Source organism: Nesterenkonia aethiopica, from assembly GCF_039534665.1.
GTDB classification, from domain to species: Bacteria; Actinomycetota; Actinomycetes; order Actinomycetales; family Micrococcaceae; genus Nesterenkonia; species Nesterenkonia aethiopica.
In genome coordinates this window covers 1-112094 of record NZ_BAAAVT010000006.1, presented here as the reverse complement: position 1 = coordinate 112094, position 112094 = coordinate 1, and the positions used below count along the sequence as shown (strand labels likewise).

Annotated in this window: 103 protein-coding genes, 3 tRNA genes and 1 pseudogene (1 of these 107 running past the window's edge); 36 read left to right on the top strand and 71 right to left on the bottom strand. The window is 69.7% G+C overall.

What is annotated here, in order from left to right:
* From ABD658_RS05825 to ABD658_RS05815, 3 genes are all read left to right on the top strand, one after another.
* Nucleotides 1-50, top strand: the final stretch of a protein-coding gene (locus tag ABD658_RS05825; protein ID WP_344682070.1) for a TetR/AcrR family transcriptional regulator. 559 nt of this gene lie to the left of the window's left edge; 50 of the gene's 609 nt are visible here — the last part of the coding sequence; the start codon falls outside the window, past its left edge; the stop codon is at nt 48-50.
* Between the two features lie 122 nt (nt 51-172).
* Nucleotides 173-712, top strand: a complete 540-nt coding sequence (locus ABD658_RS05820) for an ester cyclase (RefSeq protein WP_344682072.1) — start codon at nt 173-175, stop codon at nt 710-712.
* A 100-nt stretch (nt 713-812) separates the two neighbouring features.
* The gene (locus tag ABD658_RS05815) at nt 813-1919 is read left to right on the top strand and encodes a VIT1/CCC1 transporter family protein (protein ID WP_344682074.1); all 1107 of its coding nucleotides are present in this window, start codon (nt 813-815) and stop codon (nt 1917-1919) included.
* A gap of 50 nt (nt 1920-1969) precedes the next feature.
* Here ABD658_RS05815 and ABD658_RS05810 read toward each other — a convergent pair whose 3' ends face one another.
* Both ABD658_RS05810 and ABD658_RS05805 read right to left on the bottom strand, forming a co-directional pair.
* Nucleotides 1970-2209, bottom strand: coding sequence for a pyridoxamine 5'-phosphate oxidase family protein (locus ABD658_RS05810; protein ID WP_344744066.1), 240 nt, complete (start codon nt 2207-2209; stop codon nt 1970-1972).
* On the bottom strand, nt 2106-2423 hold the full coding sequence (locus ABD658_RS05805; RefSeq protein ID WP_344744098.1) for a pyridoxamine 5'-phosphate oxidase family protein: 318 nt from the start codon (nt 2421-2423) through the stop codon (nt 2106-2108). Before ABD658_RS05805 ends, ABD658_RS05810 begins: the two co-directional genes overlap by 104 nt.
* 442 nt (nt 2424-2865) lie before the next feature.
* Between ABD658_RS05805 and ABD658_RS05800 the strand changes: the two genes are divergently transcribed.
* Complete coding sequence (locus ABD658_RS05800; protein WP_083277258.1) at nt 2866-3591, top strand: MBL fold metallo-hydrolase; 726 nt, start codon at nt 2866-2868, stop codon at nt 3589-3591.
* 238 nt (nt 3592-3829) lie between these two features.
* On the opposite strand, the gene sucD is transcribed toward ABD658_RS05800, so the two are convergent.
* From sucD to ABD658_RS05785, 3 genes are all read right to left on the bottom strand, one after another.
* Complete coding sequence (gene sucD / locus ABD658_RS05795) at nt 3830-4765, bottom strand: succinate--CoA ligase subunit alpha (RefSeq protein WP_070158701.1); 936 nt, start codon at nt 4763-4765, stop codon at nt 3830-3832.
* A 16-nt stretch (nt 4766-4781) separates the two neighbouring features.
* A complete protein-coding gene (sucC, locus tag ABD658_RS05790) occupies nt 4782-5945 on the bottom strand; it encodes an ADP-forming succinate--CoA ligase subunit beta (RefSeq protein ID WP_070158700.1) in 1164 nt (387 codons plus the stop codon).
* Between the two features lie 122 nt (nt 5946-6067).
* Entirely contained in the window at nt 6068-8641 is a 2574-nt protein-coding gene (locus ABD658_RS05785; RefSeq protein WP_344682081.1) for a UvrD-helicase domain-containing protein, read from the bottom strand.
* Between the two features lie 135 nt (nt 8642-8776).
* Between ABD658_RS05785 and ABD658_RS05780 the strand changes: the two genes are divergently transcribed.
* Nucleotides 8777-9460, top strand: coding sequence for a hypothetical protein (locus ABD658_RS05780; protein WP_344682083.1), 684 nt, complete (start codon nt 8777-8779; stop codon nt 9458-9460).
* 15 nt (nt 9461-9475) lie between these two features.
* A tRNA-Arg gene (locus tag ABD658_RS05775) sits at nt 9476-9551 on the top strand.
* A 12-nt stretch (nt 9552-9563) separates the two neighbouring features.
* Here the strand turns inward: ABD658_RS05775 and ABD658_RS05770 are convergent.
* On the bottom strand, nt 9564-9710 hold the full coding sequence (locus tag ABD658_RS05770) for a hypothetical protein (protein WP_344682085.1): 147 nt from the start codon (nt 9708-9710) through the stop codon (nt 9564-9566).
* Between the two features lie 43 nt (nt 9711-9753).
* The gene (locus ABD658_RS05765; RefSeq protein ID WP_344682087.1) at nt 9754-10689 is read right to left on the bottom strand and encodes a CPBP family intramembrane glutamic endopeptidase; all 936 of its coding nucleotides are present in this window, start codon (nt 10687-10689) and stop codon (nt 9754-9756) included.
* Between the two features lie 202 nt (nt 10690-10891).
* On the opposite strand from ABD658_RS05765, the gene ABD658_RS05760 reads away from it, so the two are divergent.
* On the top strand, nt 10892-11755 hold the full coding sequence (locus ABD658_RS05760; protein WP_344682089.1) for an EamA family transporter: 864 nt from the start codon (nt 10892-10894) through the stop codon (nt 11753-11755).
* A gap of 51 nt (nt 11756-11806) precedes the next feature.
* Here ABD658_RS05760 and ABD658_RS05755 read toward each other — a convergent pair whose 3' ends face one another.
* Together ABD658_RS05755 and ABD658_RS15350 are read right to left on the bottom strand one after the other, a co-directional pair.
* The gene (locus ABD658_RS05755) at nt 11807-12298 is read right to left on the bottom strand and encodes an Lrp/AsnC family transcriptional regulator (RefSeq protein ID WP_425544543.1); all 492 of its coding nucleotides are present in this window, start codon (nt 12296-12298) and stop codon (nt 11807-11809) included.
* Nucleotides 12184-12834 carry an Lrp/AsnC family transcriptional regulator gene (locus ABD658_RS15350; protein ID WP_425574487.1) on the bottom strand — a complete coding sequence of 217 codons (651 nt, stop codon included), beginning with the start codon at nt 12832-12834 and terminating at the stop codon, nt 12184-12186. Before ABD658_RS15350 ends, ABD658_RS05755 begins: the two co-directional genes overlap by 115 nt.
* A 101-nt stretch (nt 12835-12935) precedes the next feature.
* Between ABD658_RS15350 and ABD658_RS05750 the strand changes: the two genes are divergently transcribed.
* The 3 genes from ABD658_RS05750 to ABD658_RS05740 all read left to right on the top strand — a co-directional run bounded on the left by ABD658_RS05750 (nt 12936) and on the right by ABD658_RS05740 (nt 16803).
* The gene (locus tag ABD658_RS05750; protein ID WP_344682093.1) at nt 12936-14129 is read left to right on the top strand and encodes an amidohydrolase; all 1194 of its coding nucleotides are present in this window, start codon (nt 12936-12938) and stop codon (nt 14127-14129) included.
* Entirely contained in the window at nt 14126-15481 is a 1356-nt protein-coding gene (locus ABD658_RS05745) for a DUF3100 domain-containing protein (RefSeq protein WP_344682095.1), read from the top strand. Before ABD658_RS05750 ends, ABD658_RS05745 begins: the two co-directional genes overlap by 4 nt.
* A 110-nt stretch (nt 15482-15591) precedes the next feature.
* On the top strand, nt 15592-16803 hold the full coding sequence (locus ABD658_RS05740) for an MFS transporter (RefSeq protein ID WP_344682097.1): 1212 nt from the start codon (nt 15592-15594) through the stop codon (nt 16801-16803).
* Nucleotides 16804-16830: 27 nt separating this feature from the next.
* Here the strand turns inward: ABD658_RS05740 and ABD658_RS05735 are convergent, their stop codons facing one another.
* From ABD658_RS05735 to idi, 9 genes are all read right to left on the bottom strand, one after another.
* Entirely contained in the window at nt 16831-17673 is an 843-nt protein-coding gene (locus ABD658_RS05735; RefSeq protein WP_344682099.1) for a hypothetical protein, read from the bottom strand.
* Between the two features lie 68 nt (nt 17674-17741).
* Entirely contained in the window at nt 17742-18206 is a 465-nt protein-coding gene (locus ABD658_RS05730; RefSeq protein ID WP_344682101.1) for a pyrimidine dimer DNA glycosylase/endonuclease V, read from the bottom strand.
* 2 nt (nt 18207-18208) lie between these two features.
* Entirely contained in the window at nt 18209-19438 is a 1230-nt protein-coding gene (locus ABD658_RS05725) for a ferrochelatase (protein WP_344682103.1), read from the bottom strand.
* A gap of 70 nt (nt 19439-19508) precedes the next feature.
* The gene (locus ABD658_RS05720) at nt 19509-20357 is read right to left on the bottom strand and encodes a prenyltransferase (protein WP_344682105.1); all 849 of its coding nucleotides are present in this window, start codon (nt 20355-20357) and stop codon (nt 19509-19511) included.
* Entirely contained in the window at nt 20354-20707 is a 354-nt protein-coding gene (locus ABD658_RS05715; protein WP_311024639.1) for a lycopene cyclase domain-containing protein, read from the bottom strand. Before ABD658_RS05715 ends, ABD658_RS05720 begins: the two co-directional genes overlap by 4 nt.
* The gene (locus ABD658_RS05710) at nt 20704-21042 is read right to left on the bottom strand and encodes a lycopene cyclase domain-containing protein (RefSeq protein WP_344682108.1); all 339 of its coding nucleotides are present in this window, start codon (nt 21040-21042) and stop codon (nt 20704-20706) included. Before ABD658_RS05710 ends, ABD658_RS05715 begins: the two co-directional genes overlap by 4 nt.
* Nucleotides 21035-22615, bottom strand: a complete 1581-nt coding sequence (gene crtI / locus ABD658_RS05705; RefSeq protein ID WP_344682110.1) for a phytoene desaturase family protein — start codon at nt 22613-22615, stop codon at nt 21035-21037. Before crtI ends, ABD658_RS05710 begins: the two co-directional genes overlap by 8 nt.
* The gene (locus ABD658_RS05700) at nt 22612-23505 is read right to left on the bottom strand and encodes a phytoene/squalene synthase family protein (RefSeq protein ID WP_344682112.1); all 894 of its coding nucleotides are present in this window, start codon (nt 23503-23505) and stop codon (nt 22612-22614) included. Before ABD658_RS05700 ends, crtI begins: the two co-directional genes overlap by 4 nt.
* Nucleotides 23502-24071, bottom strand: coding sequence for an isopentenyl-diphosphate Delta-isomerase (idi, locus tag ABD658_RS05695; RefSeq protein ID WP_344682114.1), 570 nt, complete (start codon nt 24069-24071; stop codon nt 23502-23504). The genes ABD658_RS05700 and idi overlap by 4 nt, the downstream gene beginning before the upstream one ends.
* 64 nt (nt 24072-24135) lie before the next feature.
* On the opposite strand from idi, the gene ABD658_RS05690 reads away from it, so the two are divergent.
* Nucleotides 24136-24693 (top strand): MarR family winged helix-turn-helix transcriptional regulator, encoded by a 558-nt coding sequence (locus ABD658_RS05690; protein WP_344682116.1) that lies wholly within the window; start codon nt 24136-24138, stop codon nt 24691-24693.
* Here the strand turns inward: ABD658_RS05690 and ABD658_RS05685 are convergent.
* Nucleotides 24644-26125 carry an SDR family oxidoreductase gene (locus ABD658_RS05685; RefSeq protein ID WP_344682118.1) on the bottom strand — a complete coding sequence of 494 codons (1482 nt, stop codon included), beginning with the start codon at nt 26123-26125 and terminating at the stop codon, nt 24644-24646. The genes ABD658_RS05690 and ABD658_RS05685 overlap by 50 nt on opposite strands.
* Nucleotides 26126-26238: 113 nt before the next feature.
* On the opposite strand from ABD658_RS05685, the gene ABD658_RS05680 reads away from it, so the two are divergent.
* Nucleotides 26239-27165 carry a GNAT family N-acetyltransferase gene (locus ABD658_RS05680; RefSeq protein WP_344682120.1) on the top strand — a complete coding sequence of 309 codons (927 nt, stop codon included), beginning with the start codon at nt 26239-26241 and terminating at the stop codon, nt 27163-27165.
* Here the strand turns inward: ABD658_RS05680 and ABD658_RS05675 are convergent.
* A complete protein-coding gene (locus ABD658_RS05675) occupies nt 27158-28057 on the bottom strand; it encodes an alpha/beta fold hydrolase (RefSeq protein ID WP_344682122.1) in 900 nt (299 codons plus the stop codon). The two genes, ABD658_RS05680 and ABD658_RS05675, sit on opposite strands and share 8 nt — an antisense overlap.
* 46 nt (nt 28058-28103) lie before the next feature.
* On the opposite strand from ABD658_RS05675, the gene ABD658_RS05670 reads away from it, so the two are divergent.
* Entirely contained in the window at nt 28104-28700 is a 597-nt protein-coding gene (locus ABD658_RS05670) for a CGNR zinc finger domain-containing protein (RefSeq protein ID WP_344682124.1), read from the top strand.
* A 40-nt stretch (nt 28701-28740) separates the two neighbouring features.
* On the opposite strand, the gene ABD658_RS05665 is transcribed toward ABD658_RS05670, so the two are convergent.
* The 17 genes from ABD658_RS05665 to ABD658_RS05585 form a co-directional block, all read right to left on the bottom strand.
* Nucleotides 28741-30009 carry an endo-1,4-beta-xylanase gene (locus tag ABD658_RS05665; RefSeq protein WP_344682126.1) on the bottom strand — a complete coding sequence of 423 codons (1269 nt, stop codon included), beginning with the start codon at nt 30007-30009 and terminating at the stop codon, nt 28741-28743.
* A gap of 61 nt (nt 30010-30070) precedes the next feature.
* Nucleotides 30071-30880, bottom strand: coding sequence for a MerR family transcriptional regulator (locus ABD658_RS05660; RefSeq protein WP_344682128.1), 810 nt, complete (start codon nt 30878-30880; stop codon nt 30071-30073).
* 47 nt (nt 30881-30927) lie between these two features.
* A complete protein-coding gene (locus ABD658_RS05655; protein ID WP_344682130.1) occupies nt 30928-31389 on the bottom strand; it encodes a GyrI-like domain-containing protein in 462 nt (153 codons plus the stop codon).
* Nucleotides 31390-31539: 150 nt separating this feature from the next.
* Entirely contained in the window at nt 31540-32631 is a 1092-nt protein-coding gene (locus ABD658_RS05650) for an alkene reductase (protein WP_344682132.1), read from the bottom strand.
* Between the two features lie 105 nt (nt 32632-32736).
* Entirely contained in the window at nt 32737-34842 is a 2106-nt protein-coding gene (locus ABD658_RS05645) for a glycoside hydrolase family 127 protein (RefSeq protein ID WP_344682134.1), read from the bottom strand.
* A 25-nt stretch (nt 34843-34867) separates the two neighbouring features.
* Entirely contained in the window at nt 34868-35827 is a 960-nt protein-coding gene (locus ABD658_RS05640; RefSeq protein ID WP_344744058.1) for an arabinan endo-1,5-alpha-L-arabinosidase, read from the bottom strand.
* 14 nt (nt 35828-35841) lie between these two features.
* On the bottom strand, nt 35842-37335 hold the full coding sequence (gene arfA, locus ABD658_RS05635) for an arabinosylfuranosidase ArfA (RefSeq protein WP_344682138.1): 1494 nt from the start codon (nt 37333-37335) through the stop codon (nt 35842-35844).
* 178 nt (nt 37336-37513) lie between these two features.
* Nucleotides 37514-38263 carry a YesL family protein gene (locus ABD658_RS05630; RefSeq protein WP_344682140.1) on the bottom strand — a complete coding sequence of 250 codons (750 nt, stop codon included), beginning with the start codon at nt 38261-38263 and terminating at the stop codon, nt 37514-37516.
* Nucleotides 38260-39231, bottom strand: coding sequence for a carbohydrate ABC transporter permease (locus ABD658_RS05625; RefSeq protein ID WP_344682142.1), 972 nt, complete (start codon nt 39229-39231; stop codon nt 38260-38262). The genes ABD658_RS05630 and ABD658_RS05625 overlap by 4 nt, the downstream gene beginning before the upstream one ends.
* A gap of 10 nt (nt 39232-39241) precedes the next feature.
* Nucleotides 39242-40213, bottom strand: coding sequence for a carbohydrate ABC transporter permease (locus ABD658_RS05620; RefSeq protein WP_344682144.1), 972 nt, complete (start codon nt 40211-40213; stop codon nt 39242-39244).
* The gene (locus ABD658_RS05615; RefSeq protein ID WP_070160816.1) at nt 40210-41547 is read right to left on the bottom strand and encodes an ABC transporter substrate-binding protein; all 1338 of its coding nucleotides are present in this window, start codon (nt 41545-41547) and stop codon (nt 40210-40212) included. The genes ABD658_RS05620 and ABD658_RS05615 overlap by 4 nt, the downstream gene beginning before the upstream one ends.
* A 157-nt stretch (nt 41548-41704) precedes the next feature.
* Nucleotides 41705-42724 carry a LacI family DNA-binding transcriptional regulator gene (locus tag ABD658_RS05610; RefSeq protein ID WP_344682147.1) on the bottom strand — a complete coding sequence of 340 codons (1020 nt, stop codon included), beginning with the start codon at nt 42722-42724 and terminating at the stop codon, nt 41705-41707.
* Between the two features lie 89 nt (nt 42725-42813).
* Nucleotides 42814-44433 (bottom strand): molybdopterin-dependent oxidoreductase, encoded by a 1620-nt coding sequence (locus tag ABD658_RS05605; protein ID WP_344682149.1) that lies wholly within the window; start codon nt 44431-44433, stop codon nt 42814-42816.
* Between the two features lie 71 nt (nt 44434-44504).
* Nucleotides 44505-45278: an anti-sigma factor gene (locus ABD658_RS05600; RefSeq protein ID WP_070160820.1), complete on the bottom strand. Its 774-nt coding sequence runs from the start codon at nt 45276-45278 to the stop codon at nt 44505-44507.
* Nucleotides 45268-45882, bottom strand: coding sequence for a sigma-70 family RNA polymerase sigma factor (locus tag ABD658_RS05595; protein ID WP_344682152.1), 615 nt, complete (start codon nt 45880-45882; stop codon nt 45268-45270). The genes ABD658_RS05600 and ABD658_RS05595 overlap by 11 nt, the downstream gene beginning before the upstream one ends.
* A gap of 193 nt (nt 45883-46075) precedes the next feature.
* Nucleotides 46076-46801: a fasciclin domain-containing protein gene (locus ABD658_RS05590; RefSeq protein WP_070160823.1), complete on the bottom strand. Its 726-nt coding sequence runs from the start codon at nt 46799-46801 to the stop codon at nt 46076-46078.
* 175 nt (nt 46802-46976) lie between these two features.
* Complete coding sequence (locus ABD658_RS05585) at nt 46977-47756, bottom strand: MerR family transcriptional regulator (protein ID WP_344682155.1); 780 nt, start codon at nt 47754-47756, stop codon at nt 46977-46979.
* A gap of 226 nt (nt 47757-47982) precedes the next feature.
* Here ABD658_RS05585 and ABD658_RS05580 point away from each other — a divergent pair, with 226 nt between their 5' ends.
* On the top strand, nt 47983-49539 hold the full coding sequence (locus ABD658_RS05580; protein ID WP_070160825.1) for an MFS transporter: 1557 nt from the start codon (nt 47983-47985) through the stop codon (nt 49537-49539).
* Nucleotides 49540-49674: 135 nt separating this feature from the next.
* Here ABD658_RS05580 and ABD658_RS05575 read toward each other — a convergent pair whose 3' ends face one another.
* The 11 genes from ABD658_RS05575 to ABD658_RS05525 all read right to left on the bottom strand — a co-directional run bounded on the left by ABD658_RS05575 (nt 49675) and on the right by ABD658_RS05525 (nt 60526).
* Entirely contained in the window at nt 49675-50130 is a 456-nt protein-coding gene (locus ABD658_RS05575) for a class F sortase (protein ID WP_070160846.1), read from the bottom strand.
* 254 nt (nt 50131-50384) lie between these two features.
* Nucleotides 50385-51158: a hypothetical protein gene (locus ABD658_RS05570; protein WP_070160827.1), complete on the bottom strand. Its 774-nt coding sequence runs from the start codon at nt 51156-51158 to the stop codon at nt 50385-50387.
* A gap of 275 nt (nt 51159-51433) precedes the next feature.
* Nucleotides 51434-51637 (bottom strand): cold-shock protein, encoded by a 204-nt coding sequence (locus tag ABD658_RS05565; RefSeq protein WP_070160828.1) that lies wholly within the window; start codon nt 51635-51637, stop codon nt 51434-51436.
* Nucleotides 51638-51818: 181 nt separating this feature from the next.
* Nucleotides 51819-54239, bottom strand: a complete 2421-nt coding sequence (locus ABD658_RS05560; protein WP_344682160.1) for an FdhF/YdeP family oxidoreductase — start codon at nt 54237-54239, stop codon at nt 51819-51821.
* 74 nt (nt 54240-54313) lie between these two features.
* Nucleotides 54314-55162, bottom strand: coding sequence for a formate dehydrogenase accessory sulfurtransferase FdhD (fdhD, locus tag ABD658_RS05555; protein WP_344682162.1), 849 nt, complete (start codon nt 55160-55162; stop codon nt 54314-54316).
* On the bottom strand, nt 55150-56448 hold the full coding sequence (locus tag ABD658_RS05550) for a molybdopterin molybdotransferase MoeA (protein ID WP_344682165.1): 1299 nt from the start codon (nt 56446-56448) through the stop codon (nt 55150-55152). Before ABD658_RS05550 ends, fdhD begins: the two co-directional genes overlap by 13 nt.
* On the bottom strand, nt 56448-56744 hold the full coding sequence (locus ABD658_RS05545) for a DUF6457 domain-containing protein (RefSeq protein WP_070160833.1): 297 nt from the start codon (nt 56742-56744) through the stop codon (nt 56448-56450). The genes ABD658_RS05550 and ABD658_RS05545 overlap by 1 nt, the downstream gene beginning before the upstream one ends.
* A gap of 12 nt (nt 56745-56756) precedes the next feature.
* Complete coding sequence (locus ABD658_RS05540) at nt 56757-57506, bottom strand: NTP transferase domain-containing protein (RefSeq protein ID WP_344682168.1); 750 nt, start codon at nt 57504-57506, stop codon at nt 56757-56759.
* Nucleotides 57496-57990, bottom strand: a complete 495-nt coding sequence (locus ABD658_RS05535; protein WP_344682170.1) for an HNH endonuclease — start codon at nt 57988-57990, stop codon at nt 57496-57498. Before ABD658_RS05535 ends, ABD658_RS05540 begins: the two co-directional genes overlap by 11 nt.
* 253 nt (nt 57991-58243) lie before the next feature.
* Entirely contained in the window at nt 58244-59362 is a 1119-nt protein-coding gene (locus tag ABD658_RS05530) for a C40 family peptidase (RefSeq protein WP_344682172.1), read from the bottom strand.
* A 444-nt stretch (nt 59363-59806) separates the two neighbouring features.
* Nucleotides 59807-60526, bottom strand: coding sequence for an iron-dependent transcriptional repressor DtxR (locus ABD658_RS05525; protein ID WP_070160838.1), 720 nt, complete (start codon nt 60524-60526; stop codon nt 59807-59809).
* 191 nt (nt 60527-60717) lie between these two features.
* On the opposite strand from ABD658_RS05525, the gene serC reads away from it, so the two are divergent.
* A complete protein-coding gene (gene serC / locus ABD658_RS05520) occupies nt 60718-61845 on the top strand; it encodes a phosphoserine transaminase (RefSeq protein WP_344682174.1) in 1128 nt (375 codons plus the stop codon).
* Between the two features lie 154 nt (nt 61846-61999).
* Here serC and ABD658_RS05515 read toward each other — a convergent pair whose 3' ends face one another.
* Both ABD658_RS05515 and ABD658_RS05510 read right to left on the bottom strand, forming a co-directional pair.
* Nucleotides 62000-62356 (bottom strand): DUF3027 domain-containing protein, encoded by a 357-nt coding sequence (locus ABD658_RS05515; RefSeq protein ID WP_070160840.1) that lies wholly within the window; start codon nt 62354-62356, stop codon nt 62000-62002.
* A 31-nt stretch (nt 62357-62387) separates the two neighbouring features.
* Nucleotides 62388-62771 carry a cold-shock protein gene (locus ABD658_RS05510; protein WP_070160842.1) on the bottom strand — a complete coding sequence of 128 codons (384 nt, stop codon included), beginning with the start codon at nt 62769-62771 and terminating at the stop codon, nt 62388-62390.
* A gap of 192 nt (nt 62772-62963) precedes the next feature.
* On the opposite strand from ABD658_RS05510, the gene ABD658_RS05505 reads away from it, so the two are divergent.
* The 6 genes from ABD658_RS05505 (at nt 62964) to ABD658_RS05480 (ending at nt 69984) form a co-directional block, all read left to right on the top strand.
* A complete protein-coding gene (locus ABD658_RS05505) occupies nt 62964-63200 on the top strand; it encodes a hypothetical protein (protein WP_344682178.1) in 237 nt (78 codons plus the stop codon).
* Between the two features lie 2 nt (nt 63201-63202).
* The gene (locus ABD658_RS05500; RefSeq protein ID WP_344744047.1) at nt 63203-65518 is read left to right on the top strand and encodes a helicase-associated domain-containing protein; all 2316 of its coding nucleotides are present in this window, start codon (nt 63203-63205) and stop codon (nt 65516-65518) included.
* Complete coding sequence (locus ABD658_RS05495; protein WP_344684214.1) at nt 65515-67161, top strand: DNA repair helicase XPB; 1647 nt, start codon at nt 65515-65517, stop codon at nt 67159-67161. Before ABD658_RS05500 ends, ABD658_RS05495 begins: the two co-directional genes overlap by 4 nt.
* Before the next feature lie 107 nt (nt 67162-67268).
* A complete protein-coding gene (locus ABD658_RS05490) occupies nt 67269-68003 on the top strand; it encodes a response regulator transcription factor (protein ID WP_070162346.1) in 735 nt (244 codons plus the stop codon).
* A 10-nt stretch (nt 68004-68013) separates the two neighbouring features.
* On the top strand, nt 68014-69618 hold the full coding sequence (locus ABD658_RS05485) for a sensor histidine kinase (RefSeq protein WP_083277777.1): 1605 nt from the start codon (nt 68014-68016) through the stop codon (nt 69616-69618).
* A gap of 75 nt (nt 69619-69693) precedes the next feature.
* Complete coding sequence (locus tag ABD658_RS05480) at nt 69694-69984, top strand: WXG100 family type VII secretion target (RefSeq protein WP_070162348.1); 291 nt, start codon at nt 69694-69696, stop codon at nt 69982-69984.
* Nucleotides 69985-70091: 107 nt separating this feature from the next.
* Here the strand turns inward: ABD658_RS05480 and groL are convergent, their stop codons facing one another.
* From groL to ABD658_RS05465, 3 genes are all read right to left on the bottom strand, one after another.
* Nucleotides 70092-71729: a chaperonin GroEL gene (gene groL, locus ABD658_RS05475; protein WP_070162350.1), complete on the bottom strand. Its 1638-nt coding sequence runs from the start codon at nt 71727-71729 to the stop codon at nt 70092-70094.
* Nucleotides 71730-72022: 293 nt separating this feature from the next.
* Entirely contained in the window at nt 72023-72604 is a 582-nt protein-coding gene (locus tag ABD658_RS05470) for a LytR C-terminal domain-containing protein (protein WP_344684211.1), read from the bottom strand.
* 130 nt (nt 72605-72734) lie between these two features.
* On the bottom strand, nt 72735-73037 hold the full coding sequence (locus tag ABD658_RS05465; protein ID WP_344684209.1) for a DUF3263 domain-containing protein: 303 nt from the start codon (nt 73035-73037) through the stop codon (nt 72735-72737).
* Between the two features lie 323 nt (nt 73038-73360).
* Between ABD658_RS05465 and ABD658_RS05460 the strand changes: the two genes are divergently transcribed.
* A complete protein-coding gene (locus tag ABD658_RS05460; RefSeq protein ID WP_344684207.1) occupies nt 73361-74059 on the top strand; it encodes a uracil-DNA glycosylase in 699 nt (232 codons plus the stop codon).
* An 18-nt stretch (nt 74060-74077) separates the two neighbouring features.
* Here ABD658_RS05460 and ABD658_RS05455 read toward each other — a convergent pair whose 3' ends face one another.
* The 3 genes from ABD658_RS05455 to ABD658_RS05445 all read right to left on the bottom strand — a co-directional run bounded on the left by ABD658_RS05455 (nt 74078) and on the right by ABD658_RS05445 (nt 77402).
* Nucleotides 74078-76324: a threonine/serine exporter family protein gene (locus ABD658_RS05455; protein ID WP_344684205.1), complete on the bottom strand. Its 2247-nt coding sequence runs from the start codon at nt 76322-76324 to the stop codon at nt 74078-74080.
* A gap of 203 nt (nt 76325-76527) precedes the next feature.
* Nucleotides 76528-76604 (bottom strand) — tRNA-Val (locus ABD658_RS05450).
* A 111-nt stretch (nt 76605-76715) separates the two neighbouring features.
* Nucleotides 76716-77402: an SDR family oxidoreductase gene (locus ABD658_RS05445; RefSeq protein ID WP_344684203.1), complete on the bottom strand. Its 687-nt coding sequence runs from the start codon at nt 77400-77402 to the stop codon at nt 76716-76718.
* Nucleotides 77403-77577: 175 nt separating this feature from the next.
* Here ABD658_RS05445 and ABD658_RS05440 point away from each other — a divergent pair, with 175 nt between their 5' ends.
* From ABD658_RS05440 to ABD658_RS05430, 3 genes are read left to right on the top strand one after another with little or no spacing between them, the layout of a single operon-like run.
* On the top strand, nt 77578-78168 hold the full coding sequence (locus tag ABD658_RS05440; RefSeq protein WP_344684201.1) for a helix-turn-helix domain-containing protein: 591 nt from the start codon (nt 77578-77580) through the stop codon (nt 78166-78168).
* Nucleotides 78165-78872, top strand: a complete 708-nt coding sequence (locus tag ABD658_RS05435; RefSeq protein ID WP_344684199.1) for an AzlC family ABC transporter permease — start codon at nt 78165-78167, stop codon at nt 78870-78872. Before ABD658_RS05440 ends, ABD658_RS05435 begins: the two co-directional genes overlap by 4 nt.
* Complete coding sequence (locus ABD658_RS05430; RefSeq protein ID WP_070162367.1) at nt 78869-79180, top strand: AzlD domain-containing protein; 312 nt, start codon at nt 78869-78871, stop codon at nt 79178-79180. The genes ABD658_RS05435 and ABD658_RS05430 overlap by 4 nt, the downstream gene beginning before the upstream one ends.
* Nucleotides 79181-79196: 16 nt before the next feature.
* On the opposite strand, the gene ABD658_RS05425 is transcribed toward ABD658_RS05430, so the two are convergent.
* From ABD658_RS05425 to ABD658_RS05410, 4 genes are all read right to left on the bottom strand, one after another.
* The gene (locus ABD658_RS05425) at nt 79197-80006 is read right to left on the bottom strand and encodes a polysaccharide deacetylase family protein (RefSeq protein ID WP_344744041.1); all 810 of its coding nucleotides are present in this window, start codon (nt 80004-80006) and stop codon (nt 79197-79199) included.
* A gap of 457 nt (nt 80007-80463) precedes the next feature.
* Entirely contained in the window at nt 80464-81963 is a 1500-nt protein-coding gene (locus ABD658_RS05420) for a DHA2 family efflux MFS transporter permease subunit (RefSeq protein ID WP_344681155.1), read from the bottom strand.
* A gap of 378 nt (nt 81964-82341) precedes the next feature.
* Nucleotides 82342-82417: transfer RNA gene (locus tag ABD658_RS05415), tRNA-Thr, on the bottom strand.
* A gap of 112 nt (nt 82418-82529) precedes the next feature.
* Nucleotides 82530-83447 (bottom strand): DsbA family protein, encoded by a 918-nt coding sequence (locus ABD658_RS05410; protein WP_344681153.1) that lies wholly within the window; start codon nt 83445-83447, stop codon nt 82530-82532.
* Nucleotides 83448-83760: 313 nt separating this feature from the next.
* Between ABD658_RS05410 and ABD658_RS05405 the strand changes: the two genes are divergently transcribed.
* From ABD658_RS05405 to ABD658_RS05395, 3 genes are read left to right on the top strand one after another with little or no spacing between them, the layout of a single operon-like run.
* Nucleotides 83761-85263 (top strand): alpha,alpha-trehalose-phosphate synthase (UDP-forming), encoded by a 1503-nt coding sequence (locus tag ABD658_RS05405; protein ID WP_311024683.1) that lies wholly within the window; start codon nt 83761-83763, stop codon nt 85261-85263.
* Nucleotides 85264-85281: 18 nt separating this feature from the next.
* Nucleotides 85282-86139, top strand: coding sequence for a trehalose-phosphatase (gene otsB / locus ABD658_RS05400; RefSeq protein WP_344681150.1), 858 nt, complete (start codon nt 85282-85284; stop codon nt 86137-86139).
* Nucleotides 86136-87467: a DUF4032 domain-containing protein gene (locus tag ABD658_RS05395; RefSeq protein ID WP_344681148.1), complete on the top strand. Its 1332-nt coding sequence runs from the start codon at nt 86136-86138 to the stop codon at nt 87465-87467. The genes otsB and ABD658_RS05395 overlap by 4 nt, the downstream gene beginning before the upstream one ends.
* A gap of 29 nt (nt 87468-87496) precedes the next feature.
* On the opposite strand, the gene ABD658_RS05390 is transcribed toward ABD658_RS05395, so the two are convergent.
* The 3 genes from ABD658_RS05390 to ABD658_RS05380 form a co-directional block, all read right to left on the bottom strand.
* A complete protein-coding gene (locus ABD658_RS05390) occupies nt 87497-87898 on the bottom strand; it encodes a hypothetical protein (protein ID WP_344681146.1) in 402 nt (133 codons plus the stop codon).
* Between the two features lie 4 nt (nt 87899-87902).
* The gene (locus ABD658_RS05385) at nt 87903-88370 is read right to left on the bottom strand and encodes a hypothetical protein (protein ID WP_344681143.1); all 468 of its coding nucleotides are present in this window, start codon (nt 88368-88370) and stop codon (nt 87903-87905) included.
* Nucleotides 88371-88449: 79 nt separating this feature from the next.
* Entirely contained in the window at nt 88450-89109 is a 660-nt protein-coding gene (locus ABD658_RS05380) for a hypothetical protein (RefSeq protein WP_344681141.1), read from the bottom strand.
* A gap of 226 nt (nt 89110-89335) precedes the next feature.
* Here ABD658_RS05380 and ABD658_RS05375 point away from each other — a divergent pair, with 226 nt between their 5' ends.
* The 5 genes from ABD658_RS05375 to bcp all read left to right on the top strand — a co-directional run bounded on the left by ABD658_RS05375 (nt 89336) and on the right by bcp (nt 97529).
* Nucleotides 89336-91309: a type I restriction-modification system subunit M gene (locus ABD658_RS05375; protein WP_344681139.1), complete on the top strand. Its 1974-nt coding sequence runs from the start codon at nt 89336-89338 to the stop codon at nt 91307-91309.
* Nucleotides 91306-92589, top strand: coding sequence for a restriction endonuclease subunit S (locus tag ABD658_RS05370; protein WP_344681137.1), 1284 nt, complete (start codon nt 91306-91308; stop codon nt 92587-92589). Before ABD658_RS05375 ends, ABD658_RS05370 begins: the two co-directional genes overlap by 4 nt.
* A gap of 103 nt (nt 92590-92692) precedes the next feature.
* Nucleotides 92693-93841 carry an ATP-binding protein gene (locus tag ABD658_RS05365; protein WP_344681135.1) on the top strand — a complete coding sequence of 383 codons (1149 nt, stop codon included), beginning with the start codon at nt 92693-92695 and terminating at the stop codon, nt 93839-93841.
* Nucleotides 93838-96990, top strand: a complete 3153-nt coding sequence (locus ABD658_RS05360; protein ID WP_344681133.1) for a type I restriction endonuclease subunit R — start codon at nt 93838-93840, stop codon at nt 96988-96990. The genes ABD658_RS05365 and ABD658_RS05360 overlap by 4 nt, the downstream gene beginning before the upstream one ends.
* A 74-nt stretch (nt 96991-97064) precedes the next feature.
* Nucleotides 97065-97529 (top strand): thioredoxin-dependent thiol peroxidase, encoded by a 465-nt coding sequence (gene bcp, locus ABD658_RS05355; RefSeq protein WP_344681131.1) that lies wholly within the window; start codon nt 97065-97067, stop codon nt 97527-97529.
* Between the two features lie 109 nt (nt 97530-97638).
* Here the strand turns inward: bcp and allB are convergent, their stop codons facing one another.
* The 5 genes and pseudogenes from allB to ABD658_RS05330 all read right to left on the bottom strand — a co-directional run bounded on the left by allB (nt 97639) and on the right by ABD658_RS05330 (nt 104004).
* Nucleotides 97639-98994, bottom strand: a complete 1356-nt coding sequence (gene allB, locus ABD658_RS05350; RefSeq protein WP_344681129.1) for an allantoinase AllB — start codon at nt 98992-98994, stop codon at nt 97639-97641.
* Nucleotides 98995-98999: 5 nt separating this feature from the next.
* A complete protein-coding gene (locus tag ABD658_RS05345) occupies nt 99000-100241 on the bottom strand; it encodes a glycerate kinase (RefSeq protein ID WP_344681127.1) in 1242 nt (413 codons plus the stop codon).
* A gap of 5 nt (nt 100242-100246) precedes the next feature.
* Entirely contained in the window at nt 100247-102028 is a 1782-nt protein-coding gene (gcl, locus tag ABD658_RS05340) for a glyoxylate carboligase (RefSeq protein ID WP_344681125.1), read from the bottom strand.
* A gap of 172 nt (nt 102029-102200) precedes the next feature.
* Nucleotides 102201-103103: pseudogene (locus ABD658_RS05335) on the bottom strand (2-hydroxy-3-oxopropionate reductase); the annotation flags it as partial.
* A 64-nt stretch (nt 103104-103167) separates the two neighbouring features.
* Complete coding sequence (locus ABD658_RS05330; RefSeq protein ID WP_344681123.1) at nt 103168-104004, bottom strand: hydroxypyruvate isomerase family protein; 837 nt, start codon at nt 104002-104004, stop codon at nt 103168-103170.
* A gap of 434 nt (nt 104005-104438) precedes the next feature.
* On the opposite strand from ABD658_RS05330, the gene ABD658_RS05325 reads away from it, so the two are divergent.
* A complete protein-coding gene (locus ABD658_RS05325; RefSeq protein WP_344681121.1) occupies nt 104439-106130 on the top strand; it encodes a nucleobase:cation symporter-2 family protein in 1692 nt (563 codons plus the stop codon).
* Between the two features lie 250 nt (nt 106131-106380).
* Here ABD658_RS05325 and ABD658_RS05320 read toward each other — a convergent pair whose 3' ends face one another.
* The 3 genes from ABD658_RS05320 to ABD658_RS05310 form a co-directional block, all read right to left on the bottom strand.
* Nucleotides 106381-107202, bottom strand: coding sequence for a bifunctional allantoicase/(S)-ureidoglycine aminohydrolase (locus ABD658_RS05320; protein WP_344744034.1), 822 nt, complete (start codon nt 107200-107202; stop codon nt 106381-106383).
* Between the two features lie 135 nt (nt 107203-107337).
* Entirely contained in the window at nt 107338-108633 is a 1296-nt protein-coding gene (locus ABD658_RS05315) for a DUF6986 family protein (RefSeq protein ID WP_344681117.1), read from the bottom strand.
* Complete coding sequence (locus ABD658_RS05310) at nt 108630-110105, bottom strand: NAD-dependent malic enzyme (protein ID WP_344681115.1); 1476 nt, start codon at nt 110103-110105, stop codon at nt 108630-108632. Before ABD658_RS05310 ends, ABD658_RS05315 begins: the two co-directional genes overlap by 4 nt.
* Before the next feature lie 204 nt (nt 110106-110309).
* Here ABD658_RS05310 and ABD658_RS05305 point away from each other — a divergent pair, with 204 nt between their 5' ends.
* A complete protein-coding gene (locus tag ABD658_RS05305) occupies nt 110310-111116 on the top strand; it encodes an IclR family transcriptional regulator (protein WP_344681113.1) in 807 nt (268 codons plus the stop codon).
* A 278-nt stretch (nt 111117-111394) separates the two neighbouring features.
* Nucleotides 111395-111604, top strand: coding sequence for a hypothetical protein (locus ABD658_RS05300; protein ID WP_344681111.1), 210 nt, complete (start codon nt 111395-111397; stop codon nt 111602-111604).
* Nucleotides 111605-112094 lie beyond the last annotated feature (490 nt).

The following is a 112094-nucleotide window of genomic DNA, read 5'->3' as shown; positions in this document are numbered from 1 at the left end:
ACGATGCCGAGAGCATCCTCCGCCTCCATATCGCGGCCGTCCTGGCCTGAGGCAGCTGTCTGGCCGCTGTCGCCACTCGTCGACACCCCTGTTTTACATTGCATCTGCATTGCATCTAGAATTCAATGCAGATGCAATGTACAAGATGTTGCCTCGGAGAGGGGAGCACCCCATGACCACATCACGACCCACCACCATCGAGCCCGTCCCGCTGCTGCGCGCCGCCTTCGACGCGCTGGAACGACAGGACTTCGACGCCGTCGTGGACATGATGGTCGACGACTTCCGCATCAACATCGCCGGCATGCCCACGCAGAAGCGAGGCATTCCCGCATGGAGGAGGAACATCCAGATGATGTTCTCCGCCTTTCCAGACCTGAGAGTCCACATCCAGGACATCTTCGCCGAGGGTGACCTCGTCGCGATGCGCGTGAGATTCACAGGGACCCATCGCGGGGAGTTCCTCGGGATCCAGCCCACCGGCAAGCGCATCGACTACCTCAGCCATGAGATCTACCGCGTGGAGAACGGCAGGATCGCTGAGGAGTGGATCTGCTCGGACCTGATGACCCTGCTCACACAGATCGGCGGCATCTCCTCCACCCGGCTGATCTCCATGTGGCTGGCCGGGCACCGAACATGGTTCGCCCTGGCCGGAGGACTGCTGGGCGGGGCGGCGGCCGGAATGGCTCTCAGCCGACTCCTGCGGTGAGAGCAGGCCGGCGCGAACCGGGGAGATTTAGGGATCCCGAAGAATCGTCACAGTGTCCGACCCACTGTCGGCGCGTGCTCAAGCTGGGAACAATGGTGGTGTGACCACCGACGACGGCGCCCCGCCCGCGCCCACCAGCCGACAGACCCGCCGATGGCGGCGCTACCTGGCCGACGAGATCGCCGAGGGGAAGCTCTACGCGGACCTCGCCGAACGCAAGCAGGGCGAGGAACGCCTGATCCTGCTGGGGCTCGCCGAGGCGGAGCAACGGCATGCCGACCACTGGCGGCAGCTGCTGGGCCCCCAGGCTGAGAAGCTGCCCTCCCCCTCGGCCCACCGGGTGCTGCTGGGCTGGATGGCGCGGATCTTCGGCTCCGTGTTCATCCTTGCCCTGGCCCAGCGAGCCGAATCTGACTCCCCCTACGCGAAGGACTCGGATGCGACCGCCGGCATGGCGGCCGACGAGGCCATCCACGAGGAGGTCGTCCGAGGGCTGGCCACTCGGGGCCGGGAGAAGCTCTCCGGTGGGTTCCGCGCGGCCGTGTTCGGCGCCAATGACGGCCTGGTCTCCAACCTGGCTCTCATCATGGGCATGGGCGGCACCGGCGTGGGGGCCTCGATTATCCTGGCCACCGGCATCGCCGGACTCCTCGCCGGGGCACTGTCCATGGCCGCCGGGGAGTACGTATCGGTACGCAGCCAGCGGGAGCTGCTGGCCGCCACCCGCCCCACTCAGGTCACCCTGAAGGCCGCCCCGGATCTGGACTTCGATCAGAACGAGCTGGTGCTGGTGTACCGGGCTCGAGGACTCAGCCGGGAGGACGCCGAACACCGCGCTATGGAACGCCTGGGAGTCTTCGACTGCGACTGCAACCCGTCGAAGTCCTGGCAGCCCGTGGAGGAGGGCGACCAGGACGACCATGACGTGGTCGGCAGCGCCTGGACGGCCGCATTCTCCAGCTTCGGCTGCTTCGCCGCCGGGGCACTGATCCCGGTGCTGCCCTATCTGTTCGGCATGGCCGGGCTCTCCGCCGTCGTGCTCTCCCTCTCCCTGGTGGGGGTGGCGCTGCTGTGCACCGGTGCGATCGTGGGCCTACTCTCCGGCGCCTCCCCGCTGCTGCGGGGGCTGCGCCAGCTGGGCATCGGCATGGGAGCTGCGGCCATCACCTACGCGCTGGGGTCAGCGTTCGGCGTCGTGCTCGACTGATGGCCTGAGCGCTCCTGCCGCAGCCGGGCGAACCTTCTGCTTCAACCGGTTCAGGCAGCCCCTGTGCCGTCGCCGAGCTGCTGTTCGGGCTGCTCCCCGAGCCGAAAGTGCCGACCGCTGATCTCCGTGGGAGCGATCCGCACGAAGTGTTCCTTCGGCGTGGGGGTCCACGGGTGCAGGTCCAGCTCACGCGCTGCGGTCAGCTCTGCATCGGTGCGCAGCTCCCGGGCGGAACCGCGCACCACCACAGACCATGCCTCCTCGTCGTGGATGCCATCGGCTTCGAACACGACGTCGTCGTTGATGGTGGCCTCTGCCAGCTTGGACCCCTCCCCCCGTGCGGAACACCAGGGTGCGGTCGTCGGCGACGACGTTGACCGGGAAGATGTCGACCCGGCCCGCCACCACGGTGACGAGCCGACCGTGCCGCACCCCCTCGAGGAGCTGCCAGCTCTCGTCAGAGGAGAGGGTGAGGATCGGAGTGTCTTCGGGATGATCGAACATCATGGGATGGTCCTCTCTCCCGCCGCGCAGGAGGTGCGCGGGGCTCGCAGTCTACTCCGCCTCCCACCGTTCTTCTACATCTCGTAGAACACACGTCGAACGCGCCTCCATGCTGCGCCGTCAGGCTGACTGCTCACCCGAGTGGCCGACCCCTCGGGGGACGGCACCACCACCTGCGTCCTCACCGTCGGCCCGCGACTCTTGACGCCCCGATGCCGCGCAGGATCAGCATGAGGCCATGCCCACCGATCACGCTGCCGATGACCCTGCCGATCGCGCTTCCGGCCCGCCGACCGGCCAACCCGCCGAAGCCGATTCCCCTCCCTCCGGAGCTCCCACCGCACCGCGTCGACGGGTGCTGCAGTGCCGTACCTGCGGGGTGGAGCGCCCACCTCACGATCGCCCCGACCGCTGCCCGATCTGCGCCGACGAGCGACAGCACGTGCCGCCCCAGGGCCAGGCATGGACCTCCCCGCAGGAGGCCGCGCAGGCCGGGGCGCACCTGGAGCTGATCACTCGGGAGCCCGGGGTGCACGGTCTGGTCCTGCACGACGGCCCGGGCATCGGGCAGGTGACCAGCCTGGTGCGCACGAGCATCGGGAACGTGATGATCGAGCCCCCGGCCTACATCGACGACGACGCCGTCGCCGTCGTCGCATCGGTGGGCGGGGTGGCGGCGATCCTGGCCTCGCATCCTCATATGTACGGGGTGCAGTCGCTGTGGGCTGAGGCGTTCAGCGACGCGGGCGTGTACGTCTCCGCCGCGGATGAGCACTGGCTGGCTCTGCGCCCTGCCCGCACCGTGGTCTGGGACGATCGGGTGCAGATCGCCGAAGACCTGGTGGCCACCCAGATCGGCGGACACTTCCCCGGCTCCATGGTGGCCCGCTGGAGGGCTCCAGATGGGCGCGGCGTGCTGTTCAGCGGTGACGCCATCTTCCCCGTGGCGGACCAGGGGTGGGTCACGTTCATGCGCTCCTACCCGAACATGATCCCGCTCTCCCCTGCTGTGGTGCGTCGCCTCGCCGATCATGCCGCGCAGCATGACTACGACAGGCTCTACGGCAATTTCGCCCGGCACATCTCCGCCGACGCCGCTGCGGCCGTCGAACGGTCCGCCCGGCGCTACATCGACTGGGTCAGCGGAGCGCGCGACGACGAGACCTGACACCGCCCGTGGGCCCCGCTCATCCAGGAGTCAGAATCCCAGACATTCCGCAGGACGAGAAGCGCTTCAGCAGCGCGAGATCCACGGGGAAATGACTCCTCAACGGCAGAGGCCGTCAAGGCGGGGAAATAGGCCCGCACGCCCGCAGACAGCACGCCCCACAGACAGCTGAGGCCCGCACCCTGGAGCGAACTCGGCGAGCTCCATGGGTGCGAGCCTCAGCTGCGTGCGGGAAGCGTCAGAGCGCGGAGGGCTCCACCGCGACCGGGTAGACCTCACGCAGCAGGTGCGCGGTCTCGGACGGGGTCTTGCCGACCTTCACGCCCGCGGCCTCGAGGGCCTCCTTCTTGGCCTCCGCAGTGCCGGAGGAACCGGAGACGATGGCGCCGGCGTGGCCCATGGTCTTGCCCTCCGGGGCGGTGAAGCCAGCCACGTAGCCGACCACCGGCTTGGTGACGTTGGCCTTGATGTACTCGGCCGCACGCTCCTCGGCGTCGCCGCCGATCTCACCGATCATCACGATCGCCTTGGTCTCCGGGTCGTTCTCGAAGGCCTCCAGCGCGTCGATGTGCGTGGTGCCGATCACCGGGTCACCACCGATGCCGATGGAGGTGGAGAAGCCGAGATCACGCAGCTCGTACATCATCTGGTAGGTCAGGGTCCCGGACTTGGAGACCAGCCCGACGCCGCCCTTGCCGGTGATGTTGGCCGGGGTGATGCCGGCCAGCGATTCGCCCGGGGTGATGATGCCGGGGCAGTTCGGGCCCAGGATCCGGGTGACGGGCTTGCCGTCGGCGCCGGTCTTGGTCAGCGAGTAGTTGTAGAACTCGGCGGAGTCCTGCACCGGGATACCCTCGGTGATGACCACCAGCAGGCCGATGCCGGCGTCGATGGCCTCGACGGCGGCGTCCTTGGCGAACTTCGGCGGCACGAAGACCACCGAGACGTCGGCGCCGGTCTTCTCCATCGCCTCGGAGACGGAGCCGAACACGGGCAGCTCGACCTCGTCACCGTGCTGATCGGTGTGCGTGACGGTGGTGCCGGCCTTGCGGGCGTTGACGCCGCCGACGATGTTCGTCCCGGCCAGCAGCATGCGGGCCGTGTGCTTGGAGCCCTCGCCGCCGGTGATGCCCTGGACGATGACCTTGGAGTCCTTGTTCAGAAAGATAGCCATGCTCGATCCTCAGTCCTTACTTGTTCGCCAGTTCGGCGGCCTTGTCGGCGCCTTCGTCCATGGAGGTGGCCAGGGTGACCAGCGGGTGGTCGGCCTCCCGCAGGATGCGGCGGCCCTCCTCCACGCTGTTGCCATCCAGGCGGACCACCAGCGGCTTGGTGGCGGCCTCGCCCAGGATCTCCAGGGCCTTGACGATGCCGTTGGCCACGGCGTCGCAGGCGGTGATGCCGCCGAAGACGTTGACGAACACGGACTTGACCTGGTCGTCACCGAGGATGACGTCGAGGCCGTTGGCCATCACCTCGGCCGAGGCGCCGCCTCCGATGTCCAGGAAGTTGGCGGGCTTCACACCGTTGTGGGCCTCGCCCGCGTAGGCGACGACGTCGAGGGTGGACATGACCAGACCGGCCCCGTTGCCGATGATCCCCACCTCGCCGTCGAGCTTGACGTAGTTGAGGTCGTTGGCCTTGGCCTTGGCCTCCAGCGGGTCCTCGGCCTGCTCGTCGACGAGCTCAGCGTGGCCCGGCTGACGGAAGTCGGCGTTCTCGTCCACGGTGACCTTGCCGTCGAGGGCGATGATCGTGCCCTCACCGGTCTTGACCAGCGGGTTGACCTCCACGAGGGTGGCGTCCTCCTGGGAGAACGCGGTCCACAGCTGCTGGAACACCTCGGCCAGGGCGGGGACCTCGTCGGCGGAGAAGCCGGCCTGCTCGGCGATCTCGGCGGCCTTGCCGGCGTCGATGCCGGTGTTGGGGTCGAAGTTCACCCGCGCCAGCGCCTCGGGGCGCTCCTCGGCGAGCTGCTCGATCTCGACGCCGCCCTCCTTGGAGCACATGGCCAGGTAGTCGCGGTTGGCGCGGTCCAGAAGGATCGAGAAGTAGTACTCCTCCGCGATGTCCGCGCCCTGCGCGATCATCACCCGGTGCACGGTGTGCCCCTTGATGTCCATGCCCAGGATCGCCTTGGCGTGCTCATAGGCCTCGTCGGCGGTCTTGGCCAGCTTCACGCCGCCGGCCTTGCCTCGCCCTCCGACCTTGACCTGAGCCTTGACGACGACGACGCCGCCGATCTGCTCAGCAGCTGCCTTCGCTTCTTCCGGGGTCTGCGCCACGATTCCGGCCAGCACGGGAACTCCGTGTGCCTCGAACAGATCGCGCGCCTGGTACTCATACAGGTCCACGGGTGGTGTCCTTCTGCGTCGAAGTCGTTTCTGACAACCTCAGCCCGACGTCGACGGCGGGACCCGCCGGCACGGGCTGAGCGGCCACGCTGCACGCTGGGCGCAACGCTGAGCCTGAAGGCTCAGTCGGCCTTCTCCAGGGGAGCATATCGCAGGAGCAGACGCTTCTCGGTCCCTGCGAAGCTGACCTTCGCCACAGTCTTGTCCCCCGTGCCTTCCACAGCCAGGACCTCGCCACGACCGAACTTCTGGTGAGAGACCTTGTCACCGGGGGCCAGGGAGGGGATCGTCCGGCTGGGGTCCACCTGACGGGGCGCGACGCCGCCGGTCGCCCCGGGCAGCGCAGATGACGTCTTCTCGCTGTTCGCCGCCCCATAGACGGTGGGCTCGGAGCGCCCTGCCCGGCCGGTTCCCCCGGAGCGGCCCCCGCCGGAGCCGCCGCTGAAGGACCAGCCGGAGCCGCCCGCGGATCCGCGTGAGGACGGGCCACCACCGAAGCTGGGGGTCCCGTAGTGATGGCCGCCCAGCCCCCCGGAGAACCCTGCGCCGAGGCCTGATGACGATGCCGCATCGACATGGAGCAGGTCCTCGGGAATCTCGCCGAGGAACTGGCTGGGCGGGTTGTACTGGTGCTGGCCCCACAGGTGGCGGGACTCCGCGCGGCTCAGGTACAGCCGATGCCGGGCCCGGGTGAGCCCCACATAGGCCAGGCGACGCTCCTCGGCCAGCTGTTCGCCGTCGGACATGGAGCGGGCATGCGGGAAGATGCCGTGCTCCATGCCCGTGAGGAAGACCACAGGAAATTCGAGCCCCTTGGCGGTGTGCAGCGTCATGAGCGTGACCTGACCCTGCTCCTGGGCGAGCTTCTCGGACTCTGCGTCTCCGGCGGACGGGACGGCGTCGGCGTCGGCGATGAGGGAGACCTGCTCCAGGAAGTCCGCGAGCGTGCCGCCTTCGGTGGAGGCCTCATATTCCTTGACCACGGCCACCAGCTCGCCGAGGTTGTCCGCCCGGGACTCGTCCTGCAGATCCTTGGACTGCCGCAGCGCTTCGAGCATCCCGGTCTGCTCGAGCACCGCCTCCAGCACCACCGAGGGCTTCTCGGCCTCCAGCAGGGAGGCGAGGTCGTCCATCATCCGGACGAAGGAGTCCACGGCCTTCAGCGAGCGGGTCGCCATGGCCGGGGCCTCCTCGGCCCGGCGCAGCGCCTCGAAGAACGTGGTCCGGTCCCGCTGGGCCAGCGCGGCGACCGCACCTTCGGCCCGGTCTCCGATGCCGCGCTTGGGCTCGTTGAGGATGCGGCGGAGGTTGACGTCGTCGTCGGGATTGTTCAGGGCGTGCAGGTACGCCAGGGCGTCCTTGATCTCCTTGCGGTCATAGAACCGCGTGCCGCCGACCACCCGGTACGGGATGCCGCGGCTGACCAGGCGCTCCTCCAGGGAGCGGGACTGCGCGTTGGTCCGGTAGAACACGGCGACGTCGGCCGGCCGGATGCCCTCCCGGTCCCCGAGGTCATCGATGGTGCGGGCGATCCATTCGGCCTCGTCAGACTCGGAGGGCGCCACATGCAACGTGATGGGCTCGCCGGAACCTTCGTCGGTCCACAGCTTCTTCTCGGTGCGTCCCGGGTTCTGGGAGATCACGGCGTTGGCTGCGTCGAGGATCGTCTGGGTGGAGCGGTAGTTCTGCTCCAACTTGATGGTGGTGGCGTCCGGGTAGTCCCGCTCGAAGCCGGTGATGTTGCGGATATCCGCACCGCGGAAGGCATAGATGGACTGGTCCGAGTCGCCGACGACGGTCAGCTCGGCCCCCGGGGTCTGCACGCCGTCGCCGGGGCCTCCGGTCAGCTGGCGGACCAGGCGATACTGGGCGTGGTTGGTGTCCTGGTACTCGTCCACCAGCACATGGCGGAAGCGCCGCCGGTAGCCGTCCAGGATGCCGGGGAAGGCGTCGAACATGTAGACGGTCTCGGCGAGCAGGTCGTCGAAGTCATAGGCGTTGGCCTGACGCAGCCGCTGGGTGTACTCCCGATACACGGTGGCCACGGCCTCGGAGAAGGGCTCGTTCGGCGCAGTGGCCGTGAACTCCTCGGCATCGACCAGCTCATTCTTCAGCGTGGAGATCCGGTTCTTGATGGCCCGCGGAGCGAACCGCTTGGGGTCCAGGTCATGGAGCTTGGCGATGGTGGTGATCAGCCGCAGGGAGTCGGCGGCGTCGTAGATGGTGAAGGCGGACTTCCGGCCCAGGTTCGCCGCCTCGGCGCGCAGGATCCGCACGCAGGAGGAATGGAAGGTGGAGATCCACATGCGCTCCGCCGCGGGGCCGACCAGGCTCACCACGCGTTCCTTCATCTCCCGGGCGGCCTTGTTGGTGAAGGTGATCGCCAGGATCTCGTGCGGGCGGGCCGCTCCGGTCTGGAGCATATGGGCGATGCGCCGGGTGAGCACGCTCGTCTTGCCGGAGCCCGCGCCGGCGACGATCAGCAGCGGGGACCCGGTGTGCAGCACCGCCTCCTTCTGCTGAGGGTTCAGGCCACGGGTGGGGTCGGCCGGGGTGACCGCACCGGTCGCGGATCCCGGGGACCCGCCGGAGGCGGCGGGATCCTGCAGGACGGCCGGGGCGCCGTCGTCGGCGGCCTTGGCGGCGCGGGCGGTCTCGGAGGGACGCTCTGAGGGCGGGGTGAAGAGGAACTCCATGGTCCCTCAAGTCTAAGGGCGGGCTGTGACGGACGCCCGCGGGCCGCATCCCGCGCTCTGCAACAATGGAGCCCGGACCCGCCACCTCTCACGGCAGGGCCGCAGCGCCTGCGCTGATCATCAGGAAGGAACAGGATGTCCAGACGACGGAAGGCCACCCGCGGCAACCCAGCCGCGGACTCCGGGGCGACGTCGGGCCGCGGACCCTCCTCTGGGAGGCGGCCCTCCGCGGGGCGCAGGTTCCTCGCCGGCGCCGACCAGCGGGCCGCCGACGAGGCCCAATCCAATCCGCGGATGCTGGTCTACGCGCTGCTGGGCACCACCGTCTTCCTGTTCATCTATCTGCACCTGATCGCGCTGCCGCAGATGACGCAGTTCACCGGGGGCTTCTCCATGCCGGATGGGCTGCTGACCGGCTATGACGCCTCCGACATCGAGCGGCTGCGCAACGTGATGGACGACGACGCGATCGGCCAGCTGAACTTCGTGCACAAGACCGCCGGGATCCTGTTCCCCGTCTCCTTCTTCCTCACCGCCTGGGCGGTGGTGGGGCTGATGATGCGCGAATCCGTGGTGCGCTGGCTGCTGCTGGCCGCCGCGGGCCTGTTCAGCGCCATGGACATCGCCGAGAACTTCCTGATCGACGAGATCCTCACCGCTGAGAGCGTGGACTCCTCCCTGGTGCACACCGCCTCCGCCCTCACCGTGAGCAGCTGGCTGCTCTTCGCGGTGGTGGGCTCGCTGCTGATCATCGCGGTGATCATGGCGATGGTGCGACGCTCCGTGGAACGGACCGCGCGCCCGCTGGGCAACCGGTAGGATGGTCGGGTCCCAGCCTCCGTAGCTCAGGGGATAGAGCACCGCTCTCCTAAAGCGGGTGTCGCAGGTTCGAATCCTGCCGGGGGCACCAGAACGCCGTCGCTCAGGCAGACGGCGCCGTCTCCCGGCGCACCCGGAAGCGCAGGGGCAGGACCCGCTCCCCCTGGATGACCTCCTCCGGGTACTCCAGCAGGGGCTGGGCCTCGACCGTCTCGAGAGATCGCTTCCCCGCCCCGCGAACCCCAGGCACGAGGTCCCTTCGCACGATGACCCCAAGACAAGGGCCCCGCCCCTCACCTGCCTCCAACCCCGTCATCTGCGTCCGGACCGGACGCCGCCCGTGAGCTGTGCGCCTCCCTGCGGCGCACCAGGATTCGCCCCGTCGCCTCCGGTGTGCTCCAGTTCACGGGGCCGCGCCAGAGCAATGCCGCCACCGTCGTCGCCGCACAGAACGCCAGGACCGCCGTGGCGAGCGTGAAGATCGCCTCATCATCGACCTCGATGGCCGCATAGTGCGAGGAGAGGACCAGCTGCATCGTCACCTGGAATGCCAGGTGGAAACCGATCGGGCCCCAGATCGAACCGGACATCACCCGCAGCAGCCCCACCACGACGGCCATCGCGAAGAACATGACGGACCGCTCGAGGAGCACGCCCCACCCGGCGGTGATCACCCACAGGACGGTGCCGAAGGCGGAGAACAGCAGCGCCTGCACGACGACGGCCACCCAGGGCGGCATCACATCCGCCAGATTCCTGTAGATGTACCCGCGGAAGATGAGCTCCTCAGGGAACGCCTCGAAGACGAACACCAGCAGGATCAGCAGCAGCACAGCACCCAGCAGCTCCCCCGGCGTCGCGTCGACACGGATCTCCACCCAGCCGAACAGGACCACCGCGGCAAGTCCGATCCCGGCCGGCAACACCCAAGTGAGCATCCCGCGCACCAGGTCCGCCAGAGCCGTGCTCCACCCCGGAAGGCCCAGGGCGGCCAGCGGCCGCCGGTCGAGCCACCGACGCAGGGCCACGACCATCGGCACCGCCAGGAGCAGCACGCCCACCGCGTTGGCCACATGCCGGCCCAGCGTCATCTCCTCTCCCCACCACAGGGCCGTCAGGTGGGTGACGGAGACCCAGATGACCAGACAGCCGAGCACGGCCACACTCAGCCTCGCAGGACGAGACAGTCGAGGGGACGGCATCGTCGAGGCCCGCGGTGCATCTTTCATGAGTCCCACGCTAGGTGGGCGGCACGGCACCTGCAGGTGCCGAAAGTCACGAGCGTGGTCCGGTGTGCGGCGCGACACCCCCTCCCCCGGGCGGCGCCTGAGCGCTGCGTCCGGATCGCTCCGGACCCTCGGGTAGCCTCTCGACTGTGACGACCGATTCCAGGCGCACCTCGCCTCACGACCCGTGGCCTGCAGGACCGCCGTGAGCACCGGGGCCCTGACGCTCATCCTCACCGCGGCCGTGTTCCACGCGGTGTGGAACCTCGCGGCCAAGACCGCCCGCGGGGACACCACGGTGTTCGTGTGGTGCTATTTCACGCTCGGCGGGCTGCTCTGCCTGCCGGTGGGCCTGGTCCAGATGCTGCGCACCGGTGCCGCCTACGGCTGGGAGCTGGTCGCCGCCGCCCTGGTCAGCGCGGTGATCCACATCGGCTACGCCACACTGCTGCAGACCGGGTACCGCCGAGCCGATCTGGGCGTGGTCTATCCGGTGGCCCGCGGAGTGGGACCGGTGCTGACGATGGTGGTCGCCGTCGGTCTGCTCGGCGAACGCCCGGGCATCGCCGCACTGACCGGCGGCGCGGTCGTCGTGGGCGGGATCCTGATCGTCACCGGCCGGCGTCTGCTCCGCCGCGGCGACCGCCTGCGGACCGGCCTGCTCTACGGCAGTGCCACCGGTGCCGCCATCGCCGCCTACACCCTGTGGGACAGCTTCGCCGTGACCGCCCTGGGGCTGGAGCCCATCCTGTACTTCGCACTGAGCAGCGTGCTGCAGTCCGCCGTGATGCTCCCCTGGGTGCTGCGCCGGCGCAGCCTGATCCGTCCCACCTGGCGCACAGACCGCCGTCCAGTGATCATCGTGGCCGCACTCTCCCCGCTGGCCTACATCCTGGTGCTCTATGCGATGACGACGACGCCGGTCGCGCTGGTCGCCCCGGTGCGGGAGTCCTCCATCGTGATCGGAGCGCTGCTGGCCTGGTGGCTGTTCAAGGAGCCGGACCCCGTCAGGCGAACCCTGGGAGCCGCCGTCGTCTGCGCCGGGATCGGGCTGATCATCTCCGGGTGACAGGACCGTCGCGGCGGCCGGACACGGCGTCGGGGCGGGGCCGCACGGCGCTCACCACCCGTGTCGGCCGCCGTCGCCCCGCAGCGGCACGGTCCCGACGGCGAGGCCTCGGGCGTCCAGCAGCCGGCCCACCAGCTTGACCGGGCGCAGCACCACGCTGCGGTCGATGACCTCCATCCAGGGCAGCAGCTGGGTCAGGCGCCTCTCGAGGCGCTGACCGTCGGCCACGGTGCGCAGCCAGGCGGCGACGATGACGTTGGCGGGCCCGGTGGTGGACAGCACGGCGCGCAGCTCCGGGATCCCGGAGAGCACCTGACCGGCCTCGTCGATGTGGGCGGGCGGCACCCGTAGGAAGAACCACTCGAGGACATGCCACTCGGTGAGCCCCCGGGCGACCTCGCAGCGCAAGCGCAGCGCCCCGGCGTCGGTCAGGCTGCGCAGGCGGCGTCGCACGGTGCTCTCGGAGACGTCGAGGTCCTCGGCCAGGCGCTGGACGGAGCGTCGGCCGTCCACGGAGAGCTTCTCCACGAGCTTGCGCTCCAGAGCGTCCATGGTCGGAGCGGAGGTCGAACCGGGGGGGGAGGCAGGGCGCTGGAGATCCGGCTCTCCTCCCGCGACGTGAGGCTGCGCAGCCTCCACCGGCTGGCATCCAGGTACACCCGGGTGACCACATGGCTGCGCACGGATTCGACCTCGGGGATCTGCGCCACCCGTTCGAGCAGGTAGCGGCCGAGCGCCAGCTGGTCCGGGCAGGTGACGGTGATGAGCAGGTCCCGGCCGCCGGCGGTGACGTCGATCGTCATGGCCGCCGCATCCTCGGCCAAGGTGCGGGCCGCCTGCAGGATGTCGCCGGCGCGGCAGACGACCTCCAGCACGGCGATGGCGGAGTCCCGCCCATGCAGCGGCTGACAGGAGACCCAGGCGGCACCGGAGGACTCCAGCCGCTCCCAGCGCCGGGCCGCTGTGGTCGGGGCCGCGCCGAGGGCACGGCCGAGCTCGCTCCATCCGGCCCGCGGACTGATCTGCAGCGCCTGAATCAGACGAAGATCATTCTCCTGCAACCTGATCGGATCCTGCACATCCGGGACATCATTGACGGAATCCTGCACCTGAAACCTCCTGATGCCGCACGATCCTACCGTGGCTGTGACCAGGATCACCACTATCGAGAGGTCCTCCGATGCCCTCACCCCACCACCGCGCCACCCAGTCCGTGCTGCAGATCCGCGAGCGCCTGACCCGTCTCAGCCATGACATCCACGGCCTGGCCGAGACCTCCTTCGAGGAGCACCGCAGCGCCGCCCGGCTGCGCGACGAGCTCGCCGACGCCGGATTCGCCATCACCGCACCGGTGGCGGACCTGCCCACCGCCTTCACCGCCCGGTACGGCACCGGCGACTTCGTCGTCGGGATCTGCGCCGAGTATGACGCGCTGCCCGAGATCGGCCACGCCTGCGGGCACAACATCATCGCCACCGCCGCCGTCGGCGCCGCCATCGGACTGGCCGCCGTCGCGGACGACCTCGGTCTCACCGTGGAGGTCGTCGGCACCCCCGCGGAGGAGCACGGCGGCGGCAAGGTCCTCATGCTGGAGCGGGGCTGCTTCGACCACCACACCGTGGCCCTGATGGTCCATCCCGGCACCGTCGACGCCGATCCGGTGGAGACCGCCTCCCAGGGGGTCGCGCGCTTCGCCGTCACCTTCACCGGGCGTGCCGCCCACGCGGCGGCGGCCCCCACCGACGGCGTCAACGCCGCCGACGCTGCCGTCGTCGCCCAGGTGGCAGTGGGGCTGCTGCGCCAGCAGGTCCCCGCCTCCTCCCGGATCGGCCTGTTCGTCCGCGACGGCGGCCAGGCCACCAACATCATCCCGGAGCGCACCGTGGTGGACGTCGAGGTCCGCGACTTCGACCTCGAGGCGCTGCACAGCCTGCGTCGGCGTGTGGAGGACTGCTTCTCGGCCGGCGCTCTGGCCACCGGCTGCCAGATGCAGGTGGAGGAGACCGAGCCCCTCTATGCCCCGCTGCGCCAGGACCCCCGGCTGGCTGGACCCTACCGTGACGCGGTGCGGGCACTGGGGCGCCGCCTCGCGGACACCGGCGGACTGACCGGTGGCTCCACGGATATGGGCAACGTCTCCCAGCATGTGCCCGCCATCCACCCGATGATCGATGTCGACGGCAGCGGCGCACCGCCCCACACTCGTGGCTTCGCCGACGACGCCGTCTCCCCCGGAGGCGACGCCGCGGCCGTCGACGGCGCCATCGCCATGGCCCAGACCATCATCGAGGCGGCCTCCGACGCGGACCTGCGGGCCGAGCTGATCGCCGAGCAGACGACCCGGGCCCCGTTCACCGAGGGGGTGCCGGCATGAGGTCGCGCGCTCCCCGCTCCGTGACGCCCCCGGAGAAGCACGCGGAGAAGGCCCCTGAGAAGACCTCGGTGCGCTCCCGTGCGCGCCTGTGGATCCCGCTGCTGCTGGTCGGTGCGCTGCTGACCGTGCTGGCGGAGCTGATCGGCGCCCAGGAGGTCGGCGTGGGCATCGGCACGCTCACCCTGCTGCCACTGATCTGGGGGCTGCTGCTGGGTGCCACGGTCAGCCTGCAGAAGGTGCGGCCCTTTCCGGAGGGCGCTCAGAGGATCGCCTCGGTGGCCATGCAGATCGGCGTGCTGCTGCTGACCACCCGCCTGGCCTTCATGGTCGGAGAGAACCTCGATGTGCTCGTCCAGGTGGGGCCCGCGCTGGTCCTGCAGGAGATCGGCAACCTGGCCACGATCCTCATCGCCATGCCCCTGGCAGTCCTCCTGGGCATGCGCCGCGCCTCGGTGGGTGCCACGTTCTCCATCGGCCGTGAAGGCTCCTTCGCCATGGTGGGCGAGCGCTACGGGACCGAGTCCCGCGAGATCCGCGGCGTGCTGGCCATCTATATCTTCGGCACCGTCTTCGGCGCCCTCTGGATCGGCCTGCTGGCCTCCATGCTGGCCGGCACCGGGTGGTTCAATCCGCTCGCCCTGGCTATGGGCTCCGGCGTGGGATCAGGGTCCATGATGGCCGCCGCCTCCAACGCCGTGGTCGCCCAGTTCCCCGGCATGGAGGGCGAGATCCTCGCGCTCGCAGCGATGAGCAACCTGCTCAGCTCCGCGTTGGGCCTCTACATCGGCGTCTATGTGGCCCTTCCCCTGGCCGACCGGCTCTACCGGCTCCTGACCCGCCGCCGTCGTGCTGACGAGGGCGAGCAGGCCGAGGAGTTTCTCAGCGGCGTCGAGGTGTCTGCGCAGAAGGTGGAGGCGCCGGTTCAGCGGGTCCACCCTGCCGCCCTGCTGGCCCTGTCCACCGTGCTGACGATCGCCGCCCTCTGGGCCCACGACGGCGCGGTCACCCTCTCGGCGCTGCCGGGGATAGGCCTGATCGTGGTCTTCGTGGTGCTGGGCCTGCTGGCCCGCCGCTTCCTGCGCATCTCCGCGATCGTGACGGCGATGACCCTCGCCATGGCTGCCTCCACGCCGTGGTCCCCCGTGGCGGACACGGTGCTGGCGCTGGTGGAGCCGGTGGCCTTCCTCCCGATGACCACCTCGGTGCTGGTGCTGGCCGGGCTGGGCCTGGGGCGCGACGCACGGATCCTGCGCTCCGTGGGCTGGAAGATCGTGCCTGTGGGGCTGGCGGTGTTCACCGCGACCTTCCTGGCCTCGGTGCTCATCGCTCAGGGGGTGCTGGGGGTCGGCTGAGTCGGACGGCCCGACCGGCGGGAGCGGAGCGGGCGACAGGTGGTGGCCAGATGGTGAGATGACGTGCGCGGGCGCGTCGCCGACGCCGCCGATGGGCCATGATGGGTCCCGTGCGTCCCTCCTCCCGTCTGTGGCTTCCGCTGCTGGTCCTGACCTCGATGCTGGGCCAGTTCTCGGTCAACATGATCCGCCCGGCCACCACGTACAAGGTGGACGCCCTCGGCGGTGACGCCGCCGTCGTCGGACTGGTGGCGGCCTCCTACGCCATCGTCCCCTTGGTGATCGCGATGCCTGTGGGGCGGCTCATCCAGCGCATGGGCACCGTGGCCGGCCTGATCGGCGGGGGCCTGTGCGTGATGGCCGCCGGAGCCGCGGCGATCGCCTTCTCCTCGGCGGTGTGGGGTGTGGTCCTCGGAAGCGCCGCGCTGGGCCTGGGGCAGCTGGTCTTCGCCATCGGCGGGCAGAGCGGGGTGACCCGCGCGGCCGATCCGGCGAAGCGCGATGCGGCCTTCGGCTGGTTCACCGCCGCCGTCTCCGCCGGTCAGATGCTGGGGCCGCCCGTGGCCGGATGGATCATCAGTGCGCCCGAAGACGTGGGGACCGGCATCGACCTGTCGATCCTCGCCGGAGGTGCGGCGGCCCTGCCAGGAGCCCTGCTGCTGTTCCTCGCGCTGTGGCGGATGCGCCGCCACGCACACGGCGCCCCGGCGACGGGCGTGGCCGCCTCAGCCCGCGACGGCGAGCCGAAGGCCTCCACGCGGGCGATCCTGCGCACCCCGAGGGTGGGCTCGCATATCGCCGCTTCCGCCGGACTGCTCGCGCTGACCGACGTGCTGGTGGCGTTCCTTCCCCTGCTGGGCCAGCAGGCCGGGCTGAGCCCGTCGGAGGTGGGGCTGCTCCTGGCCCTGCGCGGGCTGGGCTCCCTGGCCTCGCGGGTCCTGCTGGGCGGACTGGTGCGCCGGATCTCTCGGGAGGTGCTGCTGGTACTGTCCCTGCTGCTCTCCGCCATCAGCTTCGCCGCCATGCCCTTCACCACCGGGACCGTCGCCATGGCCGGCGCCCTGATGGCGGTGGGCGGATTCTTCCTGGGGCTCGGTCAGCCGCTGACGATGACGATGGTCACCGCCGCCGTTCCCGAAGGTTGGAGCGACCCGGCCCTCGCCCTGCGACTGATCGGCAACCGGCTGGGCCAGGTCGCCATGCCGGCCGCCGCCGGAGCTCTGGCCGGGCCGGTGGGCCCGGCGGCCGCCGTCTGGCTCGGGGCCGCTGTGCTGCTGGTCTCCGGAGCTGATCAGCTGCGGCATCTGCGACGGCACAGCTGAACGGCTGGACCTCTGGGCGAGGCCGGTTCAGCGCCCGAGATCGTAGGGGTCGTGATACCCCTCGGGCGTCTGTGGCGGGTCCTGGTGGCCCTGCCAACCGTGCTGCTGACCGTGCTGCTGACCGTGCTGCTGCGTCTGCTGCTGGTCCTGTCCCTGGCCTGACCTGTACCAGCCCTGCCGCTGCGCCTGGGACCAGCCGGACTGGTCCGGCTGGTCTGACCCACTGGGGTAGCCGTACCGAGCGTGCTGGCCGGGATGCCCCGACTGGCCGGAGTTCCATCCGACGTCGGGCCCCCAGCCCTGGGGTGCGCCGTGGCCGCTGCGCTCCACCGGCACACCCAGGAACTCGGCGACCCGCCCGGCCTCCTCCACGAGCGCCTGCTCACGCTGGAAGAAGCTGCCGCGCCGATTGACGCCGATCAGGATCTCCCCGCCGTCCTGCAGGCCCAGGCTCATGAAGGTGACCAGGTCGCGCCGACTGCCGTTGTTGCTGCGACTGATGCGGACCTCGGTGTGGAGCCGGACCACTCGCACCTGGTGGGCGGTGAACGTGTCGTCGCGCCGCTGGATCCCATACCAGCGGCGGAAATGTGCCTCAGACTCCCCATAGGGGCGCAGCGTGGCCGAGACCTTCTTGCTCGCACCGAAGATGCCGAATCCCACGGTCAGGAAGATCATCGGGTGGAGCAGGAACAGCCAGGCGAGATGGCCGATCTCCGCCAACGCCCCACCGGCCAGCGCCATTCCGATGACGGCGGTGCCGATGCTCGCCCCGAACACTCCGATGGCCAGGCCCAGCCAGGCGCCGAATCCCTTGGTGCTGCTGCGCAAGGTGAGTGTGCCGTGCTCCGGCCCGTGATCGATCCGCATGACACCACAATACTGGCGCTTCTGACGCCCTTCCGTCCGCACCCCGTCGAGTGGGGCCGACCACGCCGTCAGGGGCGCTCCCAATCCTCCACGCCGCCCGGCACCTCGGTGAACAGTGGATGCACCGGCCACGGTGACCCGTCTCCGTCTGGGCACGTCGCCGCCCAGTCGGCCAGCAGCTCCGGGGAGCGGCGAGCCAGTTTGGCCCGGAGGTGGTCGGCTTCGAAGGCGAGCTGCCCGGAGGTCACGGGGATCGGCGTCGTCACGCGCTCGGCGGAGCCCGCCGCTGGGCGGTCGATGCGGTCGGCGTCGAACCGGTATCCGCGCACCCCGGCCTCCTGGTGGAGACCGGTGAGGTAGGCGGCGATGGCCGCCTGCGGGTCCTCCTGAGAGCGGAAGCGTTCCAGCTGAGGATGGCGGGTGTAGCCGCGGGTCCGCCCGAGCAGCACGGCCTGGGCCAGCAGGGCCTCGCGCCAGCAGGCGATGAGACCCTGCCGGTCCAGCAGGCGGGGATGCAATGACCAGAGCCGCATGACTACGGCGCCACCCCGGCCGCGGCGGGGCTGAACCCCCGGCGGACGTTCTCGCAGCATTCTGGGCGGCAGACGTCGTACCAGGGCCCGAGATCGGTGACATGCGGTCGGTCCGCGGCCGGGACGGCGTGGATGCGTTCCTCGAGCAGGTCCACCAGGCTGGCCACGAAGGCTCCATGCACCCCCGGGGTGGGAGTGCGCACGGCACGAAGACCGGCCTGCTCGGCGGCCTCCATGGCTTCCTCGTCCAGGTCCCATAGGACCTCCATGTGGTCGCTGAGGAAGCCCAGCGGGACCACGATGACGGCCTGCACGCCCTCCCCCGGAAGCTCGGCGATCCGGTCGCAGACATCCGGCTCCAGCCACGGCTGCGAGGGCGGGCCGGAGCGCGACTGGTACACCAGCTCCCAGGCGGTGGTCTCCTCCGCGGCTCCCTCCTCGCGCAGCTGCTCCATGATCTGCCGGCCCACGGCACGGTGCTGGGCGGCGTAGGCCCCGCCGTCGCCCAGCCCCAGCTCGCGGGGTCCGGAGCGCTCCGCGTCGGCGGTGGGGATGGAGTGGGTGGCGAACAGCACCCGGACCTGCCCGCCGGTGAGACCTTCGGCGGCGAAGCCACGGACGGCCTCGGCCACGCCCTCGGCGAAGGGCTGGACGAAGCCGGGCACGTCGAAGAACTGCCGCACCTTGTCGATGCGCACGACGCCGGCCAAGCCCGTCTCCAGCACGGCACGGGCGAAGTCCTCCCGGTACTGGCGGCAGGAGGAGTAGGAGCTGTAGGCACTGGTGGCCACCGCCAACAGACGGGTGTGGCCGGCCTCGGCGGCCTGGGTCACCGTGTCCTCCAGGTACGGCGCCCAGTTGCGGTTTCCCCAGTAGACGGGCAGCTGCAGGCCGCGGGCACGCATCTCCTCCTCGATGGCCTGGCGCAGCTGGCGGTTGTGCTCGTTGATGGGGCTCACCCCGCCGAAATGCCGGTAGTGCGTGGCCACCTCCTCCAGCCGCTCATCGGGGATGCCCCGTCCGCGGGTCACGTTGCGCAGGAACGGGATGACGTCCTCCTGGCCTTCTGGGCCGCCGAATCCGGCGAGCAGGACGGCGTCGTAGTCCTGGGCGGCGGTCACATGCGGTGCCCCGTCCGCCGAGGCGTCGGTGGCGAAGGGGACCTCCCCGGGACGGATCGCGGCAGACGAGGTCTCCACCGGCTGCGGGGACTTCGCGGGCGTGTCAGACATGATGATGCTCCTTCTCTCGGATGTCTCAGACGTCTCAGGACGTGTCATGCTGATGGAGTAGATGTGGCGGTCATGTGGCCTGGATGAGCAGGATGGTCAGTGCGGCTCCGACGGCATAGTTCAGCCGGAGGAAATGCCGCCACCCCCGATGCGCCTGGGCAGCCTCGGCGTCGGCGATCGACCGGTAGGGCAGGGCCAGGGCGATGTAGGGCAGCACCAGCAGCCCGGCGAGCGCCCCGGGCCATCCCGTCCCGATGACGATCACTCCGGCGGCGGCCCAGAGCGCCAGGGCGAACCTGACCGTCCGACGGGCGCCGAAGACCGTACCGATCGAACTGATGCCCGCGGCCCGGTCCGGCCCGATGTCCTGGACCGCACCGAAGGCGTGGCTGGCCATCCCCCAGAGCAGGAAGGCCCCCAGAGCGCACACCACCACGGCGTCGATGTCCGCACCGGCCAGCGCAAGCCCGTAGGCGGCTGGCGTGACGAAGTGCAGGCTGGAGGTCAGCGAGTCGAGCACCGGGACCTCTTTGGTGCGCAGCGGCGGAGCCGAGTACGCCACCAGCGCCACCAGACTCACGCCCAGCACCATCCAGGAGCTGGGGCCGCCCAGGATCACCAGCACGACGACGAACGGCAGCACCAGTGCCGCACTGATCACCAGCAGGGGCCGATGGCGGCGGACGTCCAGCAGGGCCCCCTCCGCTCCGCCCTTGCGCGGATTGGCCAGATCTGAGGCGTGGTCGTAGACGTCGTTGATGCCGTAGAGCGCGAGGTTGTACGGGACCAGGAAGAACACCGTGCCGATGATCAGCGCGGGATCGAGGCCTCCGCCGGCGAGCAGCCACGCCGCGGCGAAGGGGTATGCCGTGTTGATCCAGCTCAGCGGGCGGGAGGCGCGCAGCAGGTCGGCTGTCATGCGGCCTCCCTCTGGGTACGGCGCGGCCCCAGCAGGGTCCAGAGCGCAGGCAGCAGGATCACGGCGGCCACCGGATAGGCGAAGTCTTCGATCGGCGCCAGCCCGAGGCGCAGTCCAGAGATGCTCTCCTCCGCATAGCTGAACAGCCCGACAGCGATCATGAGGTTGTCGAAGACCGCCGTCAGCAGCACCAGCACGAACCCGGCGAGCGCGGCCGCCGGCATGAGCCGACCCGTGCCGTCGGCCGCAGGGCGCCCCTGCCGGGACCGCACTCCGGCGGCCGCTGACGCAACCGCGACGGCGACCCCCAGGAACACCAGGCACAGCAGAAGATACGTCCACTCGGTCATGCGGGTTCCCTCCTGGTCAGCAGCTTCTGGAACCCGAGTGTGGCCACCATGGCCAGGTGACACAGGAACAGCAGGAAGACCAGCTCCTCCAGCGGCAGCTCGGGGGCCAGCATGACGCCGGTCATGAAGGGGGCGGGTCCGTGGAGGAATACGCCCAGAGCGATCCCGGCCAGATCCCAGGCCAGGAAGAACACCGTTCCGAGAGCCAGCACGGCTCCGGCCCGCAGGGGGCTCCGGACGAGGAAGAGCCTGAAGCGGGCATCCACCAGGATGATGCAGCCCCAGGAGACCAGCAGAGCGATCAGGTAGGCCATGCTCATCAGCACTTCAGGCATGGACACCCCCGGTCAGCGCCTCCGGGCGAGCCGGGCGCCCACCCCGCAGGGAGCTGCGCACGAGCTCAGCGCTGATCAGGCACATCGGCACGCCGATGCCGGGCATGGTCGTGGCGCCTCCATAGCAGAGCCCCTTCAGCCTCCGAGAGCGGACGGGCCCCCGGAGGAACGCGCTCTGCCGCAGCGTGTGCGCGGGCCCCAGCGCTCCGCCGCGCCAAGCTCCGAAGTCGCGGGCGAAGTCCGCCGGTCCGATGGAACGTCGCACCACGATGCGGGAGGCGAGGTCCTCAATTCCGGCCCAGTCCGCGATCTGCCTGATGGAGTCATCGACCATCTGCTCCACGGGAAGGTCTCCGGCGCCGTCGACGCCGCCGGCGCCCAGGTGTGTGTCTGCCCGCGTGGGCACCAGGACGAACAGGTTCTCGTGGCCGGGCGGAGCGACGTCGTCGGTGGCGCTGGGGCGGCACACGTAGAGCGAACGCGGCGGCCCTCCCGCCGGTCGTGCACCGGAGATCTCGTCGAACCCCTTCTGCCAGTCCCGGGTGAAGAACAACGAGTGATGGGCCAGCTCGGGCAGGGCGCCCCGCACACCGAGCAGGGCCAGCACCGCTCCCGGCCCCGGATCCCGGTGTCGCCAGGACCTGGCCGACCGGGTGCGGTGCTCCGGAGGCAGCAGGGCGGTCTCGGTGTGGTGCATGTCGGCCGTGGAGACCACGACGTCCGCGGGGAGGAATTCATGCCGCCCGTCGGATCGGCCGATGTGGACTCCCGTGACACGCCCCCGGGAGGCCGTGATGCGCCGCGCCCGGCAACCGGTCCGCAGCCGGGCCCCCTCGCCCTCGGCGAGACTCGCCACCGCTCGCACCACCGCGCTGAACCCGCCACGGGGGTGCAGCACCTGCTGGTTGATGTCGAGATGGCTCATCAGGTGGTAGAGGCTCGGTGCGGAGCGCGGCGAGGTTCCGAGGAACACAGCCGGGTAGCCCAGGATCTGTCGCACCCGGGGGTCATCGGTATGACGGGCGATGAACGACTCGAGCGGCTCGGTGAGCATCCGCAGCAGAGTCGGCAGCCGGCCGAGCAGCGCCGGGTCCAGGAAGTCTGAGGGACGCTGGTAGCTGGAGTAGAGCAGGCGCTCCGTGGCCAGGCGACTGGTCCGTGCGGCCGAGCTCAGGTACTCGGGCAGACGTCCAGGAGTCGTTTCCAAGGCCTGCAGCGCCTGCAGCGAGTCATCGGCCGGCAGGTCGAAGGGATTCGGGTCGTCCTCGAAGAAGACCCTGTACGCGGGGTCCAACGGGAGCAGTTCGAGTTGCTCCGCGGTGGAGGTCCCCAGCTGCGCGAAGAATCGGTCGAAGATCTCGGGCATCAGGAACCACGAGGGGCCGGTCTCGAAGCGGAAGCCCTCGTGATGCCATTGCCCGGCTCGTCCTCCGAGCTCGGCATGCGCCTCGACCAGCGTCACGTCCAGACCGTCGCGCGCCACCAGGGCTGCGGTGGCCAGACCGGCGAATCCTCCGCCGATGACGACGGCGGTGCGCGTCCGCGAACCCCGCTGGCCGCGGGCCGGGCTCACCGGAGTCCTCCCCGCACCGCGGGGAGCAGGGCCTGCAGAAGCAGCTGCATCCTGACCCGTCGGGGCACGGAGACCCGGCGCCGCTTCAGCTCAGCGACGGACGTGTGCCGCAGCCGGGCGGAGACCTCTTCGAAGAGCCGCGTGGCAAGATCGGTGGCACGACGCGCCCCTGGGGGCAGCAGGGGGATCGCGCGACGGGCCGCCCCGAGGTCGGCCTCGATGTCTGCCAGGATCTCGATCTTGCGGGCCTCGCTGAGCTCACCCGGCACGGCGCCGGGGAAGTAGGCCCTGCCGAGCTGTTCGGCGTCCTCGTGCAGATCTCGGAGGAAGTTGATCTTCTGGAAGGCGGCACCCAGCCGGGCCGCACCTGTCTCAAGCTGGGCCATCTGATCCGTGGTCGGGGCGGTGTCCTGCAGGAAGACCCGCAGGCACATCAGGCCGACCGCTTCCGCCGAGCCGTGGACATAGCGCCGGTACTGCTCCTCGCTGAGCGAGTGGACCGGCTCCAGGTCGCGGCGCATGGACCGGAAGAAGGCCTGCACCAGGGCCTTCTCGACGTCGGCGGCACGGGCCACGGAGGCGAAGGCATGCACGATGAGGTTGCTGCTGAAGCCGGTAGCCATGGCGGAGATCGTCTCGGTTTCCAGGGTGTCGAGCACCTCGCGTCTGCTGTCGGCGTCGAGCCCGGCCTCTTCGGCGGTGCCGTCGACGATCTCATCAGCCACGCGGACCAGCGAGTAGATGCTGCGGATGGCGGCACGGGTGCCGGGCGGCAACAGGCGTGTCGCAGTGCCGAAGGACGTGGAGTACTCGTCGATGACACGCGAGGCCGCGCTCTGCGCCGCCTGCGTGTACAGGGCCAGTCCGCTCAGCCCGGAGTCTGCGCTCATGGAGAGCCCTCTGGGGTGTGCGGGGACTCGCCGGCTCCCCCATAGAGCGCCATCGCAGGCACCTGCAGGACCAACCACGGGCTGAAGGCCCACGGCGCGGCGTCGACGGCGGCGCGCAGCCGATCGGTAGAGGTCCATCTCCAGTCGAGGACCTCGTCCGGATTCGGCACCGGGTCTCCGTCCAGGGCGGCTGTGACGACGGGGCAGATCTCGTGCTCCACCACACCGGAGGCGTCCACGGCACGATAGGAGAAGTCGGGCAGCACCGGCGTCACGTCCGTCACCTCGATGGTCAGCTCGTGACGGGCGTGGCGCACCACGGCCTCCTCCAGGCTCTCCCCCGGGGCGGGGTGGCCGCAGAAGGAGTTGGTCCACACTCCGGGCCAGGTACGTTTGGTCAGCGACCGTCGTGTGACCAGCACCTGACCGAGAGGATTCGTGAGATGGCAGGAGAAGCCCCTGTGCAGCGGCGTGTGCGCCGTATGCACTGCACTCTTCAGGGCCGTCCCCAGGGGTCGCCCGTCCGGAGCGACGAGCACCACGTGCTCTGCTCGATGGTCATCCATACGTCACCCCAGTCATCTAGCCTGGTTAGTATCTAACTTAGCTAATAATAACCGAGGTATCTCCATGATGCACACCGCCGACCCCGCCGACCACCCCAAGGACCCCTCCATGATCGACCCCCGCGTGATGGACCCCGCGGGGGAGATCGTGCCCCACGCGCACGTCGACGAGGAGGAGATGGATCAGATCGTCGCGGTGCTGGACGCGATGCGCCGCTGGCGCACCGTGGAACGCAGGATGAGCGAAGCCTCGCGGAAGTACATGAAGCTCGGGGAGACCGACATGCGGGCCCTGCGCTACCTCATCGCCGCCCAACGGCACGACCGGCTCGCCACGCCGAGCGACCTCGCCCGCCACCTGGGCGTCTCCACGGCGTCGGTGACGAAGATGCTGGACCGCCTGGCCGCCCACGATCACATCCGCCGCCTGCCCCACCCGGAGGATCGGCGCAGCACCGCCATCGAGGTCACCGAGCAGACGCAGCGCGTCGCCCGCGAATCTGTCGGACGCAGCCATGCCGGGCGGTTCCACGCTGCGGCGGCGCTCTCCCCTGACGAGCGAGAGGTCGTGATCAGGTTTCTCGACGCTCTGTGCGCGACCGAGCCTCCGCCTCAGCAGTGAGCCGCGCCGCCATGGTCCGGAAGATCACCGCATGGAAGGGTGTCAGCGCCAGCCAGTAGAGGCGTCCGGCCAGTCCGGAGGGGAAGAAGATCGCGCGCTGCGTGTATCGGGATCCGCCGTCGCCGTCTGCGTCGACGGCGAACTCCAGCCACGCCTGGCCGGGGACCTTCATCTCCGCACGCAGGCGCAGCAGACTCCCCGGATCCAGCCGCTCCACCCGCCACCAGTCGACCACGTCGCCGAGCTGCAGAGTCTCCCTGCTGCGACGCCCTCGACCCAGTCCCACGCCCCCGATGAGCTTGTCGGCAATGCCGCGCAGGCGCCACGCCTTCGACAACGAGAAGTACCCCTTCTCGCCGCCTATCCCCTGCACCACGGCGAAGACCTTCTGTGGTGAGGCTGTGGTGCGGACCGCCCGTTCATCACGCAGCACGGTGCGACCTGACCACTCCGGGTCCGACGGCAGCGGCTCGGACGGCGCCTCCAACGGATGTGCGGCCGCCCACGTGGTCTCCACCCGGTCGGCGGTCATCTTCTCCAGCGCGAGGTCCACGGCGACCCGATACCGGGTGAGCCCGGCCTCCGGGGGTGGGATGAGCTCGTCGATCCCCCGCTCCTGGACCACGCAGTCGTGCTGGAGCGACTGCACCAATGGGATCGCCAGGGACCGTGGGATGGGTGTAACGAGGTTGACCCACTGCGCCGCCAACCAGGGGGTCAGCACCGGCAGCGGCAGCACGGTGGGCTCACGCAGCCCGGCGGCGCGAGCGTAGGTCTTCATCAGCTCGGCGTAGGTGTGCACATCGGGACCACCGATGTCACACCGTCGGCTGGCCGTCAGCTCGACGTCTGCGGCACAGGTCAGATAGTGCAGCGCGTCACGCACCGCGATGGGCTGGATCCGGTTCATCACCCAGCGAGGCGAAGGCATCACGGGCAGCACGTCGGTCAGGTGCCGGATCATCTCGAAGCTGGCCGAGCCGGAACCGATGACGAGCCCCGCCTGCAGCGTGAGGGTCGGGACTCCGCTGGCTTCCAGGATCTCGCCGACCTCGACCCGAGACCGCAGGTGGGGACTGAGCTCACCGTCCGGGTGCAGGCCCGAGAGGTAGACCACCAGCCGGACGCGCGCCAGCGCTGCGGCCTCCCCCACGGATTCGGCGCACCGCTTGTCCGTGGCGGCGAAGTCCTTTCCGCCGGTCATGGAGTGGACCAAGAAGTAGACCACCTCAGCATCGGCACACAGCCTCCGGGCCGCCTCCGCCTCGGAGAGATCGCCCTGGACGACCTCCACCTCGTCACGCCAGGGCACGTCCCTCAAGGATTCCGCTCGACGGGTGAGCACCCGCACCGTATGACCGGCCGCGAGCAGCTGGGGCACAAGTCGACCACCGATGTATCCGGTCGCTCCTGTGACAGCGATCAGTGCCATGAACATCCTCCTCCGGTCTCTGAGCAGGTGATGGCTCACGGTAGCACTTGCCTCAGCCGCAGCTCGCCGGCCCAGCCGTTGCCGGCTCGACGTCGACGGCCTATCGTCATCACGTGACGACTCCTGCACCCAGCCTCGCACCGCGCTTCCGTGACGCCACGCGGGAGGACCTGCCCCGCATCGTCGAGCTGATCCGGGACGACGCCGTCGCCGCCGAGCGCACGGGCACGTACTCTCCGGCGCATGAGCGGGGCTTCGACGCCGTCGTCGCCAGTGAGAACGATGAGCTGATCGTCGCGGAGCTCGACGGCGAGGTCATCGGCGTCATGCAGCTGACGTTCATCCCGGGCATCGCCCGCCAGGGTGTGACCCGGCTGCATGTCGAGGCGGTCCGAGTGGATCGGCGCCTCCGCGGCCAGGGCATCGGGGAGAAGATGATGCGCCACGCTGAGGATCGCGGCCTCGCCCGGGGCTGCGGACTGGCCCAGCTGACCTCCGACGTCGTGCGGCAGGACGCGCACCGCTTCTATGAGCGCCTGGGATACGCCCCCTCCCACGTGGGGTTCAAGAAGCACCTCTCCCCGGTCGAGCTCCATGAGGTCACGGTGGACGACCCGCTGGCTCGGCAGGCCCAGCAGGCCTATGTGACTGAGCTGCACGAGCGGTTCGGCTTCGCCCCCGGCCCTCTGGACGTCCCGGAGCCGGGTTCGCGATATCTGGTGGCGGTGTGCGAGGACCGGCCGGTGGCCTACGGCGGCATCCGTCCCGCCGTCGGCCGTGCCGGGGCGATCATCGACGGCGCCGCGGAGATCAAGCGCCTCTGGGTCGATCCACAGCGGCGCGGCGCCGGCCTCGCCTCCCGGCTGGTCCGGCGGCTCGAGGAGCTGGCCCGAGCCGCCGGGCACCGCAGGGTGCTGCTGGACACTCACAGCGCGCTCAGCGAGGCGATCGCCTTCTACGAGCACGCCGGATACCGGCGGGTCGACCCCTACAACGACAGCGCCTCCGCCGAGCTGTACTTCGCCAAGGACCTCAGCTGAGCCCCGCCGGCGTCTCCCGCCGAGAGTGTCTGCCCCAGAACCCCGTGAGCTCGGCGGCCAGCTGTTCCGGCTGCTCCTCCGGGATGAAGTGCCCACAGTCCTCCATCCGCCGAGACTCGAGCAGCCCTTCACCCTGGGGGCCTGTGCCGATGTAGGGGCGCCACAGCTCATCGACAGCCACCTGGGAGGCCAGCCCCTGGGCACCCCACAGCGCCAGGGTCGGCACGGTGACGCGGCGGCCTGCTCGAAGATCCTCCTCGTCGAGAGCGATGTCCTCCCAGGTCGCCCGATAGTCGTCGAACCCGGCACGCATGGCACCGGGCCGACGGAACGCCTGCACGTACTCAGGGATCCGGGGCTCGACCCGATCCCGCCGGAGCGTCCACCGCTGGAAGAAGTACCGCAGGTACTCCTCCTCCCGGCCGGAGGTCAGCAGCTCGGGAAGGTCGTCCTGCATGTGGAACAGCCAGTGGAAGTAGCCGGCGGCTGTGCGCGTGGTCCCGCTGAACATGGCATGAGTGGGCGCGACGTCCAGGACGGTCAGAGTGTGCAGCCTCTCGGGATGGTCCACCGCGAACCGATGGCCCACCCGCGCGCCACGGTCGTGCCCCACCAGATGCACCCGCTCCAGGCCGAGGTGGTCGAGCAGTTCGACGACGTCGGCGGCCATGCGCCGTTTGGTGTATCCCTCGGTGGGCTTGTCGGTGAGGCCATAGCCACGTAGGTCCGGTGCGATGAGGCGCCTGCCGTCGGCCACCAGTGGGGCCAACTCGTCCCAGCAGGCAGAGGTCTGCGGCCAGCCGTGGAGGAGGAGCACTGCCGGCTCGTCGGACTGCTGACCATGCTCCTGCCAGTGCATGCGCAGTGACGGGAGGTCCGTGAGATGCGTCATGACCTCACACTAACCCGTTCAGACGGTTAGTCAATAGGATGGCTCCATGACTCCTGGCGCCGAGGTTCGAGACTGGCTGTTCTACGGCGGCTCATCCGCCCTGGACTTCGTCAACACCCTGCGCGATCGGGCCACGACCCCTCGCGAGACCCTTCCTGACGCGGAGAGCCTCGCCCGGTGGTTCAGCGCTGCGGGGATCGAGGGGTGGACGGACACGACCTCGCAGCCGCCGACGCCGGCCGAGCACCAGGCGGCCCTGGCCCTGCGGGATGCGATCGACGCTGTGCTCGCCCCGGGCCGCACGCCCACCGGTGAGCATGTGATGCTGGTCAACGAGCACGCGCGCCGCGCGCCGCTGCGCGAACTGCGTCTCGATGACCCGACCACCGTGGTGGTGGCGGGATCAGGGACCGCGGCGGGATCAGGGACGGGGGCGGCCCTGGGCGCACTGGCTCAGGCCGCCATCGAGGTCATCGCCGCAGGCGAGCTCCCCTGGGTCAAGATCTGCGCGCACACTCGCTGCGGCCTGCGCTATCTCGACCGCTCACGCGGGCGACGGCGCCAGTGGTGCTCCATGGAACGCTGCGGCAACCGTGCGAAGGCCGCTCGCCACGCCCGCCGAGGTCTGGACACGGGTGCCTGAGCGCACAGCCGCCGGCCCCCTGCCTCACCTCACCACGGCGTCAGCCCACCACGACGTCGGCGGTCACCTCACCCGGCACGTCGACGTCGAGGACCGCGCTCACGCCCCCGACGGTGAGCTCATGCTCACCCAGGAACGCGTCGAGGCACAGGCGGCCGTCGTCGTCGGTGCGGACCGTGGTCTCCGGGGCGCGCCATTCCTCGGTGACGAGCTGGCGGAGCCGGTGATAGGCGGGTTTGGGCGAGCCGTCGGGGCGCAGCAGCCCGCCGGGGGCGCCGAGCCACATGCCCCGGTCGGGCAAGCCCCAGTAGGTGATGGATTCCACGGAGGGATGGGAGTACAGAGTCCGGTAGTGCCGCTCGAGATCCTCGGCCTGGCGGTGCTCCCCCTCCTCCGTGGTGGGCCAGTGATCCACCTGCCAGTCGTTGAGGTCCCGGATGTGTCCGGGCATGAGATCGCCGGAGAGGATCGTGGTCTCGGTGAAGTGCAGCGGGATCCCGTAGCGGGAGAACCGGTCGAGCACCTCCAGGGTCTTCTCTTCGCCCCAGGCCTCCTGATGCATGTGGGACTGCAGGCCCAGCGCGTCGATGCGGATCCCGGCCTCCAGCGCGCCTTCGATGAGGCACTCATAGGCCGTGGACATGTCGAAGTCGTTGAGCAGCAGGGTGGCGCCGGGGTCTGCGGCGCGCGCCTCCTCGAAGGCCAGCCGCATCATCTCGATGCGGCCCCGCTGGCGGGCCAGCCGGGTGACGCCGTTGTCCTCGGCGGTGAACACCGGCATGATCACCACCTCGTTGATGGCGTCCCAGGTGTCGATGAGCCCAGAGAAGGCCTCCACCTCACGGCGGATCCGTCCCCGCAGGGCCCGCTCGATCTCCTCGACCTCCAGGTCCAGCAGCCAGGGGGCGCAGACGGTGTGCCACACCAGCGGGTGGCCCTTGACCTTCACCCCCTGCTCGGCGAACCAACGGGCCGCGGCGAGCAGGCGGTCGGTGCGCGGGCGGCCCCGCTCCGGTTCGAACATGCCCAGGTAGAACGGGAGGGTGGCCCGGTTGAACACGGCCAGCCACTGATCGGCCAGCGCCGCGTCGTATCCGCGGTCCTGGGACTCTCCGATGATGTGGTCCACCAGCTCGAAGCCGATGCAGCCGAAGCCGAAGGCCTGGCTGCGCTGACGGACCGTGACGTCCCGGTCTGCCAGCGGGGCGCCGTCGCCGTCGGTGAGCGTGGCGGTGACGAGGGCGCGACGATGCGCGAGGCTGGGATCCGGCGTGCGGCCAGGGGCGGGCGGAGCGAACAACGAGGTCATACCGCCAGTCTTGCAGAATCCTGTGACGCGCCCCACAGTGTGTCATCGGGGCTGCTGAGCATCAGCCAGCAGGCGTGACAGGCTGCTGCAGCTCGACGACGAACTCGTCGCTCCGCCCCGACTCGTCGGCCCGCAGGTAGAGCTCCCGACAGGGACCCGCCGGCTCGGCGCCGCGGGCGACGACCTCGGTGTGCAGCGCCTGCCAGCTGGACGCGATCCCGGAGATCTCCCCCAGATGCGTGCTGCAGAACGCCTTCTCCACCGCCGGCAGCGAGACGATCTCCACACCGTCCCGCGGCTCGCCGTCATAGGCGTAGCCGACGATGACGTGCAGCCCGCGCTCGTCCAGGCTGTAGCTGGCCACAGGGGTCTCCAGGGCGCCCGGGATATGACCGATGACCGCGGCCACGGCGTCGAAGGCAGGGCCCACGACGCCGGCCACCTCCGGTTGGTCCCGCACGACGGCGGTGCGGGCGGCCAGCCGCAGGGCGGGCAGGGACTTGGTGACGATCTCGACGGTGGGCATGGCGTGCTCCTCTTCGATCAGGTGGAGCCGTCGCTCGACGTCGGCGAGACGTTCCGACGCGATCCGGTGCTCCCGCTCCAGCTCGTGACGACGACGGCCGAGCATCCGCGCCAGCTGGACGACGTCGACGCCGTCCTCCAGCAGAGCGGAGATCTCGTCGATGCCGAAGCCGAGCTGGCGCAGCGCCACGATGCGGTGGAGCCGGTCCAGCTGCTCCGGATCGTAGGACCGGTAGCCGGTGGTCGGCTCCACGTGGGCGGGCACCAGCAGTCCGGCCTGGTCCCAATGCCGCAGCATGCGGTGGGTGACCTGACCGACCTGGGCGAAGGCTCCGATGGACAGCATGGGTCCATCACATCGTCTGGCACAGTGTCAGAGTCAACATCCGGGGCTCAGTCGGCCGGGATGACGGGCTGCTGCAGCTCGGTCACCCAGTCGTGCTGGTCCTCGGACTCGGCGCGCAGGTAGAGCTCACGACTGGGGCCGCCCGGGCGCAGCCCCCGGGCCTCCAGCTCGGCATGCAGGGCCTGCCAGCTCTCCGCGATGCCGCTGACCGGGCCATAGTGGGCGGTGCACAGCGCGTGGCTCTCCTCGGGCAGCTCCGCGATCTCCACACCGCCGCGCGCCTCCCCCTCGTAGACGTAGCCGACCACGATGCGCAGCCCGTCCGCCGTCCAGGAGTAGCTGGCCACGGGCGCATGCAGGGTCCCTGGCGTGTCGCCGATGATGCCCGCAATGTGGTCGAATGCGGCGCCGACCGCCTCCCCCACCTCCGACCAGTCGCGGACGGTGACGGTCCGGGCTGCCAGGCGCAGCGCCGGGAGCGGCTTCTGGAGGAACTCGGTGATCGGCATGACTCCATCACACCGCTGAGCAGGGTGTCCCCGTCAACAGCTGGCCGCCTCGGCGCGCGGGGACGAGCTGGTGGTTGCTGGCCGGAATACGGCCGACACGGCCCGGTCTCCGGCATCGGCCCCGGCTCAGCGGGCCCGACGCGAGGCGGGTCAGCCCTGCCAGGCGGGGTAGTCGGTGTAGCCGCGGGCACCGCCGACGTAGAAGCTCTCGGGGCGGGTCTCGTTCTCCCCGAGGTCCTCCTCCCAGCGGCGGAACAGGTCGGGGTTCGCGATGGCCGCGCGACCGACGGCGACGGCGTCGACGGTCCCCTCCGCGGCCAGCCGCAGCGCCTCCTCACGGGTGGTGACCACCCCGAATCCGCTGTTGCCGACCAGCGGGGCACCTGCGACGCGTCGGAGGGTCTGCACGAGGGCGCCGGCGAGGTCGGCGCTGAGGACGTCGACGAAGGCCAGGCCCAGGGGCGCCAGTCCCTCGGCGAGCGCGGTGTAGGTGGTCAGCGCGTCGGCGTCGTCGGTCTCCAGCGTCCCCTGGATGTCATGCTGCGGGGACAGACGGATGCTGGTGCGGTCGGCGCCGATCGCCTCCGCCACGGCGCGGGTGACCTCCACGGAGAGCCGGGCCCGGTTCTGCGGGCTGCCGCCGTAGTCGTCCTCCCGCTGGTTGGAGGTCGGGGAGGTGAACTGGTGGAGGAGGTAGCCGTTGGCCCCGTGGATCTGGACCCCGTCGAAGCCGGCCGCCCTCGCGTGCTGAGCGCCCTGGACGAAGGCCTCCACGATGCCGGGGATCTCCTGGTTCTCCAGCGCATGCGGCACCGGGTGCTCCGCCTTACCCTCCGGGGTGCGGATCTCCCCGGGCGCGGCGATCGCACTGGGAGCGACGATCCGTCCGGTGCCGCTGAGCAGCGGGTGGGAGATGCGCCCGCCGTGCATGATCTGCAGCACGATGGTCCCACCCGCCTCATGGACGGCGTCGGTGACCTTCCGCCAGCCGTCGATGTGCGCCTGGTTCTCGATGCCGGGCTGCCCCACCCAGGTGCGCCCCTCCCGCACGGGCCAGGTGCCCTCGGTGATGATCATGCCCAGGGAGGCGCGCTGTGCGTAGTGCTCCACCTGCAGGTCGGTGGGGACGCCGTCCTCATCGGCCCGCAGGCGGGTGAGCGGAGCCATCACGAGGCGGTGGCGCAGCTCCAGGGCGCCGAGCGTGAGGGGCGAGAAGAGCTTCTCCTGGACGGCGGTGGTCATCTGCACGGTCCTTTCACCGGGGCGGGTCGTTCCACCGGCGGACAACCACGACGGCGGCGGGCTGATTCCTCGCCGTGCCGGAGTTCACAGCGGATGCTCCGCGGCTCAGCGGCACTCTGACGCGGGGATCCAGACCCGCATGGCGCCGTCGCCGCGGTTGCCCCACAGGCCGAAGGGCACCAACGGAGCGGTGAACCGCTCCCCCGGCGGACCGGCGTCGCCGTGAGGGGGATAGAGCGCGTCCTGTGCGTCATCGTCCCCCGCGTCATCGTCCCCCGCGTCGCGGCGGACCCGCAGCGGGACGACGACGGCGGGCGCACCCAAGACCTCGCCGCGCACCTCTGGTCCGCTCGCGCCATCACGCTCCACACCTTCCAGCTCGACGTCCTCCAGCTCGACGTCCTCCAGCTCGACGTCCTCCAGCTCAGCTCCCAGGGCGAGTATGCGCTCCGGCAGATCGACGGACTCCAGCGCGTAGACCACCGGTCCGCGCGTGATCACCCGCTGTCCGCGCAGCGCGTCGGCCCGGTGGTGCGCACGCCGGACCACCACCAGCAGCTCGAACTCCACCTCCAGCGCCGTCAGACCCACCGGGAGGTGCAGCAAGCCGTCCCGCACCGCCGCGCCGTGGGGAAGCGCAGCAGGACCAGTCGGCCCCGCTCCATCACCCAGCTGGGCCCCGTCGGGGATCCGGACCCGCACCGGCACCGGGCATCCGGCGCCCGCACTCCCCTCCGCGCCCGAGTCCGCGTCAGCGCCCGAGCCCGCACGGGTCTCCGCAGTGAAGCGCAGTCGCAGCGTCCCGGTCCAGGGCAGCCCGGACTCCACGGTCAGCACCCCGGAGGAGCCATCGGCCGCCACGGGGATCTCACCGGAGACCGGCATGAGCAGCGCGAGGGCGCCGTCGTCGGTATGGGCCGCGGCGGCATGACGCAGTGAGGCCAGCAGCCGAGCGAGGTTGGGCGGGCAGCACGCGCAGTCGTACCAGGCGGCACGCCCGCTGGGGGCCTGCTCGTGCACCCCGGTCCGATGGGTGCGCATCTGCAGCGGACAGGAGTAGAAGAACCGCGTGCCGTCCTCGTCCACGGCCGCGCGGATCGCGTTGTACAGGGCGCGGTCCATCGCCCGACCGTACCGGGCCTCGCCGGTGGCCAGCAGCAGGCGCCAGCTGAGCATCCAGTCGGCGATCGCCGCGCAGGTCTCCGCATAGCCACGGTCGGGCGGGACCTCATAGGGATCGCCGAAGGACTCGTCCCGGTGGCGGGACCCCATTCCGCCGGTCACATGCGCCTTGGTCCGGTGGGCGGACTCCCAGAGCCGCACCACCGCGGCCAGCAGCTGGTCGTCCTGGGTCTCGACGGCGACGTCGGCCGCGCCTGCCAGCAGGTAGAGCTGACGCACGGCATGCCCCGCGGCCTCCGGTGCCTGACGGACCGGAACATGGTCCTGGAAGTAGGCGGCACCGAACCCGTCGGGGCCGAGCGTGTCATGGCCGCGAGCCTCCACCATGGCCGCGGCGAGCTCCAAATACTCGGGGGCCCCGAGGACGCGGTACAGATCCACCAGGGCTGACTCCGCCTCGGCGTGTCCACAGACGATGGGCTCTCCCGCGCGCCAGCGCCGCACCACCAGCTCCACGAACCGCTCGGTCAGCGCGATCAGCTCGGTGCGGGCGGCGAGCAGCTCCGCATCGGCGGCGATCTCTGGGGCCGCCGGTTCCACGTGTGCCCAGGCCACCGCCGCCTGCGCCAGATGGCCGAGACAGTAGAGCTCGTGGTGCCAGCGCATGTTCTCCCACGGGACGCGCCCGTCGGTCTGGCAGAAGGAGTTCAGATAGCCGTCCTCCCGCTGCGCCCGGGACAGCAGGGCGACGGCCTCGACGGTGAAGGTCCGCAGCTCCGCGTCCAGCGGCCGACCTCGCTCGGCCGCCCGCTGCGTCTCCCAGCCGACCGCCTCCAGCACCTTGTACACGTCAGAGTCGGAGAACAGGAACCCGACCCGGGGACCCTGGTGCTCACCGGTGACCCGGCGCAGGTTGTTCAGGGCGCCGTGGACCTCCAGCTGCTCGATGCAGTGCGGCAGGGTCGCCGTCCGGTTGGTGTGTTCCCACCGGCCCAGCCAGCTCTCCGGGGCCAGGTGCACACCGTGCACGGAGCGTCCCCAGGCGGCGGTCATGTCGGTCATCTGTGCTGTCCTCGTCTCGCTGCTCATCTGTCTCCTGCGCACGGATGCGATCTCATTGCTCGTCCTTCCAGGCGGTCTCCGGCCATCCGGTGGACCAGTCCAGCGGCAGGATCTCCAGGCGGAACCGGCCGTCGTCGTCGCCGCGGTAGTGGTGCAGGGCCAACCAGTCCCCGGAGACCGCCTGTCCGCCGGGGCCGATGCGCACCCCGTCGGTGGCCAGCAGCGGCGTGCCGCCGCCGTCCATCATGGGCACTCTGTCGCGGTCCACATAAGGTCCCGTGACCTGCTCCGCCCGGCCGACGATGATGCTGTAGGTGGAGTCCACCCCGCGGCAGCAGAAGTCCTGCGAGGCGAAGAGCCAGAAGGCGCCGTCTCGGGCGACGATGTACGGCGCCTCGATCGCGTTGGGGCTTCGGCGCCGGTCCGCCAGATGCCGCGGGGCGCCGTCGTCGTCAGGGTCCCGCAGGCCGTCGGGCCAGTGCAGCCGGACCATGCGGATCCCGGACCAGAAGGAGCCGAAGCTCATCCAGGGGGTCCCGGCGTCGTCCAGCACCACGCCGGGGTCGATGGCGTTGAAGTCGTCCTCCGGGCCGGAGGCGATCACCGGTCCTCGGTCCACCCACGCATAGGCGGGGTCCTGGGGGTCCAGGGTGGCATTGGTGGCCAGGGCGATCACCGACCGGTTCTCCCCGAACGTGGAGGCCGCATAGTAGAGGTACCACGTCCCCGCATGACGGATCAGCTCCGGAGCCCACAGATTCCGCACCCCCGGCACTGCCTCTCGGAGCCACTCGGGCTTGCGTTCCCAGACGGTGCCGGCGGCCTCCCAGCGGACGCCGTCGAGGCTGCGCCGCACCTGCAGGCAGCCGTCGGCGATCTCAGGGGCTCCCGTGCAGATGACCGTCCATGTGCCGTCCCCGGCGCCGCCGCCGGGCACGGCGTCACCGGCGACCAGGGCGGGGTCATGCACGACGAGGTTCCCGGCGAGCAGCGTGCTCGCCGGGGACCTCATGCCGGACGCTCGGGTCATGCGAGGCCGACTGCCGTCCAGGAGATCGGCTCCAGGCGGATGGTCAGTGCACCGTCGGCCAGCGAGGCCTGGGCGTCGCGCAGACCCACCCGGTCCGGCTGCTCCATCGTGTTCTTGGCATAGACGTCCTCGTCCCAGAGGGTGACGGCCTCCGCGATGGTGCCGCGCTCCAGGGCGGAGACGTCCACGGTGACCTCCACGGCCTCCCGGCTGCGGTTGAGCAGGAAGATCGCTGAGCCGTCCTCGCCGTCGGTGGCCACGCAGTCCACCGCCGAGTTGGCCCCGTAGACCGTGGACTCCACCGACTGGGCGTGGACCTCGGGGCGCAGCACCTGGCCCTGCGCCAGGCGGGAGGTCACGGAGAAGGGGAAGAACGTGGTCTGCTTCCAGGCGGGGCCGCCCGGCTCGGTCATGATGGGGGCGATCACGTTGACCAGCTGCGCCAGCGAGGCGGAGCGGACCCGGTCATGGCGCTCCAACAGGGTCATCAGCAGGGAGCCGAAGACGACGGCGTCGGCCACCGAGTACACATCCTCCAGCTGGCGCGGGGCGATCCGCCACTCGTCGTTGACCTCGTCGGAGGCCTGGTGCTCGTCCAGGTACCAGATGTTCCACTCGTCGAAGGAGATCATGATGGTCTTGTCCGACTTGCGGCGGTGCTTCACATGGTCGGCGGTGGCCACCACGGTATCGATGAAGTACCGCATGTCGGCCGCCGAGGCCAGGTAGGAGTCCAGGTCCCCGCCACGCTCCTGGTAGTAGGCGTGGGCGGAGATGAAGTCCACATGGTCGTAGGCGTGCTCCAGCACGGTGCGCTCCCACTCGCCGAAGGTCGGCATGGAGGAGCCGGAGGAGCCGCAGGCCACCAGCTGCAGGTCGCGCTGGGCGGCCTTCATGGCCTGCCCCGTCCGTGCGGCGAGCTTGCCGTAGTCGTCAGCGGTCATGAACCCGGTCTGCCAGGGGCCGTCCATCTCATTGCCCAGGCACCACATGGTCACGTTCCACGGGTCCGGGTAGCCGTGCTCGGCGCGCAGGTCGCTCAGCGCGGTGCCCGAGGGGTGGTTGGTGTATTCCAGCAGGTCCAGGGCCTCCTGGATGCCGCGGGTGCCGAGGTTGACCGCGAGCATGAGCTCGCTGTCCAGCTGCTGCAGCCACGTGGCGAACTCGTTGAGGCCCACCTGGTTGGTCTCCAGCGCGTGCCAGGCCAGGTCACGGCGGACCGGGCGCTGCTCACGGGGCCCGACGCCGTCCTCCCAGCGGTAGCCGGAGACGAAGTTGCCGCCGGGGTACCGGATGGTGCTGACCCCCAGCTCCTTGACCAGGGCGGTGACGTCCTTGCGGAAGCCGAGCTCGTCCGCCTCAGCGTGGCCGGGCTCGTAGATGCCGTCGTAGACGTGGCGCCCCAGGTGCTCCACGAATCCGCCGAAGATGCGGCGGTCCAGGGGGGCGACGACGGCGTCGGGGTCGATGCGGATGCTGGCGTGTGCCATGGGGTCCTCTCTGCAGGGGTCTCAGATGGACGGGTGGATCGCCCGTCATGGATTACATCGATGAAATGGTGACTGATGCCACCTTCTGACGTTTGCTGAATCGTGTCAAGGCCTGCGACGGTGAAAAGTCGGCGCTGGTGCGGCCGGGTGCTGGGAACGGGCGCTTCGGACAGGCCCCTCACACAGGGGCCGGAGCCCTCAGGGAGACCCGGCGTGAGCTGCTGCGGAGGGGGATCTGCTCGTCATCCTGCGCCGACGCCGAGTCCGTCCCCGGAGGCAGACCCGACGCCGGATCCAGCACAGGTTCCAGCACCGGCTCCAGCACCGGCTCCAGCACCGGCTCCAGCACCGCCGTCGAGACCATCAGCGTCGCGCTGAGGCCGAGCAGCAGCGCCACCGGCGGTGCGGTGACGGCGAGCAGGACCGCCGCAGTCCAGATCACCCCCAGCAGCAGCGCCCTCCCAGGACTGATCCAGGGCATCAGCACCGCCAGCCGCAGCGGAGCGACCGCCCCGGCGTCGGGGATCCGGGCCGTCACGACGACGGCGCACACCGTAGAGAGCAGCCCGGCCGCCCCGAACACCGTGGTGGCCACCAGCAGCACCGGCCCCGCCGGACCGGTGACCAGCGGAACCACCAGCAGCAGGTTCAGCACGGCGGCGAGCGCCAGCAGCAGCGGCGGACCGGCCGCCAGATGGGCTCTGCGCAGCTCGGCCCACCAGGTGCCCCAGAAGCCGCGCCACAGCCTCCGCTGAGCGTCCGGGAGCACACGCGCCGCCGCCACGGAGGCCGGCAGCGCCCCCAGCACCAGCGCCCCGGCGGCCGCCCCCAGCACCCAGAGGGCCTGGACGGCGAGCAGTCGGGTGAGCACACCCAGGACCTCCATCACCCGGGGCGCCCAGCCGAGCTGCTCCTGCCCCGGGCTCATCCCTTGCTCCCGGTCAGGGCGATGGACTCGATGATCTGCCGCTGGAAGATGACGAACACCGTCAGCACCGGCACCAGCGCGATGCAGGAGGCCGCCATGATCAGCGGGTAGTCCGTCTGGCTCGCATAGGTGGCGTTGAACCGCGCGATCACCAGCTGCAGGGTCTGCACCTCCGGCGAGTTCAGGTAGATGATGGGGGCCAGATAGTCGTTCCAGACGGCCATGAACCACAGGATGAACTGGGCGGCGATCGCCGGGCGGATGATCGGGAAGATCAGCCGCCAGAAGATCTGGAAGTGCCCGGCGCCGTCGATCTTCGCCGCCTCGATGATGGCGTCCGGCACGGAGTCCAGGTACTGGCGCAGGAAGAACACCATGATGATGTTGCCGAAGATCGCCGGCAGGATCAGCGGCCACAGCGTGTCCACGAGTCCGGCGAAGGCGAACATCTGGAACTGCGGGATCATCAGCGTGGGGAACGGGATCATGATGGCGGCCAGCAGGCTGAGGAAGATGACCCCCTTGAAGGGCAGGCGCATCTTCGCGAAGGCGTAGGCCGCCACCGCGGAGGCCGCTCCCCCGACGACGGTCACGCTGACGGCGACGACCACGCTGTTCATGATGCCGGACAGCAGGGGGCCGGCGTCCCAGACGCGCAGGTAGTTCTCCCATTGGGCCGGGGAGGGGATCCACTCCGGGGGCAGGGCGAACACCGCCTCACGGGTCTTCAGCGAGGTGGAGAACATCCAGACCAGCGGGGCGATCATGGTGATCCCGCCCAGCGAGAGGATGGCCCCGACGATCCAGTTCCCGATCTTCTGGCGTCGGGTCAGCGGCGGGCCGGCCGGGGCACGCCGGCCGGTGCTGACCCGGGTCGCCGGCATGGGCTTCGGCCCGGCCGCGGTGGCGGGGGCGGCGGCCGCAGCGACGGCGGCGCGTGGAGGGCTCTGAGGTGCAGGTGTGCTCATCGTGGTCGCCTCAATCAATGGAGAAGTGGTTCCGACGGTTCATGGCGAACTGGAGCGCCGTCACGACGAACACCAGAAGCCCGAGCATGAGCGAGATCGCGGTGGCGTAGCCCATGTTGAGGTACTCGAAGGCTTGGCGCCAGATGTACCAGACGATCGTGGCGGTGGAGAACTCCGGGCCGCCGTCGGGGGTCATGATGTTGATCTCCACGAAGATCTGCGCCCCGCCGATGATGTTGGTGACCACCAGGAAGAAGGTCACCGGGCGCAGCATCGGCACGGTGATGGCCCAGAACTGCTGGAGCGTGGAGGCGCCGTCGATCGCGGCGGCCTCATAGAGCTGCCGCGGCACGGACTGCAGGGCCGCGAGGTAGAGCAGCATGGAGAAGCCCAGGCCCTTCCAGACGGCCATGATCATGATCGCCAGCTTGGAGGTCGCGGGATTCTGCAGCCAGTTGGGGCCGTCGATGCCCACCATGCCCAGGGCCTGGTTGATCAGACCGAAGTCACCGTTGTAGGCCCACTGCCACAGGATGGCGATGGCGGCGATGGAGGAGATCACCGGGATGTAGTAGATGGTGCGGAAGAACGTGGTGCCACGCATCCGTCGATTCATGGCCAGGGCCAGCACCAGGGAGAGCAGCAGCCCCACCGGGATGGCCATCATCATGTAGACGGTGTTGCCCAGGGACTTCCAGAAGTATTGGTCGCCGATCATCCGCACGTAATTGTCGAGCCCGGTGAACACCGGCGAAGTGATGCCGTTCCAGGCCGTGAAAGAGGTGACGACGGCGAAGCCGATCGGGTAGAGCACGAACAGTGCGAAGCCCAGCACGGGCAGGGCGATGAACAGCGCGGCCGTGCGATGCTCGCTGCGGTGCAGCCTGTTGCTGCGGGCTCTGGCGGAGCGGTCGCGGCGGGAGGGCCGCGGCGGGGCGGGCGGCGGCCCAGGGGGCTGCGGCGGTGCGATGGTGGCGGTCATTCGGTCCCCCTGCTCATCTCGGCCTGCTCGTTGGCCATGTCGAGGAAGTCCTGCATCCTCGGTTCGGCCTGGGCCAGGTATTCCTCGGCGGTCATGCGCCCTTCGAGGACGGGCTGGATGTTGGTGTAGAGCTCGTCGTACCACTGCGGGTTGTAGGTGAAGGTCGGCGGCAGGGCCCGGCCGTAGTCCTCCACCACTCGGAGGAACTCCTCCTTATTCTGCGGCGGCGTGGAGTCGTCCTCGGCATACTCATAGGCCATGTCCACCAGGTTGGGGATCTGGATGCCGGCCTCCACCAGGTGCCGCTGGGTGTCCGGGTCGCCGGAGAGGTAAGCGACCAGCTCGGCGGCGGCCTCGGGGTTCTCGGTGGCTGCGGAGACCCCAATGCCCAGGGTGCCGATCCAGCTGGCGGACTCCCCGGTGCGCCCGACCGGGTACGGCATCAGGTCCCACTCGAAGTCGAGGTCCTGATAGATGGGCACGTCCCAGGGAGCGATCGGAAAGAAGGCGATCTGCCCCTGCATCCACCGCTGGTAGGTGTCCAGCGTCTGAGCCTCCGCGATGGAGGGGGTGACGCCGTGGACGGTGTCGAGGTCGGCGAAGAACTGCAGCGCCTCGGCGAACTCCGGGGTGTCGACGGTGACCTCGGCGGCGTCCTCGTCGAGCCAGTCTCCGCCGTTGGACCACACGAAGGCCTGCAGGTTCCAGACGACGTTCAGCCCCGTCCCCCACTGATCCGGGCCCCCGTCTCCGTCGAGGTCCTGGGTGACCTCCTCGAGGACCTCGAGCCATTCGTCCCAGGTGTAGGGATCATCCGGGTCGGGCCGTTCGATCCCGGCCTCGTCCAGCATGGTGGCGTTGTACCCGAAGGAGAACGGCCCCACGTCCTTGGGCAGGGCGTAGAGCGGCCCCTGGCCGAGCTGCTCACCGTCGAAGCGGTAGGAGTCGACGCCGTAGGCCCACATCTCATCGAGGTCGACGACGTCGGAGTCCTCGATGTAGCCGGAGATGTCCTGGATGACCCCGGAGTTGACATAGGACTCCACGCTGCCGGGGTCGAAGTAGAAGACGTCGGGGATCTGACCGCCGACGATCGCGGCACGGAGCTTGGTCGCATATTCGTCGGCCGTGGTCATGATGATGTCCACGGTGACCCCGGTGTCCTCCTCGAACTGCTCGATCGCTGCCGTGTAGGCCTCCTCCTCGGCGGGGCTGCCGCGGAACATGAAGGTCAGCGTGTCCGGGTCACCTCCCCGTCCGCAGCCGGCCAAGCCCCCGGCGGCCGCGGCCAGACAGGCGATCACCCCCGCCGTCCTGATGACTCTGTGCCTCATCTGCGCCCCTCTCCCTCGAAGCTCACGCGAGATTCCAACGTTGTAACATTATTCCAACGCTGTAATTGTGGCGTGCGTCACGCAGGGTGTCAACAGGCGATCCGTAGCCCCAGGTCACCGGCCGGGTCAGGGACCGGCCTCAGTCCCGCTCCAGCGCTCAGCCGGCGGTGGACTCTCGCGGGACCACCCGATAGCTGGTGGTGTACTGACGCCTCGGCGCCGGCGTCTCCCCGGCCAGCCGCTCCTCGATCCGCTCCACCAGCACCCGCACCGCCGTCCGGGCGATCTCCATGCGCCCCGGGTCCACGGAGGACAGCGTGGGCGAGGTGTATCGGGTCTCCTCGAGGTCGTCGAAGCCGATGACCTTCACGCCCTCAGGCACCGCGAGGCCCGCATCCTGCAGGGCGCGCAGAGCTCCCAGCGCGAGCGTGTCGTTCATGCCGAAGACGCCGTCCACCTCGACCCCGGAGGCGAGCAGCCTGCGCATGGCGTCGGCGCCGTCCTGGCGATGCCACAGGCCCACATAGCCCACCAGGCGGTCGTCGCGCGGCATCCCGGCGGCGTCGAGCGCCTCCTGGTGTCCCCGAAGCCGCAGGGCGGCCGACCCCTGATCCTCTCCCTCATGGGCGCCGATGACGGCGATCCTCCGGCACCCGGCCTCGAGGAGATGCTCGGTGGCGGCGCGGGCTGCGGCGACATTGTCCATCACCACGTGGTCGCACGGGCCGTCGAAGATCCGCTCCCCCAGCGTGACCAACGGATAGTCCACCTCCAGCAGACCCACGTCGGACTGAGAGAGTGCCAGCGGCGAGAAGATCAGGCCGTCGGTCAGCTGCAGGCGCGGACTGCGCAGCAGCTCCCGCTCCGCCGCCGGCTCGGCTCCCGTCTGCTCGATCAGCACGGTGTGGCCGCGCTGCTTGGCCTCGGTGATCACGGAGTCCGCCAGCTCCGCGAAATAGGGCAGCCGCACCTCCGGCAGCGCCAGGCCGATGACCCCGGACCGACCGCTGCGCAGGCTCCGCGCCGACAGGTTCGGCCGGTATCCGAGCTCGTCGATGGCCGCCTGGACGATATCCCGGGTGGAGTCCTTCACATACTGGCGTTTGTGCACCACATTGGAGACCGTCTTGATCGAGACTCCGGCGCGCTGGGCGACGTCGCGCAGTGTGACCGCCATGGGCTCCCTCCTCAGGCCGCTGTGAGACCACCGTACATCGCGGCGAGGACGCGCCGTGCCGTGCGGTCAGGGCGCTGCGGCACCAGGGCTCATTCGACCTGAAACTCGATGCGGTGATGCCCCGTGGCCGCGTTCGGAATCGGGTCTCGTCGCGCCCCCGTCTGGACCGTCCCGGATGCCGTGACCGCCCTGACGGTCACGGCATGCCGACCAGGTTCCAGCCCGTCGAGGGACAGCCGCCACTGCCTCCAGGTGTCCGCGGTGACTTCGGCGGCCAGCTGGGCCTCCTGCCAGTCCCCGTCATCGACCATGACCTCGACGGCGGCGATCCCGTCATGCTGGGCCCAGGCCGTGCCGGCGACGACGGCCCCGTCCCGGGGCACCGTCGCCAGGGGGCGCGGCACGTCGATGCGCGAGGCGACCAGGACCGGTCCCCTCTCGTCCCACCCACGGTCGGTCCAGTAGGCCGTGTCCTGGTCGAAGCGTGTCACGTGAAGCTCCACGACCCACTTGGTCGCCGAGACGTACCCATAGAGGCCCGGGACGACCAGCCGGGCCGGATACCCATGCTGCCGGGGCAGAGGCTCACCGTTCATGCCAACGGCCAGCAGCGAGGCGCGCGCGTCCGTGAGCACCTCCAGCGGAGTCGAGGCGGTGAAGCCGTCCACAGACCGGGAGAGCACCATGTCCGCATGAGGCAGGGGCCGCGCCCGAGCCAACAGCTCCCGCACCGGATATCCCAGCCACGTGGCAGTACCGAGCAGATCTCCGCCGACAGGATTGGAGACACAGGTCAAGGTCACATGATGCTCCTCGAGCGGGAGTCCCAGCAGCTCGCTCATGTCGATGCTGACCTCTTCCTCCACCATGCCGGTGATCCGCAGAGTCCATTCACCCGGCTCCAGCTCCGGAACCACCAAGGCGGTGTCGATGCGGTAGAAGTCATCGTTCGGTGTGATGAACGGAGGGACCCCCGCCACGTCGACCGAGGCCGCCGCAGGCACCGGTGACGCGCCACGAGCCGGTCGCGGCAGCACCAGTTCGACAAGCCGCTCCCCCGCCTGCCGGCCGAAGGCTCCGATCGAACGCCCGACAGCGAAGCAGGCGACCGCCAGAGCAGCGGTCCCGGAGGCCGCTGCCAGGAAGGCGCGTCGCGAAGCAGGGCGCCGGACGGGATCGCGCTCCGCCGCCCCCTCCCACTGTGCGTCGCTCTCAGCCCTCCGGCGCGCCGGCCCCTGCCCAGATCCTGCAGCGACCCCCACCCCCGCGAGCCGCCAGAGCCCGAACAGGACCGCCAGACCCGCGACGATCGCCAGGGCGGAGGGGATGAGATCCGCCGCGGCGGTCTCGGGCCGACGTACCACCGCGGCAGACAGGAGCGCCGCCACCGCGAGGAAGATCGTGGAGGCGACTCTCGGGAGGCGCCGCCCGAGAGCACCGATGCCTGCGGCCATCACCACGCCGCCCAGCCCCATGACCAGGAACAGCACAGGCTTGTTCCACGGCCCCAGCACCGCGATCGCCGTCTCCTGGAGCGCTGGGGGTGCGAACTCGATGACAGTGGATCCGAGGGCGACGAGGGGCGAGGCGGCCGGGCGAAAGGCTCGGGCGATCACGTCGGCGACGCCGAGGAGGACGGCGGCGGCGAGCACGCCTGCGGCCGCATGCCGCCTGTACGCGGCGATCCTTCTCCACTGGTGCGATGTCATGACCTGCATTCGGAGCCGATCGCGGACCGGATGGGACGCGCCGTCCTTCGATGACTCAGTCGGTCAGGCTGTCAGAGCTCCGCGACGACCAGCGGCTCTGATGTCGGCTCCTCCGATCCTCCTTCGGGCTCGACGGTGATCCCGACGGCAGCGTCGGCGGAGAAGGACGGCCCCGTCACGACGGCAGGCCCTTCGGCGGTCATCAGTCCGGCGTCGTGTGCTCCGTCCTGGTCGATGATCCACATCTGCAGATCCTGGCCTTCTTCAGGGCCCTCCATGTCATGCGGAGTGACCAGTATCAGCTGCTCGGTGACGGAGTAGGACACGGTCACGCTGGAGCCGTCGCCCACCTCGACGTGCTGGGCCGCCAGGTCCGGAGCTCCCAGGAGTCGCTGGACCTCCTGCTGCTCCGCATCGAGGCCCGCGACGGTCTCGCGCAGCTGCTCGTTCTCCGCCTGGGCGCGCAGCGCCACCCCTCCCAGGACCGCACAGAGAAGCAGGAGGAACGAGGCCGCCAGGGCGAAATACAGCGCCGGACGGTTTCGCCGGACTTGGCGGCCGGGGCCTGTCACGGGCCCCCTCTCCGGCGCAGAGCCGCGGACGGGCTCGCCGGAGGCGGCGAGGATGTTCTGCCGGGGGATGGACAGGATGGCCTGGGCCGCCTCCTCGGAGGGCGCCATCGGCTCGTCATCGGCGGCGACCAACGCCATAGTCTCCTCGAAATCCGCCACCTCACGGGCGAACTCCGCGTCCTCGTGGAGGAGCCGCTCAGCCTCAGCCGCCTCGTCGGCACTCAGGCCGCCGATCACATATCCTGCGGCGAGATACTCTCGATCAGTGTGCATCGGTCACCCCCAGTGAAGTCCTCAGCCGTCGCATGCCGTCTCTGATCCTCGTCTTCACCGTTCCCAGAGGGACATCGAGATGATCGGCGATCTCGACATGCGTCATGCCGTGATAGTAGGCGAGGGCGATCGCACGCGCCTGGTCCTCCGGCAGTCCCTGCACAGCCCGGGCCGCACGGGCCGACTCGATGTTCTCCAGCGCCTCGTACTGCACGTCCGGGGACTCCTGCCGCAGCTGCCGCTCCCCATGCGCGGTGTCACGCTCCCGCTGTGCGCTGACCGAGCGCACTCTGTCGATGGCCCGGCGGCGGCTGACGGTGATGAGCCAGGCGCGGCCGCTGCCCCGGCCGGGGTCGAAGCGGGAGCAGTCCTCCCACACTTCGGCGAAGACATCCTGGAGGATCTCCTCGGCCAGAGCTCGGCTGCGCACGATCCGCAGGATGACGGCCAGGAGCACGGAGCCTTGGCCCCGGAAGAGCTCTTCGAACGCCTGAGCGTCTCCGCTCGCCGTGCGGACCAGCAGTTCCCCGCACGGGTCAGGACCGCCCAGGGAAGCAGGCGGGTTCACGCCTTCTCCCCCGCGGGTCCGTTCAGGATTGGTCATGCCACCATCATGCCAGGTCACAGAAGGGACAGGAACTGCCGCACCGAACCCGGAGCGAGCGCCACCAGGATCCGGCCACCACGAGCCCCTGACGACGACGGCGCTCGGGCAGGCACCCCGCGGAGCCACCTGCCCGAGCGCCGCAACGACGTCGGAGCTGAGAAACCTCAGAGGATCTCTCGGTGATTCGCCCTCACTGCTCCGCCATCTCAGGCATGAGCACCCCGTCGATCATGTAGACCGTGGCGTTGGCAGTCTGCACTCCGCCGCAGACCAACCCGGCCTCGTCGAACATCAGCTCGTCGCCCTCTCCGGTGATCTCCACCGTGTCGCCGTTGACGGTCTCGTGCTCACCGGCGATCTCATCGGGGCTCAGCTGACCGGGGATCACGTGGTACGTGAGCACCGAGGTCAGCGCGTCGGCATCCTCAGCCAGCGCGTTCAGGTCGTCTTCCGGCACGTCGGCGAAGGCATCGTCGACAGGGGCCAGGACCGTGAACTCGTCACCGTTGAGGGTGTCGACCAGGTCGACGTCAGGGTTCAGCTCGCCGGAGACCGCCGCGGTCAGCGTGGTGAGCATCGGGTTGTTGGAGGCCGCGGTGGCCACCGGGTCCTGGGCCATGCCTTCGACCGAACCGTCCCCATCGGGCACCTGTTCGGCGTAGTCCCCACAGGCGGCACCGACCAGATCGGCCGCCGGGTCCATACCTTCCTCCATGTCCGCGTCATCCTGGGCCGCGGCGTCGTCGTCCATGTCCTCGTCTGTCTCCGTGGCGCCGTCGTCCTGAGTCATCTCCTCCTGCCCTTCCGCCGGGGCTTCGTCCTCAGCCGTGTCATCGGCGCAGGCGGTGAGCCCGAGCAGGGAGATCACCCCGATCCCCAGGATGGCGGAGGCGGTGGACTTCGTCTGAGTCTTCATGACTGATCTCCTCGTCGTCGTGCGTCTCGCCGAGGGACATCCCCGACGCCGCGACCCGACCGTTCGGCACGGGCCGTCACGAAGGGGTTCGGCGCCATGCGGACTCTGGATTGGATCAGTGTGCCCTCTCTTGCGAAGAACCCGCTGCCCGTGAGGACCGCCTGCCGCACTCCGATCAGAGCTGCGGCCGCTCCTCCAGGTGGGCGAGCAACGTATCCCGGACGAACCTGGCTCCGCGCTGGCCTCCGTAGGTGGCGGCGAAGCGCTCGTCGTCCACGTACATGTGGGCCAGGCATTCCACGTAGCGACGCCGGCCTGCCTGCTCCTCGGACTCCATGGGGGTGCCGGGCATCTGGCGCAGCCAGAGGATCTGCTCGGCGGCCAGCGCCTGACCGAGCTCGCCGCGGGGGTCGCCGTCCTCGGCGGCAGCCTGCTGCCAGCGGGCGATGAGGTCTTCGGCTTCGCGCCTGAGCTTCAGCTGCTCCTGGTAAGTCTTGGAGGTCCACCAGGCGATGCTGCGCTGGTAGGACTCCTCACCCCAGCGCTCGATGACCTCCTCCTTGTGCTGTGCGTCGAAACCGTCCATCATCACCTCCATCGTCGGGGAGCGCCCGTCCCTGCGGGCCTGAAGCGTGTGTCGCACGGCGTGGATCTGCGCGCCGAGCCTGTGCTGTTCAGCTTGGAGCCGCTCGACGAGCCGCTCGAGCCTGTGGACCTCCGTTCCGGGCTGCGCCAGGACCTCCCGGATCTCCAGGAGCGGCATCCCCAGGTCCCGGAGGACGAGGATCTGCTGGAGGCGCGCGACGGCGTCGGCGTCATAGTGCCGTCGGCCGTCGAGTCCGGTGCGGGTGGGCTCCAGGAGCCCGACGGCGTCGTAGTGCCGCAGCGTACGGCTGCTCACTCCGGCCCGTCGGCAGAGCTCCTGGATGTCCCATTCATGGGTTCTGCTGTCCATGGGTCCCACGCTAGAGGTTGACGTCGCGTCAACGTCAACAGTGAGGCGACGAAGCAAACATTACATCTGTAATGTTTCGTGCTACGATGGTCGACGTCGGGTCACCACGACCCGGAAGGACGGCCACGTTCTGATGCCGCCGATCTGCCCCAGGCGGCCCGTCTTCCAGAAGAAGATCCCGCTGCGCCCCGCCGTCCCGCGCAGCGATCGAAAGGTATGTGGGACGATGTCCTCGCCTCAGACCGCGAGCATCCAGACTCCGCACTATGCATCCCCCTCGACACCGCGTGCCGGCGCCCGCCAGTGGCTGGGCTTGGCCACCCTGGTGCTCCCCGTGGTGCTCATCGCCGTCGACATGACCGTGCTCGGCTTCGCCGTCCCGCATCTCAGCGAGGACCTGGCGCCCACCAGCGGCCAGCTGCTGTGGATCGTCGACATCTACGCGTTCATGCTGGCGGGACTGCTCATCACCATGGGATCCGTGGGTGACCGGATCGGCCGACGCCGGCTCCTGATGATCGGGACGGCTGGCTTCGGTGTGGCTTCTGCCATCGCCGCGTTCAGCGTCAGCGCCGAGATGCTGATCGCCGCCCGGGCGCTGCTGGGGCTGGCGGGAGCCACCCTGATGCCCTCGACGCTGTCCCTGATCCGGAACCTGTTCCCGAATCCCCGCCAGCGGACCCTGGCGATCGCCATCTGGGCCTCCGCGTTTTCCGCCGGGGCCGCCCTCGGCCCCATCATCGGCGGTGCCCTGCTGGAGCACTTCTTCTGGGGATCGGTGTTCCTGATCAACCTGCCGGTGGTCGTGGTGATCCTGATCGCCATGCCGTTCCTGGTCACCGAGTCCCGAGACCCCCATCCGGGCCGGCTCGACCTGTTCAGCGTGCTGCTCTCCCTGACAGGCATGATCACCGCCGTCTACGGCATCAAGAAGCTCGTCGAGGGCTACCTCGAGGTGCTGCCCGTGGCTGCGCTGCTCGTCGGCGTCGCCCTGCTGGCGCTCTTCGTCCGCCGTCAGCGAAGCCTGGAGCACCCGCTGCTGGACCTGCGTCTGTTCGCGATGCCGCGCTTCCGGGCCGGGGTGAGTGCGAACTTCATGCTGGTGTTCGCCATGGTCGGCTCGATGTTCTTCCTCCCCCAGCTGCTGCAGCTCGGCTACGGGATGTCCCCGCTCCATGCCTCGCTGATGTTGGTCCCCGGACTGGTCATCTCTGTGGCGGCCAGCTTCCTGGTGATCCCGATCGCCCGCGCCACCTCGCTGCGGGCGGTGATCGTCGGCGGAATCCTGATCGCCGCCGCCGGCTACGCGGTGCTGATCCTGGCACCGGTGGAGGCCGGCTGGGCGTTCGTGATGGCCGCATTCTTCCTGATCGGCCTGGGTGTGGGCATGGCGGAGACCATGACCAATGACGCCGTGCTCACCTCCGCGCCCGCGGACCGGGCCGGCGCCGCCTCAGCGGTCTCGGAGACCGCCTACGAACTGGGCGGCGCGCTCGGCGTCGCCGTGCTGGGCAGCATCCTGGCCGCCGGTTACCGCAGCGGCATCGACGCCGTCGAGGGTGTGCCCGCCTCCGCGATGGAGCAGGCCTCCCAGACGCTGGGAGCCGCCCACGCGGCCTCGGAACGGCTCAGCGGTTCCGCCGGGACTGCGCTGATGGACGCCGCCCGGGAGGCCTTCGTCTCGGGCGTGCACCTGACCAGCGCGATCGCGGTGGCCATCGTCGTCTTCGCCGCCGTCACGGTGTTCGTGATGCTGCGCGGCGATGCCGCACGCAGCCGCTGACCGGGCTGCACCGGGACATCATGTCTGCCGCACCAGATCTGGTGAGGCAGACATGATGTCCAGGTGCACATCGACGGCACAGGTGAGAGCGCGTCGTGAGGGGCCGCGCATGCTCCTGCATCGCTGGGCGCAGGCTCAGTCCTTGAGCTCTGCGTAGACGATGAAGTTGTCCTCCAGGACTCCTGTGTCCCGGTTGAGCCCGTCACACGTGATGAGGCGCAGTTCAGGCCCGACGGTGTTTCCGTAGACGTCGAGCGTGGGGAACTCCTCCTGGGGGAAACGGTCGGTCCGATACACGACGAACTCCGCGAGAGTCCCATCGTCCCGGGTCACCGCGATGGTGTCGCCGACCTCCATGGTCGGAAGCTCAGCGAATATCCCGGGGCCTCCTTCCGACGCGTTGCGATGACCGAGGATCACGGCGGGGCCGATCTCACCTGGCGTGGGTCCGTGCCGGTACCAGCCGGCCGGAGAGCCACCACCGTACGGAGGGACCTCGATGGCGCCGTCGTCCTGCAGCCCCAGGTGCACAAGCTCAGAGACGACGCCGATAGCAGGCACCTCTACCGAGGTCGGCTCAGCCGGTGCCATCTCCTCAGCGACACTCACCGGCGGTCCGCTCTCAGTACGCACTGGGTCCAGCCCCGAGTCAGGTCGGTCGGAGGACGGTGCCTCGTCAGCAGGAGCCTCAGACGACGGGCGCTCAGCGCTGACCGGCGAGGCGTAGTCCGGCTCCGGAGCGCCCGCACAGCCACAGAGGAACAGGACAGCCCCCGTCGCGACGGCGAATGCGCCAGCACGACGGGGGCGGCATGCCGTCCACATGATCTCGTCAGCCCTGCTGGTCAGGCGCGGGCAGTGTGGCGTCGCACGGCCCACGCGCCACCGAGCGCTGCCAATGCGAGCGCTCCGCCGCCGAGTGCGAGGTTCATGCCGTTGTCCGCCTGCACCGGAGCACCTGTGTCGGCACCACCGTCAGGCATCTCCTCCATCTGCGAAGCGCTCAGCGTCCCGCAGGCGGCCGGAAGCGTCGCCGCCAGCGGAAGCTCGGGGTCAAGCTCGCTCTGCTTCTGGGCCGCCTCCTCCGGCATCAGGTCCGGGTCCACCCCATGGACCACGACGACGGCGGTGCCCTCCTCGACGGCGGTGAGAGTGTCGTCAGAGAGTTCGAAGGTCCGCTCATAGGAGTACTCCGAGCCTCCGGGGAACCGGTCGATCGCCAGCCCCGAATCCGGGCTGGTGTCTCCCTCCGTGGTCAGGGATGTCCCGATGTCTCCATAGAAGTGATGCCCTTCGGGAGTGCTCACCACCCCATCGCCGTCGGTGTCAGCATCCGGGCCGGGGCAGAGGCCCTGGGCTCCGATGTGGATGTGCTGGGCATGCGGGAAGGGCCCGTCCATGAACTCCTCGGCTGCTCCGGTGACGTTCATCGTGACCGTCGCCTCCTGGCCATGGATGTCGATCATCACCTCGCCGGTGGTGCCGCTGGAGTTCAGCTCCTCCAATGATGTCTGGACGGACCACGAGTCGTCGTGACTGTCTGCCATGGCCGGTGACGCAGTCAGCGCCAGTCCGCCGAGGGCCAGTGCAGGAACAGCGAAGAAGGTGGAAGTGCGCATGGTCGTCTCCTCATTCAGGCGTCGAACGCTCGGCAAGCCTCGAGGCTCGGCTCATCACGTCAGGATTTTGGCTTGCACGTGACGTTCGTCGCACTCCACGATTCGGATTGGAACTCTCTCGGAAAATCTCGCGGGTCCAGCCCGCCGACAGGTCCCGCCACCACGACACCGGCCCCTCAGTATCGCCAGGGGCGACGCTGAGGGGCCGGTGCTGTTCAGGTTCTGCTCACCGCCGACACGCGAAGCGCATCACGGGCGGGAGAGAGAGCTGGGGATCAGAGCGGGCGGATGTTCTCAGCCTGCAGGCCCTTGGGGCCGCGAGCCGTCTCGAACTCCACCTTCTGGTTCTCCTCGAGGGTGCGGAACCCGGAGCTCTGGATCGCGCTGAAGTGCGCGAAGACGTCGTCCGAGCCGTCGTCGGGTGCGATGAACCCGTAGCCCTTCTCAGCGTTGAACCATTTCACGGTGCCAGTGGCCATTGTGTTTCCCTTTACTTTCCTACGATGCACCGATGTCACGATGCTTTTCCCGCCCCCGCCCAGGCCGGGCAGGCGCGGAGTTCAATGAAGGCCACGGACTGTCTCAAGTCTTGCTGCACATCATCAGCGGGCGCCGGAGAGTCCGGATCCGGAGGCTCATGGCACCCGCATGGTCCTCAGCCTACGCCATCACCACGTCTGAGTCGACGGCGGCGGCCATTTTCTCCTGATCCGCCTTCTCCTCGTGGGGCTCGAAACGCACCATCATCGCCTTGAACCCGGGGGTGTTGGACTCGCGGGCGACCAGTTCGCGGTGCACCAGCTCGTTGGCCTCCGGATAGTAGGCCGCCGCGCAGCCGCGCGCCGTGGGATAGGAGACCAGCCGGTACCGTGCACTCCGCAGCTCCCGGCCGCGGAACACCGAGACCACGTCCACCAGCGCGCGGTCGGCGAAGCCCAGCGTGGCGAGGTCGTCGGGATGGATCAGGATCACCCGGCGCCCTTCGGAGATGCCGCGGTAACGGTCGTCGAGGCCGTAGATGGTGGTGTTGTACTGGTCGTGGGAGCGCATCGTCTGCAGCACCAGGTGCCCCTCGGGCGCCTGCAGGTACTCCAGCTCGGAGACGGTGAACGCCGCCCGGCCGTCCGGCGTCGCGAAGGTCCTGCTGTCGCGGGGGGCGTTGGGGAGCACGAAGCCGTACTTGTCCCGGATGCGCCGGTTGAAGTCCTCTGTGCCGGTCACCACGCGTGAGGCGTGGTCGCGGATGACGTCGTAGTCCTCGGCCATGGCCTTCCAGTCGACGACGTGGTCGTCGCCGAGCATCGCCCGCGCCATCCGAGAGATGATGACCGGCTCTGCGAGCAGCTGGTCGGAGACGGGCTCCAGACGTCCCTGGGTGGAGCTGATGATCGACATCGAGTTCTCCACGGAGAGGAACTGGGCGCCACCCGGGTGCTTGTCGTCGCGGTCGGAGCGGCCCAGCGTCGGCAGGATCAGCGCCGTCTCGCCGTGCACCACGTGGGAGCGGTTCGGCTTGGTCGAGATCTGCACCGTCAGGCCCGTCCGGCGCATGCCGGCCTCCATCATCCGGGTGTCGGAGTTCGCGCGGGCCAGATTGCCGCCCAGCGAGACGAAGACGTCGATGTCGCCGTCGGCCATCGCCTGCATCGCATCGGTGGAGTCGTACCCGTGCTTCCGCGGCGAGGAGATGCCGAACTCGTCGTCGAGCCTCTGCAGGAAGTCCTCGGGCATCTTCTCCCAGATGCCGAAGGTCCGGTCCCCCTGCACATTGGAGTGCCCGCGGACCGGGCAGGCGCCGGCCCCCGGCTTGCCGAAGTTCCCCTGGAGGAGCAGCACGTTGATGATCTCGCGGATGGTGTCCACCGAATGCGGCTGCTGGGTCAGTCCCAGGGCCCAGCAGACCACCGTGGCCTTCGAGGCGATGAGCATCTCGGCGACCTTCTCGATCTCCGCACGGAGCAGACCGGTGGCCGTCTCGATCTCGTCCCAGTCCAGGGTGCCGCGGGCGGCCCGGTACTCCGCGAAGCCGCGGGTGCGGGAGTCCAGGAACTCCTGGTCCAGCACGGTGCCGGGGTTCTCCTCCTCGGCGGCGAGCAGCAGGTGGCCCAGCGCCTGGAACAGCGCCTGGTCACCGCCGACCTTGATCTGCAGGTACTCGTCGGAGACCCGGTCTCCGTGGCCCACCAGGCCCCGCGGCGTCTGCGGGTCCTTGAAGTTCAACAGGCCGGCCTCGGGCAGCGGATTGACCGCCACGACCTTCGCGCCGTTCTTGCGCGCCTCGGTCAGCGCGCCGAGCATGCGGGGGTGGTTGGACCCCGGGTTCTGCCCGACCACCAGGACCAGCTCGGAATGTTCGACGTCCTCGAGGGTGACGGTGCCCTTGCCGACGCCGATGGTCGGGGTCAGCGCCGTGCCGGAGGACTCGTGACACATGTTGGAGCAGTCCGGCAGGTTGTTGGTGCCCAGGGATCGGGCCATGAGCTGGTACATGAAGGCGGTCTCGTTGGCCGTGCGCCCGGAGGTGTAGAACGCGCACCGGTCCGGCGTGGTCGCCCGCACGTGCTCACCGATGGTCTCGAAGGCCTCGTCCCAGCTGATCGGGGTGTAGTGGGTGTCCCCCGGTCGGATGATCATCGGGTGGGTGATGCGGCCGGCCTGGCCGAGCCAGTAGTCCGAGCGCTGCTCCAGTTCCGCGATCGGGTGGTCCTCCCACCACTGCGGGGTGACCACGCGCTGGGTGTTCTCCTCCGCCAGCGCCTTCGCTCCGTTCTCACAGAACTCGAGCTTCTTCCGGTGCCCGGTGGTCGATTCCGGCCAGGCACAGCCCGGGCAGTCGACGCCGCCGGGCTGGTTGACGCGGAGATAGGAGCGCAGGGTCCGGCTCACGCCGCCCTGCCCGAAGCCGCGTTCGAAGGAGACGCCGACCGCCTTCAGTCCGGCCGCGGTCTTCTTCGGTGTGCCGACGGTGAGGTCGTCCTCGTCGATGTCCTCGATCTCCACGGTGCGACCGTGGACCTTGGCCTCGGCGTCCTCGCCGGTGCGCTGCTCGGAGCCGCTGCGGCGTCCGTTGATAAGTCCCATGGCTCCATTCTGACAGACCTGAGCCGGCCTGTGACACCCCTCACAGGGGTGTCTTCGGCGGCAGGATCGCCTGGTCAGGCCGGCGTGGCGACGAGGTCGCTGAGACGTTCGGGATGGGTGTAGATGTTGATGGTCTCCCCCCGGGAGAACCCGGCCAGCGTGATGCCGGCACGCTCGGCCAGGTCCACCGCCATCGACGACGGCGCCCCGACGGCGGAGAGCAGCTCCACGCCCGCCAGCGCGGCCTTCTGGACGAGCTCGAAGGACGCCCGGCCCGAGACCTGCAGGGCGGTGCCCGTCAGCGGCAGACGCCCCTCGGTCAGCGCCCATCCGACCACTTTGTCCACCGCGTTGTGGCGCCCGACGTCCTCCCGGAGGCACAGCAGCTCGCCCTCGCCGTCGAAGAGCCCGGCGGCGTGGACGCCTCCGGTGCGGTCGAAGATCCTCTGCTGCTGCCGCAGGGAGTCAGGAAGAGAGAGCAGCGCCTCCACGGTGAGGCTCAGCTGGGGGCCCTCCGCAGCGGCGGCGGGCAGCGCCTTCTCGACGGCGTCGATGCTGGTGGTCCCACAGATCCCGCAGGCCGAGGTGGTCAGCACCTGCCGGTGCTGACCGATGGACAGCCGGGCGATGCGAGGGTCGAGGGTGACGTCGACGACGTTGTAGGTCTGCAGCCCGTCGGGGTCGGTGCCGGCGCAGTAGCGCATGCCCCGCACCTCCTCCGGAGCGGCCACCAGACCTTCGGAGACGAGGAATCCGGCGGCCAGCTCGAAGTCGTGCCCGGGGGTCCGCATGGTCACCGTGAACGAGTCCCCGCCAAGGCGCAGCTCCAGCGGCTCCTCGACGGCCACGACGTCGCCGCGGCTGCGGACCGCGCCGTCGCGACCCACCCGCATGATGCGGTGTCTCTGGGTCAGCCGTCCCATGATGAGCTCCTTCGTCCGCGCGGGCCGCCTGTCGACCGTGTGCCTCCAGCGTGCCACGCCAGGGGCAGCACCTCCACCGTCTCCCCTGCGGCGACCCCCTCAGGAGGGACGAGCGCGAAGGCGGCGGCGACGGCGAATCCGCGCATCATGTGCGGGCTGTCGTGCCCCACAGGCGCGACGCCGGCGCTGCGCCTCTCCACCGGAAGCAGCCGCTGACCGCGGCGAGCGCCGGGCAGCGGCTCGACGGCGATGGTCTTCGTCATCCCCACCGCGTCCCGGGGGTCGGCGCCGGCGAGCACGTCGAGGATGACCTGCCCGATGCCGGCCAGGGCCGCGTGTCCGGCCAGTGGGTTGCCCGGCAGACCCAGAACCAGACTGCCCCCGACGCGGGCGAGGACCATGGGGTGACCGGGGCGCATGTCCACTCCGTCCACCAGCAGCTCGGCCCCGAGGCTCCGCAGGGCAGGCAGCAGCGCATCGGCCTCGGATCGTGCGGTGCCACCGGTGGTCAGCAGCAGGTCGGCTCGGGACGCGAGCCCTTCCTGCAGGGAGGAGATCAGCGCCTCGACGGCGTCCCCCACCCGCTCCACGCCCTCCGTCGCGCCGCCCATGGCCTCCACGGCGGCAGGCACGGAGATCTCGAAGGCGTCGCGCACCTGGCCGGGCCCGGGCAGCCCGGAGGTGATGACCTCCTCCCCCGTGCAGATCAGACGCACCCGGGGCCTCGGGTGGATGCGGAGGGTGTCATGCCCCGCAACGGCGGCCATCGCCGCCACGGCGGGGGTCACGGTCGCACCGGCCCGCAGGAGGAGGTCTCCGGCAGCGGCCTCGGAGCCCGCGGGGCGCAGATGACGGCCCGGCTCCAGGTCGACGGTGTCCGAGCGGGCGTGCAGCAGCTCCCGGCCCGGCGCACCGGCGTCGGGGCGGAGGCTCCCGTGCTCGCTGCGCAGCACGGAGGTGGTGCCCCGAGGTATCGGCGACCCGGTCACCACCGCCACCGCTTCTCCCACCCGCAGCGCGGGCCGCTGATCGGCAGGGCTGAGCGCGGTGCGGCCCGTGCGCGGCTCCGGAGCCTCCGGGATGAGGAGCCACGGACCGGCGCCGCGGACGGCCCAGCCGTCCATGGCGGAGGTGGTGGCGTGCGGGATGGGCTGTGGTGCGTGGACGTCCTCGGCGAGCATCGCCCCGAGACATTCATGCATGGGCGCCTGGGCTGCGGGGCCGCGGAGCAGCGCGGCGGCGTCCGCGGCGCAGCGACGCGCCTCGGCCAACGTGGTGAGGCTCATCAGTCTCCGGCGCCGCCTCGTCCCTCCAGCAGCCGCTCCGCCACGCGGGTGGCGGCGCGCGAGGCCCGTTCGAAGTCGGCCTGCCCGGAGGCCTCCGCGAGGCCGGTGACGTAGCCGATGAGGAAGGTGGTCACCGGGGCGGCGGGGCGCACGACGGTGTGGGCGGCGACCCCCGCGAGGCGCAGGACCGCGTCGACGTCGATCGGGACGCCTTCGATCTCCAGCTCGCGGGACAGCTCCTGCACCCACTGGTCGATCGACTCCCGGGTGATCTCCTGCTCGGATCGCTCTGCCATGGCCCCAGCTTCTCACAGCCCCGTGTCGCGCGGATCCTGCTCCGGGGGAACCTCGACCCCGTGACGCAGGGCGTCGGCCGCGGTGTCGACGTCGACCCCCAACCCGTCAGGCAGCCTCGGGCCCGGCGCCCCCTCCTCCCCGGGAGCCGAGGCGCCGCCGTCGGGCGTCAGGTTCCCGGAGGAGATCCCGTCGAGCAGCCAGCGCACCGGGCGCCCCACCTCCTCCCCGGGCACCAGGGAGAGCACACGACGCCGCAGGGCGCCCGCCTCCACCGCGGCGGTGAGCATCTGCGCCCTCCCCTCGGCATCGCGGGGGATGAGCGCCCCGTCATCCGGAAGCCGGGCGAGCAGCCAGTCCAGCACGGCATCGGGATCGAGCGTGTCGACGGCGAGCAGCAGCAGATGCCGAGGCCACGGGACGGCCTCGAGCGCACGGACCCCGGCGCACACCGCCGCGGCGGGACCGGAGTACGGCGGGTCCTCTCGGGTGAGCCGCACCCCAGGAGGCAGGTGAGGGCGCAGGCTCGGCGTGCCGACGACCACGGCAGGGATGTCCCGCCGCCCCAGCGCCTCCGCCCAGCAGGTGATCAGCGGAACGCCGTCGCGGGTCAGCAGGCCCTTCTCGACGCCGCCGAGGCGGCTTCCGCGTCCGCCCGCCAGCAGCACCGCCGCCACGGACGGGCCGGGCGCTTCGCCCCCCGGCGCAGAGGAGTCGGGAGGCTCCGGCGAAGGCGCTGACTCAGGACCGGACTCAGGCTGCATGGTCCAGGAAGGGGACCCACAGCTCGTGCGGCGCATCCAGCTCATGAGGCATCCAGGCATGGTGCAGCGGCGGCTGAGGGGTCGTGTCGAGCGACCAGCCGAGCTCGTCCAGCGTCTTGTCCCCCTTGCGGACATTGCAGGGCCCGCAGCAGGCCACGAGGTTCTCCCAGGTGGAGTTCCCTCCTCGGGATCGTGGAATCACATGGTCGACCGTCGCCGCAGGACGTGAGCAGTAGGCGCAGCGGCGTTGGTCCCGGCGCAGGACGCCGCGGCGCGAGGGCGAGCTGGGACGACGTCGGACCACCCGGACGTAGCGGTGCAGCAGGATCACGGCCGGCCGGGGCATCAGAGTGGAGGGCGAAGAGATCGGTGTGCCGTCCTCCGCCAGAATGCTGGCCTTGCCGTGCATCACCAGCACGGCGGCACGTCGGGAGGACACGACGCTCAGCGGCTCGTAGCCGGCGTTGAGCACCAGTGTGCGCATCGCGAACCCTCCGTACCTCTCATGGCAGTACGGTTCGGCGCCGGGCGGCGCCGTTCCGCGCCTGTACAGCCCTCAATATAGACGCTGAAGCGCTGAGATGGCACCACATGACACAGATCACACCCGGTCAGCGCGCCATGGGCCTGCAGAGCCTGCCGTTCGACCTCGGAGGCGTCAGGAGACAGAACGAGCCGCGGCCGCGCTCCGATAAGACTCGGGGCGCGGCCGCGGCTCGTGTGCGGATCGTCCGGGATCAGCGCAGGGTCAGGTACCCCACGTGCGAGTTGCCCGGGCGAGTCTCGTAGCTGTAGAGCAGCGTGCCGGAGTTCGGGTTCTGGGCACCGATGAACTGGCCGTTGCCGACGTAGATGGCCACGTGGCTGCCGCCGTTCTGGATGACCAGGTCACCCGGCTGCGGGTTGTCGGTGGAACGGAACTGGCCCGAACCCCGGATCGCCGCAGTGCTGGACGGGATGCTGTAGCCGGCCTGGGCATAGGCCCAGGACACGAAGCCGGAGCAGTCCCAGCCGCCCGGGCCCTTGCCGCCCCACACGTAGGGGGTGCCGACTCCGGAGTACGCCGCGGAGACGACGCCGCCCAGCGAGCCGGAGGACTGCTCCTGCGGAGCCTCCTCCTGAGCCGAGGCCAACTCGACCTCGGCACTCGCCTCCTGGGAGGACTCCTGCGACTCGGTCTGAGCCTGCTCCTGGCTCTCCTCCTGCTGGGGAGCCTCCTGCTGCTGGGTCTCCTGCTGGGGCGCTTCCTGCTGCGGGGCCTGCTGCTGAGTCTCCTGCTGCGCGGGCTCCTCAGCCTGCTGCGGGCTCAGCTCGGCGACGCGGGCCGCGAGGGCGCCGTGGTCCAGCACGCCGTTCTCGTCGACGAAGGTGCCGTCGGCGAAGAGCTGCTCGAAGAGGGCCTCAGCCGAGACGCCCTCCAGCTCAGCAAGCTGCTCGACCAGGCCGCGGGTGCCCGGCAGGTAGTCGTGGAGCGTGTGGCTCAGCGCCACGGACTGAGTCTCGGTCTCAGGCTCGGGCGTCGGCTCCGGAGCGCTCTCCGAGCCCACCGACGGGCGGTCGAACGTCAGGTCGACGCTCGGCGACGCGGTGACCGTGACGGCCGTGTTGTTGCTGGCACGCTCCACGGTCAGATCCGACTGGGACACCTGCAGCGTGGTGACCTCACGGCCGTCGTTCACCGAGGCGGAGCCCACACCTGCATTGGCGGCGGCACCCGTGGAGACCACGAGGCCGGTGGCTGCGACGGCAACTGCTGCGCCACGGCCGAGAGTGCCGGCGTTGTGGACCACAGCACGCGCCAGAGACGCCTGATGGCGCCGGTCACGGCGCGAGACGATCGTCATGTTGTCAGTCACTTTGATGAAAACCTCTCCCTGTGTCGGCGGGGCCTGCCTGCGTGGAGCACGAAGCCCGGGAAGCTTCCAACTCCAGGTCCATGCATGACCGCGTGCCCCGCCCTCTGCCATGCGGTAGTTGTCGAACGGCTCCGGTCGGCGGCAGAGAAGCAAGACCGACCTGAGGCGCACCGGGCATTCGGACAGCCGCCCGGGCACACCCCGACGCTATAACAGTTCGGCGCGAATGTCACGCTCAGGTCACGACGACCCCCGCGAAGATCACGACTCGACCACACGTCCACCCCCTCCTCCGCCCCCACCGCCGGAGGATCACTGCAGGTCAGATGGATGCCGAAGGCCTCCTGGGTCGGCGGGGACGAATGGTCACAGTCCGTGACATATTCGCCCCATGGCGCGTGACACTCTCGTGATGAGAGTCGTCGTCCGGGGGCTCAGAAGGCTTCAGCGGGCGACCACGAAGATGTGCTGGGCGACCTCGAGGGGTATCTCCACCTCGAGGGCGTCCACGTCGTCGTGAGACACCGTCAGCGTCACATAGGCCTGGTCCACCTCCCCCACATCGACCGCAGCTCCGGGGCGCAGCCCGGCCTCGAGCAGCTGCTCGAGGACCTCAGGCTCCACCTGGATGGACTCTGCCAGGCGTTGGACCCTCCAGGACGAGGGGGCCTCCCCGTCCGCCACACGGTCCTCCGCGGCACGCCTCAACGTCACCAGGCCCTGGGCGGACGCGGCCCGGCCCGCGACCCCCAGCTTCTCCAGCCCGGGGATCGGGTTCCCATAGGGGGACTCGACGGGGTCATCGAGGATCTCCACCAGGCGCCGCTCCACACGCTCACTCATCACGTGCTCCCAGCGGCAGGCCTCCTCATGGATGTAGGGCCAGTCCAGGCCGATGACGTCGGAGAGGAGACGCTCGGCCAGACGGTGCTTGCGCATGACCTGCACGGCCAGCTCCCGGCCGGCCTCTGTCAGCTCCAGATGACGGTCCTCCGCGAGCACCAGGAGCCCGTCCCGCTCCAGCCGGGCCACCGTCTGCGAGACCGTGGGCCCTGAGTGCTCGAGCCGCTCGGCGATGCGCGCCCGCAGCGGAACGATGCCCTCCTCCTCCAGGTCCAGGATGGTGCGAAGGTACATCTCAGTGGTGTCGATGAGATCCGTCAACGATGACTCTCTTTCCTCTGCCCGGCCGCAGGGGAGGCCTCCGCACTTGGTAACGTGATGCTCGGCGTCCCCACACCACCCCAGCATAGTGGCTGCCCCTGTCACAGGTGTCGACGACATGGTCCTGTCCGCCCCTGTCACAGTCGCCGCGTCGCAGCCGCCATGCGTCCGAGAAGTCGAGGAGATCCTCCATGTCCGCTGACCGCGTGACCATCCCCGCCGAGCTGCTCCCCGCCGACGGCCGATTCGGCGCCGGACCCTCGAAGGTCCGGCCCGAGCAGATCGCGGCGCTCACCGCGGCTGGCCGCGACCTGCTGGGCACCTCCCACCGCCAGGCCCCGGTGAAGAACCTGGTGGGCCGGCTCCGGGAGGGCGTCTCCCAGCTCTTCCAGGTGCCTCAGGGGTACGAAGTGATCCTCGGCCTCGGCGGATCCACGGCCTTCTGGGACGTGGCGAGCTTCGGCCTCGTGGAGACCCGCGCCCAGCACCTGTCCTTCGGCGAGTTCGGCGCCAAGTTCGCCAAGGCCACCGACAAGGCCCCGCACCTGGGGGCCTCCTCGATCCTCACCGCGGAGCCGGGCACCCGCCCGGAGCCCTCCGCCGAGGCCGGCGTCGACGTCTACGCCTGGCCGCACAACGAGACCTCCACCGGCGTTGCCGCCCCGGTGCGTCGTGTCGCCGGCGCCGACGAGGGCGCGCTGGTCCTCGTCGACGGGACGTCGGCGGCCGGAGGACTGGCCGTGGACGTCGCCCAGACGGACGCCTACTATTTCGGCCCACAGAAGAACTTCGCCTCCGACGGAGGGCTCTGGCTGGCGATCATGTCCCCCGCAGCCCTGGAGCGGGCCGAGCGGATCGCCGCCGACCGCTGGATCCCGGACTTCCTGAGCCTGACCACCGCGATCGACAACTCGCGCAAGGACCAGACCTACAACACCCCCGCCCTGGCCACCCTGGTGACGCTGGCCGAGCAGATCGACTGGCTCAACGGCGCCGGCGGCCTGGACTTCGCCGCGACCCGCACCGCCGACTCGGCCCAGCGGGTCTACTCCTGGGCGGAAGCCCACAGCCTGGCGACCCCGTTCGTCCAGCGGCCTGAAGACCGCTCGAACGTCATCGTCACCGTGGACTTCGACGACTCGGTGGACGCCGCCGAGGTCGCGGCGACACTGCGCGCCAACGGCGTGGTCGACGTCGAGCCCTACCGCAAGCTGGGGCGGAACCAGCTGCGCATCGCCACCTTCGTGGCCATCGAGCCCGACGACGTCTCTCAGCTGCTGCGCTCGATCGACCACGTGCTGGAGCATCTCACCGGCTGAGTCCACCGGATGGGCTCGCCCGCCCGATCCGGCTTTCCCCTGCAGGCCCCCGGGCCGCCGGGATCACTGGACGATCGGTCTGCCCACGCGTGAGGGGCCCGGACACCGTGTCGACACGGCGTCCGGGCCCCTCCCGCGTCCGGGCCTGCGGGCATCAGCCTCCGGCGGATTCGGCGGCCGCCGCCTCCGCGGCGGCGAGCTCCTTCTTCTCCTGCTCATCCATACGCTCCGCCCACGGGACCCACGCCGGCGCGAGCAGCGCATCATCACCGGGGAGCAGCCCCAGCTCGCAGACGGTGACCTTCTTCGCCCGCGGGGCGCGGGCCACGGTCACGTACCACTGCCAGCCGTGGTAGCCGGGGCGGTCGGCGGCGAAGCGATGGGTGTGCAGCCGGTCCTCCTCCGCGGTGACGGAGAGATGCTCACCGACCTGCTCATCCGGGGCGATCTCGCGCAGGGCCTCGCGGGCGAGGTCGACGGCCTCGCTGAGCACGGCATCCTTCTTCGGCATGATGACCTCCGGAATGGGGTAGACGGGCGGATCAGGCGTCGAAGTCGTCGGCCACGCGCCGGAGCAGCGCGGCGATCTTCTTCGACTGGGCGGACTGCGGGTAGCGCCCCTTGCGGAGGCCTCCGGTGGTGGAGTCCAGGAGGTTGACCAGATCCTGGACCACCGAGGCCATCTCCTCAGCAGGCTTGCGGGTGGCGCGCACCACCGAGGGACCTTCGTCCAGGATGCGCACCGACAGCGCCTGCTTGCCGCGGCGGCCGTCGGCGATGCCGTACTCCATGCGGGTGCCGGTCTTCACGTTCGAGACGCCGGCGGGCAGCGCCGAGGAGTGCAGGAACACCTCCTGCCCGTCGTCGGAGGTCAGAAATCCGAAGCCCTTCTCGGCGTCGAACCACTTCACTTTCCCGGTTGGCACGTTCCTCTACCTCGTCCTCGAATAGGTCTGGATCACTGGGGTCGAGGCGCGGAAGCCCGTCAGCGTCCGGGCTTCCTGCCCGGTGCCGCCGAGCCGCTTCGGCACCGTCCGGCGCCCGCCACACCGGCTCACGCGTCATCTCGACTGCCTTCCAGAGTACCTGGGGCGCGCGGTCGGGATAGAATCGGCACCATGTCCACCACCTCCGCCCCTGCGGCCTCGCGGGCCGTCCTGCTCCTGGGCGTGATCATCACCGCCGCGTCCGCCGTGGCGCTAGCGCTGATCCTGGGACTGTACTTCGCCGACGCCGAGCCGCACCCCGGCCTGTACTTCACGGCCCTCTGGGGATTCCCCCTGGGCTTCACCCTGATGGTCGTCCACCTGCTCGAGTCGATGCGTCGGCGTCGACGCCGCGCCGCGACCTCCTGAGGATGCAGCCGACGCTCCTCGGACTCGCCGCCCTGGCCCGGCGCCTCTCCTCGCGCGACGACGACGCCGTCGCCGCCCTGCTGCGGTCCCGCCCCGACCTGGTGCATCCCTCCCCCGGAGACTTCACCGGGCTGGCGGTGCGCGCCCAGTCGGACATGAGCCTGCGGCACTGCCTGCAGCGACTCGACGCCGGCGCCTTCGCCGTCCTCGCCGCCGCCACCGCCGGCCGGCCGCTGACGGGCCTGACCGAGGACGCCCTGGACCCGGTGCTGAGCCGCCTGGCACGGCTCGGCCTGATCTTCGCCCCCGACGACCGCCCCGCGGCGTCCTCCGCGCCCACGGCCGCCGACGCCGCCGCGGGACGACTGGCGGTCCCGGGAAGCCTGCCGGCGGTCTTGGCCGGGCTGAACCTCGAGCTCACCTCCGCTGACACCGACGCCGCCCTGACTCCACCCGGCGCCTCCCCGGCGCGCGGCCCGGCCGCCCTGGTGCGCAACGCCGCGCTGGCGGCCGTGGCGGAGCTGCTCGCCGACGTCGGTGACCTGCTCACGGTGCTCGAAGAGACCCCGGCAGCCGTGCTGCGCACCGGCGGGGTCGGCATGCGGGAGCTGCGGCGCCTGACCGGCGAGCGCAGCGGGGCCTCCCGGCCCTCCGACGCGGACGTCGGAGAGACCGGCTGGCTCCTGGAGCTCGCCGCGGCGGCGGGCCTGGTGGCGCTCGACGTGGACTCCGACCGGTGGCGGACCACCCCTGCGGCACGACGCTGGCGGCGGGCCCCACGGCATCGTCAGCATCAGCTGCTGGTCTCGGGGTGGCTGCTGGCCCCGCGGTCGCCCCTGCTGCTGCGCAGCCCGCATCCCACGGCCCGGCTGGCGCCCGCCCTCACGCCGGATCGTCAGCGCGGCGACGCCCCCGCGCTGCGCGCCCGCCTGCTGGGCACCGCCGCCGCGCTGGGGGCGGAGCTGGCCGAGCACCTGGGCCGCTCCGCCGCGCCGGCCCTGTACCACCTGCAGCTTCCCGACGACCAGGAGCCGGGCCCTGAGGCGCTGACCGGGACGCTGCCGGATCGCATGACGTGGGACCGGCCCGTCCTGCTGGCCCGGGTGGGTCAGGTGCTGCCACCGATGGTCCGTGAGGCCGAGCGCCTGGGACTGCTGGCCATGGGGACCCTCACCGAGGTGGGGCGGCTGCTCGCGCCCGAGACGCCCGCCGTGCCCGGCCGCGGGGAAGACCACCGCCCGGACGCCGGCTCAGCCTCCGCCGGACTGGCCGAACGGCTGGCGCGCACTGCCGACCATCTCGCCGAGGCGCTGCCGCCGCAGGTCGACCAGATTCACGTGCAGTCCGACCTCACCGCCGTCGCGGTGGGCGCCCTGGCTCCGGAGGTCTCCGCCGGGCTGGAGGCGATCGCACAGAAGGAGACCCGCGGCGGTGTGCCGACCTTCCGCTTCACGGCCGCCTCGCTGCGCCGCGGCATCTCGGCCGGCTGGACCGCCGAGAGGATCCGCGAGTTCCTCGCCGCGCACAGTCTGGCCGAGATCCCGTCGTCGTTGGCCACGCTGATCGACGACGCCGCCCGCACCTGGCAGGGGGTGACGATCGGCGCGGCCTCCAGCTGGCTGATCGAGCGGGATCCTGCGCGTCGTGCCACGCTGCTGCAGCACCCGATCCTGCGGAGCCTGGGCCTGCGGGAGCTCACCACCGAGGTCCTGGTCTGCGACGTCGACGCCGAGCGTCTGGCCCGCGCCCTGGCGGAGGCCGGGGTGGAGTCGCGCAGGGCCGAGGAGCCGGGTCGCGACGCCGCCCATGCGACGACACCCACCGGTTCCCGTCGGGAGGCGGAGCTGGCCGAGACCGCCGAGGCCTGGACCCTGCCGCAGTCGCCCTGGCAGCAGTCCCCGGTGCGGACGCTCTCCGCGCAGCAGGCCGATCCGCAGCTGGTCTCCCGCACCCTCGCCGGCCTGCGGGCCGGGGCCGGAGCCCGCGCCGGGGCCTCGATCGCCGGCGACGCAGACCCCGACCAGGACGCCGTCGCCGCCGAGGCCACGAGCCCCGTGGGCGGCACGGACGTGATGGGGCTGCTGCGCACCGCAGTGAGGTCACGGCAGCCGGTGTGGCTGCGCCGGGTCGACGCCGAGGGTCGCGAGCACACGCTCTCCGGACTGCCGACGGCGCTCAACGCCGGACGGGTGCGGATCCGCCAGCTCGCCGGGGAGGACGAATCGGTGCTGCTGGTCCACCGGATCACCGCGGTCCGGCTGCTGGATGAGACCGGGGACGAGACGCCCGAGAAGCCTGGGGAGGGAGCCGCGCCATGACCGGACCGCTGATCGTGCAGTCGGACAAGACGGTCCTGCTGGAGGTGGACCACGAGCAGGCCGACGCCGCACGCCGAGGCGTGGCCGCGTTCGCCGACCTGGAGCGCGCCCCCGAGCACGTCCACACGTACCGGATCACCCCTCTGGGCCTCTGGAACGCCCGCGCGGCCGGGATCGACGCGGAGACCGTGGTGGACACCCTCCTGGAGTTCTCCCGCTTCCCGGTCCCCCACTCGCTGCTGGTGGACATCGCTGAGACCATGGACCGCTACGGCCGGATCCGCCTGGAGAAGGACCCGCAGCATGGTCTGGTGCTGCGCGGTGAGGAGCCGGCGATCGTCGAGGAGGTCTGCGGCGCGCGGACGGTCGCCCCGCTGCTCGGGCCGCAGATCGACGACGCCACGGTGGCCGTGCACGGGCAGGCCCGCGGGGAGCTCAAGCAGGAGCTGGTGCGACTGGGCTGGCCGGCCGAGGACCTGGCCGGGTTCGTCGACGGCACCGCCCACCCCATCGCGCTGCGGCGGGAGGACTGGGCGCTGCGTCCCTATCAGAAGGAGGCGGTGGACAGCTTCTGGGCGGCGGGCTCCGGCGTCGTCGTGCTGCCCTGCGGGGCGGGCAAGACTCTGGTGGGCGCCGGGGTGATGGCCACTTCTGCGACTATCACGCTGATCCTGGTCAACTCCACGCTCTCGGCCCGGCAGTGGAAGGACGAGCTGCTGCGCCGCACCTCGCTGCAGGAGGACGAGATCGGCGAGTACTCCGGGGACCGCAAAGAGGTCCGCCCGGTCACGATCGCCACCTACCAGGTGCTGGCGGTGCGCCGCGGCGAGCTCTATCCGCATCTGGAGCTGCTGGATCAGCACGACTGGGGGTTGATCATCTATGACGAGGTCCATCTGCTGCCCGCCCCGATCTTCCGCCGGACGGCGGACCTGCAGGCCCGCCGTCGGCTGGGGCTGACCGCCACTCTGATCCGGGAGGACGGCCGGGAGCGGGAGGTGTTCTCGCTGATCGGGCCGAAACGCTACGACACCCCGTGGAAGCAGATGGAGGCCCAAGGGTGGATCGCTCCGGCCCAGTGTGTGGAGATCCGGGTGGACCTGCCTCGGGGAGAGCGGATGGACTATGCCTCCGCCACCGATCGCGAGAGGCATCGGCTGGCCGCGGGCACCGCGGCCAAGGACGACGTCGTCGCACGCCTGGTGGCCCGCCATCGGCACCGCGGCGAGCGGATCCTGGTGATCGGGCAGTTCGTGGAGCAGCTGGAGTCCCTCGGGGAGCGGCTGGGTGCGCCGGTGCTGACGGGATCGACGTCGACGGCGCAGCGGCAGCGCCGGTTCGACCAGTTCCGCTCCGGGGAGCTGGATGTGTTGGTCGTCTCCAAGATCGCGAACTTCTCCATCGATCTGCCGCAGGCTTCGGTGGCGATCCAGGTCTCCGGGACGTTCGGCTCGCGGCAGGAGGAGGCCCAGCGGCTGGGCCGGCTGCTCCGCCCGGGCGGGGGCGATGAGACGAAGCGGGCGCACTTCTACTCGATCGTCGCCCGGGACACCGTGGACATGGACTTTGCGGCCAAGCGGCAGCGGTTCCTGTCCGAGCAGGGCTACGGGTACACCATCCTGGACGGCTCCGATGTGGTCTGAGCGTGACACTGTCTCCGACCCGCTGCGCAGGCGGAGCCCGGCAGACCCTTACTGGGCGCACAGGACACATCCAGCTGACTCCCAGACAACGGAGGGACACTGGCGCCGTGACTGAGAAGACTGCCGAAGCCAAGCTGCTCGTCGTCGACGACGAGCCCAACATCCGCGAGCTGCTCGCCACCTCCCTGCGTTTCGCCGGGTTCGAGGTCGCCGCGGCCTCGAACGGGCGCGAGGCGCTGGACACGGCCGAGGAGTTCCAACCCGATCTGGCCGTGCTGGACGTCATGCTCCCCGACATGGACGGCTTCACGGTGACCCGGCGGCTGCGCGCGGCCGGCAAGCACTTCCCGGTGCTGTTCCTCACCGCCCGCGACGACACGGACGACAAGATCACCGGCCTGACCGTCGGCGGCGACGACTACGTCACCAAGCCCTTCTCCCTGGACGAGGTCGTCGCCCGCATCCGGGCCGTGCTGCGTCGCACCGCGCCGTACCAGGACGAGGACGCCGTCATCGTGATCGACAACCTGGAGCTCGACGACGACGCCCACGAGGTGCGCCGCGACGGCGAGATGGTGGACCTCTCCCCCACCGAGTTCAAGCTGCTGCGGTACCTGATGATGAATCCGAACCGGGTGCTCTCCAAGCAGCAGATCCTGGACCACGTCTGGGAGTACAACTTCAACGGGGACGCCTCGATCGTAGAGTCCTACATCTCCTATCTGCGTCGCAAGATCGACTCCGGGGCCGAGGGCGCCCCGATGATCCAGACGAAGCGCGGCGTGGGCTACGTGCTGCAGACCTGGGAGCGGAGGCAGCGCTCCCAGGGGATGTCGCACTGAGCCCCCAGGCATGGCCTTCACACCGGTCCGTTCCGCCGCGCGCCGATGGCGCAGCGCCTCGCTGCGCACTCAGCTGGTCTTCATCATCTCGGGCCTGCTGCTCCTCACCCTGGCGGTGACGACCTTCGTCTCGGCGTCGCTGTTCCGTCAGGAGCTGCTGCGCAGCCTGGACGAGGACCTGTACACGAACCGGAACAACATCTCGATGTACCTCACCGAGATGGGATCGGACCCGGAGGATCGGGCGAACGCCTTGGCGATCCTGCGCTTCTACGGGGTGCTGCTCACGAATGACGGCCAGCCGATGGAGTACAGCGCCACCCACCGGCGTGTGGAGGGCCAGGACCTGCCGGAGATCCCTCCGCTGACGGCCGAGGACGTGCTCGCGCAGGCGGGCCAGTCCTTCGAGGTGCCCGGCACCGAAGAGGGTTCGCGCGGCTGGCGCGTGCAGGTCTACCGCCTCGAGTCCGGGGAGGCCTCGCTGGCGATCGCGCTGCCGCTGGAGGACGTGGACACCTCCGTGGAGCGCGCCACCTTCCTGGTGGCCACGATCGGCCTGCTGGCCACGCTCGGGGCCTCCACGATCGCCTATGCGGTGGTGACCCGCGCCTTCCGGCCGCTGTTCCGGGTGGAGAAGACCGCCGCGGCGATCGCCGGCGGGGACTTCTCCCAGCGCGTGGAGACCACCGCGCCGCCGGAGACCGAGATCGGCCGCCTGTCGAGCTCGTTGAACGTGATGCTGGAGCACATCGAGGAGGCCTTCCAGGCCAAGACCGCCTCGGAGCAGAAGATGCGCCAGTTCATCCAGGACGCCTCCCATGAGCTGCGCACCCCGCTGGTGACCATCCGCGGCTTCTCCGAGCTGTACCGGCAGGGCGGGGTCAGCGACAATCCGGAGGCCGTGGGCGCGGCGATGAGTCGCATTGAGTCCGAGGCCAAGCGGATGGGCCAGCTGGTGGAGGACATGCTCACCCTGGCCCGGCTGGACGAGCAGCGTCCGCTGCAGCTGGCCCCGGTGGACCTGAACCTGATCGCCCACGACACGGCCATGGATATGGGCGTCAACGCCCCGGACCGCACGGTGCAGGTGGTGGGGCTGCACGGCGGCTCGCCGGCGGCCGCCCCGGTGCTGGGGGACGAGGGCAAGATCCGCCAGATCGTCACCAACCTGGTGACCAACGCCCTGCGCTACACCCCTGAGGGATCCCCCATCGAGCTGGTGGTGGGTACGGAGTCCCTGGTGGCCGGGCGCACCGATTCCGTGCTGCAGGTCCGGGACCATGGGGAGGGGATCTCCGAGGAGGACGCCGCACGGATCTTCGAGCGCTTCTACCGAGCCGACAACTCCCGGGACCGGGGCACCGGCGGCACGGGCCTGGGACTGGCCATCGTCGCGGCCATCGCCGCCCAGCACGGCGGCACGGTCCGGCACCAGCAGACTCCGGGCGGCGGGGCCACGATGACCCTGCGGCTGCCGATGGTGGAGCCCAGCGATCAGTCCGACCACGAATCCGATGTGGAAGATCATGAGCTGGCGGAGCTGCAGGACGGTCCCGTTCCTCCACAGGGACGGTCCGACGGCGACGACACGCCCGGTTCCTCCACAGGCCGCTGATCCTCCGCGACGGCGACGGTCCGCTCCTCCTACTGTGGGGAGCGTCCCGCACATCGACGGAAGGAAGAGCCGATCATGGCAGTGCTGCAGATCGACACCGCGGACCTGATGGCCAAGTCCCAGACCGTGGAGTCCACCCTGACCCGCATCCAGACCGACGTGAACTCCATGGAGTCCCAGCTGCGCCAGCTGCAGGAGTCCTGGAAGGGCTCGGCCTCCACCGCGTTCCAGGAGGTGCTGACCCAGTGGCGCAGCACCCAGGTGCAGGTGGAGCAGTCGCTGGCCAGCGTCCGGCAGGCGATGGCCGCGGCCTCCTCGCAGTATGAGGAGACGGAGTCCGCGAACACCCGCATGTTCGGCCGCTGACGGGCGCGCCCCGGGCGGGCGCTGCGATTCCCCTGAGCATGACGAGAGCCCCGCAGGCTGATGCCTGCGGGGCTCTCGTGCTGCTCAGCGCGACGGGCCGGGCATGATCACATCATGCCGCCCATGCCGCCCATCGGGTCCATGCCCTCGGCGCCGGCGCCGCCGGCGTTCTTCTCGGGCTTGTCGGCCACGACGGCCTCAGTGGTGAGGAAGAGGCTGGCGATGGAGGCCGCGTTCTGCAATGCCGAACGGGTCACCTTCACCGGGTCGTTGACGCCGGCGGCCAGCAGGTCCTCGTACACGCCGGTGGCGGCGTTGAGACCGGTGCCGTCGGCCAGACCCTTGACCTTCTCGGCCACCACGCCGGGCTCGAGGCCAGCGTTGATGGCGATCTGCTTCAGCGGGGCCTCCACGGCGAACTTCACGATGTTCGCGCCGGTGGCCTCGTCGCCCTCCAGGGACAGGGACTGGAACGCCCGGGCGCCGGCCTGGATGAGAGCGGCGCCACCGCCGGCGACGATGCCCTCGTCCACGGCGGCCTTCGCGTTGCGCACGGCGTCCTCGATGCGGTGCTTGCGCTCCTTGAGCTCCACCTCGGTGGCAGCACCGGCCTTGATGACGGCCACGCCGCCGGCCAGCTTCGCCAGGCGCTCCTGCAGCTTCTCGCGGTCGTAGTCCGAGTCGCTGTTCTCGATCTCGGCCTTGATCTGGGAGACGCGGCCGGCGATCTCGTCGGCGTCGCCGGCGCCCTCGACGATGGTGGTCTCGTCCTTGGTGACCACGACCTTGCGGGCGGTGCCCAGCAGGTCCAGGGTGGCGTTCTCCAGCTTGAGTCCGACCTCCTCGGCGATGACCTGGCCACCGGTGAGGATGGCGATGTCGGCCAGCATGGCCTTGCGGCGGTCGCCGAAGCCGGGGGCCTTGACGGCCACGGACTTGAAGGTGCCCTTGAGCTTGTTGACCACCAGAGCGGCCAGGGCCTCACCCTCGACGTCCTCCGCGATGACCAGCAGCGGCTTGCCGGACTGCATGACCTGCTCCAGGACGCCGATGACGTCCTTGACCGAGGAGATCTTGGAGTTCGCGATCAGGATGTACGGGTCCTCGAGGACCGCTTCCTGACGCTCGGCGTCGGTGACGAAGTAGCCGGAGAGGTAGCCCTTGTCGAAGCGCATGCCCTCGGTGAGCTCGAGCTCCAGACCGAAGGTGTTGGACTCCTCGACGGTGATGACGCCTTCCTTGCCCACCTTGTCGAGCGCCTCGGCGATCAGCTCACCGATCTGGTTGTCGGCGGCGGAGATCGATGCGGTGGCGGCGATCTGCTCCTTGGTCTCGATCTCCTTGGCGGACTTGAAGAGCTCCTCGGTGACCGCCTCGACGGCCTTGTCGATGCCGCGCTTCAGGCCCATCGGGTCGGCACCGGCGGCCACGTTGCGCAGGCCCTCCTTGACGAGCGCCTGGGCCAGCACGGTGGCGGTAGTGGTGCCGTCACCGGCGACGTCGTCGGTCTTCTTGGCGACCTCCTTGACCAGCTCGGCGCCGATCTTCTCGTAGGGGTCCTCCAGCTCGATCTCCTTGGCGATCGAGACGCCGTCGTTGGTGATGGTGGGGGCGCCCCACTGCTTCTCCAGCACGACGTTGCGGCCGCGGGGGCCCAAGGTGACCTTGACGGCGTCGGCGAGGCTGTTCAGGCCCCGCTCGAGGCCCCGGCGGGCCTCTTCGTCGAATGCAATGGTCTTAGCCATATCGGCACGTGTCCTTCCTGGACTGCGGGTGATGATGATTCAGACGTGTTCGCGTCAATCGGGTCGAACCTTGAGAGGTGCCCGCGACGGACGGCCGCACCCCCGCGTCACCGGGGGCGCATGGTTTCGGTGGCCTCACCTGTTCAGGTTCATCCCACTCGCCGCCGCAGGAGGCTGCACCCGTCACCGGGCTGGCAGTCTCCGGGGGAGAGTGCTAGCTCAATTTTTAGCACTCTGTGCAGGCGAGTGCAAACCCCTGAGGTGAGCTCCCGCCTGCTGCTGCGCGGCTGATCTCACTCGGCGAAATCGCCGTCGACCACGACGGCCACCGAACTCCACGCGCTGTTCTCCTCCACCCGCTCGATGCCGAGATTCTGCCCCACGTCCTCGGCGTGCTCCTCGGAGCCCGCCGGGTAGAAGACCACGGGGGTCTCGACGTCGTCGTAGGTCCACTCGGCCACGTAGGTGACGTTGTAGCCCATCTCCTCCAGCGTGGCCGCAGCCTCAGATTCGGCGCCCTCGTAGCCCAGGACCTGCACGGCCGCCTCGGTGTCCGCGGCGGTGCCGGTGGGCTCCTCCTCGGCACCCTCCTCGCCGTCCTCGGCGGCGCCGTCCTCGGAACCCTCGTCCTCGCCGTCGGACTCCTCCTGGGCCTGGTCCTGATCGGAGGCCTCGGTGTCGCCGTCGCGGAGGGTGGGCAGCACGAAGTAACTGACGACGCCGACCGCCAGGGCCAGCACCGCGAGCAGCCCGATCCACTTCAGGCCCCCGCCCCGGGAGCCCGTGGAGGCCTCGGCCGGGGCACGGTGCTTGCCGGCCTCGCCCTGCTGATAGGGAGGGACGTCGTCGAACTCGTCGTGCGGGAACTTGCTCATGGTGTGGCGATCCTCAGGCTGTGCGCGGACTGCGGACGGACGGTGAGGCGGACCGGAGAGCCCGGCCCGCTCGTGGCATCGGAGCTCAACATCTCAAAGCTCGTGATCGCGGAACTCCTCATCTCGACGGTCACCGGCGGGAGGCCCGAGCCCGCTGCCGCGCGTCGCGTTGGCGGCGCAGGCGCTTGACGAGCATGGGGTCGTGGGCGAGGGCCGCCTCGGAGTCGATGAGCCGGTTGAGCAGCTGGTAGTAGGACACCCCTGAGATGCCCAGCTGATCGCTGATCGCCTGGTCCTTGGCCCCGGCGTACTTCCACCATTGGCGCTCCAGGGCCAGGATCTGCTGCTCCTGCTCGGTCAGCTCCCCGGCGTCAGACGGCGCGTCCGCGACCTTGTCACGGGTGACGGCTTCGGCCGAGCTGGCAGAGCTCATCGATGCCTCCTGATCTCGATTCGGACCGATGCGCGACCGGCCCGCTGGTTCTGCGCCCATCCTACGGCCCGGAGCAGGCACGACGGCACATATCACCCGCTGTGTGTTCGCTGCCACAGGGACGCCCGGCGCACGGCGGACTCTCCCCAGTCCGGCCGCGCCCCGCACGTCGAGGAGTCATTTCCCCGCGCATCACCCCCTGAGCAACGCGCGCAAGCTTTCTGAGATGCACCGGAAATCGCCGCCTGGATCCTCCGCGGACCGCCTCCGGGCACATGACGAGCGACCACGCACCTCCCAGGCACCCTCTAAGGTGGTGGCCCATGGAGCTCTCCGAGAACCTCGTCGCACCCCTGGAGTCCGGCTGGGAGCGGGCCCTGGCCGCGCAGGAGCCGCAGTTCGCCCGCGTCCGCGAGGAGCTGACCCGCCGCCGGGCCTCCGGCGAGCACGTGCTGCCCGCCCCGGAGGCCGTGCTGCGCGCCTTCCGGCAGCCCTTCGACGACGTCCGGGTCCTGATCCTCGGCCAGGATCCCTACCCCACCCCGGGGCATCCGATCGGCATGTCCTTCGCCGTAGCCCCGGATGTGCGGCCGCTGCCCCGCAGCCTGCAGAACATCTTCCGAGAGCTGCATCAGGACCTCGGCATCGAGCCCGCTCCGCACGGCGATCTCACGGCGTGGAGCCGGCAGGGGGTGCTGATGCTCAACAGGGTCCTCACCGTCACCGCAGGCAGCCCGGGCTCGCACCGGGGCATCGGATGGGAGCAGATCACCGAGGCCGCCGTCCGGGCGCTGGTGGCCCGGGACACCCCGCTGGTCTCCATCCTGTGGGGCGCCGATGCGCGGCGCCTGCAGCCGCTGCTGAATGCGGGAGACCACACGGCAGTGATCACCAGCCCGCACCCCTCGCCGCTGTCCGCCCATCGAGGTTTCTTCGGCTCGCGACCGTTCTCCCGGACCAACGACGCTCTGCAACACCTGGGCGCGGCTCCGGTGGACTGGCGCCTGACCGCACCCGCCTGACCGCACCCGTCTGACCGTTCAGCGGCGTCGGCCGCGGGACCGCTCGTTGGACTGCAGCCCCGAGGTGAACGGACGCATCAGCACATCGCCGAGCACGATGCCGGCGGCGATGCCCAGGATGATGATCAGGGCGCTGAACAGCTCGGTCAGCCCGCCCATCATCGAGTCCACCAGGGTGACCTCGGGGTTGTCGAGAGCGATCTGATACATGCCCCGGAAGACCATGAGACCCGGGAGCATGAACATCATGCCCGGCACGGCGACCACCAGCTGCGGGGCGCCCATGCGCAGCGCCACCACACGGCCCAGCGCGCCGACCACCGTCGCGCCCAGGATCGGGGTCATCCGCTCCCCCAGGCCGATCAGCTCACCGGCATAGAACAGCAGGAAGCCCAGGGCCGAGACGGCACCGGTGGGCAGCAGCATCTTCCAGCGCGCCTGCTCCACGACGGCGGCGGCCATCGCGGCGACGAACACCAGCGCCACCAGCACGGTCGGATGGTAGATGCGGGTCAGCCCCACCGCCACCTCGATGTGCGGGGCACCCAGCAGGTCGGCCAGCACGACGCCGGCCATGATGCCCGCTGTCATCCCCGCGAAGGCGATCATCGCGGAGACCAGACGTCCGGCAGACGTGATGGGGAAGCCGTTGATCGCGTCCTGGATGGCGGAGACCACCCGGGCCGAGGGCAGCAGGATCATCAGCCCGCCGGCCACCACCATGGACGGAGTGATGGGCGCGTCCAGCATGAAGGCGCCCATGGCGATGAAGGTGGCCATGAAACCGCCGGCGGCCAGGGTGAAGAACTCCGGGACCCTCCAGACCGCCAGCTGACGGGTGATGCCCAGCACCACCAGGGTCGCGGCGAAGCCGAGGGCGGCGTCCAGAAGCGGGGCTCCGAGGAAGCTCGCGAACAGGCTGGCGAACAGAGCTCCGGCCAGGTTCACCATCCAGCGCGGATACGGCTTGGGCTCCCGGGTGATCTCCTGGAGCCGCTCGGCCGACTCGCCGCGGGTGAGCCGCCCGGAGATGATGTCGGTGACCAGCTCATGCACCGCGGCCAGGGCCTTGTAGTTCCGGGACCAGGAACGCACCACGCGCACCCGGGAGTAGGGGATCTTGCCGTCCGGTGCCCAGTTGAGGCTGATCGACTGGTTGGTGATGTCGACGTCGGTGTTCTTCATCCCGAAGGCCGCGGTGACCGCGATGATCGAGGTCTCCACCTCCAGGGCGCCGGCCCCGTACCGGAACAGCGCCTCCCCCAGGTCGAGGACGAAGGCGATCGTGGCCAGTTCGTCCGAGTCCACCGGCTGCTCGGCCTGACGGGGGTTCGCGTAGGGGGTGCCCACGAGCCGGTCCACCAACGGCACGGCCTGGGTGTGGGTCGTCTCGGCCCGCATGATGCGGCGCAGCACGTTCTGCGGCCGCACCTTCTGCTCGAACACGGAGCGGTCGAACAGCGGGGGCAGCTTCAGCTGGTCCGCCAGTTTCGTCCCTGCGGGGCGGAGCACGGAGCGACGACGGATCGGTTCGCTGGCGGGCGCGGCGGAGACCTCGTGCGGGTCCGCCGCCAGGGCGCGGTCGCCGGGGATCTGAGGCCCCAGCGCCTCGGTCTGGGCCCAGTCTCCGACGGGGGTCCACTCGCCGGTGGACACCCGGTCCGCAGGGCGCTCCGGGTGCCCCAGCTCCTGACGGGCTTCATCGAAGGTGTGCGTGTGGGGCCGCGGCAGCGGTGAGGTGGGAGGACCGGACTGGACGTGCTGACCGGGATGCCCAGGATGCCCGTGCTGGCCGAGGTCAGGGCTGTCGGCCGGGGAGTCATAGAAGGCGTCGGGGGCATACTCGTGGCGGACCGCCTCCACTTCGGCCTGGGCGGCTTCCTCCTGGGCACGCTCGGCAGCCTCGGCGTCGTATTCCTCCCATTCCAAGGTGGCCTCGGCCTCTCGGGAGGCCTGCCAGGAGGAGGCGATGCTGCCGGTCAGGGCCCGGACGAATCCGGTGGAGGTGTCCTCCTCGTCCTCGCCGGCGGAGGCTGGCCGCACCACCGGGATGAGGGTGACCTCGGCGTCGGGCTCGGAGATGACGGGGTCGATGGCCTCGACGGCGTCCGTACTGGCATGGTGCTCCCCCAGCCCGTGCTGATCGCCCGACGTCCCCGGCCCGCCCGACTCGTCCGGACCGGCCACGCCATCAGCCCCGCAGCGAGTCTCGTCCTCGTGCGGCTGGACGTCGCGGGTGCCCCTGCGGCCCTGCTGAGCTGCCACTGCCCCTCCCTTCAGGATGTCTCGGATCGTCTCCCAATCTACGCGGTGGGGCTCGCGGCGGGGTCGAGCGCCCGAGGCGTCGTGGGGGTCCTGGGCCCGCCGATCGCCGATCGGGACGATCTGGAAGCGGGCGACGGTACAGAACCGCCCCGCCGGTCGCCGGCCAGAGTGGCGGCGGCCCGACAGGGCGGTGTGCTGCGAAATGGTGGATCCGAATGGACTCGAACCATCGACCTCTCGCGTGTGAAGCGAGCGCTCTAACCATCTGAGCTACGGATCCGTGCGTGATCTCGCCGGCATTCAGCCTGCCTGCGAGCGCCAGAAAAGATTAGCACCTCGGGCCCCGATTCGGAAAACCGGGGCCCGGGGCGCCCGAGGCGATGCCGCCGACTCAGGCGAGCGCCTCCTCCAGCGGGGTTTCGCCGTCGTAGAAGTTCACGGTCCGGCGCACCGCGGCGCCGGCGGTGAGCACATGGGTGATCGCCTCGGCCACGTTCTCCCGGGAGGCCCCGACCTCCGCGGCGTCGGGCCTGCGGCCGTCGATCAGCCCGGCGCCGTCGACCACCTGCAGTCGGCGCGTGGCCGGCTGCTGGGTCAGCGAGCCGGGGCCGAGGATGGTCCAGTCCAGAGCGGTGCCGCGCAGGTGGGCGTCGGCGTGGTGCTTGGCCTCCGCGTAGGGGTAGAAGGAGCTCTCCTTGTCCAGGGTGTCCACGTCGGTCTCGGCCCGGACATAGGAGACCATCACGTAGCGGGTGACCCCGGCCTGCTCCGCGGCTTCCATGGACCGGACGGCGGCCTCCAGGTCCACCGCGCGGGTGCGGGCAGGATTGCCGCCCCCGGCGCCGGCGGAGAAGACGACGGCGTCTGCGCCGTCGAAGGCCTCGGCGAGCTGGTCGACGTCGGCGTTCTCGATGTCCAGGACCACCGGAGCGGCCCCGGTGGCCGCGACGTCGTCTCGGTGATCCGGGTTGCGGATGAGCGAATCCACGCTCCATCCGGCGGAGACGAGCTTGGGGGCGGCGAGCATCGCCACCTTCCCGTGGCCGCCCAGGATGACGACGCGCTTGTCCTGTGCCATGGAATTCTCCTTCGGTCGATCTCGGGATCGGGCAGGCGCCCTGCTGAACAGGTTCGCCTTCTGGCACAACATCTGCACGGTCCAGCTATTCCTCCCACCAGGCCCGCTGCGACGCCCCTCCGGCTGGTTCGCCATGCCGAACGCATGGCATGATGTACCGAACGAAGGAGGTTTCATGGCTGAGCAGGATCATCACGCACTGCGGGCGCACATCGCCGCGGCGGTGCGCGCCGAACGACAGCAGGCCGGGCTCTCGATCAGCGAGCTCGCCCGCCGCGTCGGCATCGCGAAGTCCACCGTCTCCCAGTTGGAGTCCGGACAGGCGAACCCGAGCGTGGAGACCCTGTGGTCCATCGCCTCCACCCTGGGCATCCCCTTCGCCCGCCTGGTGGAGGCCCCTCCCCGCGGACCGCGGATCATCCGCGCCGCGGACCGCACCCCGGTGCCCTCCGCCGAGTCCGACTACCTGGCCACTCTGCTGCACACCGGCCGGAGCTCCGCCCAGAGGGACCTCTACGTGGTGAGCCTGGAGCCTGGGGAGCCGCGCAGCGCCGCACCACATCCGCCGGGCTCCGTCGAGCACGTGGTGATCGGCTCCGGCAGGATCCGCCTCGGTCCGGAGGATGCACCCTTCATCCTGGAACCCGGCGACTACGCCACCTTCGCCGGCGACGTCCCGCACACCTACGAGGCCCTCACCGCGGGCGCGTGGTTCGCCCTGCTCATGGAGCACCCCGCCGCCGGCACCCCGGGAGGCCCGCGATGACGCCGGCCACCCGGATGGGGCTCTCCATCGCCGCCGCCGTCTCCCTGTACGGGCTCTCCTTCGGTGCACTGTCCGTGGCCTCGGGACTGACGCTGTGGCAGACGGTGGCACTTTCGGCCCTGCTGTTCTCGGGCGGGTCCCAGTTCGCCTTCATCGGAATCCTGGCCGCCGGCGGCTCCGGGGGCGCCGCACTGGGCGCCTCGACGCTGCTCAGCGCACGGAACACCATCTACGCGGTGCAGATGAAGGCCATGTTCGACCCCTCGGGCTGGCGGCGCTGGGTCAGCGCGCAGCTCACCATCGACGAGTCGGCGGCCAACGCCATGAGCCAGACCGACCCCGAGGAGCGGCGCCGCGGATTCTGGGTGACCGGTCTGGGCGTCTATGTCGGGTGGAACCTCGCCACCGTGGTCGGCGCCCTGCTGGGCGACTTCGTGGCGGAGCCGGAGGCGCTGGGGCTCGACGGGGCGGTGGTCGCCGCCTTCCTGGGCCTGCTGTGGCCGCGGCTGAGGTCTCGGGAGCCCTGGGCGCTGGCCGTAGTGGCCGCCCTGGTCACGGTGCTGACCATGCCGATGCTGCCGGCCGGCGTGCCGGTGCTGCTGGCAGCTGTCGTCGCGGCGTCCTGGGGCCTGGTCACCCGCGGCCGGAGCGGAGGCGCCGAGTCGACGAGGACGCACAAGGAGCACGAGGAGGTCCGCCCATGACGCTGTGGCTCTGGGTCCTGCTGGCCTGTGCGGCGGTGTACGCCACCAAGCTCCTCGGCTACCTGGTGCCGGGCTCCTGGCTGGAGCACCCGCTGGTCGGCCGGCTCTCCACCCTGATGACGGTGGCGCTGCTGGCCTCCCTGGTGGCCATGAACACCGCTTCAGGCGATGGCGGCGTGGTGCTCGACGCGCGGGTCGGCGCCCTGCTCGCCGCCGCCGTCGCTCTGCTGCTGCGGGCCCCGTTCCTCGTGGTGGTGATCGCCGGAGCCGGAGCCGCCGCGGGCCTGCGGGCCCTCGGCATCGGCTGACCCGTGACTCACGCGCTCAGGGCCTGACCACCCACCGCTGGACTGCTGTGGGCTGGTCGCCGTCGTCACCCGTGTCGATCCCCACGGGCAGGGTGAACTCCCAGCCGTCGGCGAGCTTCTCGGTGACCACGGTCTCCACCGCGGAGATGGTGCCCCACCGGTCCCCGCCGCCGTCGTGGACGAGCACCAGCTCGCCGGGCACGATGGCCTCCCGCAGGTTCTCCGTGAGGATCTGTTCGTCCTGGGTCTCCCAGTCGGCGATCGTGTTGACCACCGCGAGTGGCTGCATCCCCAGTTCGACGGCGACCTCCGGCGTCTGTCCCCAGCTGCCGTTGGGCGCCCGGAAGAACGGCACGGGCGCCTGGGGGTCGTCGAGGGCATCGCGGATGATCTCCAGCGTCTCGGTCAGGTCCTGACGGATCTCCTCGGACTCCCACCCGGCCATGTCCGCATAGCTCGTGGTGTGATTGCACAGCACATGGCCGTCGTCGACGATCCGACGCAGCAGCTCCGCACCTCCAGGGGCGGTGATGTTCTGCCCGATCACGCAGAACACCGCCCTGATGTCACGCTCGGCCAGGAGGTCCAGCAGCGCGTCGGTCTCGCCGGGATTCGGGCCGTCGTCCACCGTGAGCGCGACGACGTCGCCCTCCCCCTGGGCCTGGCGGACCGGCTCCGGCACCGGATCGGGGTGGCCGCCGGTCGGCGTGGAGCCGCCGGCGCCGCCGGAGCCGCCCGGTGCGGCCTGGGCGCCGGGGCCGAGGGCGGCGAGCATCATGCCCCCGGTGAGGGCGGCGGTGAGAGCGGTGCGAGCGAACCTGACCATGGCTGTCCTCCTGTGATCTGCGACACGACAGGAGTGTAGCGGCATTTACGAACTCCCGCGCAACAATGTCGCTCGATCCGCGCGACGGCGCCGGGCGAACGCTCCCCACGTGACCCGCCGACGCGCCGGGCCCGCTACCCGCTGGCGACCCATGATTGACGCTGCGAATTTTCAACACATAAGCGTTGCGTATTCCTGATCCACTCTGTAAGGTGGTCCTCACTTGGGTGCGACAGGGGCCCGCTCGGTGCGGGCGGGCCCCGCTTCCCACCCAGGGAAGAACATTGGCGCCGGCAGGACGAACGCGGCGCCGGACGCGGCCCCGCCAGACGACCGCAGACCTCACGCAGACACGACGACGCCGGGCCCGGCAGAGATGATCAGTGCATCTCTGCCGGGCCCGGCGTCGTCGGTGGATCCCGCCCGCTCTCAGCGGGCGATTCTCAGTGGGCGGCTCTCAGTGGGCGGCGGCCGGCGCGGCCTGCCCCTGGTCCGGTCGGCCATGCTCCGCAGGGTCCCCACCCTCGGCCTCTCCGGCCTTGGTGGCGCGCAGAGTCAGCCCGAGGGCCAGGGTGCCCAGGCTCATCACGGCAGCCGTGCGGAAGGCGGTGCGGAAGCCTTCGACAGCGGCGGCGTCAGGGTCCAGCCCGCGAGCCGTCGCGGCGGCCGCACCCAGGCCCAGCACGGTGACCAGCAGCGCAGTGCCGACGGCGGCGGCCAGCTGCTGCAGGGTGTTCAGCACCGCTGAGCCGTGGGAGTACAGCGGCTGCGGCAGCGGATTCATGGCCGTGGTGAAGGCCGGGGTGAACAGGCAGGCCAGCCCGAAGCTGAGCACCAGGTGCAGCCCGAGGACCGCCCAGATGCTGCTGTCCGGGCTCAGCAGGCTCATCAGGAACAGCGCGATGACCAACAGGGAGGCCCCGGGGACGACGAGCGGCTTGGGGCCGACGCGGTCATAGAGGCGCCCGACGATCGGAGCCAGGAGCGCCATCAGCACGCCGCCGGGCAGCATCAGCAGGCCGGTCTGCAGCGTATCCAGACCGCGGACCTGCTGCAGGAACAGCGGCAGCATGATGATCGCGCCGAACAGGGCGATCATCATCAGCAGCATCATCAGCAGCGAGCGCGTGAACATGGTGTACCGGAACGGCGAGAGGTTCAGCAGCGGGTTCCCGCCCTTCTGCAGGCGGATCTGCAGCCAGGTGAAGGCGGCCAGGAACAGCACGCCGACGATCAGCACCACCAGGGCGACGACGTCGACGCCGGCTTCGACGGTCTCATCCACGCCGGCACCTTCACCGTGGCCACCGCCGAGCTGGCTGATGCCGTAGACGACTCCGGCGAAGCCGGGCACCGAGAGCAGCAGCGAGGGCACGGACAGTCCGCCGCCCTTGACTCCGGGGCTGCTGTCCAGACGGGGACGCCCCAGCACCAGCGCCACCAGGGCGATGGGCAGGATCATCAGGAACAGGAACCGCCAGTCGGCGATGTGCAGGATCAGCCCGGACAGCGCTGGACCGGTGGCCGGAGCCACCGAGATCACGATGGAGATGTTCCCCATGACCACCCCGCGGCGCTGCAGCGGCACCAGGGTCAGCGTGGTGGTCATCAGCAGGGGCAGCATCATCGCGGTGCCGGCGGCCTGCACGATGCGACCGACCAGCAGCATGGGGAACCCGAAGGCCGCCGCGGCGATCGCCGTGCCGAGGCTGAAGAGCACCATGGCGATGGTGAAGACGGTCCGCAGGCTGAACCGCTGCATCAGGTAACCCGTGGTGGGGATGACCGTGGCCAGGGTCAGCATGAACGCGGTGGTCAGCCACTGGATGGTGGTCTCTCCGACCTGGAACTCCACCATCAGCGGCTGCAGGGCGACGTTCATGATGGTCTCGTTGAGGATCATGATGAACGCGGCGATGAGCAGCGTGCCGATGGTGAACTTGTCACCGGCGGGCATCCTGGGCACCTCGACGGGGGGTGCGGGCGGCGGGGGTGACGGTGCGCTCATGAGGCCTCCGGAGACGATGATGGTCCTGCAGGTCCGTGCCTCGGAGGCACGGACCTGCAGGACTCACGGTGGGTCGATGGTCAGACGGCGGCGCCGCATCCCGTAGCAGGGAGGGAGGGCTGCCGCATGGCACCGGGCATCGTCGCGACAGCGACGGAGAGGCACAGGGTGCATGCTAGTCCGCTTCAGTCAACCGGCGGCCCGGCGCAGGTATTCCCGATCGTCGGTGAGATCTTCTGAAGATCAGGCGGACATCGACGCATGCGCGCCGCGCATGGACCGCCTGGCATCGGACTGTCCGCGGATCCGGGATGATCCGGGACGCTGTGGAGCCCCCTGCCGGGTTCGAACCGACGACCTGCTGTTTACAAGACAGCTGCTCTACCAGCTGAGCTAAGGAGGCGTGGCGCCGCAGCGCCGGAGACCCATCCTACCGGCGGATCTCCTCAGGTGACCAGTTCATGGTCGGACGACCCTGCGGGCGGAAGCATGACCCCCGCCCGCGGGCCGCAGGATCAGGACTCGTCGTCCGCGTCCTCGTCGGTGTCTTCAGCGTCAGCATCCTCAGCGTCGGCGTCCTCGTCGGCGTCCGCGTCGCCGATCCTCGACTCGACGAACTCCCGGAAGCCCATCTCGGAGGTGCTCCAGTCCTCGTCGTCGAGGTAGACGGTCGGCGTCCCGCCCACACCCTGAGCGGAGGCCTGGCGCGAGGTGTAGGTGACGAAGGCCCGGTAAGTGCCGCCCTCCACGCAGGACTCGATGTCCGCACCGTAGGCCTCGGCCCGAGCGACGAGCTCGTCGTTGGACAGCTCCCCCTGCGGCTGGTGCGTCACGACTTCGGCCAGGTAGTCCAGGTAGTTCTCCGGGGACTCCTCCGCCATGCAGACCGTGGCGTTGGCCCCTCGCGAGGAGTAGTTGGTGGTGGAGTTCTGGTCCAGGAACCCGACCATGCGGTACTCGACGGTGATCTGGCCGGCGTCGGCCCATTCCTTGATCTGTTCGCCGTGCTCAGCCTCGAAGTTGGCGCAGTGCACGCAGTTCACGTCGGCGTAGACCACCAGATGCGGGGGCTCACCCTCCTCGCCCGGCTCCACACCGATGGGCAGCTCGGTCTCGGACTCCGGCACGTCCGAGGCGTCGACCGTGCCGAGGTCGGCCCCGTCGATGATCTCGGTGGCCGAGGTCAGCGTGATGCCGCCCTGCTCGTTCGCCGAGGCGGGAGCGGGGCCTTCGCTGGCGGTCATCCGCTCCTGACCGGCGCGCTGATTGATGATGAAGAAGGTCAGACCCACCACGACGGCGAGCGCCACCACGATCACGCCGACGCGCAGCATCACGGAAGTCCTGCGCTGCTTGGCCTCCTCCTCCTGCTGGATGCGTCGGGCCTGGTCGCGGGCGCTGCCGCCCGAGGTCTGGGGATTTCGAGCCATCATGTCTCCGAAGATGTCGTAGTGCCGGCTCCGCGCAGGCGGATCCGGGGAACGGTCGCATCCAGGGTAGCCCCTCACTCCGGGGGTTTCCTGGACGGGTCGACTCCCATGACGGCGGCGTCGTGGCTGGTCACGACGCCGTCGCCGCGCTGACCGGGCTCAGCCGGCCGGAGGTCGATCTTCCTCACATTCAGGCCCGGAACGGCGCCGGTCCGGGTAGAGTTGCGCCACACAGGATGCGACGGGCGTCACAGGCCATCGCCGGTGGTGATGGTCGCAGCGGACGCCGTCCTCGAGAGGAAGGGAGTTCGCGCTGATGGCTCAGAAGAGCGGGTACGACTTCGTGGTGGTGGCCAATCGGCTCGCCGTGGACCGGATCACCACTGAGGACGGCGGGACGGGGTGGCGCCGCTCCCCCGGCGGACTGGTCACCGCTCTGGCCCCGATCATGGCGCAGTCCGACGGCGCCTGGGTGGGCTGGCACGGTGCGGCGGATGAGACGCTGGAGCCGTTCGACCACGCCGGCATGCACCTGGTGCCCGTCCCGCTGAGCGAGCAGGAGGTGGAGGACTACTACGAGGGGTTCTCCAATGCGACGCTGTGGCCGCTCTACCATGATGTGATCGCCCGCCCGGAGTTCCACCGCCACTGGTTCGAGGCGTATCGACGGGTGAACCGGCGCTTCGCAGAGGCCGCGGCCGCCGTCGCCGCCGAAGGTGCGACCATCTGGGTGCAGGACTACCAGCTGCAGCTGGTGCCCGCCATGCTGCGCGAGCTGCGCCCGGATGTGAGGATCGGGTTCTTCAACCACATCCCCTTCCCTCCCCCGGGACTGTTCTCCCAGCTCCCCTGGCGGCATTCGGTGCTGCGGGGACTGCTCGGCGCAGACCTCATCGGCTTCCAGCGCGAGTCCGACGCCCGGAACTTCCAGCGGGTGGTGCGCCACCGGCTGGGCTACTACATCAAGTCGGACCAAATCTACGTGCCCTCCGAAGAGCCGGAGCCGGACCAGCTGTCCTCCCTGCCCGGCCTGCATCCGGACCCGGCGCGCGGCACGGTCGCCCGCCAGGCGGCCGCCCCGCAGCAGGGCGACTACCGCATCGCGGAGGCCAAGGCGTTCCCCATCTCCATCGACACCCAGAAGATCGTGGAGCTGGCGGAGCGCCCGGACATCATCGCCCGCTCCGAGCAGATCCGGCGCGAGCTGGGCAACCCGGAAACGATCTTCCTGGGCGTGGACCGACTGGACTACACCAAGGGCATCCGGCACCGGATGAAGGCCTACGAGGAGCTGCTGGCCGACGGCGAGCTCACGGTGGGCCAGGCCTGCCTGGTGCAGGTGGCCAGCCCCTCCCGGGAAGGCGTGGAGTCCTACCGGCTGCTGCGGGAGGAGATCGAGTCCACCGTCGGGCGGATCAACGGCGAGTACGACACCCTGGCCCACACCGCGATCCGCTACCTGCACCACTCCTACCCGGTGGAGGAGATGGTGGCGCTGTATCTGGCCGCCGACGTCATGCTGGTCACCGCGCTGCGCGACGGCATGAACCTGGTGGCCAAGGAGTATGTGGCCGCCCGCAAGTCGGGACAGGGCGTGCTGGTGCTCTCCGAGTTCACCGGCGCGGCGGACCAGATGCGTCAGGCGCTGCTCATCAATCCCCATGATGTGGACGAGCTGAAGACTGCGATGGTCAAGGCCGCCACCATGGAGCCGGAGAATGCGCGGCGGCGGATGCGCAGCCTGCGCCGTCAGGTGGTCTCCCACAACGTGCAGCGCTGGGCCGAGGAGTTCCTCGAGCGTCTGGCGGAGCTGCGCTGATCGGGAGATACTCGAGCCATGACCACAGATCACGCTCCACGGGACGCCTCCGTGACGGCGCTGGACGGTGACCTGGTGGCCGCCCTGCGGCGCTTCGCCGCGCTGCCGAAGATCCTGGTGTGCCTGGACTTCGACGGCTGTGTGGCCGAGCTGGTCCCCGACGCTGACGATGCCCGGCCGGTGCCGGCCAACGCGGAGGCGGTCCAGCGCCTCTCGGAGTTCGACGGGGTGCGGGTCGCCTATGTCTCCGGGCGCGGACTGGACACGCTGCGGGAGATCGCCGCGCCGCCGTCGGGAACCCTGCTGATCGGTTCCCACGGCGCCGAACGGGATGTGGCGGACCTGGCCGAGGAGGATGCGCAGCTGGTCCTGACCTCGAAGCAGGAGGCCGCACGGACCCGCCTACTGAAGGTCTTCGAGACCATCGCAGCCGGCACCGACGGCGCCTGGGTGGAGCACAAGCCCGCCGGGGCGGCCATGCATGTGCGCAAGGTGCCCGACGCCGCGGAGGCCGAGCAGGTGCTCGCCGAGGCTCGCGCCGCCGTCGCCGCCCTGGACGAGGTGCACCCGAAGGAGGGCAAAGCGGTACTGGAGGCGGTGGTCGTGCAGGCGACCAAGGGCGAGGGCATCACCGAGCTGCGCGAGCTGGTGTCCCCGGATGCGGTGTTCTTCGCCGGCGACGACGTCACCGACGAGTTCGGCTTCGCGGTGCTGGCCGGTGCCGACGTCGGGGTGAAGGTGGGCGAGGGTGAGACCCGCGCCGACCACAGGATCGGGGCTCCGCCCCAGCTGGCCGATGTGCTGACCGTGATCGCAGACGCCCGCGAGCGGGCCGGAGCCGCAGGGGCCCCGGCCGCAGAGAAGGAGCAGCAGTGAATCCAGTCCCAGGCCTGAGCCTGACCGCCTCCGGCACCATCCCGCAGGAGCTGCTGGACCTGCCGTGGCATCTGCCGCTGGTGGAGTGGCCGGAGGACGTGATCGCCGCGCTGCCGCGAGGCATCTCCCGGCACATCGTGCGCTTCGCCCATCTGGGCGGGTCGATCATCGCCATCAAGGAGACCTCGGAGCGGGCCGCCCGGCACGAGTACCGGATGCTGCGCCGGCTGGGCCGGTTGGGCGCGCCGTGCGTGAAGCCGGTGGCCGAGGTGACCGGTCGCACCCGGGAGGACGGCACTGCGCTGTCCCCGGCGCTGATCACCCGGCACCTGCGGTTCTCGCTGCCGTATCGGGCGGTGTTCAACCAGATGATGCGCAAGGAGACCCTGCACCGACTGATCGACGCCCAGGCGCTGCTGATGGTGGAGCTGCACCTGATCGGCTTCTACTGGGGCGACGTCTCCTTGTCGAACACCCTGTTCCGTCGCGATGCCGGCCAGTTCGCCGCCTACCTGGTGGACGCCGAGACCGGGGAGATCCACCCCGAGCTCTCCACCGGGCAGCGCGAGTACGACCTCGAGCTGGCCCAGGTGAACATCGCCGGGGAGCTGATGGACCTCATGGAGGGCGGCATGGTGGACGAGGAGGTCGATCCCATCGCCACCAGCCACCAGTTCATCGACTCCTACCGGGGCCTGTGGAGCGAGCTCACCGGGGACACCGCCTTCAACCCGGACCAGCAGTGGCTGATCGAGGAGCGGATCCGCCGGCTCAACGAGCTGGGCTTCGACGTCGAGGAGTACGACATTCGCTCGGCCAGCGCGGACGGCAAGCTGCTGCTGCGCCCCAAGGTGGTGGACCCCGGGCACCACCAGCGACGGCTGATGAACCTCACCGGCCTGGACGTGCAGGAGAACCAGGCCCGGCGGCTGCTCGGCGCGATCGACGCCTACCGGGCGCAGACCGACCCGCACGGTGATGAGGCGGTGGCGGCCCATATGTGGACCCAGCAGGTGTTCCAGCCGCTGATCGCCCAGATCCCCCGGGAGCTGCGGGACAAGCTGGAGCCGGCCGAGCTGATGCACCAGCTGATCGACCACCGCTGGAAGCTCTCCGAGCGGGAGGGCCGAGACGTAGAGCTGGCCGATGCGCTGCCCAGCTTCATCGAGGAGGAGCTGCGCGGCTACCGGGACGAGGCGGTGCTGATGATCAACCCGCCCACCGATGTGATCGAGCAGCTGGAACGCGGAGAGCGCGACGACGAGGACGACGACGGCATCAGCTTCACCGGAGAGGACGACGCCGTCTGGGCGGCCGACCCGGAGTGAGGGGGCGGCCCCACCGGACGATCACCGTCTCAATGGCTTCCGAGCGAGATGCTGATGATCTGGACGATCCTGTGGGGATCTCCGTCAACTGAGGTCCTGTAGTTCGGATTGAATCGGTAGTCGACACGTGCGGCGCCCGTGACCTCGTAGTGGTAGACCCTCGACATGCCGTCCGCGGTGGGGCCATACCGCCTGCCTTTCATCGGAGTCACGGTTCCTAACAGCGGCTGCTGATCCGGCCTCGTGGTGAGGTGCTGCCACAGTTCCTGCGCGTTGCTCTCACCGCAGAGATCGAGGATGCGGTTCCACGCGTCGACGTGCTTACGATGCACTATCACCCTCCACACCGGCTTCTCAACGGGCTGACCCGATGCCGGGTAGCGGGCGGCCACGAACGGTCGGTACGCCTTCGGCTGCGGATTTTCAGTCATCGGCTCAGCCGTCGAGCTCGACCCAGTCTTCGTCCGTCGTCTCGCCGTCCAGGATGTCGCGGGCGACGGGATCTGACAGCGTCTCCGCACTCATCTGCCACTGGTGCAGCAACGCTTCCACCGCGTCGTGATTATCGCCGGATGCGGCACGGACGATGGCGTCGTTGATCTCCTGCCGGAACTCTTCGATATCTGCATCATCAAAGACTTCAAGGAATGCCCAGGGTCCGAAGTCACTGGCGCGTCGGTCTTCCCTCGGTCGCCGCAGCGCCGTATCCAGGGTCAAGTACGCCACGGCGTAATGACGAATCGCCGCCACGTGCTCGAGACGAGCCTCACGGAGCATGACCAACGATTCACCGTCAGTACTGCGCAACCGAGCCTTGGAACGGAGTGCGTCAGCGATGAAGGCTTTACGGTTGCTGCCGGCCAAGTCCGAGGATTGGTAGATGTGTTCAGCTGCAACACTCATGATCTCGCCTCCTTCTTGCTAAGATCGTGGATACGATCATGACACAGATAGTGCCATGCGGCCACGTGTGATCGACCGCTCAGGCCTGCCGCACCTCGACCTCCCCCGCGGAGAGCGCCAGGAAGTAGTTCTCAATGAGCTTCTCCACCGTCCAGCCACGAGCTTGTGCCTGCCGAGCCAAGATGTACTGCGCTTCCTTCAGCAGCACCACGAATACGTCGCCAAGAGCTTCCTCAGTCAACGAGCAGGAGACCAGCACGAGTATTTCAGCGAGAGCAGTGTTCAGAACCAGCATGTCCTCAAGGTCGAGCGACCTCTGAATGCCCCACGGTGGGCGACCACGCCGAATCAGCATCTGGGCGACCAGGCAGGTCTGCGCAGCTTGGAAGGCTTGTCGCTCCGATTCATCACTCACCGACGCCTCGAAGTGCTCGACGATGACCACCGTCATTTCCTCAGGCTCGAGATCATCCATGTCGGCTGCGAGCTCAATCAGGCCTCCGATACGTGTCAGCAGATAGTGAAACCGATCCGTGGCGAGCTCTGGAGTCGCACGATTCGTTGTGTGGTGAGCAATGAAGGCGGAAGCTGAGCGGACAAGCGCAACGCCAAAGGTGTCCAGGTGCTCGGCGACCAATACGCCGGCGCGCTGGGCGTCGCGGTGCACAGCGACGGCCGTGATCACCTCTCTGACCGCACGTGCGGCAGCGAGATCGTTGTCGTCGACCCTATGAGGCATTCTGCGTCCCCTCTCTTGCGGCGTTGCCCTTTCATGATGGACGACAACACTGACACCACAGGTCACACATCGCCCCAGCGAGCTTCACGGAGGAGGATGGCTCGCTCCACCCCAGCGAAGTGCTGGCCGTTCATAGACCCTGGTCAGCCCGATGCAACTCCAGAGTTGATACCGCAATCCAGTACGCTGGCCAGCAGTTGCCCCGCCCATCACGGAAGGCCCTCGAGTGTCGCTCAACCACGCCCAGTTCATCTGGCAGGCCGCGGACATCCTCCGCGGCACCTATAAGCAGCACCAGTATGGGGACATCATCCTCCCGTTCACCGTGCTGGCCCGCCTGGATGCGGTGCTCGCGCCCACCAAGGATGCCGTGCTGGCAGCCTCGGAGGGCTTCGACGAGGACGCCGAGCCGCCGCTGGGCATGCTGCGGGTCCGGGCAGGTCACCACTACAGCTTCTTCAATCGCTCCCGGCACACGCTGAAGACGCTGCGCGGCGATGCGGACAACATCGAGGAGAACCTGCGCGGCTATGTGAACGGGTTCTCCGCCAACGTGCGGGACATCTTCGAGCAGTACAAGCTCGAGGACACGATCATCGAGCTGGCCCGGCACGATCTGCTGCTGCAGGTGCTGCAGCACTTCTCCCAGGTGGACCTGCATCCGGAGCGGGTCAGCAATGAGCAGATGGGCCATATCTTCGAGGAGCTGATCCGCAAGTTCGCGGAGGCCTCCAATGAAACCGCCGGTGAGCATTTCACGCCGCGCGAGGTCATCGAGCTGATGGTCACTCTGCTGCTCAATGACGAGGAGAACCTCCACACTCCGGGCGTGGTCCGTGAGGTCTATGACCCCACGGCCGGCACCGGCGGGATGCTCTCTGTGGCTGATGACAAGATCAAGGCCATCAATCCGGACGCCTCGGTGAACCTGCTGGGCCAGGAGATCAACCCGGCCTCCTACGCCATTTGCAAGGCGGACATGGTGGTCAAGGGCCAGGACATCGGCAACATCGTCCTGGGGAACACTCTCACCGAGCCGGCCTTCAAGGGACGCACCTTCCACTATGGGCTCTCGAATCCGCCGTTCGGCGTGGACTGGAAGCAGTACCGCTCCCGGGTGCAGACCGAGCATGAGGTGCAGGGATACTCGGGGCGGTTCGGTCCGGGGCTCCCCCGCGTCTCGGACGGTTCCCTGCTGTTCCTGATGCACCTGCTCTCCAAGCTGCGGGAGCCCGGTGGCGAGGCGCAGAACGTGGGCGGCCGGGGTGCGATCGTACTCAACGGCTCTCCGCTGTTCACCGGCGGGGCGGGCTCCGGGGAGTCGAGCATCCGCCAGTGGGTGCTGGAGAACGACTATCTGGAGGCCATCGTGGGCCTGCCGACGGACATGTTCTACAACACGGGCATCTCCACGTACGTGTGGCTGCTGAACAAGGAGAAGCCGGCGGCCCGCCGCGGCACGGTTCAGCTGATCGACGCCACGGAGATGTTCACCAAGATGCGCAAGTCGGTGGGCTCGAAGCGCAAGATGCTCGGCGCTGAGGACATCGCGCGCATCGCGCAGCTCTATCAGGCGTTCGAGGAGTCCAAGCACTCCAAGATCTTCCGGAATGAGGACTTCTTCTACCGGACCATCACGGTGGAGCGGCCCCTGCGGCTGAACTACGCCTACTCGGCCGACCGCGTGGAGCGGGCACGGGCCTCCAAGATGTTCGCCAAGCTCGACGACGACGCCCAGGCCGCGCTGGGCGGCGCGCTGGAGAAGGCGTCCGCCGGGTGGAACGGGCACGTCTCCACGAATCGTGAGGAGTTCCGCCAGGACCTGAAGAAGCGTTGTGACGAGGCAGGTGTGACGCTGAAGCCTGCCGAGCTGAAGGCTCTGTTGGCCGAGCTCAGTGAACATGACGACGACGGCGAACTGGTCACCAAGCGTGACGACTCACCTGAGCCGAACACCGCGCTGCGCGATACGGAGAACGTGCCGTGGGATGAGGACATCGAGGAGTATCTGGAGCGGGAGGTCAAGCCGTTCGTCCCGGACGCCTGGGTGGATGACTCGAAGACGAAGATCGGCACCGAGATCCCCTTCACCCGGCACTTCTACGAGTACGTGCCGCCGCGACCGCTCGAAGAAATCGACCGCGACCTCGATGAGGTCCTCGGCCGGATCCGCGCACGTCTGGAGCAGGTGAAGTCATGAACGCCATCAACTCACTTGACGAGACTGTCCGGCGGTCTGCGAATCTGACGCGTGCCAGGGTCGTACCGTTGAAGCACCTGTTCTCAAGAGCCAAGACAGTCAGTTCGGGGTCGCAAACGCTGCTGTCGTTGTACCGCGACTACGGCATCGTTCCCAAGGATAGCCGGGACGACAATTTCAATCGAGCATCCGATGATCTGAGCAACTATCAGCAGGTCAATCCAGGGGACCTCGTCGTCAATAAGATGAAGGCCTGGCAAGGGTCTGTGGGTATCAGTGGTTACTCCGGAATCATCAGCCCGGCATATTTCGTATACCGCCCGATCAGCGAGCACCCGGTGCGGTACTTCCACTACGTGTTCCGATCCGACGTCTACCGCCAAGCCTTCGGCAGCATTTCTTCAGGTGTGCGCCCGAATCAGTGGGACCTGGATCCGGATGCATTCGGCAGGCTTCCCGTGGCTGTGCCGCCCGTGCGTCGGGCGCAAACCATCGCCGACTACCTCGACCACGAGACCGCCGAGATCGACGCCTTCATCACCGACCACCAAGCTCTGCTCGCCTGGCTCGAGGAGCGCCGCGCAGCCGCGATTCACTCCAGCCTCGAAGCTGGCACCTTTGAGCTCGTAGCGCTCAAGCACCTCGGCAGCTTGAGGTCGGGCTTGACTCTCGGGGCGCGCTACTCGGGGGAGTTGAACGAGTACCCGTATCTCAGAGTCGCAAACGTCCAAACAGACCATGTCGATCTCAACGACGTAGCGCGCATTCCAGTCCCGACCGACATAGCCGAGCGGAATCGACTACAGCCCGGGGACATTCTCATGACTGAAGGCGGCGACCGAGACAAACTCGGCCGAGGCGCCCTGTGGAGAGGAGAGATCCCGAACGCCCTCCACCAGAACCACATCTTCTCGTTCCGATGCGGACCGACCTTGAGCCCTGAGTTCTTGGTACTGGCTCTGGAGTCTGATCGAGCTCGCCGGTACTTCGACGAAACGGCCCGGCAGTCAACGAACCTCGCGTCGACAAACTCTAAAACAGTCAAGGCCTTCCGCCTTCCCTGGAGACCCCTCGCAGAACAGAAGCGCATCACCGCGATCGTTCACAAGGATCTCCGGAACATGGCAGATGCCATGGCAGACTCCAAGCGCGCCATCGGCCTCGCCCGCGAGCGCCGGGCCGCGCTCATCTCCGCCGCGGTCACAGGCCAGATCGACGTCACGCAGAAGCACCGGCCGGTCGCCGAACAGCTCGAAGACGAGGTCAAACAGCTGCACTGAGCAGTGCCAGCCCTCCCATCGTCCCCACGAGCTCGTCAATCCCTCACACACCTACCTGGCAAATCCGCATGACACGTGCGGATTTGCCAGGTAGCATCGCATCATGGAGCAACGCCCCCACGCAGAAGCTGCGCTCCACCGCGCCCTGCGCCGCGCCCCAGTGGTCCTCCTCGTAGGCGCACGCCAAGTCGGCAAGACCACACTGGCCCGCACCGTCGTCGCCCCTGGCTCTGAGAACTACTTCGACCTGGAGAACCCGGTAGATCTCGCTCGACTGGAGCAGCCGATGCTGGCCCTGGAAGACCTCACCGGAACCGTTGTCATCGACGAAGTGCAGCGGCACCCAGAGCTGTTCCCCGTGCTGCGCGTCCTCGCGGACCGCGACGACACCCCAGCCACCTTCCTCGTCCTCGGCAGCGCCTCCCCGGAAGCACTGCGTCAATCCTCAGAATCCCTGGCCGGCAGGATCGAGATCATCGAACTCCCCGGGCTCGGCCCTGCTGACGCAGAAGACCCGGAGGCCGTCTGGCTGCGAGGCGGCTACCCGAGGTCCCTGCTCGCCGACACAGACGAGGACTCCCTGGACTGGCGGCGCTCCTACCTGCGCACCCTGGCCAACCGGGACCTCGCCGAGTTCGGCTTCTCCCTACCCGCGTCCACGATCACACGTTTCCTCGGGCTGCTCTCCCACCAGCACGGAGGGCCCATCAACGCCGCTTCCATCGCGGGAAACCTCGACATCGGCGAGTCCACCGTCCGGAAGTACCTCGACGGCCTCCGCGACGCCCTGCTGATCCGCTCGCTTCCGCCCTGGCACACCAACCACGGCAAGCGCCTGGTCCGCACACCGCGCACGTACCTCCGCGACACCGGCCTGCTCCACGCACTCTGGGGGAACGTCCCCGATCACCCCTCGCTGCTGCGGCACCCCAGCGTCGGCTCCTCCTGGGAGGGTTTCGTGATCGACGAGGTGCTGCGCCGCTCCGCAGAGTTCCAGCCCTACTTCTGGCGCACCAAAGGTGGCGCCGAGCTCGACCTGCTGCTGGACGGCCCCCGCCGCCTCGGATTCGAGATCAAACGTGCCGACGCGCCCCGGCTCTCCACGTCCATGCGCTCAGCCTCCCAAGACCTCGACCTCGACCACCTGTGGGTCATCTACCCCGGCACGCGCCGCTACCGACTGACAGACCAGGTGAGCGTGCTCCCATTCGAGCAGCTCATCGCCCTCGACTCGATCCAGGAGCTGCCATGAGCCAGATCCACCATGAGGACACCTTCCAGCGGGAGATCGCCGAGCACCTCGCCCAGCACGGGTGGCTCCACTCCCCTGAGGCCCACGGGTACGACGTCGAGCGAGCCCTCTGGCCCGAGGACCTGCTCGGCTGGCTCGAGGACACCGACCCGGACAACTACGCCCGCCTCGTCCCGCCTGAGGCCGACGCCGCCGTCCGCGAACGCGGCCAGCGCCGCATCCTCGACCGCGTGGCCAAAGTCCTGGCGACCAGCGAGGACCAGGGCGGCGGCACCCTGAAGACCCTCCGTGGCGGCGTCGACATCCCCGGCGCCCGGCGCCTCAGGCTGCTGCAGGCGCCCGTCTCCACCGACCTCAACCCGCAGGCCACCCGACGCTACGGCCAGAACCGCCTCCGCGTGGTGCGCGAAGTCCGCTACTCAGCGCGGAAGCAGGACCGCATCGACCTGGTGCTGTTCCTCAACGGCATCCCCGTGGCCACCATCGAGACCAAGAGCTCCTTCAGCCAGCCGCTGGAGGAGGCGAAGAAGCAGTACCGGCAGGACCGCAAGCCCCAGGGCGAGCCCCTGCTCACCCCCTTCCGGGGCGCGTTGGTGCACTTCGCCGTCGCTGAAGAGAACGTGGCCATGACCACCGCCCTCGCCGGGGAGGAGACCTTCTTCCTGCCCTTCGACACCGGGCATGACAACGGCAAGGGCAACCCTCCGCGCCAAGGCAAACACCGCACCAGCTACCTGTGGGAGGAGGTGCTGGACCGTGACACCTGGCTGACCATCCTCACCAAGTTCATCTACATCAACCACGAGACCCGCACCGACCCGGTCACCGGGGAGGTCCAGGAGAAGCGCCAGCTGCGCTTCCCTCGCTACCACCAGTGGCGAGCCGTCACCCGGCTCACCCAGGCCGCCCGAGAGGAGGGCCCCGGGCACAAGTACCTCATCCAGCACTCCGCGGGCTCCGGCAAGACTGACTCCATCGCCTGGACCGCCCACCGGCTGGCCGACCTGCAGCACGCCGACGGACAGAAGGTCTTCGACGCCATCATCGTCATCTCCGACCGGCAGATCCTCGACAGCCAGCTCCAGGACGCCGTCGACCAGCTCACCCACGTCACCGGCAAGTTCCAACCCATCACCCGCGGCTCGGAAGGCTCCAAGACCACCCAGTTCCTGGACGCACTCGCCGCGGAGGTCCCCATCATCGGGCTGACCCTGCAGACCTTCCCCCACGCGCTGGCAAAGATGCGCGAAGACGGCGGAACCCTGGCCGGGAGGCGCTTCGCCGTCGTCGCCGATGAGGCCCACTCCTCCCAGACCGGAGCCGCCTCCGACGCGCTGAAGGAACTCCTCTACCGCAACCAGGAGCGCGAGGCGCAGCAGGCGGAACAGGCTCAGCAGTCCGACCAAGCCCAGGAACCCCTCGACGACGACCAGGACGCCCTGAACCTGATGGCCGCCCGCACCGACGAGGACCAGCGGATCAGCTTCTTCGCCTTCACCGCCACCCCGAAGGCCAAGACCCTGGAGCTCTTCGGCCGCCGAGACAAACACGGCGAACTCCAGCCCTTCGACCTGTACTCCATGAAGCAGGCCATCCAGGAGAAGTTCATCCTGGACGTCCTGAAGAACTACACCTCCTACGACGTCGCTGCGCGCATCGCCCGGGACGGCGAGGAGACCGGCGAGGAGATCGATGTCCGCCGCGCCACCCGGGCAGTGATCGGGCAGGTGGAGCTGCACCCGACCAACGTCAGCTCCAAGGTCCACGAGATCATCCGACACTTCCAGCACACCGTCCGCCCCGAACTCGGCGGGCGCGCCAAAGCCATGGTGGTCACCGCGTCCCGCCAAGCGGCCGTCGCCTACCACCGGGCGTTCCAGCGGGCCGTCGAGGAACAGGACCTGGACTTGAAGGCCCTGGCGGCGTTCTCCGGTGAGGTGGAGGACCCGGACGCACCCGACGTGCCCGGCTTCGATCGGCCCACTGTGACCGAGACCTCCGAGAACCCGGACCTGCGTGGCCGCGACCTCGCCGTCGTGTTCCGCCAGCCCGACCAGCATGTGCTGATCGTGGCCAATAAGTACCAGACCGGGTTCGACGAGCCGCTGCTGGTGGGCATGTACGTGGACAAGAAGCTCTCCGGGATCTCCGCGGTCCAGACGCTCTCGCGTCTGAACAGGCAGGCGCGGGGCAAGTACAACACGTACATTCTGGACTTCGTCAATGAGGCCGAGCAGATCCAGGCGGCCTTCCAGGAGTACTACGAGGACGCGCAGATCGTCACCGAGTCCGACCCGGACCTGGTGGCCGACCTGAAGCAGAAGCTGGAGAACGCCGGCATCATCACCCGCTCCGAGGTGGAGCACTTCTGGAGCGTCTGGCGGGACACCCAGCACCTGGCCCAGGCACACAGCCGACTCTCCGCCGCGCTGGATCCTGCGGTGGACCGGTTCGCCCACCAGTGGAGACAGACCGTGCTCGCCGAGGACTCGGAGAGGCTCGAGACCCTGCGAGAGTTTCGCAAGACCCTGGTCCAGTACACCAAGACATACGCGTTCTTCAGCCAGATCCTCCACTACGGCGACGAGATGTACGAGAAGCTTTCGACCTACGGGGAGATGCTGGCCCGTAAGCTGGCCAACTTCACTGAGGAGGACGCCGACCCGGACTATGTGGACGTCGAGGACGTCGTCCTGACGCACTACCGGCTGGAGAAGCTGCGTGAAGAGGACATGCGCCTCCACGACGGCGGCGCCGAAGGCCTACGCGGCATGACCGAGGCCGGCATCACGCGCAGCGACGAGACCAAGCGTGCCGACTGGGACACCATCGTCGAGAAGATCAACCGCTACTTCGGCGACCTCGACGTCGACGACGAATACAAGGTCCAAGGAATCCAGGCGCTCATCCGCGAGACCAGTAAGGACGACCGCCTCCACGACCAGGCCCGGCACAACACTCGAGAGGACTTCCAGGTCTCCCCCACCCTGCACCGCACGGTCGAGGACGCCGTCTGGTCGCACGAGTCGAGCAGCCAGGACGTCATGAAGGCCATCCGTGAGATGAGCACCGCGGACCTCGTCCACGCGCTGATGGACTTCGGGCTCTACGAGCACATCCACCAGAAGGCGACCCACTCCTCCACTTGACATCCACATAATGGATATTAGATTCCGCATAGCGATACACTGGCGGAGTCCCTGACCCCTCTCGAGGAGACCTCATGACACGCCTTCAGGTGGGCCAGCCGGCCCCCGCCTTCACCCTGTCCGACGCCGACGGCAACCAGGTCAGCACCGCCGACTTTGCCGGGCAGCACCTCATCGTCTACTTCTACCCCAAGGCCGCCACCCCGGGCTGCACCACCGAAGCCTGCGACTTCCGGGACAACCTGGCCTCCCTGCAGGCGGCCGGCTACGCCGTCGTCGGGGTCTCCCCCGATGCGCCGGAGGCGCTGCGCCGCTTCGCCGAGGACCAGCAGCTGACCTTCCCGCTGCTCTCCGACGTCGACCAGGCCACCGCCCGCGCCTACGGGACCTACGGCACCAAGAACCTCGGAGACCGCACGGTGGAGGGCACCCTGCGCTCCACCTTCGTCATCGACCCCGAGGGCACCCTGAGCCACGCAGCCTACGAGGTCGCCGCTGACGGGCATGTGGCCGAGCTGCGCCGCACCCTGGGAGTCTGAGCTCGGCGCCTGAGCGCCGTCCGCGCTCCGCGCCGCATCAGACGCAGACGACGGCGGGCCCCGACCAGATCTGGTCGGGGCCCGCGGCGTCGCCGTGCGGCGGACGACCTCAGCTCTGCGGCTGCGGAGCCGCGGCCTCGGTCCGGCTGATGAGCCGTCCCCGCGGGGTCTCGAAGTCGATCTCCTGACCGCGCAGCAGCGTGACCTCCACGACGCCGACCAGCTCACGGCCGTCATAGGCGCTGACCTTGTTGCGGTGCCACAGGCGCTCAGCCTCCACGCTCCAGGACTTCTCCGGGGCGAAGACCACCAGGTCCGCGCTCGCCCCCTCGGCGATGCGCCCCTTGTCCTGCAGACCCACCTGGTCGGCCGGGCCGGAAGACATCCAGCCCACCACCTGGGACAGCTCCAGTCCGCGGGCCCTGGCCTCGCTCCACACCAGCGGCAGGCCCAGCTGCAGCGAGGAGATCCCGCCCCAGGCGGCCCCGAAGTCCCCGGTGTCGAGCAGCTTCAGCTCCGCGGTCGACGGCGAATGGTCCGAGACCACGCAGTCGATGGTGCCGTCCGCCAGGGCCTCCCACAGCAGATCCCGGTTCGCGGCCTCGCGGATCGGCGGGCAGCACTTATGTGTGGTGGCGCCGTCGACGATCTCCTCGGCGGCCAGCACCAGGTAGTGCGGGCAGGTCTCCACGCTCAGACGGAGACCCTCAGCCCGGGCCGCGCGGATCTCCGGCAGGGCGTCGGCCGAGGACAGGTGCAGGATGTGGGCGCGAGCCCCGGTGCGGCGGGCGGCATCGATGACCGCCCGGATCGCCACGTTCTCCGCCTCCCGCGGCCGGGAGCGCAGGAAGTCCTCATACTTGCGGCCGGAGGCCTGCGGCGCCTGGAGCAGCGTGCCATGGTCCTCGGCGTGGACGATCATCATCGATCCCAGCTCGGCGAGGATGGTCATGTCGGCCTCCATCTCGGCCGGCTCCAGCGGCGGGAACTCCTCCACACCGGAGTCCTCCAGGAAGCACTTGAAGCCGAAGACGCCCTGCTCGTGCAGCGGGCGCAGCTGCTCACCGTTGCCGGGGATCGCCCCACCCCAGAAGCCGATGTCCACGTGGGCGGCCACCTCAGCGGCGGCCCGCTTGACCTGAAGCGCCTCCGGGTCGACCGTCGGCGGGATGGAGTTCAGCGGCATGTCCACGATCGTGGTCACTCCACCTGCTGCGGCCGCGCGGGTCGCCGAGGCGAATCCCTCCCACTCGGTGCGGCCGGGCTCGTTGACGTGGACATGGGAGTCCACCAGACCGGGCAGCAGCACCTGATCCTCCGGAACCTCCACCGTCCGGAGCCCCTGGAGCCCCGTCCCGGCCGGGGCGATGCGGGTGATCGCGCCGTCGTCGACGCCGATCTCCACGGCCTGCCATCCCGCAGGCAGCAGCGCCCGGGACGCTGTGACCACCAGTTCATGTGCCATGGTCCTCATTCCTCTCCGGGCCCCGCGGGCCCTGCCATCAGCTGCCTCTGCCGCGAACGCGCCGCGAGCTCCTGCCCGATCCGGCCTCCGACCTCCTGCAGCAGCGCCGGGGCCCGACGGATGGACTCCTGGTCGCTGCCCGCCAGGTCCCGCAGAGCCCAGACGTGGTCGATCCCGGCGGCCGCCCACTGATCCCGGTCCAGGAGACTGCGTCCGCAGACCGCCACCACCGGTATACCATGCCGAGCTGAGACGCGCGCCACCCCCACCGGCACCTTGCCGGCCAGCGACTGCGTGTCCAGGCTGCCCTCACCGGTGATGACCAGGTCCGCCCCGGCCATCCGTGCCTCCAGGTCCACCAGCTCCATGACGACCTCGACGCCGGGGCGCCGCTCCGCCCCAAGCAGCGCCAGGGCGGCGAAGCCCACCCCGCCGGCCGCGCCGGCCCCGGGCTGGTCGGCGGCACGGACCACATGATCGGACCAGGTGGGCCCGCTGCTGCGGTACGCCGCCTCGGCCAGCACCGGCACGGCCCGCTGCAGCGCGAGCGAGGCCCAGCGGACCTGCTGCTCGTCGAGGCCCTTCTGCGGGCCGAACACCTCAGCGGCCCCCTGCGGCCCCGTCAGCGGTGAATCCACATCGGCGGCGATGACGATCCGGGTCTGGGCGATCCGCGGATCCAGCTCCCGCAGGTCCGCGGAGTCCAGGCCGCTCAGCCCCGCGGCTCCCTCGGGGATGCGTCGGCCGGCCCGGTCCAGCAGTCGGACGCCCAGTGCGGAGAGCATGCCGGCCCCGCCGTCGGTGCAGGCGCTGCCGCCCAGCGCCAGGACGACCTCATCGGCCCCGCGGTCCAGAGCCGCGCGCAGCAGCTCCCCGGTCCCCCGGCTGGTGGCCCGCATCGGGTCCGCCCCGGGCCCCATGTCATGGAGCCCGGAGGCCTCGGCGAGTTCGACGACGGCGGCGGTCGTGCCGCCGTCGTCGGTCCGCAGACCCAGCTGGGCCCGGGTCGGACGGCCGTCCGGCCCGGTGACCCAGTGGGCCTCGATCTCCCAGCCGGCGGCCGCCGCATCCAGGGTGCCTTCGCCGCCGTCGGCCATGGGCACCTCCACCACGCGGGTCCCCGGGGCGGTCCGGCGGATGCCGGAGGCCAGCGCCTGGGCCACCTCACCGGCCCCGAGTGACCCCTTGAAGGTGTCCGGGGCGATCACCACGGTGGACGTCCGTGGCCCGGCAGCGGTGCTCGCCATGGATCTCACTCCGAGGCGGCGAGCGCCGTCAGCGCCGTAGGGGCGTCCTCCGGGCACTCGGCCAGCGGCTCGAACTCGTTGATCGCATCCAGCGCGGGACCCATGGCGATGTTCGTGACGCGTTCGAGGATGACCTCGACGACCACTGGGACACGGTGCTCCTCGGCCTGGGCGACCGCGTCCCGCAGGGCGTCGCCTATCTGCTCCGGGTCCTCCACACGGATGGCCTTGCAGCCCAGCCCCTCGGCCACCGCCACGTGGTCGACTCCGTAGCCGGCAGACTCGCCGGTGGCGTTGATGTTGTCGAAGGCCAGGGAGACCTCGTAGTCCATGTCGAAGGGTCGCTGCGACTGGCGGATCAGGCCCAGGTAGGAGTTGTTGACCACCACGTGGACATAGGGCAGCCGGTGCTGGGCGCCGACGGCCAGCTCCTCGATCATGAACTGGAAGTCGTAGTCGCCGGAGAGCGCGACGACGGTGGTGTCCGGCAGGGCGCGGGCCACGCCGAGCGCCGCCGGACCGGTCCACCCCAGCGGTCCGGCCTGACCGGCGTTGATCCAGGCGCGCGGGTGGTAGGCGTGCAGCATCTGCGCACCGGCGATCTGGCTCAGCCCGATCGTGGTCACATAGGTGACGTCCCGACCGAAGGCCGAGTTCATCTCCTGATAGACCCGCTGCGGCTTGATCGGCTTCTCGGTGAAATTGGTCTTGCGGTGCAGGGTCCCCTTGCGGGCCGCACAGTCGCGGGCCCATTCGGCGAAGTCCGGCAGGGCGTCCTTCCGGGCGCGGGCCGCCTCCAGCAGGGCCTCCAGGGCCGCGCCGGCGTCGGAGACGATGCTGTAGTCCGGCGGGAACACCCGCCCGATCTGGGTGGGCTCGATGTCGATGTGCACGAAGCGCCGACCCTTGCGGTAGGTGTCCAGCGCACCGGTGTGGCGGTTCGCCCACCGGTTGCCGATGCCGATCACCAGGTCCGACTCCAGGAAGTTCGCGTTGCCGTATCGGGTGTGCGTCTGGATCCCGACCATCCCGGACATCAGCGGGTGGTCGTCCGGGATCGCACCCCAGGCCATGAGCGTGGGCGAGACCGGGATGTCCAGCAGCTCGGCCAGCTCCACCAGCCTGTCCGCGGCGTCGGCGTTGATGACCCCGCCGCCGGCGACGATGATCGGGTGCTCCGAGGCGGCGATCATGTCCAGCACCCGGTCCGCCTGAGCCCGCGTGGCCGCCGGCTTGACCACCGGCAGCGGCTCATAGGTCTCGATGTCGAACTCGATCTCCGTCTGCTGGACGTCCAGCGGCAGGTCGATCAGCACCGGCCCGGGACGCGAGGAGCGCATCAGCTGGAACGCCTTCTGGAACGTGCCGGGGACCTGGGCGGCCTCCAGCACCGTCTTGGCCATCTTGGTCAGCGGCGCGGCGATGGAGGAGATGTCCACCGCCTGGAAGTCCTCCTTGTCCAGGACCGCCACCGGCGCCTGGCCGGTGATGCACAGGATCGGCTGGGAGTCCGCCTGGGCGGCGTAGAGGCCGGTGATCATGTCCGTCCCGGCCGGGCCCGAGGTGCCCAGGCAGACGCCGATGTTGCCGGGCGCGGCACGGGTGTACCCGTCGGCCATGTGGGAGGCGCCCTCCACGTGGCGGGCCAGCGTGTGCCGGATCCCTCCGTGGGCCTTCAGGGCGGAGTAGAGCGGGTTGATCGCCGCCCCGGGCAGGCCGAAGGCCTCGGTGGCCCCCTCCTTCTCCAGGATCAGGGCGACGGCGTCGACAGCGCGCATCGTGGTCATGATGCTGCTCCTTCAAGGTCTCGTGTCTGGTGGGCGACGTTCCGCGGTGCGGTCCGCCGGTGAGGGACGGCCTGGCTCAGCTGTGCTGCTGCTCAGTCTGTGCTGCTGTCCAGGCCGTGCTGCTGTCCAGGCCGTGCTGCTGCTCAGCAGGGAGGTGAGCAGCCAGCGGGAGTCAGGAGGTGGTGCCGTTGCGGCCGCCGAGGTCCTCCAGGACCGTGAACAGGCCGGAGTGGTCCAGACCGCCGTCGCCCCGCTGGACGGTGGAGGCGATCAGCTGGGCCACGGTGGAGGCCAGGGGGATCACGACGCCGGCCTCTCGGGCGGCGGAGGTGACGATCCCCATGTCCTTGTGGTGCAGTTCGAGCCGGAAGCCCGGGTCGAAGGAGCGGTCCAGCATCTTCTGCCCCTTCTGGTCCAGCACCTTGGAGCCGGCCAGACCTCCGCCGAGGACCTGCAGGGCGGAGCCGGTGTCCACGCCGTAGGCCTCCAGGAAGAGGACGGCCTCGGCCAGCAGCCCGATGTTGCCGGCCACGATCAGCTGGTTGGCGGCCTTGACGGTCTGCCCGGAGCCGGCCGGCCCCACGAGCACGATCGTCTTGCCCACGCCCTCGAAGACGTCCTGAACGGCCTCGAAGTCTGTCTGCTCACCGCCGACCATGATGGACAGCGCGCCGTCGATGGCGCCCTGCTCACCGCCGGAGACGGGAGCGTCCAGGGGCTTGAGCCCCGCCTCGCGGGCCTTCTGAGCCACCTGCACGGCGACGTCGGGACGGATGGTCGAGTGGTCGATCCAGGTGGCGCCGGGCTCGGCGTGGGCGAGGACTCCGTCCTCGTCGAGCATCACGGCCTCCACGTCCGGGGAGTCGGGCACCATGGTGATGATGACCTCGGCACCGCGCACGGCCTCCGCCACCGAGGACGCGGCGGCGCCTCCAGCCAGGGCGAGCCGCTCGGCCTTCTCCGGGGAGCGGTTGTAGCCCGTCACCTGGTGGCCGGCGCTGACGAGGTTCTTCGCCATGGGGAGACCCATGATCCCCAGGCCGATGAAAGCGATCTTCGTACTCATGAGTGGTGTGTCCTTCCTGTCCGGCGGGACTCGGCCCGGCCGTGTGGTGTGGGGTGTCTGCCGCGGGCCCGGCTCAGCGGGCGACGTCGACCGGTGCGGCGTCGAGCCAGTCGAAGGCCGTCTCGGTCTCCTGCTTGTACTCGAGGGCGATCGGGCCGGTGTAGCCGAGCTCGCGGCTGCGGTCGATCCAGGCCTCCAGCGGCAGCTCGCCCGTGCCGGGGGCGCCGCGGCCGGGGGCGTCGGCGATCTGGATGTGGCCGAAGGAGGCGGCGTGGGCCTCGATCACGGCGGCGACGTCGTCGCCGTTGACGGCCAGGTGGTAGAAGTCCGCCAGCAGCGCCACGTTGGCGGCCCCGGCGGCGTGGACCCTCTCGACGACGGCGAGCGCGTCCGCGGCAGTCTTCAGCGGGTAGCCCTCGGCACCGGAGACCGGCTCGACGAGCACGATGCCGCCGATGGTCTCCACGGCCCGGGCGGCGTGGACGAGGTTCTCCACGGCCAGGGCGTCCTGCGCCTCGGCGTCCTGCCCGTCCTGCCGAAGGCCGTAGAGGGCGTTGAAGGCGCGGCAGCCGGTGCGGCGGCCGATCTCCGCGGTGATCTCCACGTTGCGGCGGAATTCGTCCTGCCGGCCGATGACGGAGACCATGCCACGGTCGCCGCCCGCCATGTTCCCCGCCCAGAAGTTCAGCCCGGTCAGGGACACGCCGGCCTCATCCAGGGAGGCGACAAAGCCGTCGACCTCCTCGGGGCTCGGCGCGGGCTGTCCGTCGAAGGGCCACCAGAACTCAACGTGGGCGAAACCGTGGGCGGCCGCGGCGGCGGCGCGCTCGAGGACGGGCAGCTCGGAGAGCAGGGTGGAACAATTCAGCACGTAGGACGTCGGCGTGCGGTGGGCGAATGCGCTGGTCATGGGGTCCTCCTCGATGTGGACGGCTCGGTGTGGACGGCTCGGTCCGGATCGCCTCCCGCTCGAACCCGTCAACTTTCGGATTGCGGAAGATTGAATCCATCTTGTGGAAACAGACTAGGGCGACCGAGGCCCCCGCGTCAACGAGAGAATCACCGACGATGCGAATCGACGCCTGACCTGGCGAGACGATGGTCTACCAAATGGACATCGCGACTGATCCGCTTCACACTCTTGACGGAGGACCTGTGAGCGGCGTTACACTCGTTCACGATGCGGAAGCTAACTACCGCATACCGAAATCCGTTGCATACCCAAAGCCGCACTGGGCACGGGCCGCACGGGGAGGGCCAGTCTTCTCCCCGCACCCCGACCTCGCACTCTCCCGCCCCTGGGTGCGCAGGCCCCGCCCGCGGCAGAATGAGGTGACCTCGACCATGTCGAAGACGACTGGTGCCGGCTCGCAGAAGCGCCGCACCCTCCCTGCTGGATCTGACCGGCCCGAGGACGAATGGCTGCCCGTCGGCAAGCTGATGACCTTCGGCCTGCAGCACGTGCTGACCATGTACGGCGGAATCATCGCCGTCCCGCTCATCATCGGCAGCGCCGCAGGCCTGCCCGGAGAGCAGACCGCCCTGCTGGTCACGGCCAGCCTCTTCATCGGCGGTCTGGCCACGATCCTGCAGTCCGTGGGCCTCCCCTTCCTAGGATCCAAGCTGCCGATCGTGCAGGGCGTGTCCTTCGCCGCCGTCGCCACCATGCTGGCGATCCTCACCGGACCCGGCGGCGACCTCAACACGGTCTTCGGCGCCATCATCGGCGCCAGCATCATCGGCTTCATCCTGGCGCCGTTCTTCGCGCGGATCATCCGCTTCTTCCCTCCGGTGGTCACCGGCACCGTGATCACCGCCATCGGGCTGACCCTTATCCCGGTGGCCGCCAACTGGGCGATGGGCGGTGACTCGAGCACCGACGACTACGGCTCACTGGCCAACATCGGCCTGGCCTTCCTGACCCTGGCGATCATCCTGCTGTTCTCCAAGGTCGGCTCCGCCACCCTGTCCCGGCTGTCCATCCTGTTGGGCCTGATCGCAGGCACCGCCGCGGCCGCAGCCCTGGGCATGACCGACTTCTCGAACGTCGGCGGCGGCTCCTGGGTCGCCCTGCCCTCCTTCATGGGCTTCGGCGTGCCGACCTTCGACGTCGCCGCGATCATCTCCATGACCATCGTGATCCTGGTGATCAAGACCGAGACCGCGGCCGACATCATCGCCATCGGCGAGATCATCGACACTCCGGTGGACCGCCGCCGCATCGCCGACGGCCTGCGGGCCGACATGCTGTCCTCCGCCGTGGCGCCGCTGTTCGGCTCCTTCACCCAGTCGGCCTTCGCACAGAACGTCGGCCTGGTGGCCCTGACCGGGGTGCGCAGCCGCTACGTGGTCGCCGGCGGAGGCGCCATCATGATCGCCCTGGGCGCCCTGCCGATCCTCGGCCAAGTCATCGCGGCCATCCCGATGCCGGTCCTCGGCGGTGCGGGCATCGTGCTCTTCGGCACCGTGGCCGGCTCGGGCATCCGCAACCTGAAGGGTGTGTCCTACGAGGGCAACATGAACCTGATCATCGTCTCCGCCTCCCTGGGATTCGCGATGATCCCGGTGGTGCGCGAGGACTTCTACCACGCGTTCCCCTCGTGGTTCCAGACCATCTTCCACTCCGGCATCTCATCGGCCGCCATCATGGCGGTGCTGCTGAACATCCTGTTCAACGAGCTCAAGGCCGGGAACTCGGAGAACCCGTCGGTGTTCGCCGCCAAGCCGGTGCGCATCCTCTCCCCCACTGATCTGCGGGACCTCCGGGAAGGTGACGTGTTCGTCGATGGGAGGTTCGTCGACTGCGACGGCGAGGAGATCCCGCTGGTGCCCGATGAGAAGGTCGAGGAGGTCCGGGAGGCCATCGACCGAGGCGAGGTCACCGACACCAGCCAGGTGCAGATGATCATCAACGGCCGGGACCCCCGGGAGGCAACGCCGAAGGGGTCCTCGGAAGCCGGCGACGACGATGCGGAGCCTGAGAGAGCGGCCGAACCTGACCAGGTGGTCGCGGACAACGGGCGAGGCGGACACTGACTCCCCGATGAGTCCTCGATGAGCACTCGATGAGCCCCGCTGCGGGCAGCCGATGACGGCCCGCCCCGACTGCCGATCGAGTGGCCACGAATGCCGGCATCTGCCCTCGGACACGCCACTCAGGACGCCGAGATCCCGTCATTCGTGGACACTCGTTCAATGTGAAGCACAGAAGAGGGCCGCCGCGGTCTGCGACCACGGCGGCCCTCTTCTGCTCGGCGCTCAGCGCGCCGACCTCAGTGCCCGACGCTCAGAGCTCCACCTGCCGGTTGACGTCCTTGTAGAGCAGGTAGCGGAACGGGCCGGGCCCGCCCGCGTAGCAGGCCTGGGGGCAGAAGGCACGCAGAGACATGTAGTCGCCTTCCTGCACCTCCACCCAGTCGGCGTTGAGCCGGTAGACGGCCTTGCCCTCGAGCACATAGAGCCCATGCTCCATCTCGTGGGTCTCAGCGAAGGGGATGGAAGCGCCGGGCTCGAAGGTCACGATGTTGACGTGCATGTCAAAGGCGAGGTCCTGCGGGTCGAGCATCCGCGTGGTCCGCCAGCGGCCCTCGGTGCCCGGCATGGGGCTGGGCTCGATGTCCTGCTCCTGTCCCACCACAGGTTTCGGGCGGTGGCCCTCCAGCGGCTGGTGCCGCTTGCGGATCCAGTGCAGGCGGGCGGCATCGTCGCCCACGGAGCGCAGGGACCACTGCTCGCCTGCCGGGACGAAGGCGAATCCGCCCGGGGTGAGGCGGTGGGCCTCGCCAACGATGACCACCTCGACCTCGCCCTCCATGAGGAACAGGAAGCCCTCCACCTCGGACTGCGGCTCCGGAGCCTCCGAGCCGCCGCCCGGGGCCACCTCGAGGATGGTCTGGGAGAAGGTCACCGCGCCGCCGGCCACCGGGCGGTTCAGTACCCAGGATCGGGTGTCCCGCCACTCGGGGAGCACGGTGGTGACGATGTCACGCAGGACTCCGCGGGGGATGACCGTGTAGGCCTCGGTGACCACCGCCCGGTCGGTGAGCAGGTCGGTCTGCGGAGGGTGACCGCCGTGGGGCGCGTAGTACGGTGTCCTGCTGGTCGTCATCGGTGAGCTCCTCATCGTCTCGAAGGTGTGCATGGTCTCGAAGGTGTGCATGTCCATCGTGGCCCGCGATCGGGCCTCACGCACCCGTCCCTCGGCCGGACTCTTCCGGCCGAGGGACGGGTGCGCGGTCAGCCCTCAGGCTGGTCGTCCGGTACGGGCGAGATGCCGCAGGCCGGCGGCGTCGAGTCCGGTGGCGGCCACGACGTCGTCCTCGGTGACCGCGCCGCAGGTCAGCCCGCGCTGCAGGTAGCCTGCGAGCGCCTTGGCGGTGGCCGGCTCGTCCAGCACGGCACCGGACTCTCCGCCCACGTAGCGGCGCACCCGGCTCGCCGCATCGGCGAACCCCTCCCGGTAGAACAGAAAGGTCGCCAGGAAGCGGGTCGGCAGCTGGTGGGGGTGGAGGTCCCAACCCTGATAGATGCCGCGCTGCAGGTGGCGGCGCACGAGTCGGGCGTGCAGGTCCCAGGCGGCGACCACGCTGTCCGGGTCTCCCAGGGGGAGGATGTTGGTGGATCCGTCGGAGACGTGGACCCCGGTCTCGGCGGCGGCCAGCAGCATCTGCTGCTTGGCGAAGTCCGCGGCCGGGTGGTCCATGGACTGGTGCGCCGCGGCGATCCCCAGGGAGGCCGAGTAGTCGTAGGTCCCGTAGTGCAGGGACGTGACCCGCCGTTGCCCTGCGTGGACGGCGCCGGCCAGCGGAACGGTGCCGTCGGGGCCGAGGATCAGCTGCGGGGTCTCCACCTGGATCTCGAAGCCGATCCGGCCGGCGTCGATCCCGAGCTGCCTCTCCAGCTCCTCGACGGCGAGCACCATGGCACGCACCTGGTCGGCGGTGGTCACCTTGGGCAGGGTCAGCACGAGTCCCTCCGGCAGCCCGCCGACGGCGTCGTGGAGCTCTGTGAGGAACAGGTCCAGGGTCCGCAGGCCGCGGCGACGGGTCGCCGCCTCCAGGCAGCGGAAGCGGATGCCGATCCAACCGGGCGTGACGTTCTCGTCCAGCCCTCGGGCCACACGCCGGGCGGCCTCCTGGGCCCAGTGGTCCTCCTCGGCGTCGTCGCGGAGGCCGAAGCCGTCTTCGAAGTCCAGGCGGAGGTCCTCGATGGGGTCCTGGCGCAGCTTCTCCGTGACGGCCCGGGCCAGGCCGGCGACGTCGCCGGCAAGGCCGTCCCCGGGTTCGGCGCCGGAGAGCCGGATGACCCGTTCGGCGAGCTGCTCCATGCCGCCGTGCGCCTCGACCGCGGCCAACGCCTTCGCTCCCCAGTCCGCGAGCAGCCCGGGAGCCCAGGTGTCGGCGGGGATGTAGACGGTGTGCACGGGCTGCCGCCGGCCCCGGTCACCGGGGTACAGGTTCTCGAGCATCTGATCGGTGTCGGCCAGGAGCGCGTCGACGCGGCCGAGCAGCTCCTCGCCGAGCACGGGGCCGCGACTCATCGTGCGGCCTCCGCGGAGGTCGGAGCGGCTGTGCGGCCGTTGCGCCGGGCGGCGTCGTCCGTGTCGGCAGACCCTTCGGCGCTTCCGGCCTCCTGCCGGGCGACGCCGGCGACGGCCTCGGCGACGTTGGTCGCCACCCGCGGGTCGAAGACAGAGGGGATGATGTGCCCGGCGTTGAGCTCGTCATCGGCGATGGTCTCCGCAATGGCCTCGGCGGCCACGCGCAGCATCTCGTCGGTGATGTCGTGGCAGTGCGCATCGAGCAGGCCGCGGAAGAATCCAGGGAAGGCGAGCACGTTGTTGATCTGGTTCGGATAGTCACTGCGACCGGTGGCGATGACGGCCGCATGGCGACTCGCGGCGGCCGGGTCCACCTCCGGGTCCGGGTTGGACATGGCGAAGACGATCGACCCCTCGGCCATGGCCGCGATGTCGGCCTCATCCAGAAGATCGGGGGCGGAGACGCCGATGAACACATCCGCACCCACCACAGCCTCCTTGAGGCTCCCTGTGACGCCGCGCGGGTTGGTGTGCTGGGCCAGCCAGGCGCGGTGCGGGTCGGCATGCTCCTGGGCCGAGGTCAGCGCCCCGCTGCGGCCGCAGACGACGACGTCATGGGCTCCGGCGGCCAGCAGGAGCTTCACGATGGCGTGTCCGGCCGCCCCGGCTCCGGAGACCACGATGCGCACGTCGCTCAGCTGCTTCTCCACGACCTTCAGGGCGTTGGTCAGTGCCGCCAGGGTGACGATGGCGGTGCCGTGCTGGTCGTCGTGGAAGACCGGGATGTCCAGCTCGTCCCGCAGCCGGGCCTCGATCTCGAAGCAGCGGGGGGCGGAGATGTCCTCCAGGTTGATCCCTCCGTAGGCCGGGGCGATCGCCTTGCAGACGGCGATGATCTCCTCGGTGTCCTGAGTGTCCAGGGCCACCGGCCAGGCGTCGACGTCGGCGAACTGCTTGAACAGCACGGCCTTGCCCTCCATGACGGGCATGGAGGCTTCGGGGCCGATGTTGCCCAGTCCGAGCACGGCGGACCCGTCGGTGACGACGGCGACCGTGTTGCGCTTGATGGTCAGTCGCCGCGCGTCCTCGGGGTTCTCGGCGATCGCCTGACAGACGCGCGCCACCCCGGGGGTGTAGGCGCGCGAGAGGTCGTCGCGATTCTTCAGGGTCACCGTGGGGGTCGACTCGAGCTTGCCGCCGAGGTGCAGCAGGAAGGTGCGGTCGGAGCTCTTCCGGACGTCCACGCCGTCGAGCGCAGCCAGGGCCTGCTCGATCTCCTGGGCGTGGTCAGGGCCGCGAGTGTCGCAGGAGACGTCCACCACGAGCTCGGAGCGGGTGGACTCGATGACGTCGAGCGCCGTCAGGGCCGCGCCGTGGTCGGCGATGACCGCGGCGAGATCGGTGGATGCGGAGAAGCTGGCGGGCGCCGCCACACGGTAGGTGATGGAATGCCCGGGACTGGGTGTCGCCATGATCCTGCCTTTCGATAGGTATTCCGCGATACGGACTTGATTATCTACTATACGGAACTTGAGGCAGTGCGTCGACCGCCCCGGCCACCACAGCCCACCTCGCCCCTGATTAGCCCCACATCCGACTACACTCGTGGGAGCGAGACCCTCAGGACGCCGTTGCGAGGCAGCTGGACTGCCCCCGAGATGGAAGGCCCGCACGCCATGAGCACTGACCCCACGGACACGCAGGACGCCGTCGACCAGGACCGGAGCGCGCGTCGCCCTGCCCGCGGAGGCGTCCAGTCCGTGGAGCGGACCTTCGACCTCCTGTCCTTCATCGCCTCCTCGGGAGGCCAGACCACGCTGAGCGAGCTGGCCGCCGCAGTGAACCTGCCCATGCCCACGATCCATCGCCTCCTGAAGACGCTGCTCGGCCTCGGCATCGTCCGGCAGCTCCCTGATCGAGGCTACGCCCTCGGCCCCGGACTGATCCGCCTGGGCGACCTCGCCAGCCGTCAGCTGGGCGCCGTCGCCCGTCCGCATCTGCGCACCCTGGTGGAGGAGCTGGGCGAGAGCGCGAATGTGGCCACCCTCGACGGCGACATGGTGGTCTACGTGGACCAGGTCCCCTCGCCGCACCAGATGCGCATGTTCACCGAGGTCGGCCGCCGCGCCCACACCCACGACACCGGCGTGGGCAAGGCCATCCTCGCGACCCTCGACCCCGAGCAGGCGCGGCGCATCGTGACCACCGCCGGCATGCCCGGCCACACCGAGCACAGCATCACCACGCTGGAGGATCTCGAGCGCGAGCTGGATGCCATCCGCCGCCAGGGCTACTCCGTGGACGAACAGGAGCAGGAGCTGGGCGTGCGCTGCTTCGCCGTGGCCGTCCCGGAGGCCCCCACTCCCCTGGCGATCTCCGTCTCCGGCCCCACCAGTCGCGTGGACAAGGCCTTCGCCGACCGCGCCGTGCCGCTGCTGCGCCGCGTGGCCCAGGAGATCTCCGAGGAGCTGCGGATCTCCTGATCCCGGCAGCCGGCCCCGGCCCCGGCCCCGGCTCGATCGAACAACGCGCCCCCGCACTCCGCGACGCCGCTCATCCCCCTCCCGGCATGCCCCTCAGGCACGCCCCCCCCAGGCGCGCCTCTCTTCAGCGCCCCGGCCGGCTGCCACATCCCCTGCTTCGCCCGACCTGATCCGCCGGCACCCCTTGACTCTCCTGGACGTGGCACCGATACTGATGTCATAAAGCGGAATTCTTGTTCCATATACTGGAATTTCGGAGCCTTGGAGAGGAGCTCACGATGAGTGCTCGCCCAGCTGAGGACGCCCCCTCGGGCGCCACGATGCCCCCGAACGACGGCGTTGCGGCCTCCGCGGTCCCGCCTGCGGCCCCCGCGTTCGACGGCGGCGGCGACGACCCGGACTTCTTCATCCCCGCCCGCGCGACCCAGGCCCTGCCGCTGATCTGCAGGATTCCCGGGGTGGGCCCTCGACTGCCGCAGTGTCGCTGAGAACGCCTCGACGGCCGGCCATCACCGCCCGTCAGCCCGGGCTTCAGGCTCGGCGAGGGGCGGGTCGGAGCAGTGTCCTCCGACCCGCTGCTCCCCGCCCCTGACCGCCAGACCAGGGGCGGGCAGCAGGGGACTGCACGTCCCGTGATGATCTGCTCCCCAGGACTCGGACCGCGTGACCTCCCAGCGAGACCTCGCTGATACGTCCCGCCGCGTCCTGGGGAGCAGAGCCCCGCACCGCAGCATGTCTCCGCAGCACGTCTCCGCGGTGCTCAGCGAGCACCTGCCGGGCCCATGAGTGAGGGCCGCCGCCCCAGCCGGGACGGCGGCCCTCACTCATGCCTGACGAGCGCCTCACGCAGTGTCGGCGGCCCGCCTCGGGAATGCCCTCGATCCTGGGCTCAGGCATCGCCTCCTGTGGACCCAGAGGTCCCAGCATTGGGATCACAGAGCTGGTACTTCTCGATCGCTTCCTCCGCCAGGCCTGGGT

Bases quoted from the DNA above. Each gene is read 5' to 3' on its own strand.
- ABD658_RS05820 (WP_344682072.1), top strand. From the start codon at position 173: ATGACCACATCACGACCCACCACCATCGAGCCCGTCCCGCTGCTGCGC.
- ABD658_RS05805 (WP_344744098.1), bottom strand. From the start codon at position 2,423: ATGTTCGATCATCCCGAAGACACTCCGATCCTCACCCTCTCCTCTGAC.
- sucD (WP_070158701.1), bottom strand. From the start codon at position 4,765: ATGGCTATCTTTCTGAACAAGGACTCCAAGGTCATCGTCCAGGGCATC.
- ABD658_RS05785 (WP_344682081.1), bottom strand. From the start codon at position 8,641: ATGGAGTTCCTCTTCACCCCGCCCTCAGAGCGTCCCTCCGAGACCGCC.
- ABD658_RS05780 (WP_344682083.1), top strand. From the start codon at position 8,777: ATGTCCAGACGACGGAAGGCCACCCGCGGCAACCCAGCCGCGGACTCC.
- ABD658_RS05765 (WP_344682087.1), bottom strand. From the start codon at position 10,689: ATGAAAGATGCACCGCGGGCCTCGACGATGCCGTCCCCTCGACTGTCT.
- ABD658_RS05750 (WP_344682093.1), top strand. From the start codon at position 12,936: ATGCCCTCACCCCACCACCGCGCCACCCAGTCCGTGCTGCAGATCCGC.
- ABD658_RS05745 (WP_344682095.1), top strand. From the start codon at position 14,126: ATGAGGTCGCGCGCTCCCCGCTCCGTGACGCCCCCGGAGAAGCACGCG.
- ABD658_RS05735 (WP_344682099.1), bottom strand. From the start codon at position 17,673: ATGCGGATCGATCACGGGCCGGAGCACGGCACACTCACCTTGCGCAGC.
- ABD658_RS05730 (WP_344682101.1), bottom strand. From the start codon at position 18,206: ATGCGGCTCTGGTCATTGCATCCCCGCCTGCTGGACCGGCAGGGTCTC.
- ABD658_RS05725 (WP_344682103.1), bottom strand. From the start codon at position 19,438: ATGTCTGACACGCCCGCGAAGTCCCCGCAGCCGGTGGAGACCTCGTCT.
- ABD658_RS05720 (WP_344682105.1), bottom strand. From the start codon at position 20,357: ATGACAGCCGACCTGCTGCGCGCCTCCCGCCCGCTGAGCTGGATCAAC.
- ABD658_RS05715 (WP_311024639.1), bottom strand. From the start codon at position 20,707: ATGACCGAGTGGACGTATCTTCTGCTGTGCCTGGTGTTCCTGGGGGTC.
- ABD658_RS05710 (WP_344682108.1), bottom strand. From the start codon at position 21,042: ATGCCTGAAGTGCTGATGAGCATGGCCTACCTGATCGCTCTGCTGGTC.
- ABD658_RS05700 (WP_344682112.1), bottom strand. From the start codon at position 23,505: ATGAGCGCAGACTCCGGGCTGAGCGGACTGGCCCTGTACACGCAGGCG.
- idi (WP_344682114.1), bottom strand. From the start codon at position 24,071: ATGGATGACCATCGAGCAGAGCACGTGGTGCTCGTCGCTCCGGACGGG.
- ABD658_RS05690 (WP_344682116.1), top strand. From the start codon at position 24,136: ATGATGCACACCGCCGACCCCGCCGACCACCCCAAGGACCCCTCCATG.
- ABD658_RS05685 (WP_344682118.1), bottom strand. From the start codon at position 26,125: ATGGCACTGATCGCTGTCACAGGAGCGACCGGATACATCGGTGGTCGA.
- ABD658_RS05675 (WP_344682122.1), bottom strand. From the start codon at position 28,057: ATGACGCATCTCACGGACCTCCCGTCACTGCGCATGCACTGGCAGGAG.
- ABD658_RS05670 (WP_344682124.1), top strand. From the start codon at position 28,104: ATGACTCCTGGCGCCGAGGTTCGAGACTGGCTGTTCTACGGCGGCTCA.
- ABD658_RS05665 (WP_344682126.1), bottom strand. From the start codon at position 30,009: ATGACCTCGTTGTTCGCTCCGCCCGCCCCTGGCCGCACGCCGGATCCC.
- ABD658_RS05660 (WP_344682128.1), bottom strand. From the start codon at position 30,880: ATGCTGTCCATCGGAGCCTTCGCCCAGGTCGGTCAGGTCACCCACCGC.
- ABD658_RS05655 (WP_344682130.1), bottom strand. From the start codon at position 31,389: ATGCCGATCACCGAGTTCCTCCAGAAGCCGCTCCCGGCGCTGCGCCTG.
- ABD658_RS05650 (WP_344682132.1), bottom strand. From the start codon at position 32,631: ATGACCACCGCCGTCCAGGAGAAGCTCTTCTCGCCCCTCACGCTCGGC.
- ABD658_RS05645 (WP_344682134.1), bottom strand. From the start codon at position 34,842: ATGAGCAGCGAGACGAGGACAGCACAGATGACCGACATGACCGCCGCC.
- ABD658_RS05640 (WP_344744058.1), bottom strand. From the start codon at position 35,827: ATGAGGTCCCCGGCGAGCACGCTGCTCGCCGGGAACCTCGTCGTGCAT.
- arfA (WP_344682138.1), bottom strand. From the start codon at position 37,335: ATGGCACACGCCAGCATCCGCATCGACCCCGACGCCGTCGTCGCCCCC.
- ABD658_RS05630 (WP_344682140.1), bottom strand. From the start codon at position 38,263: ATGAGCCCGGGGCAGGAGCAGCTCGGCTGGGCGCCCCGGGTGATGGAG.
- ABD658_RS05625 (WP_344682142.1), bottom strand. From the start codon at position 39,231: ATGAGCACACCTGCACCTCAGAGCCCTCCACGCGCCGCCGTCGCTGCG.
- ABD658_RS05620 (WP_344682144.1), bottom strand. From the start codon at position 40,213: ATGACCGCCACCATCGCACCGCCGCAGCCCCCTGGGCCGCCGCCCGCC.
- ABD658_RS05615 (WP_070160816.1), bottom strand. From the start codon at position 41,547: ATGAGGCACAGAGTCATCAGGACGGCGGGGGTGATCGCCTGTCTGGCC.
- ABD658_RS05610 (WP_344682147.1), bottom strand. From the start codon at position 42,724: ATGGCGGTCACACTGCGCGACGTCGCCCAGCGCGCCGGAGTCTCGATC.
- ABD658_RS05605 (WP_344682149.1), bottom strand. From the start codon at position 44,433: ATGACATCGCACCAGTGGAGAAGGATCGCCGCGTACAGGCGGCATGCG.
- ABD658_RS05600 (WP_070160820.1), bottom strand. From the start codon at position 45,278: ATGCACACTGATCGAGAGTATCTCGCCGCAGGATATGTGATCGGCGGC.
- ABD658_RS05595 (WP_344682152.1), bottom strand. From the start codon at position 45,882: ATGACCAATCCTGAACGGACCCGCGGGGGAGAAGGCGTGAACCCGCCT.
- ABD658_RS05590 (WP_070160823.1), bottom strand. From the start codon at position 46,801: ATGAAGACTCAGACGAAGTCCACCGCCTCCGCCATCCTGGGGATCGGG.
- ABD658_RS05585 (WP_344682155.1), bottom strand. From the start codon at position 47,756: ATGGACAGCAGAACCCATGAATGGGACATCCAGGAGCTCTGCCGACGG.
- ABD658_RS05580 (WP_070160825.1), top strand. From the start codon at position 47,983: ATGTCCTCGCCTCAGACCGCGAGCATCCAGACTCCGCACTATGCATCC.
- ABD658_RS05575 (WP_070160846.1), bottom strand. From the start codon at position 50,130: ATGGCACCGGCTGAGCCGACCTCGGTAGAGGTGCCTGCTATCGGCGTC.
- ABD658_RS05570 (WP_070160827.1), bottom strand. From the start codon at position 51,158: ATGCGCACTTCCACCTTCTTCGCTGTTCCTGCACTGGCCCTCGGCGGA.
- ABD658_RS05565 (WP_070160828.1), bottom strand. From the start codon at position 51,637: ATGGCCACTGGCACCGTGAAATGGTTCAACGCTGAGAAGGGCTACGGG.
- ABD658_RS05560 (WP_344682160.1), bottom strand. From the start codon at position 54,239: ATGGGACTTATCAACGGACGCCGCAGCGGCTCCGAGCAGCGCACCGGC.
- fdhD (WP_344682162.1), bottom strand. From the start codon at position 55,162: ATGGGACGGCTGACCCAGAGACACCGCATCATGCGGGTGGGTCGCGAC.
- ABD658_RS05550 (WP_344682165.1), bottom strand. From the start codon at position 56,448: ATGAGCCTCACCACGTTGGCCGAGGCGCGTCGCTGCGCCGCGGACGCC.
- ABD658_RS05545 (WP_070160833.1), bottom strand. From the start codon at position 56,744: ATGGCAGAGCGATCCGAGCAGGAGATCACCCGGGAGTCGATCGACCAG.
- ABD658_RS05540 (WP_344682168.1), bottom strand. From the start codon at position 57,506: ATGCAGCCTGAGTCCGGTCCTGAGTCAGCGCCTTCGCCGGAGCCTCCC.
- ABD658_RS05535 (WP_344682170.1), bottom strand. From the start codon at position 57,990: ATGCGCACACTGGTGCTCAACGCCGGCTACGAGCCGCTGAGCGTCGTG.
- serC (WP_344682174.1), top strand. From the start codon at position 60,718: ATGTCCGCTGACCGCGTGACCATCCCCGCCGAGCTGCTCCCCGCCGAC.
- ABD658_RS05515 (WP_070160840.1), bottom strand. From the start codon at position 62,356: ATGCCGAAGAAGGATGCCGTGCTCAGCGAGGCCGTCGACCTCGCCCGC.
- ABD658_RS05505 (WP_344682178.1), top strand. From the start codon at position 62,964: ATGTCCACCACCTCCGCCCCTGCGGCCTCGCGGGCCGTCCTGCTCCTG.
- ABD658_RS05500 (WP_344744047.1), top strand. From the start codon at position 63,203: ATGCAGCCGACGCTCCTCGGACTCGCCGCCCTGGCCCGGCGCCTCTCC.
- ABD658_RS05495 (WP_344684214.1), top strand. From the start codon at position 65,515: ATGACCGGACCGCTGATCGTGCAGTCGGACAAGACGGTCCTGCTGGAG.
- ABD658_RS05485 (WP_083277777.1), top strand. From the start codon at position 68,014: ATGGCCTTCACACCGGTCCGTTCCGCCGCGCGCCGATGGCGCAGCGCC.
- ABD658_RS05480 (WP_070162348.1), top strand. From the start codon at position 69,694: ATGGCAGTGCTGCAGATCGACACCGCGGACCTGATGGCCAAGTCCCAG.
- groL (WP_070162350.1), bottom strand. From the start codon at position 71,729: ATGGCTAAGACCATTGCATTCGACGAAGAGGCCCGCCGGGGCCTCGAG.
- ABD658_RS05470 (WP_344684211.1), bottom strand. From the start codon at position 72,604: ATGAGCAAGTTCCCGCACGACGAGTTCGACGACGTCCCTCCCTATCAG.
- ABD658_RS05465 (WP_344684209.1), bottom strand. From the start codon at position 73,037: ATGAGCTCTGCCAGCTCGGCCGAAGCCGTCACCCGTGACAAGGTCGCG.
- ABD658_RS05460 (WP_344684207.1), top strand. From the start codon at position 73,361: ATGGAGCTCTCCGAGAACCTCGTCGCACCCCTGGAGTCCGGCTGGGAG.
- ABD658_RS05445 (WP_344684203.1), bottom strand. From the start codon at position 77,402: ATGGCACAGGACAAGCGCGTCGTCATCCTGGGCGGCCACGGGAAGGTG.
- ABD658_RS05440 (WP_344684201.1), top strand. From the start codon at position 77,578: ATGGCTGAGCAGGATCATCACGCACTGCGGGCGCACATCGCCGCGGCG.
- ABD658_RS05435 (WP_344684199.1), top strand. From the start codon at position 78,165: ATGACGCCGGCCACCCGGATGGGGCTCTCCATCGCCGCCGCCGTCTCC.
- ABD658_RS05430 (WP_070162367.1), top strand. From the start codon at position 78,869: ATGACGCTGTGGCTCTGGGTCCTGCTGGCCTGTGCGGCGGTGTACGCC.
- ABD658_RS05425 (WP_344744041.1), bottom strand. From the start codon at position 80,006: ATGGTCAGGTTCGCTCGCACCGCTCTCACCGCCGCCCTCACCGGGGGC.
- ABD658_RS05420 (WP_344681155.1), bottom strand. From the start codon at position 81,963: ATGCCCGCCGGTGACAAGTTCACCATCGGCACGCTGCTCATCGCCGCG.
- ABD658_RS05410 (WP_344681153.1), bottom strand. From the start codon at position 83,447: ATGATGGCTCGAAATCCCCAGACCTCGGGCGGCAGCGCCCGCGACCAG.
- ABD658_RS05405 (WP_311024683.1), top strand. From the start codon at position 83,761: ATGGCTCAGAAGAGCGGGTACGACTTCGTGGTGGTGGCCAATCGGCTC.
- otsB (WP_344681150.1), top strand. From the start codon at position 85,282: ATGACCACAGATCACGCTCCACGGGACGCCTCCGTGACGGCGCTGGAC.
- ABD658_RS05390 (WP_344681146.1), bottom strand. From the start codon at position 87,898: ATGACTGAAAATCCGCAGCCGAAGGCGTACCGACCGTTCGTGGCCGCC.
- ABD658_RS05385 (WP_344681143.1), bottom strand. From the start codon at position 88,370: ATGAGTGTTGCAGCTGAACACATCTACCAATCCTCGGACTTGGCCGGC.
- ABD658_RS05380 (WP_344681141.1), bottom strand. From the start codon at position 89,109: ATGCCTCATAGGGTCGACGACAACGATCTCGCTGCCGCACGTGCGGTC.
- ABD658_RS05370 (WP_344681137.1), top strand. From the start codon at position 91,306: ATGAACGCCATCAACTCACTTGACGAGACTGTCCGGCGGTCTGCGAAT.
- ABD658_RS05365 (WP_344681135.1), top strand. From the start codon at position 92,693: ATGGAGCAACGCCCCCACGCAGAAGCTGCGCTCCACCGCGCCCTGCGC.
- ABD658_RS05360 (WP_344681133.1), top strand. From the start codon at position 93,838: ATGAGCCAGATCCACCATGAGGACACCTTCCAGCGGGAGATCGCCGAG.
- bcp (WP_344681131.1), top strand. From the start codon at position 97,065: ATGACACGCCTTCAGGTGGGCCAGCCGGCCCCCGCCTTCACCCTGTCC.
- allB (WP_344681129.1), bottom strand. From the start codon at position 98,994: ATGGCACATGAACTGGTGGTCACAGCGTCCCGGGCGCTGCTGCCTGCG.
- ABD658_RS05345 (WP_344681127.1), bottom strand. From the start codon at position 100,241: ATGGCGAGCACCGCTGCCGGGCCACGGACGTCCACCGTGGTGATCGCC.
- gcl (WP_344681125.1), bottom strand. From the start codon at position 102,028: ATGACCACGATGCGCGCTGTCGACGCCGTCGCCCTGATCCTGGAGAAG.
- ABD658_RS05330 (WP_344681123.1), bottom strand. From the start codon at position 104,004: ATGACCAGCGCATTCGCCCACCGCACGCCGACGTCCTACGTGCTGAAT.
- ABD658_RS05325 (WP_344681121.1), top strand. From the start codon at position 104,439: ATGTCGAAGACGACTGGTGCCGGCTCGCAGAAGCGCCGCACCCTCCCT.
- ABD658_RS05320 (WP_344744034.1), bottom strand. From the start codon at position 107,202: ATGACGACCAGCAGGACACCGTACTACGCGCCCCACGGCGGTCACCCT.
- ABD658_RS05315 (WP_344681117.1), bottom strand. From the start codon at position 108,633: ATGAGTCGCGGCCCCGTGCTCGGCGAGGAGCTGCTCGGCCGCGTCGAC.
- ABD658_RS05310 (WP_344681115.1), bottom strand. From the start codon at position 110,105: ATGGCGACACCCAGTCCCGGGCATTCCATCACCTACCGTGTGGCGGCG.
- ABD658_RS05305 (WP_344681113.1), top strand. From the start codon at position 110,310: ATGAGCACTGACCCCACGGACACGCAGGACGCCGTCGACCAGGACCGG.
- ABD658_RS05300 (WP_344681111.1), top strand. From the start codon at position 111,395: ATGAGTGCTCGCCCAGCTGAGGACGCCCCCTCGGGCGCCACGATGCCC.